This window comes from Serratia sp. BW106, assembly GCF_002607755.1.
In the GTDB taxonomy this organism is placed as follows: Bacteria; Pseudomonadota; Gammaproteobacteria; order Enterobacterales; family Enterobacteriaceae; genus Serratia; species Serratia proteamaculans.
The window spans coordinates 1-113,356 of sequence record NZ_MCGS01000027.1; the positions used below are offsets into that span (position 1 = coordinate 1).

At 55.0% G+C, this 113,356-nt stretch carries 113 protein-coding genes and 5 tRNA genes (1 of these 118 cut by a window edge); 75 read left to right on the plus strand and 43 right to left on the minus strand.

From position 1 onward, the window contains the following. Positions 1-55 precede the first annotated feature (55 nt). Positions 56-1,495, minus strand: a complete 1,440-nt coding sequence (locus tag BEI65_RS17685) for a DUF1996 domain-containing protein (protein WP_232519116.1) — start codon at positions 1,493-1,495, stop codon at positions 56-58. A gap of 380 nt (positions 1,496-1,875) precedes the next feature. On the opposite strand from BEI65_RS17685, the gene BEI65_RS17690 reads away from it, so the two are divergent. Continuing rightward, positions 1,876-2,220, plus strand: a complete 345-nt coding sequence (locus BEI65_RS17690) for a DUF4156 domain-containing protein (RefSeq protein ID WP_012004874.1) — start codon at positions 1,876-1,878, stop codon at positions 2,218-2,220. Between the two features lie 80 nt (positions 2,221-2,300). On the opposite strand, the gene epmB is transcribed toward BEI65_RS17690, so the two are convergent. After that, positions 2,301-3,329 (minus strand): EF-P beta-lysylation protein EpmB, encoded by a 1,029-nt coding sequence (gene epmB / locus BEI65_RS17695; RefSeq protein ID WP_099064456.1) that lies wholly within the window; start codon positions 3,327-3,329, stop codon positions 2,301-2,303. Positions 3,330-3,371: 42 nt separating this feature from the next. Between epmB and efp the strand changes: the two genes are divergently transcribed. The 4 genes from efp to sugE all read left to right on the plus strand — a co-directional run bounded on the left by efp (position 3,372) and on the right by sugE (position 4,928). Then, the gene (efp, locus tag BEI65_RS17700) at positions 3,372-3,938 is read left to right on the plus strand and encodes an elongation factor P (protein WP_004952647.1); all 567 of its coding nucleotides are present in this window, start codon (positions 3,372-3,374) and stop codon (positions 3,936-3,938) included. 69 nt (positions 3,939-4,007) lie between these two features. Continuing rightward, on the plus strand, positions 4,008-4,139 hold the full coding sequence (locus tag BEI65_RS17705) for an entericidin A/B family lipoprotein (protein WP_085119376.1): 132 nt from the start codon (positions 4,008-4,010) through the stop codon (positions 4,137-4,139). A 122-nt stretch (positions 4,140-4,261) separates the two neighbouring features. Continuing rightward, positions 4,262-4,393, plus strand: coding sequence for an entericidin A/B family lipoprotein (locus BEI65_RS17710; RefSeq protein WP_044553925.1), 132 nt, complete (start codon positions 4,262-4,264; stop codon positions 4,391-4,393). Positions 4,394-4,610: 217 nt separating this feature from the next. After that, complete coding sequence (sugE, locus tag BEI65_RS17715; protein WP_017891350.1) at positions 4,611-4,928, plus strand: quaternary ammonium compound efflux SMR transporter SugE; 318 nt, start codon at positions 4,611-4,613, stop codon at positions 4,926-4,928. On the opposite strand, the gene blc is transcribed toward sugE, so the two are convergent. The 5 genes from blc to frdA all read right to left on the minus strand — a co-directional run bounded on the left by blc (position 4,922) and on the right by frdA (position 8,846). Beyond that, on the minus strand, positions 4,922-5,455 hold the full coding sequence (gene blc / locus BEI65_RS17720; protein ID WP_099064457.1) for an outer membrane lipoprotein Blc: 534 nt from the start codon (positions 5,453-5,455) through the stop codon (positions 4,922-4,924). The genes sugE and blc overlap by 7 nt on opposite strands. An 87-nt stretch (positions 5,456-5,542) precedes the next feature. Then, the gene (gene frdD, locus BEI65_RS17725) at positions 5,543-5,902 is read right to left on the minus strand and encodes a fumarate reductase subunit FrdD (protein ID WP_085119381.1); all 360 of its coding nucleotides are present in this window, start codon (positions 5,900-5,902) and stop codon (positions 5,543-5,545) included. Positions 5,903-5,914: 12 nt separating this feature from the next. Then, positions 5,915-6,307 (minus strand): fumarate reductase subunit FrdC, encoded by a 393-nt coding sequence (gene frdC / locus BEI65_RS17730; RefSeq protein ID WP_085119382.1) that lies wholly within the window; start codon positions 6,305-6,307, stop codon positions 5,915-5,917. A 15-nt stretch (positions 6,308-6,322) separates the two neighbouring features. Next, positions 6,323-7,057 carry a succinate dehydrogenase/fumarate reductase iron-sulfur subunit gene (locus BEI65_RS17735; protein ID WP_099064458.1) on the minus strand — a complete coding sequence of 245 codons (735 nt, stop codon included), beginning with the start codon at positions 7,055-7,057 and terminating at the stop codon, positions 6,323-6,325. Beyond that, entirely contained in the window at positions 7,050-8,846 is a 1,797-nt protein-coding gene (gene frdA, locus BEI65_RS17740; RefSeq protein WP_099064459.1) for a fumarate reductase (quinol) flavoprotein subunit, read from the minus strand. The genes BEI65_RS17735 and frdA overlap by 8 nt, the downstream gene beginning before the upstream one ends. A 386-nt stretch (positions 8,847-9,232) precedes the next feature. Here frdA and epmA point away from each other — a divergent pair, with 386 nt between their 5' ends. Next, positions 9,233-10,210 (plus strand): elongation factor P--(R)-beta-lysine ligase, encoded by a 978-nt coding sequence (epmA, locus tag BEI65_RS17745; protein WP_099064460.1) that lies wholly within the window; start codon positions 9,233-9,235, stop codon positions 10,208-10,210. Between the two features lie 191 nt (positions 10,211-10,401). On the opposite strand, the gene mscM is transcribed toward epmA, so the two are convergent. The 3 genes from mscM to rsgA form a co-directional block, all read right to left on the minus strand. Next, positions 10,402-13,749, minus strand: a complete 3,348-nt coding sequence (gene mscM / locus BEI65_RS17750) for a miniconductance mechanosensitive channel MscM (protein WP_099064461.1) — start codon at positions 13,747-13,749, stop codon at positions 10,402-10,404. A 13-nt stretch (positions 13,750-13,762) separates the two neighbouring features. Next, positions 13,763-14,659, minus strand: a complete 897-nt coding sequence (asd, locus tag BEI65_RS17755; RefSeq protein ID WP_099064462.1) for an archaetidylserine decarboxylase — start codon at positions 14,657-14,659, stop codon at positions 13,763-13,765. Between the two features lie 75 nt (positions 14,660-14,734). After that, a complete protein-coding gene (rsgA, locus tag BEI65_RS17760) occupies positions 14,735-15,784 on the minus strand; it encodes a small ribosomal subunit biogenesis GTPase RsgA (protein WP_078459334.1) in 1,050 nt (349 codons plus the stop codon). A 183-nt stretch (positions 15,785-15,967) separates the two neighbouring features. Here rsgA and orn point away from each other — a divergent pair, with 183 nt between their 5' ends. The 4 genes from orn (at position 15,968) to BEI65_RS17780 (ending at position 17,064) form a co-directional block, all read left to right on the plus strand. Next, positions 15,968-16,513, plus strand: coding sequence for an oligoribonuclease (gene orn / locus BEI65_RS17765; protein ID WP_099064463.1), 546 nt, complete (start codon positions 15,968-15,970; stop codon positions 16,511-16,513). Positions 16,514-16,717: 204 nt separating this feature from the next. Continuing rightward, positions 16,718-16,793, plus strand: a tRNA-Gly gene (locus BEI65_RS17770). Between the two features lie 65 nt (positions 16,794-16,858). Beyond that, positions 16,859-16,934, plus strand: a tRNA-Gly gene (locus tag BEI65_RS17775). 54 nt (positions 16,935-16,988) lie between these two features. After that, a tRNA-Gly gene (locus BEI65_RS17780) sits at positions 16,989-17,064 on the plus strand. A gap of 298 nt (positions 17,065-17,362) precedes the next feature. Here BEI65_RS17780 and queG read toward each other — a convergent pair. Further along, a complete protein-coding gene (gene queG, locus BEI65_RS17785) occupies positions 17,363-18,502 on the minus strand; it encodes a tRNA epoxyqueuosine(34) reductase QueG (RefSeq protein WP_099064464.1) in 1,140 nt (379 codons plus the stop codon). Here queG and nnr point away from each other — a divergent pair. The 16 genes from nnr (at position 18,501) to BEI65_RS17865 (ending at position 37,181) form a co-directional block, all read left to right on the plus strand. Then, positions 18,501-20,012, plus strand: a complete 1,512-nt coding sequence (gene nnr / locus BEI65_RS17790) for a bifunctional ADP-dependent NAD(P)H-hydrate dehydratase/NAD(P)H-hydrate epimerase (protein WP_099064465.1) — start codon at positions 18,501-18,503, stop codon at positions 20,010-20,012. The two genes, queG and nnr, sit on opposite strands and share 2 nt — an antisense overlap. A gap of 14 nt (positions 20,013-20,026) precedes the next feature. Next, the gene (gene tsaE / locus BEI65_RS17795; protein ID WP_099064466.1) at positions 20,027-20,497 is read left to right on the plus strand and encodes a tRNA (adenosine(37)-N6)-threonylcarbamoyltransferase complex ATPase subunit type 1 TsaE; all 471 of its coding nucleotides are present in this window, start codon (positions 20,027-20,029) and stop codon (positions 20,495-20,497) included. 7 nt (positions 20,498-20,504) lie between these two features. Beyond that, complete coding sequence (gene amiB / locus BEI65_RS17800) at positions 20,505-22,304, plus strand: N-acetylmuramoyl-L-alanine amidase AmiB (RefSeq protein ID WP_099064467.1); 1,800 nt, start codon at positions 20,505-20,507, stop codon at positions 22,302-22,304. Between the two features lie 22 nt (positions 22,305-22,326). Next, the gene (mutL, locus tag BEI65_RS17805; protein WP_099064468.1) at positions 22,327-24,204 is read left to right on the plus strand and encodes a DNA mismatch repair endonuclease MutL; all 1,878 of its coding nucleotides are present in this window, start codon (positions 22,327-22,329) and stop codon (positions 24,202-24,204) included. After that, complete coding sequence (gene miaA / locus BEI65_RS17810; protein WP_099064469.1) at positions 24,197-25,138, plus strand: tRNA (adenosine(37)-N6)-dimethylallyltransferase MiaA; 942 nt, start codon at positions 24,197-24,199, stop codon at positions 25,136-25,138. Before mutL ends, miaA begins: the two co-directional genes overlap by 8 nt. A gap of 114 nt (positions 25,139-25,252) precedes the next feature. Next, on the plus strand, positions 25,253-25,561 hold the full coding sequence (gene hfq / locus BEI65_RS17815; protein ID WP_012004894.1) for an RNA chaperone Hfq: 309 nt from the start codon (positions 25,253-25,255) through the stop codon (positions 25,559-25,561). A gap of 95 nt (positions 25,562-25,656) precedes the next feature. Continuing rightward, entirely contained in the window at positions 25,657-26,937 is a 1,281-nt protein-coding gene (gene hflX, locus BEI65_RS17820) for a ribosome rescue GTPase HflX (protein ID WP_085119406.1), read from the plus strand. A gap of 68 nt (positions 26,938-27,005) precedes the next feature. Further along, positions 27,006-28,265 carry an FtsH protease activity modulator HflK gene (gene hflK / locus BEI65_RS17825; RefSeq protein WP_085119407.1) on the plus strand — a complete coding sequence of 420 codons (1,260 nt, stop codon included), beginning with the start codon at positions 27,006-27,008 and terminating at the stop codon, positions 28,263-28,265. A 3-nt stretch (positions 28,266-28,268) separates the two neighbouring features. Next, positions 28,269-29,276 (plus strand): protease modulator HflC, encoded by a 1,008-nt coding sequence (gene hflC, locus BEI65_RS17830; RefSeq protein ID WP_085119409.1) that lies wholly within the window; start codon positions 28,269-28,271, stop codon positions 29,274-29,276. A 63-nt stretch (positions 29,277-29,339) separates the two neighbouring features. Beyond that, positions 29,340-29,540, plus strand: coding sequence for a DUF2065 domain-containing protein (locus BEI65_RS17835; protein WP_017891360.1), 201 nt, complete (start codon positions 29,340-29,342; stop codon positions 29,538-29,540). A gap of 97 nt (positions 29,541-29,637) precedes the next feature. Beyond that, on the plus strand, positions 29,638-30,936 hold the full coding sequence (locus tag BEI65_RS17840; RefSeq protein WP_099064530.1) for an adenylosuccinate synthase: 1,299 nt from the start codon (positions 29,638-29,640) through the stop codon (positions 30,934-30,936). A gap of 233 nt (positions 30,937-31,169) precedes the next feature. Next, positions 31,170-31,595 carry a nitric oxide-sensing transcriptional repressor NsrR gene (gene nsrR, locus BEI65_RS17845; protein WP_085119411.1) on the plus strand — a complete coding sequence of 142 codons (426 nt, stop codon included), beginning with the start codon at positions 31,170-31,172 and terminating at the stop codon, positions 31,593-31,595. Positions 31,596-31,654: 59 nt separating this feature from the next. After that, positions 31,655-34,141 (plus strand): ribonuclease R, encoded by a 2,487-nt coding sequence (gene rnr, locus BEI65_RS17850; protein WP_017891362.1) that lies wholly within the window; start codon positions 31,655-31,657, stop codon positions 34,139-34,141. 59 nt (positions 34,142-34,200) lie between these two features. After that, the gene (gene rlmB, locus BEI65_RS17855) at positions 34,201-34,932 is read left to right on the plus strand and encodes a 23S rRNA (guanosine(2251)-2'-O)-methyltransferase RlmB (RefSeq protein WP_085119414.1); all 732 of its coding nucleotides are present in this window, start codon (positions 34,201-34,203) and stop codon (positions 34,930-34,932) included. Positions 34,933-35,061: 129 nt separating this feature from the next. After that, entirely contained in the window at positions 35,062-36,696 is a 1,635-nt protein-coding gene (locus BEI65_RS17860) for an isovaleryl-CoA dehydrogenase (RefSeq protein WP_099064470.1), read from the plus strand. Positions 36,697-36,782: 86 nt separating this feature from the next. Continuing rightward, positions 36,783-37,181: a DUF350 domain-containing protein gene (locus BEI65_RS17865; protein WP_099064471.1), complete on the plus strand. Its 399-nt coding sequence runs from the start codon at positions 36,783-36,785 to the stop codon at positions 37,179-37,181. On the opposite strand, the gene BEI65_RS17870 is transcribed toward BEI65_RS17865, so the two are convergent. After that, the gene (locus BEI65_RS17870; RefSeq protein WP_099064472.1) at positions 37,178-37,453 is read right to left on the minus strand and encodes a DUF1471 domain-containing protein; all 276 of its coding nucleotides are present in this window, start codon (positions 37,451-37,453) and stop codon (positions 37,178-37,180) included. The genes BEI65_RS17865 and BEI65_RS17870 overlap by 4 nt on opposite strands. 122 nt (positions 37,454-37,575) lie before the next feature. Then, positions 37,576-37,884 (minus strand): biofilm peroxide resistance protein BsmA, encoded by a 309-nt coding sequence (gene bsmA, locus BEI65_RS17875; protein WP_099064473.1) that lies wholly within the window; start codon positions 37,882-37,884, stop codon positions 37,576-37,578. A gap of 127 nt (positions 37,885-38,011) precedes the next feature. Between bsmA and yjfP the strand changes: the two genes are divergently transcribed. Beyond that, complete coding sequence (gene yjfP, locus BEI65_RS17880; protein WP_099064474.1) at positions 38,012-38,764, plus strand: esterase; 753 nt, start codon at positions 38,012-38,014, stop codon at positions 38,762-38,764. A gap of 94 nt (positions 38,765-38,858) precedes the next feature. Here yjfP and BEI65_RS17885 read toward each other — a convergent pair whose 3' ends face one another. Further along, positions 38,859-39,125: a DUF1471 domain-containing protein gene (locus BEI65_RS17885; protein WP_085119424.1), complete on the minus strand. Its 267-nt coding sequence runs from the start codon at positions 39,123-39,125 to the stop codon at positions 38,859-38,861. Positions 39,126-39,637: 512 nt separating this feature from the next. Between BEI65_RS17885 and rpsF the strand changes: the two genes are divergently transcribed. The 5 genes from rpsF (at position 39,638) to BEI65_RS17910 (ending at position 41,553) form a co-directional block, all read left to right on the plus strand. Continuing rightward, the gene (gene rpsF, locus BEI65_RS17890; RefSeq protein WP_006317459.1) at positions 39,638-40,036 is read left to right on the plus strand and encodes a 30S ribosomal protein S6; all 399 of its coding nucleotides are present in this window, start codon (positions 39,638-39,640) and stop codon (positions 40,034-40,036) included. Between the two features lie 6 nt (positions 40,037-40,042). Next, entirely contained in the window at positions 40,043-40,360 is a 318-nt protein-coding gene (priB, locus tag BEI65_RS17895; RefSeq protein ID WP_085119426.1) for a primosomal replication protein N, read from the plus strand. A 4-nt stretch (positions 40,361-40,364) separates the two neighbouring features. Next, a complete protein-coding gene (gene rpsR, locus BEI65_RS17900) occupies positions 40,365-40,592 on the plus strand; it encodes a 30S ribosomal protein S18 (protein WP_002210155.1) in 228 nt (75 codons plus the stop codon). Between the two features lie 39 nt (positions 40,593-40,631). Further along, a complete protein-coding gene (gene rplI, locus BEI65_RS17905) occupies positions 40,632-41,084 on the plus strand; it encodes a 50S ribosomal protein L9 (protein ID WP_012004910.1) in 453 nt (150 codons plus the stop codon). A 109-nt stretch (positions 41,085-41,193) separates the two neighbouring features. Then, complete coding sequence (locus tag BEI65_RS17910; protein ID WP_099064475.1) at positions 41,194-41,553, plus strand: DUF488 domain-containing protein; 360 nt, start codon at positions 41,194-41,196, stop codon at positions 41,551-41,553. Here BEI65_RS17910 and BEI65_RS17915 read toward each other — a convergent pair. Further along, complete coding sequence (locus tag BEI65_RS17915) at positions 41,550-42,224, minus strand: OapA family protein (protein ID WP_099064476.1); 675 nt, start codon at positions 42,222-42,224, stop codon at positions 41,550-41,552. The genes BEI65_RS17910 and BEI65_RS17915 overlap by 4 nt on opposite strands. A 287-nt stretch (positions 42,225-42,511) precedes the next feature. Between BEI65_RS17915 and fklB the strand changes: the two genes are divergently transcribed. Next, entirely contained in the window at positions 42,512-43,132 is a 621-nt protein-coding gene (gene fklB / locus BEI65_RS17920; RefSeq protein WP_037423251.1) for an FKBP-type peptidyl-prolyl cis-trans isomerase, read from the plus strand. 43 nt (positions 43,133-43,175) lie between these two features. Here the strand turns inward: fklB and ytfE are convergent, their stop codons facing one another. Further along, entirely contained in the window at positions 43,176-43,841 is a 666-nt protein-coding gene (gene ytfE / locus BEI65_RS17925) for an iron-sulfur cluster repair protein YtfE (protein ID WP_099064477.1), read from the minus strand. 123 nt (positions 43,842-43,964) lie between these two features. Beyond that, positions 43,965-45,917, minus strand: a complete 1,953-nt coding sequence (locus BEI65_RS17930; RefSeq protein ID WP_099064478.1) for a bifunctional 2',3'-cyclic-nucleotide 2'-phosphodiesterase/3'-nucleotidase — start codon at positions 45,915-45,917, stop codon at positions 43,965-43,967. A gap of 256 nt (positions 45,918-46,173) precedes the next feature. On the opposite strand from BEI65_RS17930, the gene cysQ reads away from it, so the two are divergent. Further along, the gene (gene cysQ / locus BEI65_RS17935) at positions 46,174-46,914 is read left to right on the plus strand and encodes a 3'(2'),5'-bisphosphate nucleotidase CysQ (RefSeq protein WP_198404478.1); all 741 of its coding nucleotides are present in this window, start codon (positions 46,174-46,176) and stop codon (positions 46,912-46,914) included. 1 nt (position 46,915) lies between these two features. On the opposite strand, the gene BEI65_RS17940 is transcribed toward cysQ, so the two are convergent. Beyond that, on the minus strand, positions 46,916-47,473 hold the full coding sequence (locus BEI65_RS17940; RefSeq protein WP_099064480.1) for a YtfJ family protein: 558 nt from the start codon (positions 47,471-47,473) through the stop codon (positions 46,916-46,918). A gap of 326 nt (positions 47,474-47,799) precedes the next feature. Here BEI65_RS17940 and BEI65_RS17945 point away from each other — a divergent pair, with 326 nt between their 5' ends. Then, complete coding sequence (locus BEI65_RS17945; RefSeq protein WP_012004917.1) at positions 47,800-48,006, plus strand: DUF1107 domain-containing protein; 207 nt, start codon at positions 47,800-47,802, stop codon at positions 48,004-48,006. Between the two features lie 98 nt (positions 48,007-48,104). Here the strand turns inward: BEI65_RS17945 and BEI65_RS17950 are convergent, their stop codons facing one another. Together BEI65_RS17950 and msrA are read right to left on the minus strand one after the other, a co-directional pair. Continuing rightward, positions 48,105-49,436: a hemolysin family protein gene (locus BEI65_RS17950; protein ID WP_099064481.1), complete on the minus strand. Its 1,332-nt coding sequence runs from the start codon at positions 49,434-49,436 to the stop codon at positions 48,105-48,107. A gap of 177 nt (positions 49,437-49,613) precedes the next feature. Next, positions 49,614-50,255: a peptide-methionine (S)-S-oxide reductase MsrA gene (gene msrA, locus BEI65_RS17955; RefSeq protein ID WP_369804768.1), complete on the minus strand. Its 642-nt coding sequence runs from the start codon at positions 50,253-50,255 to the stop codon at positions 49,614-49,616. Between the two features lie 287 nt (positions 50,256-50,542). Between msrA and BEI65_RS17960 the strand changes: the two genes are divergently transcribed. From BEI65_RS17960 to BEI65_RS17970, 3 genes are read left to right on the plus strand one after another with little or no spacing between them, the layout of a single operon-like run. Then, on the plus strand, positions 50,543-52,279 hold the full coding sequence (locus tag BEI65_RS17960; protein ID WP_099064482.1) for an autotransporter assembly complex family protein: 1,737 nt from the start codon (positions 50,543-50,545) through the stop codon (positions 52,277-52,279). Further along, complete coding sequence (locus tag BEI65_RS17965) at positions 52,276-56,094, plus strand: translocation/assembly module TamB domain-containing protein (RefSeq protein ID WP_099064483.1); 3,819 nt, start codon at positions 52,276-52,278, stop codon at positions 56,092-56,094. Before BEI65_RS17960 ends, BEI65_RS17965 begins: the two co-directional genes overlap by 4 nt. A gap of 2 nt (positions 56,095-56,096) precedes the next feature. Further along, a complete protein-coding gene (locus BEI65_RS17970; protein ID WP_006317485.1) occupies positions 56,097-56,444 on the plus strand; it encodes a gamma-glutamylcyclotransferase in 348 nt (115 codons plus the stop codon). A gap of 52 nt (positions 56,445-56,496) precedes the next feature. On the opposite strand, the gene ppa is transcribed toward BEI65_RS17970, so the two are convergent. Then, positions 56,497-57,027 (minus strand): inorganic diphosphatase, encoded by a 531-nt coding sequence (gene ppa / locus BEI65_RS17975; RefSeq protein ID WP_085119444.1) that lies wholly within the window; start codon positions 57,025-57,027, stop codon positions 56,497-56,499. A gap of 256 nt (positions 57,028-57,283) precedes the next feature. On the opposite strand from ppa, the gene BEI65_RS17980 reads away from it, so the two are divergent. Further along, positions 57,284-58,837, plus strand: a complete 1,554-nt coding sequence (locus BEI65_RS17980) for a methyl-accepting chemotaxis protein (protein WP_099064484.1) — start codon at positions 57,284-57,286, stop codon at positions 58,835-58,837. Between the two features lie 37 nt (positions 58,838-58,874). Here BEI65_RS17980 and fbp read toward each other — a convergent pair whose 3' ends face one another. Next, complete coding sequence (fbp, locus tag BEI65_RS17985; protein WP_099064485.1) at positions 58,875-59,879, minus strand: class 1 fructose-bisphosphatase; 1,005 nt, start codon at positions 59,877-59,879, stop codon at positions 58,875-58,877. A gap of 169 nt (positions 59,880-60,048) precedes the next feature. Here fbp and mpl point away from each other — a divergent pair, with 169 nt between their 5' ends. Then, the gene (gene mpl, locus BEI65_RS17990) at positions 60,049-61,428 is read left to right on the plus strand and encodes a UDP-N-acetylmuramate:L-alanyl-gamma-D-glutamyl-meso-diaminopimelate ligase (RefSeq protein WP_099064486.1); all 1,380 of its coding nucleotides are present in this window, start codon (positions 60,049-60,051) and stop codon (positions 61,426-61,428) included. 200 nt (positions 61,429-61,628) lie between these two features. Here the strand turns inward: mpl and yhcN (BEI65_RS17995) are convergent, their stop codons facing one another. From yhcN (BEI65_RS17995) to argR, 3 genes are all read right to left on the minus strand, one after another. After that, entirely contained in the window at positions 61,629-61,892 is a 264-nt protein-coding gene (gene yhcN / locus BEI65_RS17995; RefSeq protein WP_099064487.1) for a peroxide/acid stress response protein YhcN, read from the minus strand. A 124-nt stretch (positions 61,893-62,016) separates the two neighbouring features. Further along, entirely contained in the window at positions 62,017-62,280 is a 264-nt protein-coding gene (gene yhcN, locus BEI65_RS18000; protein WP_099064488.1) for a peroxide/acid stress response protein YhcN, read from the minus strand. Between the two features lie 405 nt (positions 62,281-62,685). Beyond that, positions 62,686-63,156, minus strand: coding sequence for a transcriptional regulator ArgR (argR, locus tag BEI65_RS18005; RefSeq protein WP_020824937.1), 471 nt, complete (start codon positions 63,154-63,156; stop codon positions 62,686-62,688). 466 nt (positions 63,157-63,622) lie between these two features. On the opposite strand from argR, the gene mdh reads away from it, so the two are divergent. Beyond that, a complete protein-coding gene (gene mdh, locus BEI65_RS18010; protein ID WP_099064489.1) occupies positions 63,623-64,561 on the plus strand; it encodes a malate dehydrogenase in 939 nt (312 codons plus the stop codon). A gap of 68 nt (positions 64,562-64,629) precedes the next feature. Here the strand turns inward: mdh and BEI65_RS18015 are convergent, their stop codons facing one another. Next, entirely contained in the window at positions 64,630-64,890 is a 261-nt protein-coding gene (locus BEI65_RS18015) for a helix-turn-helix transcriptional regulator (RefSeq protein ID WP_085119457.1), read from the minus strand. A 183-nt stretch (positions 64,891-65,073) separates the two neighbouring features. Between BEI65_RS18015 and BEI65_RS18020 the strand changes: the two genes are divergently transcribed. Further along, a complete protein-coding gene (locus tag BEI65_RS18020) occupies positions 65,074-65,424 on the plus strand; it encodes a DNA-binding protein (RefSeq protein WP_099064490.1) in 351 nt (116 codons plus the stop codon). Positions 65,425-65,473: 49 nt separating this feature from the next. Here the strand turns inward: BEI65_RS18020 and ispB are convergent, their stop codons facing one another. Further along, positions 65,474-66,445, minus strand: a complete 972-nt coding sequence (gene ispB, locus BEI65_RS18025; RefSeq protein ID WP_099064491.1) for an octaprenyl diphosphate synthase — start codon at positions 66,443-66,445, stop codon at positions 65,474-65,476. Between the two features lie 269 nt (positions 66,446-66,714). On the opposite strand from ispB, the gene rplU reads away from it, so the two are divergent. From rplU to cgtA, 4 genes are all read left to right on the plus strand, one after another. Then, entirely contained in the window at positions 66,715-67,026 is a 312-nt protein-coding gene (gene rplU, locus BEI65_RS18030) for a 50S ribosomal protein L21 (RefSeq protein ID WP_012004933.1), read from the plus strand. A gap of 17 nt (positions 67,027-67,043) precedes the next feature. Further along, the gene (gene rpmA, locus BEI65_RS18035; RefSeq protein ID WP_004933559.1) at positions 67,044-67,301 is read left to right on the plus strand and encodes a 50S ribosomal protein L27; all 258 of its coding nucleotides are present in this window, start codon (positions 67,044-67,046) and stop codon (positions 67,299-67,301) included. Positions 67,302-67,406: 105 nt separating this feature from the next. Continuing rightward, positions 67,407-68,378, plus strand: a complete 972-nt coding sequence (locus BEI65_RS18040) for a DMT family transporter (protein ID WP_099064492.1) — start codon at positions 67,407-67,409, stop codon at positions 68,376-68,378. Between the two features lie 16 nt (positions 68,379-68,394). After that, positions 68,395-69,567, plus strand: coding sequence for an Obg family GTPase CgtA (gene cgtA / locus BEI65_RS18045; RefSeq protein WP_099064493.1), 1,173 nt, complete (start codon positions 68,395-68,397; stop codon positions 69,565-69,567). A 41-nt stretch (positions 69,568-69,608) separates the two neighbouring features. Here the strand turns inward: cgtA and pmrB are convergent, their stop codons facing one another. The 3 genes from pmrB to dacB are packed head-to-tail and all read right to left on the minus strand — an operon-like array spanning position 69,609 to position 72,771. Beyond that, on the minus strand, positions 69,609-70,670 hold the full coding sequence (gene pmrB / locus BEI65_RS18050; RefSeq protein WP_099064494.1) for a two-component system sensor histidine kinase PmrB: 1,062 nt from the start codon (positions 70,668-70,670) through the stop codon (positions 69,609-69,611). Next, positions 70,667-71,329, minus strand: a complete 663-nt coding sequence (gene pmrA, locus BEI65_RS18055) for a two-component system response regulator PmrA (protein WP_099064532.1) — start codon at positions 71,327-71,329, stop codon at positions 70,667-70,669. Before pmrA ends, pmrB begins: the two co-directional genes overlap by 4 nt. Positions 71,330-71,337: 8 nt before the next feature. Beyond that, a complete protein-coding gene (dacB, locus tag BEI65_RS18060) occupies positions 71,338-72,771 on the minus strand; it encodes a serine-type D-Ala-D-Ala carboxypeptidase (protein WP_099064495.1) in 1,434 nt (477 codons plus the stop codon). A gap of 256 nt (positions 72,772-73,027) precedes the next feature. Between dacB and greA the strand changes: the two genes are divergently transcribed. Then, entirely contained in the window at positions 73,028-73,504 is a 477-nt protein-coding gene (gene greA, locus BEI65_RS18065; protein ID WP_085119470.1) for a transcription elongation factor GreA, read from the plus strand. A 114-nt stretch (positions 73,505-73,618) separates the two neighbouring features. Here the strand turns inward: greA and yhbY are convergent, their stop codons facing one another. Beyond that, a complete protein-coding gene (gene yhbY / locus BEI65_RS18070) occupies positions 73,619-73,912 on the minus strand; it encodes a ribosome assembly RNA-binding protein YhbY (RefSeq protein WP_004933536.1) in 294 nt (97 codons plus the stop codon). Positions 73,913-74,056: 144 nt separating this feature from the next. Between yhbY and rlmE the strand changes: the two genes are divergently transcribed. From rlmE to BEI65_RS18170, 20 genes are all read left to right on the plus strand, one after another. After that, the gene (gene rlmE, locus BEI65_RS18075; RefSeq protein ID WP_099064496.1) at positions 74,057-74,686 is read left to right on the plus strand and encodes a 23S rRNA (uridine(2552)-2'-O)-methyltransferase RlmE; all 630 of its coding nucleotides are present in this window, start codon (positions 74,057-74,059) and stop codon (positions 74,684-74,686) included. A gap of 56 nt (positions 74,687-74,742) precedes the next feature. Continuing rightward, positions 74,743-76,674 (plus strand): ATP-dependent zinc metalloprotease FtsH, encoded by a 1,932-nt coding sequence (gene ftsH, locus BEI65_RS18080; RefSeq protein WP_085119471.1) that lies wholly within the window; start codon positions 74,743-74,745, stop codon positions 76,672-76,674. A gap of 92 nt (positions 76,675-76,766) precedes the next feature. Then, the gene (folP, locus tag BEI65_RS18085) at positions 76,767-77,600 is read left to right on the plus strand and encodes a dihydropteroate synthase (RefSeq protein ID WP_099064497.1); all 834 of its coding nucleotides are present in this window, start codon (positions 76,767-76,769) and stop codon (positions 77,598-77,600) included. 7 nt (positions 77,601-77,607) lie between these two features. Further along, a complete protein-coding gene (glmM, locus tag BEI65_RS18090; RefSeq protein WP_085119475.1) occupies positions 77,608-78,945 on the plus strand; it encodes a phosphoglucosamine mutase in 1,338 nt (445 codons plus the stop codon). 251 nt (positions 78,946-79,196) lie between these two features. Continuing rightward, the gene (gene secG, locus BEI65_RS18095; protein ID WP_012004944.1) at positions 79,197-79,532 is read left to right on the plus strand and encodes a preprotein translocase subunit SecG; all 336 of its coding nucleotides are present in this window, start codon (positions 79,197-79,199) and stop codon (positions 79,530-79,532) included. 78 nt (positions 79,533-79,610) lie between these two features. Continuing rightward, a tRNA-Leu gene (locus tag BEI65_RS18100) sits at positions 79,611-79,697 on the plus strand. A 60-nt stretch (positions 79,698-79,757) separates the two neighbouring features. Further along, a tRNA-Met gene (locus tag BEI65_RS18105) sits at positions 79,758-79,834 on the plus strand. A gap of 217 nt (positions 79,835-80,051) precedes the next feature. Continuing rightward, positions 80,052-80,504, plus strand: coding sequence for a ribosome maturation factor RimP (gene rimP / locus BEI65_RS18110; RefSeq protein ID WP_071827073.1), 453 nt, complete (start codon positions 80,052-80,054; stop codon positions 80,502-80,504). A gap of 21 nt (positions 80,505-80,525) precedes the next feature. Next, positions 80,526-82,034 carry a transcription termination factor NusA gene (gene nusA / locus BEI65_RS18115; RefSeq protein WP_085119476.1) on the plus strand — a complete coding sequence of 503 codons (1,509 nt, stop codon included), beginning with the start codon at positions 80,526-80,528 and terminating at the stop codon, positions 82,032-82,034. Between the two features lie 24 nt (positions 82,035-82,058). Continuing rightward, positions 82,059-84,746, plus strand: coding sequence for a translation initiation factor IF-2 (infB, locus tag BEI65_RS18120; RefSeq protein ID WP_099064498.1), 2,688 nt, complete (start codon positions 82,059-82,061; stop codon positions 84,744-84,746). A 70-nt stretch (positions 84,747-84,816) separates the two neighbouring features. After that, positions 84,817-85,227, plus strand: coding sequence for a 30S ribosome-binding factor RbfA (gene rbfA, locus BEI65_RS18125; RefSeq protein WP_085119479.1), 411 nt, complete (start codon positions 84,817-84,819; stop codon positions 85,225-85,227). Then, a complete protein-coding gene (truB, locus tag BEI65_RS18130; RefSeq protein ID WP_099064499.1) occupies positions 85,227-86,171 on the plus strand; it encodes a tRNA pseudouridine(55) synthase TruB in 945 nt (314 codons plus the stop codon). The genes rbfA and truB overlap by 1 nt, the downstream gene beginning before the upstream one ends. 123 nt (positions 86,172-86,294) lie before the next feature. Beyond that, positions 86,295-86,564, plus strand: a complete 270-nt coding sequence (rpsO, locus tag BEI65_RS18135) for a 30S ribosomal protein S15 (RefSeq protein ID WP_012004950.1) — start codon at positions 86,295-86,297, stop codon at positions 86,562-86,564. A gap of 255 nt (positions 86,565-86,819) precedes the next feature. Next, positions 86,820-88,937, plus strand: coding sequence for a polyribonucleotide nucleotidyltransferase (gene pnp / locus BEI65_RS18140; RefSeq protein ID WP_085119483.1), 2,118 nt, complete (start codon positions 86,820-86,822; stop codon positions 88,935-88,937). A gap of 128 nt (positions 88,938-89,065) precedes the next feature. Then, positions 89,066-89,950, plus strand: a complete 885-nt coding sequence (gene nlpI / locus BEI65_RS18145) for a lipoprotein NlpI (protein WP_099064500.1) — start codon at positions 89,066-89,068, stop codon at positions 89,948-89,950. Between the two features lie 122 nt (positions 89,951-90,072). After that, on the plus strand, positions 90,073-90,147 hold the full coding sequence (gene yrbN, locus BEI65_RS27410) for a protein YrbN (RefSeq protein WP_223499600.1): 75 nt from the start codon (positions 90,073-90,075) through the stop codon (positions 90,145-90,147). Continuing rightward, a complete protein-coding gene (locus BEI65_RS18155) occupies positions 90,137-92,098 on the plus strand; it encodes a DEAD/DEAH family ATP-dependent RNA helicase (protein ID WP_099064501.1) in 1,962 nt (653 codons plus the stop codon). The genes yrbN and BEI65_RS18155 overlap by 11 nt, the downstream gene beginning before the upstream one ends. Before the next feature lie 146 nt (positions 92,099-92,244). Next, complete coding sequence (gene yedE, locus BEI65_RS18160; RefSeq protein ID WP_099064502.1) at positions 92,245-93,459, plus strand: selenium metabolism membrane protein YedE/FdhT; 1,215 nt, start codon at positions 92,245-92,247, stop codon at positions 93,457-93,459. Continuing rightward, positions 93,456-93,695: a sulfurtransferase-like selenium metabolism protein YedF gene (yedF, locus tag BEI65_RS18165; protein ID WP_004952879.1), complete on the plus strand. Its 240-nt coding sequence runs from the start codon at positions 93,456-93,458 to the stop codon at positions 93,693-93,695. Before yedE ends, yedF begins: the two co-directional genes overlap by 4 nt. A gap of 161 nt (positions 93,696-93,856) precedes the next feature. Continuing rightward, positions 93,857-95,296: an MFS transporter gene (locus BEI65_RS18170; RefSeq protein WP_099064533.1), complete on the plus strand. Its 1,440-nt coding sequence runs from the start codon at positions 93,857-93,859 to the stop codon at positions 95,294-95,296. 44 nt (positions 95,297-95,340) lie between these two features. Here BEI65_RS18170 and BEI65_RS18175 read toward each other — a convergent pair whose 3' ends face one another. Next, complete coding sequence (locus BEI65_RS18175) at positions 95,341-96,354, minus strand: luciferase-like monooxygenase (RefSeq protein ID WP_170925090.1); 1,014 nt, start codon at positions 96,352-96,354, stop codon at positions 95,341-95,343. A 225-nt stretch (positions 96,355-96,579) separates the two neighbouring features. Between BEI65_RS18175 and BEI65_RS18180 the strand changes: the two genes are divergently transcribed. The 4 genes from BEI65_RS18180 (at position 96,580) to BEI65_RS18195 (ending at position 101,045) form a co-directional block, all read left to right on the plus strand. Then, positions 96,580-97,551 carry an HlyD family secretion protein gene (locus BEI65_RS18180; RefSeq protein WP_099064503.1) on the plus strand — a complete coding sequence of 324 codons (972 nt, stop codon included), beginning with the start codon at positions 96,580-96,582 and terminating at the stop codon, positions 97,549-97,551. Beyond that, on the plus strand, positions 97,533-98,687 hold the full coding sequence (locus tag BEI65_RS18185) for an ABC transporter permease (protein ID WP_099064504.1): 1,155 nt from the start codon (positions 97,533-97,535) through the stop codon (positions 98,685-98,687). Before BEI65_RS18180 ends, BEI65_RS18185 begins: the two co-directional genes overlap by 19 nt. Next, complete coding sequence (locus tag BEI65_RS18190; protein WP_099064505.1) at positions 98,684-99,835, plus strand: ABC transporter permease; 1,152 nt, start codon at positions 98,684-98,686, stop codon at positions 99,833-99,835. The genes BEI65_RS18185 and BEI65_RS18190 overlap by 4 nt, the downstream gene beginning before the upstream one ends. 88 nt (positions 99,836-99,923) lie before the next feature. After that, the gene (locus BEI65_RS18195; RefSeq protein WP_099064506.1) at positions 99,924-101,045 is read left to right on the plus strand and encodes a cupin domain-containing protein; all 1,122 of its coding nucleotides are present in this window, start codon (positions 99,924-99,926) and stop codon (positions 101,043-101,045) included. Between the two features lie 90 nt (positions 101,046-101,135). On the opposite strand, the gene BEI65_RS18200 is transcribed toward BEI65_RS18195, so the two are convergent. Together BEI65_RS18200 and BEI65_RS18205 are read right to left on the minus strand one after the other, a co-directional pair. Next, positions 101,136-102,014: a U32 family peptidase gene (locus tag BEI65_RS18200; protein ID WP_099064507.1), complete on the minus strand. Its 879-nt coding sequence runs from the start codon at positions 102,012-102,014 to the stop codon at positions 101,136-101,138. A gap of 11 nt (positions 102,015-102,025) precedes the next feature. After that, on the minus strand, positions 102,026-103,021 hold the full coding sequence (locus BEI65_RS18205) for a peptidase U32 family protein (RefSeq protein ID WP_099064508.1): 996 nt from the start codon (positions 103,019-103,021) through the stop codon (positions 102,026-102,028). A 255-nt stretch (positions 103,022-103,276) separates the two neighbouring features. Between BEI65_RS18205 and BEI65_RS18210 the strand changes: the two genes are divergently transcribed. Then, a complete protein-coding gene (locus BEI65_RS18210) occupies positions 103,277-103,798 on the plus strand; it encodes an SCP2 domain-containing protein (protein ID WP_085119498.1) in 522 nt (173 codons plus the stop codon). Continuing rightward, positions 103,792-104,295 (plus strand): GNAT family N-acetyltransferase, encoded by a 504-nt coding sequence (locus tag BEI65_RS18215; protein WP_099064509.1) that lies wholly within the window; start codon positions 103,792-103,794, stop codon positions 104,293-104,295. Before BEI65_RS18210 ends, BEI65_RS18215 begins: the two co-directional genes overlap by 7 nt. On the opposite strand, the gene BEI65_RS18220 is transcribed toward BEI65_RS18215, so the two are convergent. The 4 genes from BEI65_RS18220 to speFL all read right to left on the minus strand — a co-directional run bounded on the left by BEI65_RS18220 (position 104,282) and on the right by speFL (position 108,608). After that, the gene (locus BEI65_RS18220; protein ID WP_157765460.1) at positions 104,282-104,590 is read right to left on the minus strand and encodes a GIY-YIG nuclease family protein; all 309 of its coding nucleotides are present in this window, start codon (positions 104,588-104,590) and stop codon (positions 104,282-104,284) included. The genes BEI65_RS18215 and BEI65_RS18220 overlap by 14 nt on opposite strands. An 84-nt stretch (positions 104,591-104,674) precedes the next feature. Next, entirely contained in the window at positions 104,675-106,000 is a 1,326-nt protein-coding gene (gene potE / locus BEI65_RS18225; protein WP_099064511.1) for a putrescine-ornithine antiporter, read from the minus strand. Between the two features lie 63 nt (positions 106,001-106,063). Next, positions 106,064-108,226, minus strand: coding sequence for an ornithine decarboxylase SpeF (gene speF / locus BEI65_RS18230; RefSeq protein WP_099064512.1), 2,163 nt, complete (start codon positions 108,224-108,226; stop codon positions 106,064-106,066). Positions 108,227-108,503: 277 nt separating this feature from the next. Further along, a complete protein-coding gene (gene speFL, locus BEI65_RS26865) occupies positions 108,504-108,608 on the minus strand; it encodes a leader peptide SpeFL (protein WP_112347931.1) in 105 nt (34 codons plus the stop codon). A 434-nt stretch (positions 108,609-109,042) separates the two neighbouring features. Between speFL and BEI65_RS18235 the strand changes: the two genes are divergently transcribed. Next, the gene (locus BEI65_RS18235; RefSeq protein WP_099064534.1) at positions 109,043-109,477 is read left to right on the plus strand and encodes a YhbP family protein; all 435 of its coding nucleotides are present in this window, start codon (positions 109,043-109,045) and stop codon (positions 109,475-109,477) included. A gap of 46 nt (positions 109,478-109,523) precedes the next feature. Beyond that, positions 109,524-110,162: an NAD(P)H-binding protein gene (locus BEI65_RS18240; protein ID WP_099064513.1), complete on the plus strand. Its 639-nt coding sequence runs from the start codon at positions 109,524-109,526 to the stop codon at positions 110,160-110,162. On the opposite strand, the gene phnP is transcribed toward BEI65_RS18240, so the two are convergent. The 5 genes in view from phnP to phnL are tightly spaced (at most 14 nt apart) and all read right to left on the minus strand, a layout consistent with a single transcriptional unit that may run on beyond the window. Further along, a complete protein-coding gene (gene phnP, locus BEI65_RS18245; RefSeq protein ID WP_099064514.1) occupies positions 110,113-110,895 on the minus strand; it encodes a phosphonate metabolism protein PhnP in 783 nt (260 codons plus the stop codon). The genes BEI65_RS18240 and phnP overlap by 50 nt on opposite strands. 14 nt (positions 110,896-110,909) lie before the next feature. Next, positions 110,910-111,512: a DapH/DapD/GlmU-related protein gene (locus BEI65_RS18250; RefSeq protein WP_099064515.1), complete on the minus strand. Its 603-nt coding sequence runs from the start codon at positions 111,510-111,512 to the stop codon at positions 110,910-110,912. Beyond that, the gene (gene phnN, locus BEI65_RS18255; protein WP_099064516.1) at positions 111,509-112,078 is read right to left on the minus strand and encodes a ribose 1,5-bisphosphokinase; all 570 of its coding nucleotides are present in this window, start codon (positions 112,076-112,078) and stop codon (positions 111,509-111,511) included. Before phnN ends, BEI65_RS18250 begins: the two co-directional genes overlap by 4 nt. Continuing rightward, positions 112,078-113,214, minus strand: coding sequence for an alpha-D-ribose 1-methylphosphonate 5-triphosphate diphosphatase (phnM, locus tag BEI65_RS18260; RefSeq protein ID WP_099064517.1), 1,137 nt, complete (start codon positions 113,212-113,214; stop codon positions 112,078-112,080). Before phnM ends, phnN begins: the two co-directional genes overlap by 1 nt. Further along, positions 113,214-113,356: the 3' portion of a phosphonate C-P lyase system protein PhnL gene (gene phnL / locus BEI65_RS18265; RefSeq protein ID WP_099064518.1), read on the minus strand. Its footprint extends 562 nt past the window's final position; 143 of the gene's 705 nt are visible here — the last part of the coding sequence; its start codon lies off the right edge, out of view; the stop codon is at positions 113,214-113,216. The genes phnM and phnL overlap by 1 nt, the downstream gene beginning before the upstream one ends.

Here is a 113,356-nt window from a genome sequence, read left to right on the forward strand (position 1 = left end):
CTTAAGTGAACGGCATTGCGGTCAATTGGCCGGGGTTTTTTTATGCTCTGTGGGATCAGTCTTCCGCAGGTGCAGTGGCTTTTTGCTGACTATTGAAGAACAGAAATGCCGGATACTCGCTCTCGTGGGTACTCAAGGCCGCCTCTTTACCGTAATTGGTTGTGACGCAGAAGGATATTTCTCGAGCACCTCTGGCCCATGCGGCTTTGATTACGTTGCTAATATCCTCCGAGTTGCGATAGTCGCCATTTGCGCCCACCCAGGAACGTGAAACTTGTCTCCCACCGCAGGCTGGGGCATTACGCTGGGTCAAAGTCTCTTCATCCCACTCGGTGCTGGTCTCATAGAAACGCAGCATGTGGCTTGAGTTATCGTTGATATTGCTGCTGTGGAAACGCAGGAAAATACCATTGTAGGGCACTCCGTCCAGCTCTTTTTCTTCGGGCAGCTTGAATTTGAAATAGGCGGTTTTACGTTTTTCCGGTGAGTCATCAGTGCCATATTGGGTCAGCATGCGGGGTTCACTGCCGTAGTTGGCATTGGCAAACTCGCCACCGAGCGTATAGCTGTCGGCGATCGCCGGCTCGTAGAGACTTGGCAGGTTTTTATCGCACAGGACGTCGCTATTAAGACAGTGATGGGTGGCATATTTTAGGGTGTTCTCACGCCAGCCATTAAAGAAATCAGCATGAGCGGTGTACAGACTGCCCCATTTGGGCTCAACCCGTCCCCCGGTGATGGTAGGGTTCATCGATAACCGCAGGGCTGAGAGTTTGGTTCCGTTAGGGAGTACGTAAGCAATATTCATCTGCAGCAACGGAATCTTAACCGGGTAGTTGGATGGGCAAACGCCGTCTACATCATATACCGCATTGCGTGGCCCATGATGCGGAGGGGCCAGGTGTTTGCCGTCCCAGCAGTTGGGGAAGGAAAATGCCAGGTTAAATTGCGTGCGACCATCGCCATAGGTTGGACAGGTTTCCAAAGGATCCCGGGTGTAATGGCCGCCCTCATCCGTTTTACAAAAATAAAGGACGCCTTCTTTGGCACTGCTGCTTTCGTGTTGCCCGACCATTAACTGCAAGCCTTTGGGAAAAGCGACCACCGGATAGCGGGTATCGGCATTACGGTAGTAGGTTTTCATATGATCAGGCTCAATGATCTCCCCGTTGGTGGTATCCAACATTTGTGGTGCCCAGTAGGCGGATCCATCGGCCATTGAAGTGCAGGTGTTATCAGGCTTGGCCATCAGCGAATCTACTGTGCTATAGGCATTGGCCTCTTTGTTACCAAAAAAATCGTGCACCATGGATTCCCCCGGGCGGCCAAATGCCATCATCGGATCGTCTGGTAAGGTATGGGACAACAGGCATTCAATATTGAATTGTCCCATGCCCTTTTCTGCTGTACCGCCTTCGGCATGAGCCGCACCGCTGAGCGCCAGCATTACGCCGCTGGAAAGGAGAAGTAACCCTTTGTTTTTTTGCCCGTTCATATTAAGAATATCCCTCGATGATTGAGTCCATAAAACAGAATAAAAAGGAGAATGGAGCTTTGGCGTCAAGGTGGCACAAAATTGAGATCGGGTAGTCTCAAATTCGATGAATATAAGGTTTTTTAAGTTGTTGGGTTCTTATTAACCCTGAAAATCAACTCATCGGGATGGGATAAACGTGGATTGATGGGTATTTGCGTGCTTAGTCGCACTGTATTTGATGATATTTTTGCAGACCAGGCTGATTTAGCTGGTAAACTGATCTTTCATCAGCTGTCGCTCAAGACGTTGGCCTGGCACCAGTGGCAACGGATGCTTAAGAGATGGCATCGCTTTCTGATAAGCTTTTGCGAAATTCTCAATATCATATGGGGAACAAGATGCGGATTAAAGCCTTACTGGGTCTTTCGGCAGCTGTGCTGCTGGCAGGTTGCAGCAGCACCAATGAACTGTCCGCCGCAGGTCAGCAGGTTAAATTTACCGACACCAAACCGGCAGCAGAGTGCCAGCTGGTTGGCGAAGTGACGGGCACCCAGAGCAACTGGTTGTCCGGTAACGGGGGTGAAGGCAGCTCCATGCGTGGCGCGGCAAACGATCTGCGCAACAAGGCCGCAGCGATGGGCGGCAATGTGATTTATGGCGCAACCAGCCCAAGTCAGAACCTGCTTTCAAGCTTTGCCCCGCTGGACAGCAAAATGGCCGGCCAGGTTTATAAGTGCCCGTAACGGCCTAATGAGCAACTCGTAACATAAAAAAGAGGCATGCCCCGGCATGCCTCTTTTTGTATCTGCAATATATCCGTCAGTCAGTTTTGCATCAGGTGCAGATCGAGAGGGGTTTTGCTTGGCTTTCCGCCGACTTCGCGGGTCAAACGCGGCACCAAATAGCCGGAAACCTTGCTCAACAGTGCCTGCATGATAGCGCGCGCCTCGTCGTCGCTGACCATAAAGTGCGCTGCACCCTGCACCTTATCCAGCACGTGGATGTAATAAGGCAGAATACCAGCGTCAAACAGTGCGTTGCTCAGGGCCGCCAGCGTATCGGCATCGTCATTGATACCGCGCAGCAGCACGCTTTGATTCAGCAGCGTGACGCCAGCCAGACGCAGTTGTGCCATGCTGGCTTGCAGCTCGCGGTCAATTTCATTGGCATGGTTGATGTGGGTGACCATCAGTACCTGAAGACGCGACGCCGACAGCCGCCGACACAGCTCTGGAGTAATACGCGCGGGGATAACCACGGGCAAACGCGTGTGGATACGCAGGCGTTTTAGATGCGTAATGGCTTCAAGTTCACCGATCAACCAGTCCAGTTCGTGGTCCTTTGCCATCAGTGGATCACCACCGGAGAAAATAATCTCATCCAGTTCCGGGTGTTGACGGATATAATCCAACGCCTGACGCCAGTTGGCCTTATTGCCCTGGTTGTCCTGATACGGAAAATGGCGGCGGAAGCAGTAGCGGCAGTTGACCGCACAGCCGCCTTTAACCAGCAGCAAAGCACGATTACGGTATTTATGCAGCAGTCCTGGCACCACGCTACGCTGTTCATCCAGCGGATCGGTGGTGAAGCCGGGGGCGTTGATGAATTCCTCGCTGACGGTCAGTACCTGACGCAACAGCGGGTCATTGGCATCACCCGGACGCATGCGTGCAGCGAAGGCGCGAGGGACGCGCAACGCAAAGAGCTGGCGTGCTTCGCGGCCCTGTGGCAGTTCCGGATGCGTATTCAGTGACAAAAGCTGCAGTAATTCATCGGGATCGGTAATAACATCGGCGAGTTGATGCAACCAATCTTCTCTATATGCCGTATTTTGGGTTATAATGTGTGCCATTTTTTTGGCTAAGCTACCAGTTTAAATATTCAGAGGGCCATCATGGCGACTTATTCTAGCAACGATTTCCGTCCGGGTCTTAAAATCATGTTCGAGGGCGAACCTTACGCTATCGAATCCAGTGAGTTCGTTAAGCCGGGCAAGGGCCAGGCGTTTGCACGCGTTAAAATGCGTCGTCTGCTGACCGGCAGCCGCGTTGAAAAAACCTTTAAATCTACCGACTCTTGCGAAGGCGCAGACGTGGTAGATACCAACATGAACTACCTGTACAACGACGGTGAGTTCTATCACTTCATGCACCCAGAAACTTTCGAGCAGCACGGGGTTGAAGAAAAAACCGTATCTGACGCGGCAAAATGGCTGCAAGATAACGCGGAATGTATCGTTACCCTGTGGGATGGTCGTCCTATCGCAGTTCAGCCACCGAACTTCATCGAAGCTGAAATCACTGATACCGACCCAGGCCTGAAAGGCGATACTGCCGGTACCGGCGGCAAGCCTGCAACCCTGAGCACCGGCGCAGTAGTTAAAGTGCCATTGTTCGTACAGATTGGCGAAGTTGTCCGTGTTGACACCCGCTCTGGCGAATACGTTTCACGCGTAAAATAAGTTTCAAAACAAAGGAGCCCAGCGTGGCTCCTTTGTTTACCCCTCCCGCATATTGTTGGCAGAATCCACATAATGAAGAAAACTCTGTTGGCCATTATCTCCCTGTTGTTACTGATGTCCCTTAGCGGGTGTAATACTTTCCGTGGCTTCGGTGAAGACGTTCAGCACCTCGGCGGCGCTATCTCGCGAACAGCCAGTTAATAAGTATCAAATGCACTAATGTAATAGTGCGAAATAAGACCGTTTTAAACAGCAACTCCCGCTGATATTTACTAAGCTTAGAAAGCCGTACTTTTTCCTCACTGACAAATAAGGGCTTTCATATGCTGAAGAAAAGTATTATCGCGATTTTCTCTTTGATGATCTTAACCTCATTGACCGCATGCAATACCACTCAGGGCGTAGGCGAAGATATTCAGGCTGGCGGTAAGGCCATCCAGCGTAGCGCGCAATAACTTACCTTGCTGATTTCTGCGGTATTCCGCGAACCGCCACGAACAGGCATCGTCGTGGGATACCGTTTCCCCTGCTGAACTTCCTCCTGCAAGCACCTTTGTGCTGTTATCCTCTCCAGCGGAAGGTATAATCTCTGCGCATATCACAACGCTAAACGGGACGACCTGTTTACGCATCTGCATTCGGGGACGACCCCATCGTAATGGAGCCTGTTACATGGCTTGGATTATTCTGCTTATTGCCGGTTTACTTGAAGTGGTTTGGGCTATCGGCCTGAAATACACCCATGGTTTTACCCGCCTGACCCCCAGCCTTATCACTATTGCCGCCATGGTGGTCAGTATGCTGTTGTTGGCGCATGCGATGAAAACGTTGCCTGCCGGCACGGCCTACGCGGTATGGACCGGTATTGGTGCAGTAGGGGCAGCGATTATGGGGATGGTGTTACTGGGCGAATCAACCAATATTGCGCGCATTCTCAGCCTGTGCCTGATCGTTGTTGGCATACTCGGGCTGAAGTTCAGCAGTCACTGATTCTGCGACTGTTTTACCCAAATCAGCTTATCGATAGCAAAGCCGTTGTTCTTCGCGGTTTGTAATAACCTGTCGCGTGTGGCAGCGTCCAGCTCTGGCGTGCGCGACAGGATCCACAAGTAATCCCGGTTCGGGCCGCAGACCAGCGCGTAGCGGTAATCCGTATCCAACTCAATCACGTTATACCCGCCATAGAAAGGCCCAAAGAACGACACTTTTAGCGCAGCCACCTGCGGTGAGCCAATGAAATAGGCTTTGCCGGTGCTTTCTTGCCACTGTTGTTTTTGCGTATTAAAGCCACGGTTAATCACTTTCAGGCCGCCATCTTCGCGTGGGGTGTAATTGGCGGTGACCTGTTCAAGGCCACGTTCGAAGCGGTGGTCAAGGCGAGCGATTTCGTACCAGGTTCCAAGATAGCGCTGGCTGTCGAAATTATTCACTACTTTGACGTCCTTCGGCGGGGAAACGCTGCAAGCGACAGAGAGCAGGGCGGAAAGCATCACACAAAGTTTTGACCAGAAATGCATGGGTGACTCCTGTTTACCTTATTGAGTTAAACAGTGTAGCCCAAAGGCAGGGCTGGCGACCTACGAAAGTGGGCCGCCAGAAGGGGTTTACAGGGTCACTACGCCGATAACGGTCACGACGCTGAGGATTGCAGCCAGGCCGTAGAATACCCATTTGCCGGCCGGCACATGGATTTTCAGATCATGCATCGCATGGTGGATACGGTGAAGACCGCACCATAGCGGCAGGATAATCATCAGCAGCAGGAACAGGCGGCCGATCAGGCTTTGGCAGAATGCCAGTACGCGGTCGTAGCCCAGCGCATCGCCGGGAAACAACCCCAGCGGCAGCAGAATGCCGACCAACAGTACGATAGCGGGGGCAATGATCGCTCCCCACATGCCGCCGGCGCCGAATAATCCCCAGAAAACCGGTTCGTCTGAGCGTTTAGGTGCTTGATTTATCATGTTTCCTCCGGATTACACCAAGGCCACGGCCAGGATGACCACGCTGGCGATCAGGGTCACCGCCCACAGCGTTTTCACTATGGGCCCCGGGCCCATTTTCTCGCTGTTGACCACTATATTGGCGGCTTTCGGCGCCAAATCGAACCAGGTCTTGGTATGCAGCAGCGCGGCCAGCAGGGCGACGACGTTAATCAGCAGTACCAGCGGGTTTTGCAGAAAACCGACGAAACCCGCCCAGCTGTCCACGCCGCCTTTCAGCGCAAAGACACCGTAGATCAGCACGATACTGAACCAGACTGCCGGTACCGAGGTACTTTCTCGCAGCATATAGAAACGGTAGAAGCCGAGCTTTTGCCACCAGGTCGGCGTCATGGTGCGCACATAGGGCTTACGTTGTGTTGTCATTACTGTTTATCTCCCTTATTGCGGCTTCAGCATGGCGATCATGAAGTCTTTGGCACTCTCTACCTTGCCCTGCTGAATAGCAGCGGCCGGGTCGACGTGCTTCGGACAAACTTCAGAGCAGTAGCCGACAAAGGTACAACTCCAGACGCCGTTTTCACCATTGAGCTGCGCCATACGCTGTTTCTGGCCGTGATCGCGGTCATCCAGGTTGTAGCGGTGCGCCAGAGTGATGGCCGCCGGGCCGATAAACTCTGGATTCAGACCGAACTGCGGGCAAGCGGCATAGCACAGGCCGCAGTTGATGCAACCGGAGAACTGGTGATACTTGGCCATCTGCGCCGGCGTCTGCACGTTAGGGCCATCTTCCGGTTTGCGGTTATTGCCGATGATGTAAGGCTTAATCGCTTCCAGACTTTCGATAAAGTGGGTCATATCGACCACCAGATCGCGTTCAATCGGGAAGTTGCCCAGCGCTTCTACCTTCATGCCGCCGGTATATTCGCGCAGGAAGGTTTTACAGGCCAGCTTCGGCACCCGGTTGACCATCATGCCGCACGAGCCGCAGATTGCCATACGGCATGACCAGCGGTAGGAAAGGTCGGGGGCCAGGTTATCCTTGATGTAGCCCAAGGCGTCGAGCAACGAGGTTTGCTCATCATAAGGCACCGCGAAGGTCTCGAAATGCGGCTCAGAGTCGCGTTCCGGGTTATAGCGCATGACCTCGATTTTCAGCGTGTTCATCTCAGCCATTTGCCTGCTCCTTATCCTTTTTATCCTGCGCTTCGGCTTCAGCGCCGTACACACGTTTGGCCGGTGGCAGTTTGGTGATCTTCACGTCGCTGTATTCCAGGCGGGGTGCGCCGTTCGGGTTATGGAACGCCAGCGTATGCTTGAGGAAGTTCACGTCGTCACGTTCGGTACAGCCTTCGTCCAGACGCTGGTGAGCACCGCGGGACTCTCTGCGGTTTAAGGCGGAGTGTGCCATGCATTCGGCCACGTCCAGCCCGTAACCCAGCTCGATTGTGTACAGCAGATCGGTATTGAATACGCTGGAGCTGTCGGTAATTTTGACGCGCTTAAAGCGTTCTTTCAGCTCAGCCAGTTTATCGACGGTTTTCTGCATCAGTTCCGGTGTACGGTAAATACCGCAGCCTTCTTCCATCGACATGCCCATCTCGTCGCGGATTTTGGCCCAGTTTTCGTTGCCTTCCTGCTTCATCAGGTTGCTCAGCCGGGTTTCGACGTCGCGCCCTTGAGCATCCAGGGCACTGCCGTTGGCCGGGCCGGTTTCCAGCGCGCGGCGAGCGGCTTGCTCACCGGCCACCCGGCCGAACACCACCAGTTCCGCCAGTGAATTGGAACCCAGGCGGTTGGCGCCGTGCAGGCCGACGGAGGAACATTCGCCGACGGCAAACAGCCCCTTGATACGGGTTTCGCAGTTTTGATCGGTTTCAATGCCGCCCATGGTGTAGTGCGCGGTTGGGCGCACCGGGATCGGCTCTTTCACCGGATCGACACCGACGTAGGCCTTGGCCAGTTCACAGATGAACGGCAGGCGTTCCAGCAGTTTCTTCTCACCCAGGTGACGCAGGTCGAGATAGACCACATCACCACGTGGGGTAGGGACGGTGCGACCGGCACGCCATTCGTGCCAGAAGGCCTGCGAGACTTTGTCACGCGGACCCAGCTCCATGTATTTGTTCTTTGGCTCACCCAGCGGAGTTTCCGGACCCATGCCGTAGTCCTGCAGGTAACGATAGCCGTCTTTGTTTACCAGAATACCGCCTTCACCACGGCAGCCTTCGGTCATCAGGATACCGGAACCCGGCAGGCCGGTAGGGTGATATTGGACGAACTCCATATCACGCAGGGGGATGCCGTGGTGGAACGCCATGCCCATACCATCACCGGTGACGATGCCGCCGTTGGTGTTATAGCGATACACGCGGCCGGCACCGCCGGTCGCCATGATCACGGCATTGGCGCGGATCTGTACGCGAGTACCTTCCATCATGTTCATCGCTACCAGGCCGCGGGCCTGGCCATCATCTACCAGAATATCCAGTACAAAGTGCTCGTCGAAACGCTGGATTTGCGGGTATTTGAGGGAGGTTTGGAACAGGGTGTGCAGCATGTGGAAGCCGGTTTTGTCGGCGGCGAACCAGGTGCGTTCAATCTTCATGCCGCCGAAGCGACGTACGTTGACCGAACCGTCTTCTTTACGGCTCCATGGGCAGCCCCATTGTTCAAGTTGGGTCATTTCGCGCGGGCAGTTGTGAACGAAATGGTCGACCACATCCTGCTCACACAGCCAATCGCCCCCGGCAACGGTGTCGTTGAAGTGGTAGTCGAAGCTATCGTGATCCTGAGTGACGGCGGCGGAGCCTCCTTCAGCGGCCACCGTATGGCTGCGCATCGGGTAGACTTTTGAGATAAGCGCGATTTTCAGTTGGGGGTTGGCTTCCGCTGCGGCTATTGCTGCACGTAAACCAGCACCCCCGGCCCCAATAATGGCAAGATCGGCGTTAAAGGTTTGCACTGCATTCCTCCAATATTCTTGTTAAGAACGGCAAATTAAATATCTATGCTTAATATTTATAAAAATTCTTCGGGTGCTAACTAACTGAGTTCATTATCGTTGCATTAACACTAAGGATAGATATCTCCCACCAATAATGTGGAATTAACTATACCTAAAGTTAAGTAGAAGAAATTTGATGTGATCGATTGTTTTGCCTTTTAACCGCTGGCCGGAAGGATAATTTACTGCCAGCAGGATTTAACGTTTATTCACCTTTTTTTAACCTTATTACTAACGCTTTATCAGTTAATGGCCCGGTTAAAAGCGTCCTGCCTGTTAAGAATTTGTTTGCATGCCGGGATACGAGTAGACTGCATCCCCTGTTTGATTTCGGAGTAATTACCATGAGCGAAACGGCAAGCTGGCAGCCAAGTGCACCCATCGCCAATTTGTTGAAGCGCGCAGCGATCCTGACTGAGATCCGGCGTTTCTTCGCCGATCGTGGCGTGTTGGAAGTTGAGACGCCAACCATGAGCCAGGCGACGGTCACCGATATCCACCTGTTCCCGTTCCAGACGCGTTTTGTCGGGCCCGGCGCGGCGGATGGCCTGACGCTGTACATGATGACCAGCCCGGAATACCACATGAAGCGGCTGTTGGCGGCGGGTAGCGGTCCGATCTATCAGATGGGACGTAGTTTCCGTAATGAGGAAGCCGGCCGTCACCACAACCCTGAATTCACCATGCTGGAGTGGTACCGTCCGCATTACGACATGTACCGGCTGATGAACGAGGTGGACGATCTGCTGCAGCAGGTGCTGGATTGCGACAGCGCGGAAACTCTGTCATATCAGCAAGCTTTCTTGCGTCATCTGGATATCGATCCGCTGTCAGCGGAGAAGGCGCAGCTACGTGAAGCGGCGGCCAAGCTTGATCTGAGCAACATTGCCGATACCGAAGAAGATCGCGATACGCTGTTGCAGTTGTTGTTCACCGTCGGCGTGGAGCCGCACATTGGCCGTGACAAGCCGGCGTTCGTCTATCACTTCCCGGCCAGCCAGGCATCGCTGGCGGAGATCAGCACCGAAGATCACCGGGTAGCGGAGCGTTTCGAGGTCTATTTCAAAGGTATTGAGCTGGCGAATGGCTTCCGTGAACTGACGGACAGCCGCGAGCAAGGTCAGCGCTTTGCACAGGACAACCGCAAGCGTGCGGAACGTGGCCTGCCACAGCACCCGATTGATAACAACCTGCTGGACGCTTTGCAGCACGGCATGCCTGAATGCTCCGGTGTGGCGCTGGGGGTTGACCGCCTGGTGATGCTGGCGTTGGGGGCCGAGAGCCTGAGTGAAGTGATTGCCTTCCCGGTTGGGCGCGCGTAACCGCGATACCCGTCGTCTTTCAAGCTGCAGCGTTGTTACCTGCACTAGCTCACCCCAGTTACTTACTCAAGTAAGCGCCTGGGGATGAGCGAGCTGGGCGCCTAGCTGCAACTTGAAAGCCATAGGGTATATTGTGGTGGTAAAAGGGTTCGGTGTTGCATTGCACGCCGAACCCTTTTTGCATTCTGCGCTTACAGACTGCCCGATTCGCGTTTGGTGTTTGGCGCTGGCGTTGACGGCGGAGTACGGCCATTACTGGTCAAGCGCGATAGCGTCTCGCTGCGTACCTGGAACGGTGGGTATGGCAGTGTAATGCCATGCTCGCGGTAACCGGCCAGAATCAACTGATGGATCTCGTGGCGTAGCGGCATGCGGTGACCCATCTCGGCGGCGTAAATACGCAGCTCAAAGATTTGGATACCCTGCTGCAGATCGACCAGATATACCTCTGGTGCCGGGGTATCCAACACCAGCGAACAGCGCTCGGCGGCGTTGGTCAGGATCTTGGTCACCTCTTCGCTGTTGGCTTCTCCCGGCGCCGGCACCGTCAGTACTACACGGGTCAGGTTGTCCGACAGCGACCAGTTAATGAACTGCTCGGTGATAAACGCCTTGTTCGGCACAATGATCTCTTTGCGATCCCAATCCGAAATGGTGGTGGCGCGAGTATTGATCTTGGTAACGCTGCCGGTCAGGTTGCGGATCGTTACGGTATCGCCGATGCGGATCGGTTTTTCGAACAAAATGATCAGGCCGGAGATAAAGTTGGAGAAGATCTCCTGCATACCGAAGCCCAACCCCACGCTGAGCGCGGTCACGACCCACTGCAGTTTCGACCATTCAATGCCGATCCACGAGAAGCTGAGCAGGGCGCCGAACAACAACAGCAGGTACTTGGTGATGGTGGTAATGGCATAGCCGGTGCCCGGCGTCAGATCCAGGTGTTGCAGTACCGCCAGCTCCAGCAGTGCCGGCAGGTTGCGTACCAACTGCATGGTGACAATCAGCACCAGAATGGCGATCAATACCGCACCAAGGGTAATCGGATGCGCGGTATCTACCCCATTGACCGTCGAGCTGACGTTCCACAGGGTGATATTTTCCAGGAAGCTAAAGGCGGAATGGATCTCTGACCACAGCACGATCACCGACACCAACGCGATCATCGTCAGGATCGAACGGACCAGCCGCAACGACTGGGCGCTGATGGTGTCCAGATCGATCTCCGAATCATCCAGGTCCATCGAGCCTTCGGTACTGTTAGGCGTGTGTGAGCTTTCTTCCTCGCCGCGAGCACGCTGAGCCAGGATATCGGCGCGGCGCTGCTTGGCACGGTCAAAGGCGATACGCCGCCGCTGGATCAGCATCCAGCGGCGAATAATATGGTAAATCACCAGCAGGAAGAACCAGATGGCGACCGAGGTTTCCAGACGCGCCAGCAGCGCCTGTGAAGTGGTCAGGTAGCCGACGGCCGAGGCCAGCGCTGCCAAAACCGGTGCCGACAGCAGCAGTCCCCACAGCGCGGTGTTGACCATGTTCTCGCCGGAGCCTTTCTTGTCCAGATACAGCGGGATCCCGGCACGTTTCAGGCTGTTGGTCACGAGAGCCAATGCCAGACACAGCAAGATAAAACACAGCCGACCGAGGGTGTTGGCAAATTCGCGTTCTTTCAGGCTATCGAAGGTGATCAGCGCCATGATCAGCGGCACGATCAGCCAGATCGACATTTTGTAGTAACGCATGGCGCGCGAAACCTGTTTCGCCGGCCAGCGGAAATGCACGATAAACAGCCCTTGTGGATGGGCGAAGGCGGCGCAGATCATACAGACCCACAAGATCGGCAACGTGGCGGTGACACCCTTGCCGATGGCTTCGGCTACCGGGTAGTTCCAGGCACTTTGCAGGCCAAAGCCGAGCGCAGCCCACAGTACCGGCAGCGGCAGCGCCACCAGAATCGACCAGAACACGGTGCGTACCGTCAGGAAGAACTCATCCTGGGTGACTTTGCCCACCCGGCTGCTGGCGCGTGTCAGGAAGGCGTGGTAGTGCTTGCGGGAACTGATGCTGAAAATCACCAGCAGCAGGGCGCCGAAAATGGGGATCAGCGTTTCTTTGCTGGTGACCATCATCATAAAGGCGCCGCCGAGCTGCGACAGCGTATCCAGTGACAGTAACAGGGTGAGATCGTGCGCCACGTTAATCGGGTAGGACAGGTTGATCGGATTAATGTCCGGTACCCAGAACAGATAGCGGTGGGTGGCGTCCCGGATTTCGTTCAGCGCTTCAATCAGCTGGGTGTTGGCGACTTTCAGCTTGGTCAGTTCGAGAATTTGGGTATCACAACCCGAGAGCAGTGAATTCAGCAGTTCGCGCTGGGTACGCAACTGGGCGTCAACGATACGCCGTTCCGCGCTGGTCAGCTCACTGCCGTCGTCGCGCTTAAACTCACGCTGTGAGAGCTTCTCCAGCTGGCTTTCAAACTGCAGCCGTTGCACACGGAGTTGGGCCATATCACCGTCCAACTGCTGCGGCTTGGGCATTTCCGGCAGTGTCGCCACCTGGGCACGCAGGGTTTCACCCAGCGCCGATGAGGAGCCGAGCCACTGGGCTTGTTCGATAATGGTGCTTAATGCCTGGCGCACCTGCAGCGTTTGCGCGGCAGCCTGACGTTGTTGGGATGAGATCAGATCCATGCGCTGGGCCTGATTGTTCAACGCGGCGGAAAGCTCACGGTTGATCTGTAGCTGCTGGCTGATACTTTGCGGCAGGTCACCGTTCTGTTCGGCCAACTGCTCGGTTTTTTCCAGTGCCAGTTCGGCCTCACGCTGCCGCTGGGCATTGAGGTTATTACGCAGTGCCTGCAGCTGGATGTCGATTTTCTCGTGGCGTTTTTTGTAGACCTCGGCGCGCATCCGCGCCAGTTCCTGGCGATTATTGGCCGACAGTTGTGCCAGTTCGAGTTCATCGACTTTGGCCTTGCGCGCAGCGGCTTCGGTTTGTAATAACGCCAGCGCGGCCTGAGCATGCGGGGTGGTCGGGTTGGCGGGCTGAGCCTGCAGGCGGCGCTGTACTTCCGTCAGCGCCCGGCGAGCATCGGTCTGCTGCTGGGGCAATTGGCCAAGAGAATCGCTGATTTCCCGCGTTCGCTCCTGTTCCTGCTGTAACAGACGAGCCTGTTCCAGCAGCAGGCTGCTGGTTTGCAAGATCTGCTGCTCGAGATCGCTGGCCGGCAGGTTATCGCCGTTCGGCAGGATCTTACTGTCTTCCACCACCAATTGACGGCGCAGTTCCTGCGTCATCTTCGGGAAATCGTCGATCACCCGCTGATACTGCTCAACGCGGGTCAACGATTCTTTGCGTTCCGATAACCAGTTAAGGGCGCTCTGCAGCGCCTCAGTGGTTTCCGCCTGATTAGGCGCGTTCTTGGTGCTCTCTACCTGCTTCAGCTCCTGTTTAAGCTGATTTTCGGTAGGCACCGTGGCGGCCAGCACCGATTGAGACAATAAACAACCGAGCAATAGCGTGATAATCAGGCGCACAGTATCAATTCCCTTAGATCTGCGGTGTTTGTGCGGCGGCAGGTACAGCCGGGATTTCTGCGAAGGCCTCGCCCATGCGGGTTACGGTGCCGTTGTTCAACTGCGGGGCAAACTGCACGCTGCCTGGGGTAAACAGGTTGATGACCGTTGAGCCCAGCTTGAAGCGGCCCATTTCTGCCCCTTTCTCCAGTGCGATAGCGCCTTCAGTGCCTTCTGCCGGATAGGTCCAGCGTTTGATGATCCCTTCGCGCGGTGGCGTAACGGTGCCGGCCCAGACGGTTTCGATGCTGCCAACGATGGTGGCACCCACCAGGATTTGCACCATGGGGCCGATGGCGGTATCGAATACGCAGATCACACGCTCATTGCGGGCAAACAGATTTGGCACGTTGGCGGCAGTCAGCGGGTTGACGGAAAACAGGTCGCCCGGGACGTAAATCATTTCGCGCAGCACGCCGTCGCACGGCATATGCACGCGGTGATAATCACGCGGTGCCAGGTAAGTGGTGGCGAACAGGCCATTGCGGAACGGCTCGGCCAGCATGTAGTTGCCGGCCAGCAGTGCTTCCAGGCTGTAGTAATGGCCTTTTGCCTGGAAAATCTGGTCGTCGTTGATTGGGCCGAGTTGGCTAATCGCACCGTCGGCAGGCAGCGCCAGCCAGTTGGCATCGCTGATGATAGGACGCACGCCATCACGCAGCGGGCGCACAAAGAATTCGTTGAAGCTGGCGTAAGAACTCAGCTCTGGGTGTTGCGACTCTTGCATATTCACACGGTAGTAACGGGCGAATGCCTTCAGTACCAACTGGGTCAGCCAACCGGCTTTTTTATCCGCGCCCCAGCCAGCCAGACGGGTCAGCGCCAGCTTGGGTAACCAATACTGCAATTTAATTTTGATGCTATCCAGCACATTAACCTCGTGAATCGGGGTAAAGGGCGCGCATTGTAACCGTGGCTCCGCCACAGTCAACGCCGCCCGGTATTATCAGCCTGCGGCGTCGGTAAAGTTCTTGCGAACCTTCACGGATGCCATGCTTTCCAGAATGCGATGGTAGTTTTCAAAACGCTCTTTCGCGATATCGCCTTTCTCCATCGCTCCGCGGATGGCGCAGCCTGGGTCGGTGTCGTGGCGGCAGTCGCGGAATTTGCAACCGCCCAAATAGTCACGGAATTCGACATAGGCTTGAGTCACTTGTTCCGGCTCCAGATGCCACAGACCAAATTCACGCACACCCGGTGAATCGATCACATCGCCGCCGTGCTGGAAATGGTACAGCCGCGCGGCGGTGGTGGTATGTTGCCCGAGGCCTGAGACATCGGAAACCTGATTTACCAGAATTTGCTTATCGCTCGGTGGCAGCAGAGCATTCAACAGGCTGGATTTACCCACCCCGGACTGGCCGGCAAAGATACTGATGCGATCAACCAGCGCTTGTTCAAACGCCTCCATGCCTTCACGCGTCTGGCTGGAGACTTCCAGCACCCGATAGCCGATATGGCGATAGATATCCATCATGCCGTCGACGTGCTTGCGTGCTTCGGCATCCAGCAGATCGATTTTGTTCAGCACGATCAGCGGTTCGACCTCCAGCGTTTCACAAGCCACCAGGTAGCGGTCGATCATATTCAGTGACAGCTCTGGCAGGATCGCGGAAACGATGACGATCTGATCGATATTGGCGGCGATGGGTTTCACGCCGTCGTAAATGTCGGGACGATTCAGGACGGAAGTGCGTTCATGCACGGCCTCGACGATGCCTTTGACCCCTGCATGGGTGCCGACGCCTGGGCGCCACACTACGCGATCGCCGGTCACCAGCGAACGCAATGTCCGGCGGATATTGCAGCGGTGCTGGGTGCCATCCGCGGCTTCAACGTCGGCGTGCATGCCGAAACGGCTGATGACGATGCCGTCTTGCGGCTCGCCCAGCTGGGAATCATCCAATTCCGGTTTCTTATCAGTGCGTTTCAGGCGACGTTGATGGTTCGCCTGCACGCGGCGTTCTTGACCTTTGGACAGTTTGTTCTTGCTCACTGCGCCTCACTTGAATCCGCTTTATCGCTCATGGCGACCAAAACGACTATGATACACGCTATTTTATATTAAATAACCGTTGTTAGCCGCTACGCGCAGCGGACCTCCGTCGGCAAGTAGCCAGCGCTGGTCGCCGCCTTGTCTGCAGTTTGTTTATCTTTTGGCTTTTACGCAGGAAATATCATGACAGGAAACGAAAATAACCTGATTTGGATCGATCTGGAGATGACCGGATTGGATCCTGAACGCGATCGTATCATCGAGATCGCTACATTGGTCACTGACGCCAATCTGAACATTCTTGCGGAAGGGCCGGTGATCGCCGTGCATCAATCCGATGAGCAGCTTGGCCTGATGGATGACTGGAACGTGCGCACTCATACCGGCAGTGGGTTGGTGGAGCGGGTGAAGGCCAGCCAATTCGATGATCATGCTGCCGAGCTGGCCACCATTGCCTTCCTGCAGCAGTGGGTGCCGGCAGGTAAATCACCGATCTGCGGTAACAGTGTGGGCCAGGACCGCCGTTTCCTGTCCCGTTATATGCCTGAGCTGGAAGCCTACTTCCATTACCGCTATCTGGACGTCAGTACTTTGAAAGAGCTGGCGCGTCGTTGGAAGCCGGAAATTCTCAGCGGTTTTAAAAAGCAGGGCACTCATCAGGCAATGGATGATATCCGTGAGTCGGTGGGCGAATTGGCCTATTACCGTGAGCATTTCATTAAGTTGTAATGGATGCACGGCCCCTTTACCGGGGTCGTCTTGTCAAAAGCGGCCGATCCCGCCGCTTAATTAGCCAGTTTGGCGCTTTAATCGGCAATCAAACAAAAAACGTGTTTTTTTGCTTTCAGGGGCTTGCGGCAGAAAGGATTTCTCGTATAATGCGCACCCCGTACCGATGAAGAATTTCGTTTAGTTCCGACATCGTTACGCCGGGCGGGAATAGCTCAGTTGGTAGAGCACGACCTTGCCAAGGTCGGGGTCGCGAGTTCGAGTCTCGTTTCCCGCTCCAAATTCAACAATGCTGCTTTATGTGGCGTGATGAATAAAAAAAGTATCAAGTAGTACCCATGCGACGCGGGAATAGCTCAGTTGGTAGAGCACGACCTTGCCAAGGTCGGGGTCGCGAGTTCGAGTCTCGTTTCCCGCTCCAAAAAATTCAAAGGCCATGTTGTTGTTTGATGGCCGGATGCACAAGCATCTCAATGCGGGAATAGCTCAGTTGGTAGAGCACGACCTTGCCAAGGTCGGGGTCGCGAGTTCGAGTCTCGTTTCCCGCTCCAATTTTATCTTCGGTTTAACTTAGTCCAACGCCTTTATCGGCGCGGCTTCTTGTCCCGTTATACATACCCTGTCGAAATGTTGTGAACAGACTTATCCACAGGTAGCGTACATAATACCCTCAGCTCAAAAAATCAACGCCACAGAAATGAAATATTTATTGCATTGATTCGTAAGCATTTTTATTTATCGAAAAACGTTATACCGATCACTTGCTCTTTTTGTTGCAGTTGAAAGACAAAGCATTTTTATTTTTATGCACAAATCCACAGAGTGACTGTTGGGCCCGGAAGCAAGGGTTTAGGCATCCCTCGGTAATCCTTTTTCCACAGCCCGAATCAATCGTTTTTTCTGCGTTGTCTGTACTTCTATACCCTGTGCCTCGCGCCGTCCCAACTGCTGCTCCAGCGCCCAATGAATATGTTCGTCCAGCATGGCGTCCTGTTCCAACCGGGAGCGCAGCGCAATGACTATCGCATCCTGATAAGGGGCATTGCCTAATGCCACGGCAATATTACGCAACCAGCGCAAATGGCCGATTCGCCGGATAGCGGACCCTTCGGTAATGCGCAGGAATTTCTCTTCCGTCCAATCGAACAGTTCAATCAGTTGCGGCGCATGCAACGCAGCTCGTGGGCTGAAGTCATCTTCGTCTGTGAGCTGTGAGAAACGGTTCCACGGGCAGATCAGTTGGCAATCATCGCAGCCGTAAATACGGTTGCCTAACAGTGGGCGGAACTCTTCCGGGATCGCGCCCTCCAGTTCGATGGTGAGGTAGGAGATGCAGCGTCGGGCGTCCACGGTGTAGGGCGCGACGATGGCACCGGTCGGGCAGGTGGTGATACAGGCGACACAGCGGCCACATTGTTCCTGTTGCGGCTTGTCTACCGGCAGGGGCAGATCGATCAGCAGTTCGCCGAGAAAGAACCAGGAACCGGCTTCGCGATTGAGAATAAGTGAGTGTTTACCAACCCAGCCAATCCCGGCCTTGGAGGCCAAGGCGCGTTCCATCACCGGTGCGGAGTCAACAAAAGGGCGAAAATTTAGCTCACCGCAATAGGCCTGGATCTGGTCGCCGAGCTTTTTCAGCCGTTGGCGCAGCAGTTTGTGATAGTCCCGCCCCAGCGCATAGCGGCTGACATAGCCCAATTCAGGGTTTTGTAATGTGCTGGCAAAGGCCGCTTTGGCCGGCAGGTAGTTCATGCGCACGCTGATGACTCGCAGCGTGCCGGGCAGCAGTTCATGAGGCCGGGCGCGCAGCATGCCGTGGCGCGCCATCCATTCCATTTCGCCGTGGTATTGTTTGTCCAGCCAGGCCTGTAGTTTAGGCTCTTCCGCGCTGAGATCGGTGTCGCAGATGCCTACCTGCTGGAATCCTAGCGATTGGCCCCATTGCTTGATATGTTGGGCTAGCTGATTGAGATCGAGGGGGTGAGTCATGACGGGCCACAGTGAAAAACAATACTCTGACAGTTTATCACACTCTGTCTGGTCTGCGGACTGGATCCGGCGTGCGGAAGCCAGCGCCGCCGCCTCGCAAGGTATTTCACTATACCAACTGATGCAACGTGCCGGAGAGGCCGCTTATACCCTGGCGCTTGACCAATACCCGGCCGGCCACCACTGGCTGGTGCTGTGCGGTCATGGCAACAATGGCGGTGACGGTTACGTGGTCGCCAGGCTGGCAGCGGCGGCTGGTGTCAAGGTCAGTCTGATCGCCTGCGAAGGCACGCGCCCACTGCCGCCTGAGGCTGCCGAAGCACGGCAGGCCTGGCTGGCTGCTGGCGGCGAAATTCTTCCGGCTGAGAGCCGTTGGCCGGAGAGCATCGACCTGATTATCGACGGCCTGCTTGGCACCGGGTTGAGCAGCGCACCACGAGCGCCATACCATGCCCTGATTGAAACCGCTAATCGCCACCCCGCACCGGTTATCGCACTCGACATTCCCTCTGGCCTGTTGGCTGAAAGCGGCGCTGCGCCTGGGGCGGTGATCCGCGCCAGGCACACTATGACGTTTATCGCCCTCAAACCGGGCTTATTGACCGGTCAGGCCCGTGACTGGGTCGGGCAACTTCACCAGAGTAGGCTAGGATTATCTGGCTGGTTGGCGAAGCAACCGACACAGATTCAGCGGCTTACTGCCGAATCCTTGCCCCAGTGGCTGAAACCGCGTCGTCCCTGCTCACATAAAGGTGAACAAGGGCGGCTGCTGGTGGTCGGTGGCGATCACGGCTTTGGCGGCGCGATACGCATGGCGGCAGAAGCGGCCTTACGCAGCGGTGCCGGATTAGTGCGAGTACTTACTCACATTGAGCATGTCGGACCCTTGCTGACCGCCAGACCTGAGCTGATGGTACAGCCTTTGAGTGACGAGACGCTGCAGCAGGCACTCGGGTGGGCAGATGTGCTGGTCGTGGGCCCAGGATTGGGCCAGGGAGAATGGGGTAGGAATGCGCTGAAAATATTGCAAGCCAGTGATAAACCGGCGTTATGGGACGCGGATGCGCTTAACTTACTGGCATTAAATCCCGAGAAGCGTCAGAATCGTGTAATTACCCCGCATCCTGGGGAGGCGGCACGCCTGCTGGGATGCCACACCGCCGAGATTGAGAGTGATCGCTTACTTGCAGTGCGTAACCTGGTGGCGCAATACGGCGGCGTAGCCGTGCTGAAAGGCGCCGGCACGCTGATCGCCGATCGGCAAGGTCAAATGGCGATCGCCGACGTCGGCAATGCCGGTATGGCCTCAGGCGGGATGGGCGATGTCCTGTCGGGCATCATCGGTGGTTTGCTGGGACAAAAGCTCTCGCTGTATGATGCAGCCTGTGCCGGATGTGTGGTGCATGGTGCAGCTGCCGATCGCGTGGCGGCAAGACAAGGAATCAGGGGGATGCTGGCGAGTGATTTACTGCCTGAAATTCCTTATTACGTTAATCCTGAGTTGGCATAAATAGAAACTATCGAATGAAAGAACTCGTTTTACCTCTGCCGGATGAGGCAGCGACAGTCGCATTGGGTGCCGTCTTGGCTAAGGCCTGCGATCGTGCCAGCGTCATTTATCTTTACGGTGACCTGGGGGCCGGTAAAACCACCTTCAGCCGTGGTTTTCTGCAGGCATTGGGGCATCCGGGCAACGTTAAAAGCCCAACTTACACGCTGGTGGAGCCGTATGCGCTGCAACCGCTGGCGGTGTACCATTTTGATCTGTATCGCTTAGCCGATCCGGAAGAACTCGAATTTATGGGTATTCGCGATTATTTTGCGCAGGATGCCATTTGCCTGGTGGAATGGCCACAGCAGGGCACGGGCGTATTGCCGGAGCCGGATCTGGAACTGCATCTCAGCTATCAGGATCAGGGGCGAGAGGCAAAAATTCAGGCGGTTTCCGCCTACGGCAGCCAGCTTTTAGACCGTATTCACGGGCCACAGGAATGACGCCGCAATGACGTATGCGTTGAGAAAACTACTCGTAATCGCCCTGATCGCCGTATTGGGGCCCTTGGGTGCGGCCAGTGCGCTGGCGGCATCGTCGCTGTCTGATATTAAAGTCACCAATGCCCAGCGCGAAGCTACGGTTTCGGTGAGCTTCAATGGCCCGCCGGATTATGCCTTCTTCCCTTTGCACGGACCTGACCGGGTGGTCCTGGACGTTAACCAGAAGGGCAAAGTTGGCGGTCTGCCGCTGAATTTTAGCGGACAAAACCTGGTGAAAAGCATTCGCTCCAGTACGCCGAAAGATGCCCAGAGCGTGCGGTTGGTGTTTGATCTGACCCAGCGCGCGAAGACCCGGGTGGCGACACGCCAGAGCGGCAGTATCTATACCGTGGTGTTTACCATTGCCGCGGAAGGCCGTGCGAATACAAATGTCGTGCGTAAAGCCCCGGTGCCGGTGCCTGCTCCGGTGGCCGTGAGCCAGCCAGTGCGTAAAGCGCCGGTGGTGAGTGAACCTGAGCCTGAGCCAGTCCCGGTGCGTAAAGCGCCGAGCGGTTCGAACCCCTTCACCAATAAGCCAACCGTGGTTGCAGGTACCGCATCGGAAGTTACGCCGCGCAGCAGCCGTGTTTCCGCAGGTTCCGGCGATCGGGTGGTGGTGGCGATTGATGCCGGTCACGGCGGTCAGGATCCGGGTGCCATCGGGCCGAACGGCCTGAAAGAGAAAAATGTCACTATTGCCATCGCTCGTCGCCTGCAGGCGTTGCTGGATGCCGATCCTCAGTTCAAACCGGTCTTAACGCGTAATGGCGACTACTTCATCTCGGTGATGGGACGTTCCGACGTGGCGCGTAAGCAGGGCGCAAACGTGCTGATCTCCATTCACGCCGATGCTGCACCAAACCGCAGTGCCAACGGGGCCTCGGTTTGGGTGTTGTCCAACCGCCGTGCCAACAGTGAGATGGCGGGCTGGCTGGAACAGCATGAGAAACAGTCTGAATTACTGGGTGGGGCGGGTGATCTGCTGGCCAACAGCCAGGCGGACCCTTACCTGAGCCAGGCGGTGCTGGATCTGCAGTTCGGTCACTCGCAACGCGTGGGTTACGATGTCGCGGTTAAAGTCTTGCAGCAGTTGCAGAGCGTCGGTTCATTGCATAAACGTCGTCCGGAACATGCCAGCCTTGGCGTGTTGCGTTCGCCGGACATTCCATCATTGCTGGTGGAAACAGGATTTATCAGTAATAGCACGGAGGAGCGGCTGCTCGGCAGTAGCGCGTATCAGGAAAAAATTGCCAAGGCGATCCATAACGGCCTGCGCAGTTATTTCCTGGCGCATCCGCTACAAGCCGACCCAAAGGTGGAAAACCGACCGCTGGACGTCGCAGCGGCGGTTAACTCCTCAACACCAGACGTCAGTCAGCCTGCACCGATCGTCAGTACGGCCGGCAGCAGCCGCATTAGCGGTAAAACACAGATTCACGTAGTGAAACGGGCGGAAACGCTCTCCGGTATCGCCGACAGCTATGGCACCACCATGGCGGCGTTGCGTGAGCTGAACAAGCTGAAGAAGGATGGCGTGTGGGTCGGCCAGCGCCTCAAAGTACCGGCGGGTAAAACTGCCGCTGCCAGCACGGTCGCCAAGGCCAAGCCCAGCGTGAAGAAGCCGTCGAAGCATAAAGTGACCCGCGGTGATACTTTGACATCTATTGCCAGTCGTTATGGTGTCAGCGTTAGCGACCTGAAACGCGTGAATAAACTGAAGTCGGACGTCGCGCCGCTGGATCGGACGCTGACCATTCCGCAGGCCTAGTGCCCACATTACAGGAGTCAGCATGCCCATCCAGGTGTTACCGCCCCAGCTTGCCAACCAGATTGCCGCCGGTGAAGTGGTCGAGCGCCCCGCGTCTGTGGTCAAGGAACTGGTGGAAAACAGTCTGGATGCCGGGGCGACGCGCATTGATATTGATATCGAACGCGGTGGCGCCAAGCTGATTCGCATCCGTGATAACGGCTGCGGTATTGGCAAGGATGATTTGGCTCTGGCGCTGGCCCGTCACGCCACCAGTAAAATCAGCACCCTCGACGATTTGGAAGCCATTGTCAGCCTCGGCTTTCGCGGTGAAGCTTTAGCCAGCATCAGCTCGGTTTCCCGTTTGACTCTCACTTCTCGCACCGCAGAACAAAACGAAGCCTGGCAGGCTTATGCCGAAGGCCGTGACCAGGCAGTAACGGTCAAGCCGGCGGCGCACCCGACAGGCAGCACGCTGGAAGTTTTGGATCTGTTCTACAACACCCCGGCGCGGCGCAAATTTATGCGCACCGAGAAAACCGAATTCGGCCATATCGATGAAGTGGTGCGACGCATTGCGCTGGCACGCTTCGATGTGGCAATTAACCTCAGCCACAATGGCAAACTGATGCGCCAGTATCGTGCGGCGAAAGATGAAAGCCAGTACGAGCGTCGCCTGGGCAGCATTTGTGGACCGGCTTTTTTACAGCATGCATTGAACATATCCTGGCAGCACGGTGATCTGACCATTCGCGGTTGGGTGGCCGATCCTGCTGGCGCGCGCCAACTGGGCGAAATGCAATATTGTTACGTCAACAGCCGCATGATGCGCGATCGTTTGATCAATCACGCCATCCGCCAGGCCTATCAGGATCAACTGAAAGACGACCAGCAGCCGGCTTATGTGCTGTATCTCGAGGTTGATCCGCATCAGGTGGACGTGAATGTCCATCCGGCCAAGCACGAAGTGCGTTTCCATCAGGCGCGGCTGGTGCACGACTTTATCTATCAGGCGGTAACCACCGTATTGCAGCAGGTTGGCAATGCACCACTGCCGCTGGCCGAGGAAACAGATCAGCCATCTGCACCAGTCTGGCAGCCGGAAAACCGCGTCGCCGCCGGTGGCAACCATTTCTCGCAGCCGGCACCGCGCCGCGAAACCGCATCGACCGAACCTGCCGTCGCGCGTGAGCGTGCGCCACAACCGGCTTATCATTCGGGCAGTGGTTATCAGAAACGTGAAGGTGAGCTGTACAGCAAACTGTTGCAGGCCACTCCGGCGGCTGAGCCTCTACGGCAAGAAACACCGAAACAGCCGCTGTTCCCTCCGGTAAAAACCGAGCAGGAAACGCCGCTGGCCGGCAGTCAGCACAGTTTCGGCCGGGTGCTGATGATCCACCCTCCCTGCTATGCGCTGATTGAAAACCGTCAGCAATTGATGTTGCTTAATCTGCCAGTGGCCGAACGCTGGCTGCGCCAGGCGCAACTCAATCCTTCGCCAGAAGGTTTGCGGCCTCAGCCGCTGCTGATCCCGATCAAGCTGACGTTGAACAAGCAAGAGGCGGTTGCCTGTGTGCACCATCAGCCGTTGCTGGTAAAAATGGGGCTGGATCTGCAGGCAGATCATGGGCGTGTGACGCTGCGCGCAGTACCTTTACCATTACGCCAACAAAATTTACAAAAACTGATACCCGAACTGTTAGGCTACTTGGCCGAGCATCAGGAGATGTCGCCCGCGGTATTGGCTACCTGGTTCGCCCGCCATTTAGGGAGCGAACATGAGCAATGGAACACCTCGCAAGCGATACAATTGTTGACCGACGTTGAACGACTTTGCCCGCAGCTGGTCAAATCACCACCGAGCGGACTTTTACAACCTGTTGATTTACAGGCTGCACTGGCAGCACTTAGGCATGATTGAAACTGAAATGACACCACGTCCCCCGGCTATTTTTATCATGGGGCCGACCGCCTCGGGCAAAACCGCATTGGCGATCGCGCTGCGTGAACGCCTGCCTGTGGAATTGATCAGCGTGGATTCCGCGCTGATTTACCGCGGTATGGATATCGGCACGGCCAAACCGAGCGCTGAAGAATTGGCGCAGGCGCCGCATCGGCTGATTGATATACGCGATCCTGCCGAAGCCTACTCCGCTGCGGATTTTCGTGCCGACGCACTGAAAGAAATGGCTGCCATTACCGCTGCCGGGCGTATCCCGCTGCTGGTGGGGGGCACCATGCTTTATTTCAAGGCGTTGCTGGAAGGATTATCGCCGTTGCCGCCCGCCGATCCGGCGGTGCGCGAACGCATCGAACAGCAGGCGGCAGAGCAGGGTTGGGACGTTTTACACCGTCAGTTACAAGAGATTGACCCGGTTGCGGCATTGAGAATTCATCCGAATGATCCGCAGAGACTGTCCAGAGCACTGGAAGTTTTTTTTATTTCGGGTAAAACTTTAACGGAACTGACTAAAATTTCGGGTGAATCGTTGCCGTATCATGTTCACCAATTTGCGATAGCACCGACCAGCCGTGAGTTGATTCATCAACGTATCGAGCTGCGGTACTATCAAATGTTGGCGGCAGGTTTTGAAACGGAAGCGCGTGCACTTTTTGCACGGGGTGATTTGCATACGGATTTGCCTTCCATTCGCTGTGTCGGTTATCGCCAGATGTGGTCATATTTGTCTGGCGAGATTAGTTACGATGAGATGGTTTATCGTGGTATTTGCGCAACGCGTCAGTTGGCCAAGCGCCAAATGACCTGGTTACGAGGCTGGGACTCGGTACATTGGCTGGACAGCGAGAAGCCGGGAGAGGCTTTGGACTCGGTAATACAGGTTGTTAGTGCATAGGTTGAGTGATTGTGTACAATTGATGAGTATTCAGCGCGCAAATTTTTTAGGTCGTTTATTTTAGAGCCGACAGGTTCTTAGTTAAAAACAACAAGCAAATAAGGAAAAGATAGAATGGCTAAGGGGCAATCTTTGCAAGATCCGTTCCTGAACGCATTGCGTCGTGAACGTGTTCCGGTTTCTATTTATTTGGTGAATGGTATTAAGCTGCAAGGCCAGATTGAGTCTTTTGACCAGTTTGTCATCCTGTTGAAAAACACGGTGAGCCAGATGGTTTATAAGCACGCTATCTCTACCGTTGTCCCGTCACGCCCGGTTTCGCACCATAGCAATACTCCGAGCGGCGGCACCAGTAATTATCACCATGGTAACAACCCGTCTGCGCCGCAACAGCCGCAGCAGGAAAGCGATGACGCTGAATAAAGCGCGTTGCGAGTCAACCATGACGGGGAGCATAAGCAGCCGTGGGCTGTTTATGTCCCCCAAACTCACGGGTTCCCGTTTGAGAGGTTGCAAGCTTGTTTGACCGTTATGAAGCCGGTGAGCAGGCCGTCCTGGTTCATATCTATTTCTCGCAAGACAAAGATACAGAAGATCTCAGTGAGTTCGAATCCCTGGTGTCCTCTGCGGGTGTCGAAGCTTTGCAAGTGGTGACTGGTAGCCGCAAAGCCCCACATCCCAAGTACTTTGTCGGTGAAGGAAAGGCCGAAGAAATTGCAGATGCGGTAAAAGCCAGTGGCGCATCTGTTGTCCTGTTTGATCACTCCCTTTCTGCGGCGCAAGAGAGAAACCTTGAACGCCTGTGCGAATGCCGGGTGATCGATCGCACCGGGTTGATTCTAGACATCTTTGCCCAGCGTGCCCGTACCCATGAAGGTAAGCTGCAGGTAGAGCTGGCGCAGTTGCGTCACATCGCCACGCGTTTGGTTCGTGGCTGGACGCACCTTGAGCGTCAAAAAGGGGGGATTGGCCTGCGCGGGCCAGGGGAAACCCAGTTAGAGACCGACCGTCGTCTGTTACGCGATCGTATTAGCTTGATCCTACGCCGCCTGGAGCGGGTAGCTAAGCAGCGTGAACAGGGCCGACGTGCGCGTACCCGTGCTGAAGTGCCAACCGTATCGCTGGTGGGATACACCAACGCCGGTAAATCCACCCTGTTTAATCGAATAACGTCTGCGGATGTCTATGCTGCAGACCAGCTATTTGCCACCCTGGATCCAACCTTGCGGCGCATTGATGTGGCCGATGTGGGCGATACCGTGTTGGCGGATACCGTAGGCTTTATCCGGCACCTGCCGCACGATCTGGTGGCCGCCTTCAAGGCAACGCTGCAAGAAACGCGTCAGGCCTCTTTGCTGTTACATGTAATCGACGCCGCGGATACCCGTGTCGATGAAAACATTGAAGCGGTAAATACCGTGCTGGCAGAGATTGACTCGGATGAGATCCCTACACTGTTAGTGATGAACAAAATAGATATGCTGGATGATTTTGTTCCGCGTATCGACCGCAACGATGAAAACTTACCGATCCGGGTGTGGCTGTCCGCCGCCAGCGGTGAAGGTATCCCGTTGCTGTATCAGGCGTTGACGGAGCGCTTATCGGGGGAAATCGCGCATTATGAGCTGCGCTTACCGCCAGAGGCAGGCCGTCTTCGTAGCCGTTTTTACCAGCTTCAGGCAATTGAGAAAGAGTGGAACGAAGAAGACGGCAGCATTGGCGTGGTGGTGCGTATGCCCATCGTCGAATGGCGTCGCCTCTGCAAACAGGAACAGGATCTGATTAACTTTATAGTATGATCATATCCTGTTACATTTGAGCTTCGCGTAAGCCTGAAGTACCCAATCACAGAATATGGAGCTAAAACATGGCGTGGAATCAGCCCGGTAATAACGGACAGGACCGCGACCCGTGGGGGAGCAGCAATAACAATGGCGGCAACTCTGGCGGTAATAACAAAGGCGGTCGCGATCAAGGGCCACCTGATTTGGACGATATCTTCCGCAAGCTGAGCAAGAAATTGAGTGGCTTGGGCGGGGGCAAAGGCTCCAACGGCAATAACAGCGGCGGCACGGGCACCTCGGGTCCTGGCCTCAGCGGTCGTATTATCGGTATCGCCGCGGTTGCGGTGGTGGTGATTTGGGCCGCTAGCGGCTTCTACACCATCAAAGAAGCCGAGCGCGGTGTCGTGACTCGTTTTGGCAAGTTCAGTCACCTGGTACAGCCGGGTTTGAACTGGAAACCGACCTTCATCGATGAAGTTCGTCCGGTCAACGTGGAATCGGTGCGTGAACTGGCCGCTTCTGGCGTGATGCTGACCTCCGATGAGAACGTGGTGCGCGTAGAAATGAACGTGCAGTACCGTGTGACCAATCCGGAAGCGTATCTGTTCAGCGTGACCAATGCCGACGACAGCCTGAGCCAGGCTACTGACAGCGCCCTGCGTGGCGTTATCGGCAAGTACACCATGGACAAGATCCTGACCGAAGGCCGTACTATCGTGCGTAGCGATACCCAACGCGTACTGGAAGAAACTATTCGTCCGTACAACATGGGCATCACGCTGCTGGACGTTAACTTCCAGGCCGCTCGTCCGCCGGAAGAGGTAAAAGCCGCATTTGATGATGCGATTGCCGCACGTGAAAACGAGCAGCAGTACATCCGTGAGGCAGAAGCTTACGCCAACGAAGTTCAGCCACGTGCGAACGGTCAGGCGCAGCGTCTGCTAGAAGATGCCAAGGCGTATAAAGACCGTACCATCCTGGAAGCTCAGGGTGAGGTTGCTGGCTTTGCCAAGCTGTTGCCGGAATACAAGTCTGCACCGCAAATTACCCGCGAGCGTCTGTATATCGAAACCATGGAAAAAGTCCTGAGCCACACCCGTAAGGTGTTGGTGAATGACAAAGGCAACAATCTGATGGTGTTGCCACTGGATCAAATGCTGCGTGGCCAAGCCGGCGCGGCAGCTGACGGCAGTAAAGACACCAGCCTGATTCGTCTCAACCCGGGTACATCTGCCAACAGCGGCGCCAGCTCCAGCAGCCAGCGCACCAGCAACGGCTCGGTCATGGACCAGCGCCGGGCTAATGCACAGCGTGACGACACCACTCGCGTAGGGAGAGAATAATCAATGCGTAAGTCTTTTGTAGTAATCGTCCTCGCGGTGCTGGTGGCGTTGTACGCCTCTCTGTTCGTGGTTCAGGAAGGTCAGCGTGGCATCGTGCTGCGTTTTGGCAAGGTACTGCGTGACAGCGACAATAAGCCGCTGGTATATGCGCCGGGTCTGCACTTCAAGATCCCGTTCATTGAGTCAGTGAAAACGCTGGACGCACGTATCCAGACTATGGACAACCAGGCTGACCGCTTTGTTACCAGCGAGAAGAAAGACCTGATCGTCGATTCTTACCTGAAATGGCGTATCAGCGATTTCAGCCGTTACTACCTGGCAACCGGCGGCGGTGATGTTTCACAGGCCGAAGTGCTGCTGAAACGTAAATTCAGTGACCGTCTGCGTTCCGAGATTGGTCGTCTGGATGTGAAAGACATCGTAACCGACTCGCGCGGCAAGCTGATGTCCGATGTACGTGACGCGCTGAACACCGGTACCGTGGGTGATGACCAGGAAGTGGCGACCACCGAAGCCGATGACGCTATCGCCTCTGCGGCGGCGCGTGTTGAAAAGGAAACCACCGGCAAACTGCCGAAGGTTAACCCGAACAGCATGGCGGCATTGGGTATCGAAGTGATCGACGTGCGTATCAAGCAGATCAACCTGCCGGCCGAAGTGTCTGATGCAATCTACCAGCGTATGCGCGCCGAGCGTGAAGCGGTAGCCCGTCGTCACCGTTCACAGGGTCAGGAAGAGGCTGAGAAGCTGCGCGCGACTGCAGACTATGAAGTGACTCGTACCCTGGCAGAAGCCGAACGTACGGCGCGTATCACTCGTGGTGACGGTAATGCCGAAGCGGCCAAACTGTTTGCTAACGCATTCAGCCAGGATCCGGACTTCTACGCCTTCATCCGTAGCCTGCGTGCTTATGAAACCAGCTTCAGCAGCAGTAACCAGGACGTGATGGTACTGAGCCCGGACAGCGATTTCTTCCGCTACATGAAGTCGCCTGATTCCGTGCGCAAGTAACCACGACAGGTTAATGATCGAGGGCCCGTTTAAACGCGGGCCCTTTCTTTTTGGGAGTCACTGATGAATTCAACGATCTGGCTGGCACTTGGGCTGGTTTTGGTGCTGGAAGGCTTGGGCCCGATGTTGTTCCCGCAGGCCTGGCGTAAAATGATACTGGCGATGACCCAGTTTCCTGACGCGACACTGCGTCGATTTGGCGGTGGAATAGTGGTTGCGGGCTGCGTGATCTACTACATGTTGCGTACACACGCAGGGGTTTAAAGTTTAGCCTAAAAAATATGCAACCCTATGCTAAAAGTGCTGAAACTCACGAATTACGGTGGTAGAATCCATTTTTAAGCAACCGGTGATTTTTAAAATGGGTAAGAACGTCGTCGTACTGGGCACTCAATGGGGTGACGAAGGTAAGGGCAAGGTCGTAGACCTGCTGACCGAACGGGCTCAATATGTAGTGCGCTACCAAGGGGGCCATAACGCTGGCCACACTCTGGTTATTAACGGTGAAAAAACCGTCCTTCATTTGATTCCTTCAGGCATTCTGCGTGCAAACGTGACCAGCATCATCGGCAACGGTGTGGTTCTGGCTCCCGACGCATTGATGAAAGAAATGGGTGAACTCGAAGCGCGCGGCATCCCGGTACGCGAACGTCTGTTACTGTCCGAAGCCTGCCCGCTGATCCTGCCTTATCACGTTGCGCTGGATAACGCGCGCGAGAAAGCACGTGGCGCGAAAGCCATCGGCACCACCGGTCGCGGTATTGGCCCGGCTTACGAAGATAAAGTTGCTCGCCGCGGTCTGCGCGTTAGCGACCTGTTCAACAAAGAAACCTTCGCCGTTAAGCTGAAGGAAATCGTTGATTATCATAACTTCCAGTTGGTCAACTACTACAAAGTTGAAGCCGTTGATTACCAGGCGACTTTGGATTACGTGCTGTCTATCGCCGATATCCTGACCGCCATGGTTGTTGATGTGTCCGAACTGCTGGACGGCGCGCGCAAGCGTGGCGATCTGATCATGTTCGAAGGCGCGCAAGGCACCCTGCTGGATATCGACCACGGTACCTATCCGTACGTGACCTCCTCCAACACCACTGCTGGCGGCGTTGCTACCGGTTCAGGTATTGGTCCGCGTTACGTGGATTACGTGCTGGGCATCGTTAAAGCCTACTCCACCCGCGTGGGTGCAGGTCCGTTCCCAACTGAGCTGTTCGACGAAACCGGTGAGTTCCTGTGCAAGCAGGGTAACGAGTTCGGCGCCACTACGGGTCGTCGTCGTCGTACCGGCTGGCTGGACGCGGTAGCGGTTCGCCGCTCAGTACAGATCAACTCCTTGTCCGGCTTCTGCCTGACCAAGCTGGACGTGCTGGATGGCTTGAAAGAAGTGAAGATCTGCGTGGGTTACCGCATGCCTGACGGCCGCGAAATGACCACCACTCCGCTGGCGGCTGAAGGTTGGGAAGGTATCGAGCCAATCTACGAAAGCATGCCGGGCTGGAGCGACACCACCTTTGGCGTGAAAGAACACAGCAAACTGCCACAGGCGGCGCTGAACTACATCAAGCGCATTGAAGAGCTGACTGGCGTACCGGTAGACATTATCTCTACTGGCCCAGACCGTAGCGAAACCATGATCCTGCGCGACCCGTTCGACGCATAATCTGGCCTTGCTGCAGTAAAACAAACCGGGCAATGTCCCGGTTTGTTTTTATCATTTTTCTCCCCGGTTGCGGTTTCACTTCGAAAAATCCTTTCTTTAACCTGTCCAGAGCCCGAGATACGCTAAATAATTAGCGGCGAACTCTCTGGCTGGTTTATTATCCAATAAGTAATCTTTTGAATAATGCCGAAAATCGGCGTATCAGACGGGTAAAATGATACCCAGAGGTAGATGTGCAGTTAACAAGTTTTACTGATTACGGCCTGCGGGCGTTGATCTACATGGCCTCGCTGCCACCGGACAAAATGACCAGCATCTCGGAAGTTACCGAGGTCTACGGCGTGTCCAGAAACCATATGGTAAAGATCATCAATCAGTTAAGCCGGGTTGGGTTTGTGACCGCGGTGCGCGGTAAGAACGGCGGCATCCGTTTGGGCAAACCGGCCGAAACCATTCGCCTCGGCGATGTCGTCAGGGCGCTGGAGCCGCTCTCACTGGTTAACTGCAGCAGTAACTTTTGCCACATAACCCCTGCTTGCCGCCTGAAACTGGTGCTGCAACAGGGCGTACAGAATTTCCTTGAAGAGCTGGACAGCCATACGCTGGCCGATATGGTCGAAGACAATCCATCGCTCTACAAGCTATTGCTTGTCGAATAAAGCGTCGCTGAGAAGACAAGGCTCAGCGGCACCCTGCTGATGACAACGGAGGAACCGCAATGTCACAAGATCCATTCCTGGAACGAGAAGCAGAAAAATATGAATCCCCAATCCCAAGCCGTGAATTCATTCTGGCCCATCTGGCGAAAAGAGAAACGCCGGCTAGCCGCGAAGAGCTGGCCAAAGAGCTGAATTTAACCGGTGAAGAACCTTTAGAAGCGTTGCGCCGCCGTCTGCGTGCGATGGAGCGTGACGGTCAGTTAATCTTTACCCGCCGCCAGTGCTATGCACTGCCGGAACGCCTTGATCTGCTGCGCGGCACCGTTATCGGCCACCGTGATGGCTTTGGTTTCCTGCGTATTGAAGGCAGCAAAGACGACCTGTATCTGTCAGCTGAGCAGATGAAAATGGCGATCCACGGTGATGTGGTGCTGGCACAGGCAATGGCTGCAGACCGTAAGGGCCGCCGTGAAGCGCGTATCGTCCGCGTATTGGTGCCAAAAACCAGCCAAATCGTCGGCCGCTTCTTTATGGACGCCGGTACCGGCTTTGTGGTGCCGGACGACAGCCGCCTGAGCTTTGACATCCTGATCCCTGCCGAGGCCGCCAGCGGTGCGCGCATGGGCTTTATGGTGGTGGTTGAGCTGACCCAGCGTCCGACCCGCCGTACCAAAGCGGTGGGCAAGATCGTTGAGATCCTCGGCGATAAAATGGGCACCAGCATGGCGGTGGATATCGCTTTGCGCACCCATGAGATCCCGCATGTCTGGCCACCACAGGTAGAAAAACAGGTTGCCGACCTCAGCGAACAGGTACCGGAAGCCGCCAAGAAAGGCCGTGTCGATCTGCGTCAGTTACCGCTGGTGACTATTGATGGCGAAGACGCGCGCGATTTCGATGATGCGGTTTACTGCGAGAAGAAACGCGGCGGTGGCTGGCGCCTGTGGGTAGCTATTGCCGACGTCAGTTACTACGTACGCCCGCGCACGGCGCTGGATGACGAAGCGCGTAACCGTGCGACTTCGGTGTACTTCCCGTCGGAGGTTATCCCGATGCTGCCGGAAGTGCTGTCCAACGGCCTGTGCTCGCTGAACCCGCAGGTTGACCGCCTGTGTATGGTGTGTGAGATGACCATCTCCGCCCAGGGGCGTCTGTCGACGGCCAAATTCTATGAAGCGGTAATGAGTTCTCATGCCCGTTTAACCTACAACAAAGTCTGGCACATCTTGCAGGGCGATCAGGAGCTGCGTGAGCATTATCACCCGCTGGTCAAGCACCTGGAGGAACTGCACACCATGTACAAGGTGCTGGATCAGGCGCGTGCCGAACGTGGCGGTATTGCTTTCGAAACCGAAGAAGCCAAGTTTATCTTCAACGCCGAACGCCGTATTGAGCGCGTAGAGCCAACGGTGCGTAACGACGCCCACAAGCTGATCGAAGAGTGCATGATCATGGCGAACGTCGCCGCGGCGCGCTTCGTTGAGAAGAATAACGAGCCGGCGCTGTTCCGTGTGCACGATCGTCCGAGCGACGATCACATTACCGCATTGCGCAGCGTGTTGGGCGAACTGGGTCTGACGTTGGGCGGCGGCAACAAGCCGCAGCCGAAGGACTACGCCACTTTGATGGATGAAGTGTCCGAACGTCCTGACCATGAAATGCTGCAAACCATGCTGCTGCGTTCCATGAAGCAGGCCGTCTACGATCCGGAAAACCGGGGCCACTTTGGTCTGGCGCTGGCTTCTTATGGCCACTTCACCTCACCGATCCGCCGTTACCCGGATCTGGCGATGCACCGCGCGATCAAATATCAGCTGGCTAAAGAGCACGGTGAGCCGAAAGAGCGCTGGACGCCGACCGGTGGCTGGCACAGCGAGTTTGAAGAAATGCTGCAGCTGGGCGAACACTGTTCGATGGCCGAACGCCGTGCTGATGAAGCTACGCGTAACGTGGCCGACTGGCTGAAATGCGACTTTATGCAGGATCACGTTGGCGAAGTGTTCAGCGGTATTATTGCCAGCGTGACCGGCTTTGGTTTCTTCGTCCGCCTGAACGATCTGTTTATCGACGGTCTGGTGCACGTATCATCGCTGGATAATGACTATTATCGCTACGATAATATCGGTCAGCGTCTGATTGGCGAATCCTCCGGTGTGGTTTATCGCCTGGGTGATACGGTGGAGATCCGCGTTGAAGCGGTGCATATGGACGAGCGTAAAATCGACTTCGCTCTGGTCTCCAGCACTCGCAAACCGCGTGGTGAAGGCAAAACCGAACGCGATCGTGCCAAGAATGGTGGCCAACGCACTCTGCGTGGCGGGGCCGGTGCAGGCCGTACTTCTGCGCCACGCAAACGTCGTGGTGGCAAAGCGCCAGCCAATTTTGAACCTGACAGCGCCTTCCGTAAAGACGAAGCCAAACCCGCTGACAAGGTGAAGAAAGACAAAAAGGCGAAAGCCAAGAAAGTGTCCGACAAAACCCGGAAAATAGCGTCGGCGACCAAGGCCAAACGCGCCGGCAAGAAGAAAGGTGCTGAGCAGGCTTAATCTGCCACACGTCATTATCACCGGCTGGCATACGCCAGCCGCACAGTTAAAAGAGCATCATGAGCGAAATTATTTACGGTATTCATGCCGTCAAGGCCCTGTTAGACAACGATCCGCAACGCTTCCTGGAAGTGTTTATCCTCAAAGGGCGTGACGATCGCCGCTTGCAGCCGCTGATTGCCGAGCTGGAAGCGACCGGCATTGTGATCCAGGTGGCAAACCGCCAGTGGCTGGATGAGAAAGTCGAGGGCGCGGTGCATCAGGGCATTATCGCCCGGGTGCGCGAAGGGCGTCAGTATCAGGAAAATGACTTGCCGAAGTTGCTTGAAAGCGTGGATACGCCGTTCCTGCTGGTGCTGGATGGCGTGACTGACCCGCACAACCTCGGGGCCTGTCTTCGCAGCGCCGATGCGGCTGGTGTACACGCGGTCATTGTTCCGCGCGATCGTTCTGCCCAGCTGAATGCCACGGCCAAGAAAGTGGCCTGCGGCGCGGCGGAAAACGTTCCGTTGATTCGCGTGACCAACCTGGCGCGAACCCTGCGTTTGCTGCAGGAAATGAACGTCTGGGTCGTCGGCACTGCCGGCGAAGCCGACCACACCTTGTTCCAGAGCAAAATGACCGGCCCAATGGCGCTGGTGATGGGCGCGGAAGGCGAAGGCATGCGTCGCCTGACTCGCGAGCACTGCGATGAGTTGATCAGCATCCCGATGGCAGGCACGGTATCTTCACTGAACGTTTCAGTCGCCACTGGCATCTGTCTGTTTGAAGCGGTGCGTCAGCGCAGCTGATTTACCGGTAAGGGCGCAGAATTTTGCGCCCTTATTACTTTCTCAATTCCCACCCTGTGATCTTACCTGCGGCAGAAATCCCCCTGACGACCATAATTACTCCTGACGCTTTTATCAGGGAGCAAGCCCATGGTCTGGAATACACACACCGTTTTTAATCAGCCGAAGCCACTGGGGAACAGTAATTTGTTCCTGTCCGATACGCCGCTGCATGAAGCGGTACAGCGCGAACAAGCCGGTTGGGATGTCGAGGTGCTGGCCTCGCTGGGCCAACAGTTGGGCACCCAGGAGTCACTGGAGCTGGGGCGACTGGCCAATGCCAATCCGCCGGAGCTGCTGCGCTATGATGCCACTGGCCAGCGGTTGGACGATGTCCGTTTCCATCCCGCCTGGCATATCCTGATGCAGGGGCTGATTGCCAACCGGGTGCATAACCTGCCGTGGCAGGAGGATGCCCGCATTGGTTCGTTCGTGGCACGCGCCGCGCGCTTTGTACTGCATGCCCAGGTCGAAGCCGGCACCCTGTGTCCGGTGACCATGACTTTTGGCGCCATTCCACTGCTGCAGCGCTCATTACCTGCAGAATTCCAACCCTGGCTGACGCCGCTGCTTTCCGACCGTTACGATGCGCATTTGCTGCCCGGTGGGCAAAAGCGCGGTTTGTTGATTGGCATGGGGATGACAGAAAAGCAGGGCGGTTCCGACGTATTGAGCAATACCACCACCGCCAACCCGCTGGCAGTACGGGGCACGGGGGAAGCTTACCGGCTGGTGGGACACAAATGGTTCTTCTCGGTGCCGCAGAGCGATGCGCACCTGGTGCTGGCGCAGGCCGAGGGCGGTCTGTCCTGCTTCTTTCTGCCGCGTATTTTGCCGGACGGCACGCGCAATGCCATTCGGCTGGAACGGCTGAAGGATAAGCTGGGTAATCGCTCCAACGCCAGCGGTGAGGTGGAGTTCCAGGATGCCATCGCCTGGCTGGTGGGTGAGGAAGGGGACGGTGTGCGGCATATCCTGAAAATGGGCGGTCTGACGCGTTTTGACTGTGCGTTGGGCAGCCAGGGTTTGATGCGCCGCGCGTTGTCGGTGGCGCTGTACCACGCTCTGCAGCGGCAGGCGTTTGGCAAGCCCCTGATCGAGCAGCCTATGATGCGCCAGGTATTGGCACGGATGGCGTTGCGGCTGGAGGGGCAGACGGCGGCCTTGATGCGCCTGGCGCGTGCCTATGACAGCATTGGCGTCGGAGCCCCTTTGGAACAGGCGCTGTGTCGGGTAATGACCCCGGCGGCGAAGTTTGAAGTCTGCCGGCAAGGCATCCCTTTTGTTGGCGAAGCGATGGAGGCGCTGGGCGGTATTGGCTACTGCGAAGAGAGTGAACTGCCGCGGCTGTACCGTGAAATGCCGGTGAACAGTATCTGGGAAGGCTCCGGCAATATTATGTGTCTGGACGTGATGCGGGCCTGGGGAAAGCTGCCGGTGGTGCAGGAGGCGCTGGAGCTTGAGTTTGGCGAGGTCAGGGGACAGAACCGTCACTTTGATCACCAATGGCGACGGCTGCTCCAGTTGATGCGCAAACCCCAGGAAGAGCAGGGCCGCGCGGTTACCGGCGCGTTATTCAATCTGTTCGCCGCAGCGCAGCTTCTGCGTTACAGTTCACCGCCGTTGGCGGAAGCCTGGTGTCAAATGATGCTTGATGCCCGCGGTGAACGAGCATTACCAGACCGACTGTGCGAGACGCTGTTCGCCCGAGCGATGGGTGGCTAGGGAAAACAGTGGCGCTACAGCGGGAAAAGCTTTTTAATTCAGCACTTGGCCCGTAAGGGATACTGACCTCTGACCAGGAAAATGACATGGATATTCTCAGCGCGTTGGCGGCATTCGCCTCTTATTTCTTCAGTGGCTTTGCCATGGTTCTGGTGTTTTTGTTTGTCTATACCCGCATTACGCCGCATGACGAATGGGCGTTGATCAAGGCCGACAATCAGTCAGCCGCCTTTGGTTTTGTCGGTGCCTGCCTGGGTTATGTGATCCCGCTGGCCAGTGCGGCGATCAACTCGGTCAGCCTGCTGGACTACCTGTTATGGGGCGTGGTGGCATTAGTGGTACAGCTGCTGCTGTTTGCGGCGGTGAAAATCTACATGCCGCGTATCAGCGACAAGATTGAAGCCAATCACGTAGCTGCCGGGATTTTCCTGGGGGGCGTATCGATCAGTGGCGGCGTGTTGAATGCGGCCTGTATGACCTACTAAAGATAGAGTATTGCCGAGGCGCGCCAGCCTGGCTGATGCGCCTGTTCTTCCAGCCGCAGGATCCGGTAATAGCTCGCGCCATGCTCATCAGCCTTGCGGGCAATCAATTGTTCGACATCCTGAGGCGAGCCGGACAGGTTATTCAGGGTGATTTCCGCAATTTCGCTAAGCGGCGTAACGCGGTCTGCGGGCGCCAATTCAGCGGATTGGGCGCTGGCGCTGAGTAACCCCATTGAAAGCAGGAGGGCGGTGAGTGCGGCGGAGCGTGTCATGGCGTTCCCCTTGGTCGGATCCTGGATCCACGCCCGCAGGCTGCGGCGCGCTGACCGCCAGTGTGCAACAGCCAACTTCAGTCTGTGCAAAGCCAATGTAAATCTTTTTAAAACTCCAGCGTTTACCGGTACAGGATCGCTTGCGAATACCATTGGCCGGGAACCACGGTTTCACTGTTCATCATGATCATGTAATAGCGTGCACCGCTGGCGTTGGCTTTCTTCTGAATTTCCGCCTCTACATCCATTGGACTACCGCGGACCAGCGCGCTGGTGGTGCCCATTTTCACCAGACTGCCGGTTTGCGCCCGGGTGATCTCTTGCGCTTGCCCGGTGGGTGCCGGTGGGGCTTTTGGCGTAGTGGTCATTATGCCGCAGGCGCTAAGCAGCGTGACCAGCGTCAGGGGCAGTAACAGGCGGGACGGTTTCATAGGCACCTCGGTATAGCGGATAGCATGATTTCAGTGTAACCCATTATAAATTGGAACAGATTAAGCTAATGCTTTTTAGCGCAAGTTTGCCATTATGAAGGCCAACAGCAACGCAGAGGGAAAACGGATGATTGAAATCTATGACGAGCGAGTGGGAGACATTGCGGTGATCCACGCGGTGCCCGCGGGACAGTATCATCAACCGCTGCCGACGGTATTTTTCTACCATGGTTATACCTCTTCGAAAGAAGTCTATGCCTACTTTGCCTATGCCTTGGCCAAGGTCGGGTTTCGCGTGGTACTGCCGGATGCCGATCTGCACGGCGAGCGTTTTGATGGTGATGAACCGAAGCGGCTGGCCAGATTTTGGGAGATCCTCCGCCGCAATATCGACGAGTTACCGGCACTGAAGGCGCATTTTGAGCAGCGCGATCTGGTTGCCGGAGGGCGTATTGGCGTGGCTGGGGCATCAATGGGCGGGATGACGACGCTGGGCAGTTTTGCCCGTTATCCGTGGGTGAAGGCTGCTGCCAGTCTGATGGGGGCCGGTTATTACACCTCCCTGGCGCAAACGCTGTTCCCGCCGCTGGATGAGCAGGGGGAGCCTTTGTCGCCCAGCGGCTTTGACGCGCGCATTGCCGTGCTGGCGGAATACGGTCTGGAGCACCAGTTGGAAAAAATTGCCGACCGCCCACTGTTGCTGTGGCACGGTGAGGCGGACGATCTGGTACCGGCGGCGGAAAGCCTGCGGTTGGCGACTGAACTGCGCCAGAGCGGCTGGGACCGGAAATTGACGTTGCTCACTGAGCCGGGGGTCAAGCATCGCATTACGCCGCAGGCGCTCAGTGCTACCGCTGATTTCTTCGTGAGAACGCTGTAAAAAAAGCCCCCTGCATGCAGGGGGCTGATGGTGACTTGCGTATTTTAATTGACTGTTTTGGGCACGACTTGCTTCCCTGGTACTGCATTTTCACTTAGCGATACAGCTCGGCGCTGACGTGGATGGTGCTGTTGTTTTCAGGCTCATGCAGGGCAATGATCCGATAGGCAGTGGCGCCGCGCTGATCGGCTATCTTGCTCACCTGGCTGGTGGCGTCATCCGGGGAGACCACATTCTGGTTCAGCGTGACGAATCCTACGCTCTGGCGTTGGTCAGCCTGATGGGAAGTGATCTCGGTCGCGGCCATGACGTTGGCGGAAAACAGCAAAGCAATGGCGGTAGCGATGGTAATACGTTTCATAATTGCCTCTCTTAACTGTTTGCTTCAACGGCCTGACAGCCGATGCCAGTGCAGCAAAAAGTTATTTGCATGTATTGAATAACCTCAAATCTTTTTCGTCGCGCTGTCTGCGGCGGATAACTACCATTTTAGACCTTCCCGTCGGATTAAAAAGGCCGTCATTTTGATGACCTCCGTCAAAAAAAATGAATGAAATTCACGCGGCAGTGATGATTTCATTGAGGGATTTTTTGAACTGATGGATTTGTGTACATAGGTTTTGCTAACAGCAAATCGTGCTATTTTCGCATCCGCTTCGCATCCGCTTCGCATCCGCTTCGCATCCGCTTCGCATCCGCTTCGCATCCGCTTCGCATTACCGATAATAAGCCCCCTTCGACCCTTGAGTTTTTCAGCCTGCGCAAGTATGATTACGCGTCATTTTTTCAGCCGCACACACATACACGTTCCTTGCTTCCATGGGCCGCGGTTGACCCTGACAGGAGGCTGAATAATCCGTAAGGAGCAATTCGATGCGTCATTACGAAATCGTTTTTATGGTCCACCCTGACCAAAGCGAACAGGTTCCGGGCATGATCGAGCGTTACAGTGCTACCATCACTAACGCTGCTGGTCAGATTCACCGTCTGGAAGACTGGGGCCGCCGTCAACTGGCTTACCCGATCAACAAACTGCACAAAGCTCACTACGTTCTGCTGAACGTTGAAGCTCCGCAGGAAGCGATCGATGAGCTGGAAACAAACTTCCGCTTCAACGACGCCGTTATCCGCAGCATGGTTATGCGCGTTAAGCACGCGGTAACTGAAGCATCTCCGATGGTTAAAGCGAAAGACGAACGTCGTGGCGATCGCCGCGAAGACTTCGCTAACGAAACCGCAGATGATGCAGATGCTGGGGATTCTGAAGAGTAATTTACCGTGACGGCTAATCGGCTGACGTTGTCTGGCACTGTGTGCAAGACGCCGACGCGTAAAGTGAGCCCGTCAGGTATTCCACATTGCCAGTTCGTGCTTGAGCACCGTTCAGTGCAGGTGGAAGCCGGTTTTACCCGGCAAGCCTGGTGTCGTATGCCGGTGATTATCAGCGGCAAAGCCCATCAGGCCATTACTCAAAGTATAACGGTCGGTACGCCTCTCACCGTTTCAGGTTTCATTAGCAGCCATCAAGGGCGCAATGGACTGAACAAGACGGTGTTGCATGCCGAGCAGATTGAATTGATAGATTCTGGAGACTAGCCTAATGGCACGTTATTTCCGTCGTCGCAAGTTCTGCCGTTTCACAGCGGAAGGCGTTGTTGAGATCGATTACAAAGATATCGCAACGCTGAAAAACTACATTACCGAAAGCGGTAAAATTGTCCCGAGCCGTATTACCGGTACTCGTGCAAAATACCAGCGTCAGCTGGCTCGCTGCATCAAGCGTGCTCGCTACCTGTCCCTGCTGCCATACACTGATCGTCATCAGTAATCGGCCGCCGTCTATTAACGACTTTAAGAGGATAAGGTAATGCAAGTTATTCTGCTTGATAAAGTAGCAAACCTGGGCAGCCTGGGTGATCAAGTTAACGTTAAAGCGGGCTACGCCCGTAACTTCCTGGTACCACAGGGCAAAGCTGTTCCTGCTACCAAGAAAAACGTAGAGTTCTTCGAAGTACGCCGTGCAGAACTGGAAGCCAAACTGGCTGAAATTCTGACTGCTGCTGAAGCTCGCGCAACCAAGATCAACGAACTGGGTTCAGTCACCATCGCGTCTAAATCAGGCGACGAAGGTAAACTGTTCGGCTCTATCGGCACCCGCGACATCGCTGACGCAGTTACTGCGGCTGGCGTTGAAGTTGCCAAGAGCGAAGTTCGTCTGCCGAATGGCGTTCTGCGTACCACTGGTGAACACGAAGTTCAGTTCCAGGTACACAGCGACGTATTCGCACAGCTGAATGTAGTTGTGGTAGCAGAAGCTTAATCGCTGCTGCTCACCAAGTTAAAACGCCAGCCTCGTGCTGGCGTTTTGCTTTTCTGCGTCCGGCAAAACGCGTTACCCTGTTATCACCCTGGGTGAGGAGCAGCGGCAAATGGCAGAGATTAACCTACAGCGTGTGTATGACTTTACCGGCCCGGCGCCGGAGAACTGCTATCTGATTGATCGACTGTGGCCGCGAGGCATCAGCAAGGAACGGCTACAGGGCGTACAGTGGCTAAAGCAGGTCGCGCCGGATAATGCACTGCGGCAGTGGTTTCATCAGCATATAGAGCAGTGGGAAGAGTTTGAAAGCCGCTACCGACGGCAACTGGCGGAAAATGAAGCCTGGCAGCCGCTGGTGGCGTTATTACGGCAAGGGCAACCCGTGACCTTGCTTTATGGCAGTAAAGACACACAGCACAACCAGGGCGTCGTGCTGCGCGACTTTCTGTTGGCGCAGTTAGCGAATTAACGCTCGCGGCGATAGCTGCCGTCAGCCTGGCGGCGGAATAGCACCTGGCTGTTATCTGCTGTAGTGACCGACAGGGCGGTGATCACACCGTTGGTATCCCGTTCGATACGCACTTCCTGGCCGGCCTTCATATTGCTGAGTGGCTTGTCGTTGCCTTCCACCTGCGCCATGGCGAACACTTCGTTCACTGGCAGGCTATTGTCGCGGAACAGCTGTGCCAGCGTCTGGCCCGGCTGGATCTGGTAGCGTTGCCAGTTACCCGCCGGTTCCGCCTCAGGGGCGTGCTGTTGCTGAGCGTCATTTTGCAAATCGGCCCGCAATGGGACGCTGTTATCCTGCTGAGTGACCGGGAAGGGCTGCCCGCTGTTTTGCGAAGAATATGGCCACAGCAGCGCCAGCAGCAGGATGATGCCGAAAATCAGGGTCCAGCGGCGGTGAAAATAGGGTAATGGCTCCATCCAACCAAAACCGTCCGGCAGGTGCCAGATCTTCAGCAGTAACGCTTTGATATTCTGTCCCTTACCCTTTTCCGGTGGTTGTTCTGAATCCGGATCTTCTACCGCCTCTGGCGCGGAGCCTGATTTCAGGCGCTGGCTGAAGTTCAGCCAGGTGCGCAGCAATGGCTGGTAGACACGGGTGGTTTTCCTTCTCCTGGGCGAGATTCTGCCCATGGTGACCTCTCTTCAACGGCGTAAAATATCAGAGTACAAAAGGCTGTACCGACGGCCCGATGCCCTGCTTCCAGTATAGCCCGCTAACTGATTGAAGTGAAAGGCAGCAGCAAACTCATGTCTGTTGCGGCAGGCGACTCGCCTGGGATCGCGTAAGCGGGCGTTAACAGAAGGTTATTGTTTCTTTTTCTACGACAAAAGTCATCATTCTCCACACAAGATTTTACCCGGCTTTGCGGCGCTGTTATGCTGCGCCTTCGACTTTTTACAGACTAAAGGAAAACCCCATGACAACCCCTTCTTTTGACAGCGTTGAAGCGCAAGCGAGTTACGGGATTGGTTTACAGGTCGGCCAGCAGTTGCAAGAGTCCGGTCTGGAAGGTTTACAACCGGAAGCTTTGCTGGCAGGTTTGCGTGACGCGCTGGAAGGGAATGCTCCGGCGGTTCCGGTAGACGTGGTTCACCGTGCCCTGCGTGAAATCCACGAACGTGCGGATGCCGTGCGTCGTGATCGTCAGCAGGCAATGGCCGTTGAAGGTCAGAAGTTCCTGGAAGATAACGCCAAGCGTGACGAAGTGACGCTGACCGAATCCGGTCTGCAGTTCTCCGTGCTGGAGCAGGGCAATGGCCCAATCCCGTCCCGTCAGGATCGCGTGCGTGTGCATTACACCGGTCGTCTGATTAACGGCGACGTGTTCGACAGCTCTGTAGAGCGTGGCCAACCGGCTGAGTTCCCGGTTAGCGGCGTGATCCCAGGCTGGATCGAAGCACTGACCCTGATGCCGGTTGGTTCCAAATGGCAGTTGTATATCCCACACGACCTGGCCTACGGCGAGCGTGGTGCAGGCGCATCCATCCCGCCATTCAGCGCGTTGGTGTTTGACGTAGAACTGCTGGAAATCCTGTAATCCTATAACAGGTTTCTCTGGGCGCCTTGGTGGCGCCCTTGTTTTATGCGCCGTTTAGCGAGCGGGGGAACAGCAGGTTGTTCTCCAGATTGATGTGTTCCATCAGGTCATCAATGAACTCGTCAATACCGCCATACAACGCCTGCCAGGTATTGCAGGCTCCTTCCGGTGGCGTCACGTTATTGGTGAGGAATTTCACCACTTCTAACTGCTCGCCCGCTTCGTCATGTTCATGTTCCATTACCGAGATCGGCCCAGCCGCCTGGCGTCCCATACCCTGTCTGATCATCGGGAACAGGATCTGTTCTTCTTTCATCATATGATTTTCCAGATCCAGCCGGATCAGGTTCAGCTGTTTAGCCAGACCGCGTGGACAGGTGGGCTTGTCTGCGTGAACCCGTTCGACTTTTTCCGCCATCAGTACCAACTCGGCCAGTTGTTCGCGGTGCCGCTGATGGAAGCGTGGCAGGATATAGTCAATCACGTCGCCGAGGGGGGCCGTGCGCCAATCATGGCTTGGTTCCGGTTCGGCGGCGAGGGTAGCCAGCTGGTTTTCCAATTGCTCGATATTCAGCCCTTTACGCTCGGCGGCGCGTTGCAGCGTTTGTTTACCGCCACAGCAGAAATCCAAATCGTTCAGGCGGAACAGGCGTGATGCCCGGGGAATGGCGATGGCGAGAGCGCCAAGGGATTGGTTACGGTAATCCATGGGAGTGCCTCTTTAAATGAAAGAATTTATAACATGCATTATAAATGCAATTTAAAGGGCGCACCAGAGAGTAAAAGGGGTAGATGGCCAAGGGAAGGTGGCTTCCCCCGGCCTACTGCTTATTTATTTACGGCTCAAATCAATCTGATAAACCGCAAAACCTACGCTGTCTGTCCCTTCGGCTTTCATCGGGTATTGGGCGTGCGCTTTGATAAACGCAGTGGCTTTGTCACTCGGTGAGGTTTCGAAGCGGATATCCAGTGGCTGCGAACTGCTGAACGTCGCCAGGCGCCAGTTGTTATCCACCTGTGGCCGTACCGCGCCGTGCCGTTGGGTTTCAGCGCTGATATAAGCCGCCAGTACCGAACGGTTCTCATCCGGTGAGGCGAAGGCGATGTGCTGATCGCCGGTCCCCGCAAACTTGCCGCCGTAGGCGCGGTAGTTATTGGTGGCAACCAGGAAGGTGGCTTTCGGATCGATCGGCTTGCCTTTGAACGTCAGATCCTTAATGCGCTCGGCCTTGTCGTTGATCAACTGACATTCGCCGTCGTAACGCGCCGGCTGGCTGACGTCGACCTGATAATTAACCCCGTCAATCACATCGAAGTTATAGGTGCGGAAACCGTCCCAGTTGATCAGGCCCTGGGGCTTGCTGCTGTTAACGTCGATCTGGTTGAACTGCCCGGCGGAACACTCCAGCCATTCTTTCACCTCTTTGCCACTGGCCTTCACCACCACCAGCGTATTGGGGTAAAGGTAGAGATCGGACGCGTTACGGAAGGTGAGCTGACCTTTTTCCACTTCAACAAAGCTGGCCGGATCGTTCTTGCGCCCGCCCACCTTGAACGGTGCCGCGGCTGACAGAACCGGCAGGTCGGCCAAATCCGGATCGCCCTGAATATAGTGCTCGACGTAGGCTTTCTGCGCGTTATTCACGATTTGCACCGTCGGGTCATCTTGTACCAGCGCCAGATAGCTGTACATGTTGTCGTCAGCCTTACCTACGGGCTTGCTGACGAAGTCCCGCGTGCCTTTATGATCTTCCGCCAACACTTTCACCAGTTTGGCGTCTTCCGCTGCCAGCGATTTTTTGTTCTCTTTGTCGTAAATCGGCCGTGCTTGCGCCTTGGCTGCCGTGACTTTCCAGGTGCCGCTGTCGTTATTCAATTGCAGATCGACCACGCCGAGGTGATCGCCCCACTGGCCCGGCATCACCGCCGGTATGCCATTCAGCGTACCCTGTGCGATGTCAGACCCTTTGATATTGGCGAAATCCTTGCTTGGGAATACCGCGTGAGCATGGCCGAACATGATGGCATCGATGCCTGGCACCTGGCTGAGGTAGTACACCGAGTTTTCCGCCATGGCCTTATAGGGCTCTCTGGACAGGCCGGAGTGTGGGATTGCAACGACCAGATCGGCACCCTGTTTGCGCATTTCCGGCACGTAGCGTTTAGCCGTTTCGGTGATGTCATTGACGGTGACCTTGCCCTGCAGATTGGCTTTATCCCACACCAGGATTTGCGGCGGTACAAAGCCGATATAACCGATGCGTAAACTATGTTCTTTGCCGTCACGGTCTTTTACCGGCGTATCGACGATAATGTAAGGAGTGAACAGCGGTTTCTGCGTTTTAGCGTCGATCACGTTGGCGTTGATGTACGGGAATTTGGCACCGGCGATGGCGTTTTTTAGGTAGTCGAGCCCGTAGTTGAACTCATGGTTACCGATATTGCCGACCATATAGTTCAGGGTATTCATTGCCTTATACACCGGGTGTACATCACCGGGTTTCAGGCCCTTGGCCGCCATATAATCGCCGAGCGGGCTGCCCTGAATAATGTCGCCGTTGTCCACCAGTACCGTATTGGCGGCTTGCTGGCGGGCCTGTTCAATCAGGCTGGCGGTGCGAACCAGGCCGAATTTATCGGTCGGTTTATCCTTGTAGTAATCAAAGTCCATCATGTTGCTGTGCAGGTCAGTGGTTTCCAGCACGCGCAGATCGACCGTTGCCGCCTGTGCCGAGGCGCAAACCAGCACAGCGAGGGCAGACAACGTCAGCGGACGCTTCATCATTGTTGGCTTTCTCCATTCCATTTTTCGAGTTTTATCGCAGAGGGACATGTAATTAACATTGGTCGTCTCATCAAACTGTGAAGTGTGGCAGAAAATTAGCCGAGGGAGCGCAGGAAATGTCACAGTTGTGACGGCAAAGACTTGAACGATTACCGCAGGTTAAATCGTTGTGATGGATATTCCATGCAAAAAAAACTAGGCTGCTAGCAATGAGAAAGGGGAAATGACCCACGGAACTGCCTATCTGAGGTGAATGATGTTAGAGCAAATTTGCCAACTGTCCCGCGAGGCGGGCGCGGCAATCATGGCGGTGTATGACGGTGAACAACCGCTTGATGTCGCACAGAAAAAAGATGACTCCCCGGTGACTGCGGCCGATCTGGCAGCGCACCACATAATCAAACGTGGCCTGGCGGCACTAACGCCGGAAATCCCCTTGCTGTCGGAGGAAGATCCACCGGCCTGGGAAGAACGGCAGAATTGGACGCGCTACTGGCTGGTCGATCCGCTGGACGGCACCAAGGAATTCCTTAATCGTAACGGCGAATTCACGGTAAATATCGCGCTGATAGAAGGCGGTGAGGCGGTGATGGGCGTGGTGTATGCCCCGGCGATCGACGTGCTGTATCTGGCCGAGCGCGGTAAAGCCTGGAAAGAAGAAAAGGGCCAGCGTCAGGTGATTGGCGTCAGTAATGCCAATCCGCCGCTGGTGGTGGTGAGCCGTTCGCACAGTGACGAAGAACTGAAGGATTACCTGAAACAGTTGGGGGAGCATCAGACCATTTCTGTCGGCTCCTCACTGAAGTTCTGTCTGGTGGCAGAGGGCAAAGCGCAGCTCTATCCGCGTTTTGGGCCCACCAATATCTGGGATACCGCTGCCGGTCACGCAGTCGCGGTGGCCGCCGGGGCGCAGATCCACGACTGGCAGGGCAGACCGCTGCTCTATACACCGCGTGAATCTTTCCTCAACCCCGGCTTCCGGGTCTCGCTGTTCTAAATCAGTTCGCCAGGAGCTGGTGCAGTTGGGTCATTACCTGCTGCACCTCTTCCGGCGTCAGCGCGCCGTCTTTGGCGAACTGGATCCTGCCTTGCTTATCCAGCACTACAATGGCTGAACCCTTCGGCTGCAGATCCCAGGCTTTACGCACGTTACCGTTGCTGTCGACCACAAACTGCGACCAGGGGAACTCTTTCTTGCTGTCTTCAATGCTGCTGCGGACAAACATCGCGGTGCCGAGCAGGGCATCGTCGGTGTTCACGATTGTCGTCGTTTGGTAACGATCGTGCGGTAGCTTGGCTTTCTTAATCGCTTCTATCAGTGGGTCGTTCATGTCTTTGGCGGAACTGCGCCCGGCAATATGCTGGATGACTCGCACTTTTCCACTGAGCTGCGCGCTATTCCAGTTTTGATAGCTAAACTTATCATTAGCGTAGTTCAACTCCCCCTTGTCGCTGACGCCAATTGGCGCGACGCGTTGCTGGAGCTGGAAGTTGTGCGCAGAGGCCAAAAGGGGTGCAAACAGCAGGGATACAATGAGCATGTGACTTTTTTTCATGCCTTCTCCTTGAAGGGGAAACGGTGCCGACAGCACCCGACAGCCTAAAGCATAGGTGGTGATCGGAGGTCTGTCCTGTTAGCCGGATCTCAGTTCTTCCTTCTGGGGAGTAATACCTGGATTTTGAAGGGATATACTGAAAAAATTATATATAATCATATACAATTCTGTCAAAAAGTGTAAATCCAGTGAAGATCACCAGGCGGAAATGAACGATATGGTCTTTACTAGGTCTACTACATGGCAATCAAGTTGCGTTCTTACTTTAGAGGCTGCCACCTTGGCGGCTCGCTGAGCGCATGGACCAAACGGAGGAGAGTAATAGAATGAGAATCTTCCAGCGTTATAATCCGTTGAAAGTGGCGAAGTACGTAAAGACCCTGTTTCGTGGCCGGCTGTATATCAAAGATGTAGGCGCGTTCGAATTCGACGAAGGGAAAATCCTGTTACCGAAAATTCGTGACCGGCGCCACTTCAGCGTGATGTCAGAGGTCAATCGTCAGGTATTGTTATTGCAGACTGAGATGGGTTGATAGACTACCCGTCGGCTTTCAAGCTGCAGCGTTGTTACCTGCAAAAGCTAAAATAATTGCGGCCCCGATGGGGCCGCTGACGTTTTTATCGCTTGGGATCAGGCTGCGGGATTTTCTTCCGGTGCCTTCGGCAGTACCGATGCCGGCTTGTCGCTCAACCGGGTCACCAACAGCTGGTCAATCTTGTAGCTGTCGATGTCGACCACTTCAAACTTGTAGCCGGCATATTTCACGAAGTCGGTACGTTTCGGGATCTTGCGCAGCATGTACATCATAAAGCCGCCGATGGTTTCGTAGTTGCCCGCCTGCGGGAACTCATCAATGTGCAGAACACGCATCACATCGTCGATCGGCGTACCGCCCTCAATCAGCCATGAGCTCTCATCACGCGCCACGATCTGCTCTTCCTGGCCTTGGCCCACCAGATCGCCCATCAGTGTGGTCATCACGTCATTCAGTGTGATGATACCCACGACCAACGCATATTCATTGAGAATAACCGCAAAGTCTTCACCGGCGGTTTTAAAGCTTTCCAGCGCTTCGGACAGCGTCAGGGTATCCGGCACGATCAGCGCCGAACGGATCTGCACGCCGCTGCTCAGTACCAGGCTCTGATTGCCCAGCACGCGGTTCAGCAGGTCTTTGGAGTCCACATAGCCGACTACCTGATCGATATTGCCGTCACACACCAGGAACTTGGAGTGCGGATGGGTCGAGACCTTTTGGATAATGCTTTCTTCGGTCTCACGCAGATCGAAGTAAACCACGCTTTCACGCGAGGTCATCGACGAAGGCACGGTACGTGATTCCAGTTCGAACACGTTTTCGATCAGCTCATGTTCCTGCTTGCGCAGCACGCCCGCCAGAGCCCCGGCTTCCACCACCGCATAGATGTCGTCAGAGGTGATGTCGTCCTTACGTACCATCGGCAGTTTGAACAGGCGGAAGATCAGGTTTGCCATGCCGTTGAAGAACCACACCAGCGGCCGGAAAATCATGATTGAGAAACGCATCGGGTTGATGATCCGGACGGCAAACGTCTCTGGTGCAATCATACCGATGCGCTTCGGGGTCAAATCTGCGAACAGGATAAACAGGCTGGTCACCAGCACGAACGAACAGATGAAGCTGGCCTGCTCTGCCAGTTCAGGCGACAGGAAACGGTCGAAAATCGGTTGGAAAGTGGGGGAAAAGGCTGCATCGCCAACGATACCGCCGAGAATTGCCACGGCGTTCAGGCCAATCTGCACCACGGTAAAATACAACCCCGGGGTTTCCTGCAGTTTGAGGACTTTGGCGGCATTGACGTTACCTTCGTCAGCCATCAGTTTCAGTTTAATCTTGCGTGACGCGGCCAGAGAAATTTCCGACAGTGAGAAAAACGCACTCACTGCGATCAGAAAAAGAATCAGTAAAATACTGTTTAACATAATCTATCCATACGTACCGACGGGATGACGGCGCTCTTGAGGAAGGGTAGTACATTGTAAAAAAAGTAGCGATAACAACCAGAAAGAAGGTTGTCGGGCCGCAGAGGCGGCCCGCACAGTATAGCAGCAGCCCTACAGGGGCCGCCAGCGGTTAAAAAATTACCGTCAATCGGTGTTTTAGCCCTGTGGTGGCAAACAAACACCGATACCGCCCAGGCCACAGTACCCTTCCGGATTTTTGAACAGATACTGCTGGTGGTCATCTTCGGCATAGTAGAAAGGCAGTGCCGGAGCCACTTCGGTGGTGATGGCGCGTTTATCACCGGCCTCGTTCATCGCCTGCTGGAAACGCTGCAGGCTGTTTTCCGCTTCGGCCTGCTGTTCTGGTGACAGCGTATAAATCGCTGAGCGGTACTGGGTGCCGACGTCACCGCCCTGACGCATACCCTGCGCCGGGTCGTGGTTCTCCCAGAACACTTGCAGCAACTGTTTATAGCTGATGATTTTCGGGTCGAATACCACGCGTACCACTTCGGTATGGCCGGTCTGGCCGCTGCACACTTCGCGGTAGGTTGGGTTTGGCGTATAGCCACCGCTGTAGCCTGCTGCGGTGCTGTAGATACCCTGCTGCTGCCAGAACAGACGTTCGACACCCCAGAAACAGCCCATGGCGAAGATCGCCACCGCCATGCCGTCCGGCACCTGAGTCATTGAATGATCGGTGACCACGTTGAGTGCGGCAACCGGCATGGGAGTGGTGCGGCCAGGCAGCGAGTTTGCCTTGTCGACGGTTTGTGTTTTATCAAAAAATGGCACCACGGTTGACTCCTGTTGTCACAGTAGGAATTGGCCCAAGAGGCGGCTGTTAAGTTGTATCTAACCGCAACTTTGCCCACAATAAGCTGCATATTGAGATCAGGTATCAGCTTAACGCAGTATTTTGTACGCCAAAAGATAAGAATGCGTCAGTTTACTGTGACACTAAAATCGTAACATGCAGCGTCTGGAATCATGCTGAAAAGGGCTGCCGTCTTGATAGCGCGGAGTAGGCCCTGGCCCCAGAGCGAGTGTTATTACAGGAAAGTAAAATAAATTAAGGAGAACGCGTGCCACGATACCGTGCCCTGTGCTTTTTGTGTGCGCTGCTCGCCACGCCTGCGGCGTATTCGGCGAATGTGCGGCTGCAGGTTGAAGGACTCAGCGGGGAACTGGAAAAAAACGTCCGGGTGCGTCTGTCTTCCATCACGCCGGAAGAGGTCAGCACGGATGGCCGTTTTCGTGCTCGTGTGGATGAAGCCGTCCGTCAGGGCCTGCGAGCGCTCGGCTATTATGAGCCGACCATCGACTTTACGCTGGATGACCGTCCAGGGCTGGCTCGTCCGGTGCTGCACGCCAAGGTTAACCCGGGTGAGCCGGTGCGGATTGCCGGTGCCAATATCGCGCTGGAAGGCGGTGCGAAAACTGATGACGACTATCTGACGCTGGTCAAAAAAGGCAAGCCAACGATAGGCGAGATCCTCAATCACGGTAAATACGACAGTTTTAAAGGTTCGCTGACCGGCCTGGCATTGCGTAAAGGCTATTTCGATGCCGATATGACCAAGAGCCAGCTCGGCGTGGCGGAAGATCTGCATAAGGCCTATTGGGACATCGATTTCAACAGTGGGCAGCGTTACCGCTTCGGCCAGGTGAAGTTCACCGGCTCGCAAATTCGTGAAGACTATCTGCAAAATCTGGTGCCCTTTCATCAGGGGGATTATTACAGTTCGGAAGATCTGGCCGAGCTGAATCGCCGTTTGTCCGCCACTAACTGGTTTAACTCGGTGGTGGTGTCCCCTGATTTCCAAGATGCCAAAGAGAACAAGATTTTGCCGTTAGATGCGCTGGTGTCACCGCGCACTCGCAACACCATCGAAACCGGGGTGGGCTATTCCACCGACGTGGGTCCCCGGATCAAAGGCACCTGGAAAAAGCCGTGGCTCAATGACCGCGGCCACAGTCTGGAAACCAGCGCCAGCATTTCGGCCCCGGAACAGCAGCTTGATTTGACCTATAAAATCCCGTTATTGAAGAACCCGCTGGAGCAGTACTACCTGTTGCAGGGCGGCTTCAAGAACGTCGATCTCAACGATACCAAGTCCGTCACCTCAAAAGCGGTGGTTTCCCGTAACTGGGATCTCTCCAGCGGCTGGCAACGGGCGTTGAACCTGACCTGGCGTCTTGACCACTTTACTCAGGGTAACGTCACCAACACCACCATGCTGCTGTACCCGGGCGTCAGCGTTAACCGTACCCGCTCGCGCGGCGGTTTGATGCCAACCTGGGGTGACAGCCAGCGTTATTCTATCGATGTGTCCGACAGCACCTGGGGCTCCGACGTGGACTTTGCGCTGATGCAGGCGCAGAACGTCTGGATCCGTACGCTGGCCGACAAGCACCGTTTTGTCGCGCGTGGGCAGGTGGGCTGGATCGAAACCAACGACTTTGAAAGGGTACCGCCGGATCTGCGATTCTTCGCCGGTGGTGACCGCAGTATCCGTGGCTATAAGTACAAGGGCATTTCACCCCGTGATGATGACGGCAAGCTGACCGGCGCCTCCAAAATGCTGACCGGCTCGCTGGAGTATCAATACAACGTGACCGGCAAATGGTGGGGCGCGGTGTTTGTCGATTCCGGCGAGGCGGTGAACGATATCAAGCAGAGCGACTTTAAGACCGGTGCTGGCTTCGGCGTGCGCTGGCAGTCACCGGTTGGTCCGGTGAAGCTGGATATCGCGGCTCCGGTTGGGGATAAAGACACCCACGGGGTGCAGTTCTATATTGGCTTGGGGCCTGAATTATGAGCCTGATAAAAAAGATTTGTCTCGGATTTCTGATTGTCCTGCTGTTGCTGATCGGCGGCGTTGCATACCTGCTCGGGACCACCAGTGGTCTGCATTTGGTTATCAACAGTGCGGCGCGCTGGGTGCCGGGGCTGGATATTGCCAGCGTCACTGGCGGCTGGCGTGACCTGACGCTGAAAGGTGTGAAATACCAGATGCCGGGCGTGACGGTGAATGCCGGTCAGTTCCATCTGTCGCTCGATCTGGCCTGTTTTAAAAACAGTTCGCTGTGTGTCAATGCTCTGACCGCACAGGACGTGGACGTGGTGGTGAAAACCAAAGAAATGACGCCGTCCGCGCCGGTGACAGAGACCAGCGAGCCGACCACCAACCTGAGTACGCCATACCCGATTACCCTGCGAATGCTGGCGTTGAACAACGTTAAGGTCAGCGTAGACGATACGGCAATTTCCCTTGGTGAATTCCGCACGGGGGCACAGTGGCAGGAACGTGCGCTGACCCTGCTGCCAACCAAAATCAGCGGCTTGCTGATTGCCTTGCCGAAAACCCCGCAGAACCCGTTACCGGAGGCGGTACAACCGGTGGTCGAGGTGGCGAAAAAGGTAGAGGAAAAAGCCAATCAGGGCGCGAAGCCGGCACCACAGCCGGAAGAGAAGCCGCTGGGTGAAACGTTGAAAGCCCTGTTTGCCAAGCCACTGCTGCCGGATTTGCCTGACATTCGCCTGCCGCTGGATATCACCGTCAAGGAGATCAGCGGTGAACAACTGCGGTTGACCGGTGACACCGACGTGCTGATCACCAGTCTGTCGTTGCAGGCCAGTACTCTGGATCAACATATCAAGCTGGATAATTTCGATGTCAAATCGCCACAGGGTACGCTATCGGCACAGGGGCAGGCCACGCTGACGGGCACCTGGCCGGTGGACATGGTGGCAAATAGCACGCTGAACATTGATCCGCTGAAGGGCGAAAAGGTCAAACTGAACATCGGCGGTGGGTTGCGTGAAGAACTTAAGGTAGCGCTCAACCTGTCCGGTCCGGTCGGCGCGCAGCTTGATCTGCAAACCCAACTGGCCGAAGTCGGTTTACCGCTGGCGCTGACGCTGCAAAGTAAACAGCTAAAATGGCCGCTGAGCGGTGAATCGCAGTACCAGATCAACGATTTCCGCCTGCGCTTTAACGGCAAGGCAACCGACTATGCGTTGTCGACCCGCGCCAACATCAAAGGCCAGGACTTGCCACCGGCGGTATTGACGCTGGACGGCAAAGGCAACGTTGAACAGTTCAAACTGGATCGCCTGCGCTTGGCAGCCTTGCAGGGCAATACCGATCTGACCGCGCTGGTGGACTGGAGCAAGGCCATCAGTTGGAATTCACAACTGACGCTGAGCGGTATCAATACCGCCAAACAGTGGCCGGAATGGCCGGCGAAGCTGGACGGCAAAATCACCACCCGCGGCAGTCTGCACGGCGGTAGCTGGCAATTACAGGTGCCGGTACTGCAGCTCGACGGTAATGTGAAGCAAAACAAGGTCACCGCGCGCGGTACGCTCAGCGGTAACGCTGCCGGCCAATGGAAAATTCCGGGTATCGATCTGACCCTGGGACGTAACCAACTGAACGTGAAAGGTCAACTGGACGAGAAGAGTTGGAACCTGGATGCGAACATCGATGCACCGCGTCTGGACGGGGCACTGCCAGGATTGGGGGGCACGGCGAAAGGCTTGCTGAAACTGCGCGGTAACCTGCAGGCGCCTCAGTTGCTGGCCGACCTGACCGCTTCCGGTCTGCAGTGGCAGGCGCTGCATATCAATCGGGTGAAAATTGACGGTGACGTACGTTCCAGCGACCAGATCCAGGGGCAGCTGGCGGTACGCGTCGAACAACTGAAACAGGATGCGTTGGACATCAGTCTGTTGACGCTGGATGCCAAAGGCAGTGAGAAGCAGCATCAGCTGCAACTGAAAATTGACGGTAAACCCGTCTCCGGTCAGCTGGCGCTGCAGGGCAGTTTTGATCGCCAACAGCAACGCTGGCGTGGCAACCTGAACAATACTCGCTTCGACACCCCGGTGGGGGAATGGCGGTTAACCCGCGCCATCGCGCTTGATTACCTGAATACCGCACAGAAAATCAGCATTGGGCCACACTGCTGGCAGAACCCGAATGCTGAACTGTGCGTACCGAAAACTATCGAGGCCGGCCAGAGCGGCCAGGCCAGCGTGGTGCTGAACCGCTTTGATCTGGCGATGATTAAACCTTTCCTCGGTCCGGAAACGGCGCTGAGTGGCGTGTTCACCGGACGGGCGGACGTGAGCTGGAAACCGGGTGGTGCGCTGCCGGAGGCAAAAGTCTCGCTGGTGGGCAACGGGGTGAAGGTGGTACAGCAGGTGCAGGGTAATGCGCTGCCGATTGCCTTTGACAAGCTGAATCTTAATGCCGGCCTCGCCAATGGTCGGGCGCAAGCCGACTGGTTGATCAAGCTGACGAATAATGGTCAGTTTGACGGTAACGTACAGGTTGTCGATCCACAGGTGCGTCGCAATATCAGCGGTAACGTCAACATCACCAATATTTCTCTGGCGATGATTAATCCGGCGCTGATGCAGGGGGAGAAAGCCGCGGGCATGCTGAATGCCAACCTGCGTCTGGGCGGTAACGCGCAGAAACCTTTGGTATATGGTCGTATGGCATTGGACAAGGTCGATATCGACGGTCACTGGATGCCGTTTGACATGACCGAAGGTCGTCTGGCGATGAACTTTGACGGTATGACCTCGACGCTGGAAGGTCTGGTCAGCACCACCCACGGTCAGCTTAATCTGTCCGGCGACGCTGACTGGCGTGACATCAACGCCTGGCGTGCGCGTATCGCTGCCAAGGGCGATAAATTGCGGGTGACGGTGCCGCCGATGATCCGTATCGATGTTTCACCGGATCTGATATTCGAAGCGACGCCGCAGTTGTTCTCACTCAATGGCTCTGTCGATATTCCGTGGGCACGTATTACAGTACAAGAGCTGCCGGAAAGTGCGGTGGGCGTCTCTTCCGATGAAGTGATGCTGGATGACCAACTTAAACCGATACAGCCAAAAACGGCGGGGATCCCGATCAACAGCAACCTGATGATCCACGTTGGCAACGATGTGCGATTGGATGCCTTTGGTCTGAAGGCCCGGTTGAAGGGCGATCTGAAAGTGGTGCAGGATAAGAATGGCCTGGGCTTGAACGGCCAGATTGACATCCCTTCCGGTCGCTTCCATGCTTATGGTCAGGATTTGATCGTTCGCAAGGGCCAGTTGATGTTCTCTGGGCCGCCGGATCAGCCGTTGCTGAATCTTGAGGCGATCCGTAATCCGGATTCTACCGAAGACGACGTCACCGCTGGAGTGCGGGTCACCGGGTTGGCGGATGCACCGAAGCTGGAAGTGTTCTCGGATCCGGCCAAATCCCAGCAGGAAGCGCTGTCTTATCTGCTGCGTGGGCAGGGATTGGGCAGTTCCGGCGCAGATGGCAACGCAATGACCTCAATGTTAATTGGGATGGGGGTTGCACAAAGTGGTCAACTTGTGGGTAAAATCGGCGAGGCGTTTGGCGTAAGTAATTTGGCCCTGGATACTCAGGGGGTTGGCGACAGTTCCCAAGTTGTCGTGAGTGGTTATGTTCTCCCAGGCTTACAAGTAAAATATGGGGTGGGCATTTTCGACTCGCTGGCCACGCTGACGTTGCGTTACCGCCTGATGCCTAAATTGTATCTTGAAGCGGTGTCTGGTCTCGACCAGGCATTAGATTTGCTCTATCAGTTTGAGTTTTAGCGATGCGAATAATTGTCTACGGCAGTTTACGACGCAAACAGGGAAACAGCCATTGGATGACCAACGCCCAATGGCTCGGCGAGCATGAGCTCGAAGGCTATCAGATTTATAATCTGGGCCATTACCCGGCGGCGATCCCTGGAGAGGGCACGGTACATTGTGAGGTGTACCGCATCAACTCATCGATTTTGGCTGAGCTGGACGAACTGAAAAGCAACACCAAGGACTATAAGCGCGAGCTGATTCAGACGCCTTATGGGAGTGCGTGGATCTACCTGTATAAACACAGCGTGGACGGTTACCCGCGGATTAATAGCGGTGACTGGCTGAAGCGTCTCGACGAAAAGTAAAAAAAAACACCGCTCACTGAGCGGTGTTTTTTTATCGGACGGCGGCTAAGAATTACTTCTTGGCAGCACGTTCGAAAGAAGCAATGATTTCAGCTTTAGCCGCGGCAGCGTCTGCCCAGCCTTCCACTTTCACCCATTTGCCTTTCTCCAGATCTTTGTAGTGCTCGAAGAAATGAGAGATCTGTGCTTTCAGCAGTTCCGGCAGGTCGTTCACATCTTTGATGTGATCGTACTCTTTGCTCAGTTTGCTGTGCGGAACGGCAACCAGTTTCGCATCTTCACCGGCTTCGTCGGACATCTTCAAAACGCCAACCGGACGGCAGCGGATCACTGAGCCAGGCTGCAACGGGTATGGCGTTGGTACCAATACGTCAACCGGATCACCGTCCAGAGACAGGGTGTGGTTGATGTAGCCGTAGTTGCACGGATAGAACATCGCGGTGGACATGAAACGGTCAACGAACAGCGCGCCGGTGTCCTTGTCGATTTCATATTTGATCGGATCGGCATTGGCCGGGATTTCGATAACTACGTAGATGTCTTCTGGCAGGTCTTTGCCAGCAGGGACGTTAAGCAAGCTCATGTCGGTTTCCTTTAATCAAACCAGAAATGGAGTGGCGGCTATTATAGCGGACTCTTTTGCGATTTCCTGCCATTTTCATCACCCTCACCCCGGCAGACGGCCATCCACTGAATTTCCAGATTAATCCTCCAACGGCGTTAAGTTTTTCCCGCGGTTGCCGATAACTTCATCAAATAATAATGAGTCGGCGAAGTCTGGCTCTGCGTTTTACCTCCTCTACGTTAGAACTCACTATTTCTGAAGCCGGGAACAACTCATGTTAAAAAAGATTACGGTCAAGGCCGGGCTGATTGCCCTGCTGAGCCTGATGACGCTGCTGTTGATTATGGTCAGCACGATCGGCGTCAACGCCATTAACGAAGGCTCGCGTTCGTTAAATACCCTGAACCAGATCCTGGGGGAAGAACTGGGATCGCTGGCCAGCAGTTCCAACCTGACGCTGCGGGCCAGAACGGCCGCCTCACTGGCGGTGCGCCAGCGCGAAATTGGCCAGATCGAAGTGTCTGATGCCACGGTGGGCCGTATTTATGATTACCTTGCGCAGTCAAAGCAGGAAATGGCGCGCTTTGTCAGCGTCGGCACCGTTACCGAACGTGGGCGCGAATTGTCCACTCGTTTGCAAAACAGCTATCGCGCTTATCTGGAGCAGGGCGTCAGGCCAATGGCCGATGCCATCAAGGCCGGCAAAGTTGATGATTATTACGACATCCAGGAAACCAAAATCTCCGCCCTGAGCATCGCTTTCGAAAAAGACCTCAGCGATTTCCGTAGCTTTGCCATGAAGATTGGCCAGCAACGGGTGCATGAGGCGGAGAGCAACGCCAGCACCAAGATTACCCTGATCCTGATCGCCGGCCTGCTCAGTGTATTGCTGGCGGTACTGGCCTGGTTTGCGTTGCGGGTGATTATCCTGCGGCCACTGGATGAATCTATCGCTCAGCTGGAACATATCGCTGGCGGCGACCTGACGCACCACATCACCGGCGAAGGGGAAACCGAAATGGGCCGTCTGGTGCGTGCGATGCAGCGGATGCAACAGGCATTGGTCAGTTCAGTCAGTAAGGTGCGTGATGCCAGTAGCCAAATTGACACCGGTTCACGCGAACTGGCTGCCGGTAACCAGCACCTGGCGCAGCGTACCGAAGAGTCGGCTGCTTCGCTGGAGGAAACCGCCGCCAGCATGGAGCAACTGACCTCAACGGTGAAAATGAATGCCGAGAACTGCGAACAGGCCAATCAACTGGCGCTGAGCGTCTCTGATATCGCCAATCAGGGCAGTGAGGTGGTCAGCCAGGTAATGGACAAGATGCAGGCGATAACCGACAGTTCACGGCGCATCGCCGATATCATCAGCGTGATGGACGGCATCTCTTTTCAGACCAATATTTTGGCGCTGAATGCGGCGGTAGAGGCGGCACGTGCGGGTGAACAAGGGCGAGGTTTCGCCGTGGTAGCCGGTGAGGTTCGCAACCTGGCCCAACGTAGCGCGCAGTCGGCGAAAGAGATTAAAGGATTGATCGAAGCATCGCAAAATCGGGTGCAGGAAGGTGAACAGATGGCCGAGTCAGCGGCGAAAACCATGAATGGGATCACCGGCGAAGTGGGACGTGTAACGGCGTTGATGCGGGAGATTTCTGCGGCTACGCGTGAGCAAAGCAGCGGTATTGAGCAGGTCAACCTGGCGGTGGCACAGATGGATCAGGTGGCTCAGCAAAATGCGGCGTTGGTCGAAGAGTCGGCGGCAGCGACACGCTCGCTGGAGGAGCAGGCTCAATTGCTGGCGCAGAGTATGGCGGCGTTCAAACTATAATGCAGGGGGGCGAAATGCGCCCCCCGCATAGAACCGGTTATTCGTCCGGGTTCTCGGCGATAAAGCGCTCGGCGTCTTCCACCATGGATTTGGTGCCGACGAAGAACGGTGCACGCTGGTGCAGTTTCACCGGGGTAATGTCCAGAATACGGTTTTTACCGTCACTGGCTTTACCGCCGGCCTGTTCCGCCAGGAACGCCATCGGGTTGCATTCATACAGCAGGCGCAGCTTGCCTTGCGGGTGGCTGGCGGTGCTTGGATAAATATAGATGCCGCCTTTCAGCAGGTTGCGGTGGAAGTCGGCAACCAGTGAACCGATGTAGCGTGAGGTGTAAGGGCGTTGCGTCGCTTCGTCCTGCTCCTGACAATATTTAATGTATTTCTTCACACCGCGCGGGAACTTGATGTAGTTACCTTCGTTGATGGAATACATATTGCCGCTAGCCGGGAAGCGGACTTTCTCATGGGAGAGGCAGAACACGCCCAGAGAAGGATCGTAAGTAAAGGCATGCACGCCATAACCGGTGGTGTACACCAGCATGGTGGATGAACCATAAACCACGTAGCCGGCGGCGACCTGAGCGCTACCTGGTTGCAGGAAGTCTTCTTCGGTCACTGGAATGCCGACCGGGGTAATGCGACGATAGATAGAGAAAATCGTACCGACCGAGACGTTGACATCGATGTTGGACGAGCCGTCCAACGGATCCATCAGCACCACGTACTTGGCATTTTCAGCCCGCTCGCCGTCGAATATCACGATTTCATCTTCTTCTTCAGAAGCGATACCCGCAACTTCACCGCGTGCTTTCAATGCTGCTTTCAGCTTTTCGTTGGCGTACAGGTCCAGTTTCATCTGAACTTCACCCTGTACGTTGGAAACGCCGCTGGTGCCGAGAATATCAACCAGGCCCGCTTTGTTGATATCGCGGTGGATGATTTTGGCGCCCAGTTTAATTGCAGAAAGTAATGCTGTCAGCTCGCCGGTGGCGTGAGAGAAGTCGTGCTGTTTCTCGACGATAAATTCGCCTAACGTTTTCATGACACAATCCCTGAATCTACGGATGGGTAGCGGTTTGTTAACAAACCGCCAACGTATTCGCGAGCAGTGTAGCCCAAAGATGAACGCTATTCATAGGCAAATCCATTTCTTCTGGACGATTCTGAGCGTTAGAATGGGGGCAACATTCGACGTACTCTATGAGAAAACTATGCGCATTCACATTCTTGGGATCTGTGGCACCTTTATGGGCGGGCTGGCGGTGCTGGCACGTTCGCTAGGGCATGAGGTGACCGGCTCTGACGCTAATGTCTATCCGCCGATGAGCACGCTGTTGGAGAGGGAAGGGATCGATCTGATCCAGGGTTACGATCCGGCTCAGTTGGATCCTGCACCAGATCTGGTGATCATCGGTAACGCCATGACACGCGGCAATCCGTGCGTTGAAGCGGTACTGGAGCAGGGTATCCCTTACGTTTCCGGCCCGCAGTGGCTGCACGATTATGTGCTGCGCGATCGTTGGGTGTTGGCCGTTGCCGGGACACACGGCAAAACCACCACCGCGGGCATGGCGACCTGGATCCTGGAAGCCTGCGGCTACCAGCCGGGCTTTGTTATTGGTGGGGTTCCGGGCAACTTTGACGTTTCTGCTCGCCTGGGCGACAGCCCGTTCTTTGTGATCGAAGCCGACGAGTATGATTGCGCGTTCTTCGACAAGCGTTCCAAGTTTGTGCATTACAGCCCGCGTACGCTGATCCTGAACAACCTTGAATTTGATCACGCCGATATCTTCGACGATCTGAAAGCGATCCAAAAACAATTCCACCATCTGGTGCGCTTGGTGCCGGGCAAGGGCAAGATCATTTTGCCTGATAATGACAGCCACCTGAAACAGGTGATGGCGATGGGCTGCTGGAGTGAGCAGGAACTGGTTGGCGAAGAGGGAGCATGGCGTGCGCAGAAACTGACGCCGGATGCCAGCCATTATGCGGTATTCCTCAATGGCGAACAGGTAGGTGAAGTGAAGTGGTCGCTGGTGGGTGAACACAACATGCATAACGGTTTGATGGCCATTGCCGCCACCCGTCATGTTGGCGTGCTGCCTGCCGATGCCTGCCGTGCACTCGACGACTTTATCAATGCTCGTCGTCGCCTGGAGTTACGTGGTGAAGCCAATGGCATCACGGTATATGACGATTTTGCCCATCACCCAACGGCGATCCTGGCGACCCTGGCCGCGTTGCGTGGCAAAGTCGGCGGCACCGCCCGCATTCTGGCTGTGCTCGAGCCGCGTTCCAACACCATGAAAATGGGGATTAGCAAGAACGATCTGGCGCCATCCCTTGGCCGCGCTGATGAAGTGTTCCTGTTCCAGCCGCACCATATCCCCTGGCAGGTTGCGGAAGTGGCGGAAGCCTGCGTTCAGCCGGCCCACTGGAGTGCCGACCTCGACACGCTGGTGGATATGATCGTGAAAACGGCCCAGCCGGGTGACTATATTTTGGTGATGAGTAACGGCGGCTTTGGTGGGATCCACGATCGGCTGTTGGAGGCTTTGGCCAACAAACCGGAACCGAAAGCAACCTATTGATTGCTTGGGAATTTGAAGTGTTTTGTGCAGAGGGCCGGTAACGGCCCTTTTTTACGCCCATAAAAAAGCCCTCGCGAGCGAGGGCAACGGGGTCCGTCGGATAGGACGACGAAGTTTCTTCAGAGAATCAGTGCTTACGACAGAACTCGGCAGTGGCAGTGACGAGGGTAATCAGTTCGGTAAGCATGTCCCCTGAATTGTTATTTGTAGATTTCTGCTGTCGCGTGCCAGTTGCCGTTTTCGTAGGCTTCGATCACGCGGTAGGCTTTAGCGCCTTGCTTGTCGGCCTTGTCGGACAGGGCCTGGCGAATATCGGAAGGTGCGCCGGTAATGCCGCTGGCGGTAATGGTACCGACAGACTGAAGATTGTTGGCCTGGTCATTAGTGATTAACGTAGCGGCAGAAGCACCGAACGAAACGACTGACAGCAGGCTGAGTGCGGCGAGGGTAGTTTTCATGTTCATGATATTGGGTCCTGTTGTGATAACCGCCTGGAAGGGCTTTTGCAGCGTTTTTATTCTTGAAGGCTGTTATCGGTAATGCTGGGTTCCAGAGTTTTATTGCCCGTTTCCGGGTAACACCTTGTACTTATTTGTAAATTTCTGCGGTGGCGTGGAAGTTGCCTTCGTTGCGCGCTTCGATTACACGGTAAGCGGTTGCCCCTTTGGCATCGGCTTTTTCAGACAGTGCCTGGCGGATGTCTGAAGGTGCACCGGCAACGCCGCTGACGGTAATAGTGCCTGCGGCCTGCATTTTTGCGGCCTGATTTGCATCAACAGATTGTGCTGCAAATGCGCCGAAAGAAAGCATGGATAGAACGCTCATGGTTGCGATGGTAGCTTTAATTTTCATGATTTAGCCTTTTCGTATTCTTTTATCAGTTCCAATGAACTGTGATTTACGTCACGGAAATGAGCATACATCTAGTAACCCTAAAAATTAATAGTTAGCTAACAGTTTCTTGTGAAACTTTATTATGGTGTTGCTTATTTTTAATAACCAGATGGAATAAAAACCGCTCATAAAACGATCTTTCAATGTTAAAATTATGTAATTTCAATGAGATAAGTGCTTTTGACCAAAAGTGCGGAAGATAGCAGTAGCTATCACTGGTTACGGTGAAATGTCATTGAAATGTGTTGTGGTGTGGAGGAAACCTGGTTTTAAACGTGGTAGATGATGGGGGAAAGGTAAGGGTAGGGTTAAAGAAGTGCTAACAAAACGCGACCGTTGGCCGCATTTTGTTAGCGCTATGCATCATAACTCTTGTTCGAACAGCGTCAGGATGGCTTCGTACAGCTGACGAGCGGTAAAGCTGCTGGCCGGGGTAACGAAAATAGTGTCGTCACCGGCGATAGTGCCGAGGATGCCTTCAGATTTACCCAGCGAGTCCAGCAGGCGGGCTATTAACTGTGCGGCGCCGGGACTGGTGTGGATCACTACCACAGCATCGTTATGATCGACGTCCAACACCAGGTTTTTCAGCGGGCTGGTGGTGGTGGGTACGCCGAGTTCGGCCGGAAGACAATACACCATTTCCATTTTGGCATTGCGCGTACGCACCGCACCGAACTTGGTCAGCATGCGCGATACTTTGGATTGGTTGATGTTTTCGAAGCCTTCTTCTTGCAGCGCCAAAACAATCTCGCCTTGAGAACTGAATTTTTCTTCTTTCAATAACGCTTTAAACGCCTTGATCAGATCTTCCTGCTTTGCGGGATTACGCATTTTGCACCGTGGAATGTTGACAATTGAAGTGATTATTATGCATATAAATGAATTTTTATGCAATAAAAGGACGCCCGGAAAAAACAAAAAGGCCCGGACAATGAGGAAAGGGCAGCATTTTAACAAAATCCGTATCCCATGAATATGCCCTTTCCGTGACCGAAAAAGCCGTCTGCGGTAGTAAAGAAAATGTTATTAAAATGATGTTGTTCTGATGTTGTGTAAGGGTGTAATGTAACCGCCGGTTAACTTGCTCGTGAATAACCTCGCAGTATTTTTGATTAGTGTGCGCTATGCCCTTAATACGTAAGCGATTTAATCTAAGATGAGCGCGACATCGGCCGTTTTATTGCGCCAGTTCTCAAACAGACTGTTAAGAGATTGTTTTTAAAGGTGTAATAATTTAAGGTCCGTACCCAACATATTCACGGCGCTTTATATATTTAAGATAATAAAGGAGTATAGGATGAAAGTTGCAGTTCTCGGTGCTGCTGGCGGTATCGGCCAGGCCCTCGCCCTTCTACTCAAAACCCAGCTTCCTTCAGGTTCTGAACTCTCTCTCTACGACATTGCCCCCGTTACCCCAGGCGTTGCCGTCGATTTAAGCCACATCCCAACCGCAGTTAAAATCAAAGGCTTCAGTGGCGAAGACGCGACTCCAGCCCTGCACGGCGCGGACGTGGTACTGATTTCTGCCGGCGTTGCACGCAAACCAGGCATGGATCGTTCAGATCTGTTCAACGTGAACGCGGGCATCGTGCGTAATCTGATCCAGCAAGTGGCAACAACCTGCCCGAAAGCCTGCATCGGTATTATCACCAACCCGGTTAACACCACCGTGGCTATCGCAGCAGAAGTGCTGAAGAAAGCCGGTGTTTATGACAAAAATAAACTGTTCGGCGTGACTTCGCTGGATATCATCCGTTCCAACACCTTCGTGGCTGAGCTGAAAGGCAAACAGCCGGAAGAGCTGAACGTACCGGTAATCGGCGGACACTCTGGCGTGACCATCCTGCCATTGTTGTCACAGATCCCTGGCGTGAGCTTTACCGAGCAGGAAGTGGCTGATCTGACCAAGCGTATCCAGAATGCGGGTACTGAAGTGGTTGAAGCTAAAGCCGGTGGCGGGTCTGCAACCCTGTCAATGGGTCAGGCGGCGGCGCGTTTCGGCCTGTCTCTGGTTCGTGCGCTGCAAGGTGAAAAAGGCGTGGTGGAATGTGCTTACGTGGAAGGGGATGGCAAATATGCTCGTTTCTTCGCACAACCGCTGGTGCTGGGTAAGAATGGTGTTGAAGAACGCAAAGATATCGGGACTCTGAGCGCGTTCGAACAGAAAGCGCTGGAAGACATGCTGGATGTTCTGCACAAAGATATCGAACTGGGCGAAAAGTTTATCAATAACTGATCATTCAGTGGTGCATGAGTATACATAGGCCGCCGGACAGCGTACCGGCGGTTTTTTTATGCCCGCAGCTATGACCGGATGCGGGCTTTTCGATCCAGCAGGTTATGGGTGTGTGGATCGAAATAACGGCTTGGCCAAATCTCTGCAGGATGGATGTTAAGTGATTCGGCAATTAACCATTCCCCTTTTGGCCAGGGACGCGATAGCGCATTCGCCAGCGTTGATGAGCTTAGCCCTGCCTTGCGCGATACCGCCGCCAGTGTGGTTCCCTTCTTACGTAAAGCCGCAATGATATCCGCCGGATGCCAGTCCTTGTTCCTTGAGTTCATGTTTGCATTCCTTTTTTGATTAGCGAAAGTTCTGTTAGTGGTATAACTAACAGGTCAAAATTAATCGTTTGAACAACATGAAACGCTTATACGGAAACTAGGATACCACTAAATTTCTTAAAAAATATCCCATAAATTTCCCAAAAAAAGATATTTGCCGACTTTTGCCCAGAGAACATGGCTATGAAAAAAGAGTGGTTTGCCGCCAAGGAGCTGACAGGCGTAGCAGGATTACCCTCCTCACCACAGGGAATAAATTTGATGGCGCGTCGTGAAGGCTGGATCAGCCGCCGGCGTAAAGGCGTGCAGGGGAAAGCGCTGGAATACCATATTGACAGCTTGCCTGTCGGGATACGTAATTTATTGGTATTAAAAGAAGAACCTGCGAGCTATGAGATTGACCGCAAGGAGCCGCTGGCCGTGTGGATTGAATATTTCTATCACCTGACGGAGAGCGAACGTGAGAAAGTTTTGGCGTTCCTGATGCGAGAAGGGATCGGTAGCTTACTGGCGCGTATTTCAGCGGAGAAATGAGCAGACCCGCAGTGCGGGTCTGTGGAAACAGCAAGACGTTTATTGTTTCTTAAAAATCACGTTGAACCGCAAGATGCGCTAATCCTTCCAGTGCGGAACGATGAGCGGATTCCGGCAGAACCTGCAACGCGGCAATGGCCTTGTCGGCCTCTTCCTCAGCACGCTGGCGGGTATATTCCAGCGAGCCGCATTGCTGCATGGCCTCCAACACGGGCTCCAGCAAATGACGGCCGTTACCTTGTTCAATAGCCCCACGGATCATGGTTTTCTGTGCGCCTTCGCTGTTATGCATGGCGTGCAGTAACGGCAGTGTCGGCTTCCCTTCATTGAGATCGTCACCGGTATTTTTACCCAGCGTGCTGCCGTCGGCACTGTAATCGAGCAGGTCATCGATCAACTGGAAAGCGGTGCCAAGGTAGCGACCGTAATCCTGCAGCGCTTTTTCTTCTGCTTCACTTGCATCTGAAAGGATGGCTGAGGACTGTGCCGCCGCTTCAAACAGACGTGCGGTTTTGCTGTAGATCACCCGCATGTAGCTTTCTTCGGTAATGTCCGGATCGTTGACGTTCATTAACTGCAGCACTTCGCCTTCGGCTATCACGTTGACGGCCTCGGACATCAGCGCCAACACGCGCAGCGATTCCAGGCTGGTCATCATCTGGAAAGCACGCGTATAAATGAAGTCGCCGACCAGCACGCTGGCGGCATTGCCGAAGGCGGCATTGGCGGTGGCCTTGCCGCGGCGCATATCTGATTCATCCACCACGTCATCATGCAGCAGGGTAGCGGTGTGAATGAATTCGATCAGCGCAGCCACGGTAATATGTTTATCACCCTGATAATGCAACGCCCGCGCCGCCAGAACGGCGATCATCGGGCGGATGCGTTTACCGCCACCACTGATAATGTAATAGCCAAGCTGATTGATGAGCGTGACATCGGAATTCAGCTGTTCGAGAATTGTTGCGTTCACGGCCGCCATATCTTGCGCGGTTAACTCGGTAATTTGCTCTAGGTTCATTGTATTTTTTTCAGCTGTGTTTCTCTTCACCGCGTTGAGATCGCTGCTCACATCGGTACATGGCGGTAACTGTCCCTCTGATTGTACTTGAAAAACGGCTCAGATAAACGCCATGAAAGAAACTGTGCTTTTTTTCTTCTTTTTTCTGCTTCTGGTCTTATTCTGCTCTTGTCATATGCTGGATTATTGCGTAGAATTCGCGCCCTATTGTGAATATTTATAGCGCGCTCTGTACTAAACAGTTGGGCACGCGGAAAGCGGAGTTTTATATGTACGCGGTTTTCCAAAGTGGTGGTAAACAACACCGAGTAAGCGAAGGTCAAACCATTCGCTTGGAAAAGCTGGACATCGCAACTGGTGAAGCAGTTGAGTTTGACCAGATTCTGATGATCGCTAATGGCGAAGATATCAAAATCGGCGTTCCTTACGTCGATGGCGGTAAGATCAAAGCTGAAGTCGTTGCTCACGGTCGTGGCGAGAAAATTAAGATCGTTAAGTTTCGTCGTCGTAAGCACCATCGTAAGCAGCAGGGCCACCGTCAGTGGTTCACTGACGTTAAAATCACCGGCATCAGCGCTTAAGTTAGGGGAGCAGATTAATGGCACACAAAAAGGCTGGCGGCTCGACTCGTAACGGTCGCGATTCAGAAGCTAAACGTCTGGGCGTAAAACGCTTTGGCGGCGAAGCAGTACTGGCAGGCAGCATCATCGTTCGTCAGCGCGGCACTAAATTCCACGCTGGTACCAACGTGGGTTGCGGCAAAGACCACACTCTGTTTGCTTTGAAAGACGGTAAAGTCAAATTCGAAGTTAAAGGCCCGAGCAATCGTAAATTTATCAGCATCGAAGCTGAATAATTTTCCGAGCCTTACTAAATAGATGTAAGCCCCGCAATTCGTTGCGGGGCTTTTTACATTTATGGGCTGCTTGTGTATCGGCCCGTCAGCGCTGGCAAAGGTAAGATGGAAACGAAACAGCAGGTCGGAATTGGCATTTCTCTGGCGGTGACTACGGCAGTTTGCTGGGGTGCATTGCCGATTGCGATGAAAGAAGTGCTGGTAGTGATGGAGCCGTTTACCATCGTTTGGTATCGATTTACCATTGCTGCACTTGGATTGGGGCTTATTTTGGCCGTGCGTGGCAAGTTGCCGCCGGTGACCCTGTTCCGTCAACCGCGCTGGTTGTTGATTCTGGCCATCGCCACCGCAGGCTTGCTGGGGAATTTTATTTTCTTCAGCTCTTCACTGCAGTATCTCAGCCCGACAGCATCGCAAGTGATCGGCCAACTATCGCCGGTCGGCATGATGTTTGCCAGCGTGCTGATTTTAAAAGAGCGCATGCGCATTACCCAGGTGATTGGCGCGCTGATGCTGATCTGCGGGTTGCTGTTGTTCTTCAACGTCAGCCTGATTGAAATTTTCACCCGCCTGACGGATTACACCCTTGGGGTGTTGTTGGGTGTGTGTGCGGCAACGGTCTGGGTTACTTATGGCGTTGCGCAGAAAGTGTTGCTGCGTCGATTGGCCTCGCCGCAAATCCTGGTAATGTTGTACACTTTATGTGCAGTGGCGTTATTTCCTCTGGCCAGGCCGGAGGTGATTTTCCAGCTCAGCGGTTGGCAATTAGCCTGTCTGCTGTTCTGTGGTGCCAACACGCTGATTGGTTATGGTGCGCTGGCTGAGGCCATGGCGCGCTGGCAGGCGGCACAGGTGAGCGCGTTAGTGACGCTGACACCGCTGTTTACCCTGCTTTTTTCAGATTTATTGGCGCTGGCCTGGCCACACGTATTCGCCGCCCCGACATTAAATGTCGTCGGCTATGTCGGTGCTTTCGTGGTGGTAGCGGGCGCCATGTTTTCCGCAATTGGTCACCGTTGGTGGCCGCGACGGGCAGAACCCCGCCTGGTTGCTCCTTTGAAGCAGCCTGGTGAATGATTTACGGAGACGGTAAATGAAGTTTGTAGATGAAGCAGCGATTTTGGTCGTTGCAGGTGACGGTGGTAATGGTTGCGTCAGCTTCCGTCGCGAAAAGTATATCCCGAACGGCGGGCCTGATGGTGGTGACGGCGGCGATGGCGGCGACGTCTATCTGTTGGCGGACGAAAACCTCAACACGCTGATCGACTACCGCTTTGAGAAATCTTTCCGCGCCGAACGTGGCCAGAACGGTCAGAGCCGTGACTGTACCGGCAAGCGTGGCAAAGATATTACCATCAAGGTACCGGTAGGTACCCGCGTGCAGGATCAGGGCACCGGCGAGATCCTCGGTGACATGACCCGTCATGAGCAGCGTCTGATGGTGGCGAAGGGCGGTTGGCACGGTTTGGGCAACACCCGTTTTAAATCATCGGTCAACCGTGCTCCGCGTCAGAAAACGTTGGGTACCGCCGGTGAAGCTCGTGACATCCTGCTGGAGCTGTTACTGCTGGCCGATGTGGGTATGTTAGGCCTGCCGAACGCCGGCAAGTCGACCTTTATCCGCGCCGTGTCTGCTGCCAAGCCGAAAGTGGCTGACTATCCGTTTACCACTCTGGTACCAAGCCTGGGTGTGGTGCGTATGGACCACGAGCAAAGCTTCGTGGTTGCCGATATCCCAGGGCTGATCGAAGGTGCCGCTGACGGCGCTGGTCTGGGTATTCGCTTCCTGAAGCATCTGGAGCGTTGCCGCGTGCTGTTGCACCTGGTGGATATCGCCCCAATCGATGAGTCTGACCCGGTAGAAAATGCCAAAATCATCATCAATGAGTTGAATCAGTATAGCGAGAATCTGTCGCAGAAGCCTCGCTGGCTGGTTTTCAACAAGATTGATGTGATAGGCGAAGAAGAAGCTGCCGAACGTGCCAAGGCGATTGCAGAGGGCATGGGTTGGGAAGGTAAATACTACATGATCTCCGCCGTCAATCGCGAAGGTGTCAATGCGCTGTGCTGGGATGTGATGAAGTTTATCAATACCCAACCGAAAGCCATGGCCATCGCAGAAAGCGCGCCGGAGAAAGTCGAGTTCATGTGGGATGATTACCATCGTGAACAGATCGCTGAAGTGGAAGCTGAAGCGGATGACGACTGGGATGACGACTGGGATGAAGAAGACGACGAAGGCGTCGAAATCGTTTACCAGAAGTAATCTTGCGAAGAGAGGGGCTCAGTTAATACTGGGCCCTTTTTTTATTTCAGTACGTTTTCCGGCAACCAGCATTGAGCATTGAGCCCGTGGGTATCCTGACGGTTTTCCAACGTTAAGCGGCCCTGATGCAGCTGTACAATACGGGTCACGATGTTCAGCCCCAGCCCACTGCCGCCATAGCGCTGATCCATACGGCGGAAGGCCTGGGTGAGTTCGCCGACCATTTTCTCTTTAACGCCCGGTCCTTCATCGATCACCTGTAGCCGATGCCCGCGATCCTGCCGAGTCAGTTGCACCTGGATCCTGCTGTCCTCGGGGCTATAACGATGGGCATTCTCCACCAGGTTACGCAGCAGCAGACGTAACAGCACCGGGTCGCCATGTACCGGCGCGGTGGCCGGAAGCTGCCATTGCAGACTTTGTCCGCGTTGCGCAGCCAACTCCTCGAGTTCTTCCCGTAGCGGTTGAATAACGTCGCTCACCCAATCGAAGCGTTGATAATGGCCACTGGCAAAATCTTGCCCGGCGCGCGCAAGCATCAGCAATTGCTCGACGGTGTGCATCAGTTGGTCAATGCGGGTAATCAGCGGTCCGCTTTGCGGGATCCCCTGCTTTTCCATTAACTCCAGATGCAGACGGATCCCCGCCAGAGGTGTACGCAGCTCATGGGCGGCATCGGCGGTAAACAACCGTTCCTGTTGGATGGTGTTATCCAGCCGCGAGAACAATTGGTTGAGTGTGGTGGTAACCGCCATCATTTCCAGACTGTCACTGTTGAGCGGCAGTGGCGTCAGGTTATCGGCGGAGCGCTTTTCCAGCCGTTGCTGCAGTTGATTAAGCGGTCGGATAATCCAGCTGATAGCCCAAAATGAGGCCAGCAGGGTGACGATCATCATGATCAGTGAAGGGGCGAGCAACGAGGCTATCGCTTCGGCGATTTCCGTATCGACACGCTCGGTACGAACCTTGGCCGACAGGGTTTCATCCACCAGGAAGCTGATTTGCTCCTGGCTTTCATGCCACAGCCAAAAGGCACTGATAAGCTGGGTGACCAAAAGGATCAGCGCCAGCATCAACAACAGACGACGGCGCATGCTGATCATGATGAGGATTCCAGGCGATAGCCGATACCGCGAACGGTACGGATGCGATCCTTACCCAATTTGCGGCGCAGGTTATGGATATGCACTTCCAGCGTGTTAGAGCCCAAATCATCCTGCCAGGTATAAAGATCCTGCTGCAGCAGTTCACGGTTGACCGTTTGTCCGGCGCGCATCATCAGACGCGACAGGATGGCGAACTCTTTTGGAGTGACTTCCACCGGCTGTTGTTGAACATAAACCTGCTGACTGGAGAGATTGAGCTGGAGATCGTCCAACTGCATGAGATTGTCACTGTGGCCCTGGTAGCGGCGGATCAGCGCTCGCACGCGCGCCTGCAGCTCAACCAAAGCAAAGGGCTTCACCAGGTAATCGTCGGCGCCGGCATCCAGCCCGTCGACACGATCTTCCAGTGCGTCACGTGCTGTCAGAATTAGTACCGGCAATTCAACTTGCTGGCGGCGCCACTGCCGAAGCAGGCTGGCGCCGTCCATGTCGGGCAGGCCCAGATCGAGGATAATCATACTGTACTGACTGGTGAGGAGCAGAGCACTGGCCTCCGCCGCCGTGGCGGCGCAGTCGCAGGCATAGCCTTCCCCGGCTAATGCCAGTGCCAGGCCTTGTTGCAGCAGCTCATCGTCTTCAACAATCAGCAGTTTCATCATAACCCTCAGTTATTCTGATAAATATCCCGGTACAGGCGGCTTTCGAAACGCACCAAGGGAGCACGGCGCTGTTTCTGATCTTCCGGCGGCACGGCATAGCCTGACAGATACTGTACGAAGGCAAAACGCTGTCCGCTGGCGGTGGTGATAAACCCGGCCAGGTTATACACGCCTTGCAGCGCACCGGTTTTGGCAGAAACCTTGCCGTCGACACCGGCTTCATGCAGACCGCCACGGTAACGCAGGGTTCCGTCGTAGCCGGATAACGGCAGCATCGAAATAAAGTTTAGCTCGCTGTCATGCTGCGCAATGTACTGCAATGCCTGCATCATGGTTGCCGGGGCCAGCAGGTTATGGCGTGACAGGCCTGAGCCGTCTACCACGATGCTGTTACCCAAATCGACGCCGGCTTTCTGACGAAGGACCTGACGCACCGCGTCGGCACCGGCACGCCAGGTGCCCGGAACGCCAAAACGCTCATGGCCGATAGTGCGGAATACGGTATCGGCGATCATGTTGTCCGATTTCTTCAGCATGATCTTCAACAACTCGTGCAGCGGCGCTGATTGAGCTTGGGCGATCACCGTTCCTTTCAGGCCTGGCTGGGTCTGACGCTTCAGGTGGCCGTCGATCTGAATGCCGGCCTGTTTCAGCTCATCTTTTAAAATAGCACCGGCATAGCTGGCGCCATCCTGGATAGCAAAAGCCAGCGGCAGTGGGTCGCTGCGTTGGGTCAGACAGCCGGTCAGCGTAAAGCGGTTCAACTCGCCCGGCACCACATCCAGTTCGCAATATTGGGCGTCCGCAGAACCTTTCGCCAGCGTACGTACCTGGCTGAACATATTCACCGGGTAATAGGAGGCCACGCGAATAAAGGCCATGTCGCCCGGATTTGGCGCGCTGTAAAGCGACACCGAGAAGCAGTTGCGGTCGACTATCGCCGCCGCCGGTGGTGCGCTGAAGCACTGCGTCAGGTCGTTCCACGGCCAACCGGGGGCTTTGTCATGGCTGGCGAATACCGAAGTATCGACCAGCACATCGCCGGTGATCTGGCGTACGCCCTGTTTTTTCAGGATCGCCACCATGTTGCGCAGACTTTGGCGCTTAAAGGTCGGATCGCCGCTGAAGCGGGCAATCAGGTTACCGCGCAGCACGCCGTCACTGATATCACCCTGGCTTTCCAGCGTGGTCGTGAAGCGATAGTCGGGGCCGAGCTGCAATAATGCAGCCAGCGCGGTCAGCACTTTCTGGGTACTGGCCGGCAACGCCATTTGCTGAGAGTGATAATCGATGGTCGGTGTGTCTGCACCGATCTTCTGAACTACCAGGGCAAGGTTGGCCCCATCAGGCAAATATTGTGTGTAATCTTCAACCGGGGCCGCATTCGCATTTAGAACAAATGCGCAAGCCAATGCACTGACAATTCGTGAAAAACGCATAATCTCGGGATAACAGCTGGATAACGTGCCGTCATACTACGGTGCATTCAGGGAAAAAGTAAACGATGACCCTCAAGGAACTCTACGCTAAAATGCGTATCAAAATGCAAAATCGATCCTGACTTGGGCAACAGTTCCGAGTCAGGCTTCTTTTGTTTGTCGCCTGGAGGCGGGGGGCATGTACCCACCGTTTTTTCATTCGAACACGTCAGGATGACGGTTATTTGAACAGGAAAGATTTAGAGGTATTTACATTATGAAACAGATTCCGATGACCTTGTTTGGCGCTGAAAAACTGCGTGAAGAACTCGATTTTTTGAAAGGGGTGCGCCGTCCGAAAATCATTGCGGACATCGCTGACGCCCGTGAGCACGGCGATTTGAAAGAAAACGCAGAGTACCATGCCGCTCGTGAGCAGCAGGGCTTTTGCGAAGGGCGTATCCAGGAAATTGAAGCCAAGCTGTCGAACGCGCAGGTGATCGATATCACCAAGATGCCAAATAATGGCCGCGTGATTTTTGGCTCCACCGTATCGGTGATGAACCTGGATAGCGAAGAAGAAGTGACCTACCGCATCGTTGGTGACGACGAGGCCGATTTCAAGAAAAATCTGATTTCGGTGAATTCACCGATGGCGCGCGGTTTGATCGGTAAAGAAGTTGATGACGTGGTCGTGATAAAAACCCCGGGTGGCGATGTCGATTATGAGATCTTGAAGGTTGATTATCTCTGATCTCTCTGCATTCGTTCAGAAAATCGCCAGGGTTTTGTAAAGAAAGGAAAAAGGCCGCACGCGGCCTTTTATCTGAATCAGGTGCATGGCACCTTTTCGTTAACCCAATGCTTATTAACGCGGTAGACTGATCTTGCGCTCTTTAGACGGGCGGTAAAGAATAAGCGTACTGCCGATGACTTGCACGTTGCAGGCACCCGTTTCACGCACGATAGCGTCGGCGATCAGGGTTTTGGTCTCGCGATCTTCAGCAGCGATTTTTACCTTGATCAGCTCATGATGCTCCAGAGCCTGTTCAATTTCAGCCAGCACCCCTTCGGTGAGACCGTTATTACCCAGCATGACAACCGGTTTTAACGGATGCGCCAGGCCTTTCAGGTGCTGTTTTTGTTTATTATTCAGATTCATTGTCTTTTTTGCTTAAGTTGGGATTGAAAACGGTACATTCTACCGCCATCTCATGTATATCACCAAATCGGTCTTCACCGGTGTGAGTCTACATGAGCAGCGAACCTGACATTAAGACTCTTTTTATGATAGTTGGAAAACGAGATGGCTAATAAAAAGCGTTCTGCTAGCTCCAGTCGCTGGTTACAAGAACACTTTAGCGATAAATATGTTCAACAGGCGCAGAAAAAAGGGCTGCGTTCGCGCGCCTGGTTTAAACTTGATGAAATACAGCAGAGTGACAAACTGTTTAAACCCGGTATGACCGTAGTGGACTTGGGTGCGGCACCGGGGGGCTGGTCGCAATATGTCGTGACCCAGATCGGTGGTTCCGGCCGTATCATCGCCTGTGATATTTTACCAATGGATCCTATCGTTGGCGTCGATTTCCTTCAGGGCGATTTTCGTGATGAACTGGTGATCAAGGCTCTGTTGGAACGTGTAGGTGAAAGCAAGGTTCAGGTGGTTATGTCTGACATGGCCCCGAATATGAGTGGCACTCCGGCCGTCGATATTCCAAGATCGATGTATCTGGTGGAATTAGCACTGGGAATGTGTCGTGATGTCCTCGCACCAGGCGGAAGTTTCCTGGTGAAGGTGTTCCAGGGAGATGGTTTTGACGAGTACCTACGGGAAATTCGCTCCCTGTTTACGAAGGTTAAGATTCGTAAGCCAGACGCTTCCCGCGCACGTTCGCGCGAAGTGTACATTGTAGCGACAGGGCGCAAGCTGTAGTACCCTAACGCTGTTTGTTAACACAGTTGTAATATGAGGTTAATCCCTTGAGTGACATGGCGAAAAACCTAATTCTCTGGTTAGTCATCGCGGTAGTGTTGATGTCTGTATTCCAGAGCTTTGGGCCCAGCGAGTCGAATGGCCGTAGGGTGGATTACTCTACCTTCATGTCCGAGCTGACCCAGGACCAGGTTCGCGAAGCGCGAATCAACGGACGTGAAATTAACGTTACCAAGAAAGACAGTAACAAATACACGACCTACATCCCTGTCAACGATCCTAAATTGCTGGATACGTTGTTAACCAAGAATGTGAAAGTTGTTGGTGAACCACCTGAAGAGCCGAGTTTGCTGGCTTCTATCTTTATTTCGTGGTTCCCAATGCTGTTGCTGATCGGGGTTTGGATCTTCTTTATGCGGCAAATGCAGGGCGGCGGCGGCAAGGGCGCGATGTCCTTTGGCAAGAGCAAGGCCCGCATGCTGACGGAAGACCAGATCAAAACCACTTTTGCTGACGTTGCTGGTTGTGACGAAGCAAAAGACGAAGTGAGCGAACTGGTGGAATACCTGCGCGAGCCGAGCCGTTTCCAGAAACTGGGCGGCAAGATCCCTAAAGGCGTGCTGATGGTTGGCCCTCCAGGGACCGGTAAAACGCTGTTGGCGAAAGCGATCGCCGGCGAGGCAAAAGTGCCGTTCTTCACCATTTCCGGTTCCGACTTCGTGGAAATGTTTGTGGGTGTCGGTGCGTCTCGTGTGCGTGACATGTTCGAACAGGCCAAAAAAGCGGCTCCGTGCATCATCTTTATCGATGAAATCGACGCCGTAGGTCGCCAGCGTGGCGCCGGTCTGGGTGGCGGTCATGATGAACGTGAGCAAACGCTGAACCAGATGCTGGTTGAGATGGACGGCTTTGAAGGCAACGAAGGCATTATCGTCATCGCTGCGACCAACCGTCCAGACGTGCTTGACCCGGCATTGCTGCGCCCAGGCCGTTTCGACCGTCAGGTTGTGGTTGGTCTGCCAGACGTACGTGGCCGTGAGCAGATCCTGAAAGTGCATTCTCGTCGCGTGCCTTTGGCGCCAGATGTTGATGCTTCAGTATTGGCACGTGGTACTCCGGGCTTCTCCGGTGCTGACCTGGCTAACCTGGTCAACGAAGCAGCGCTGTTTGCCGCTCGTGGCAACAAACGCGTCGTGTCGATGGTTGAGTTCGAAAAAGCCAAAGACAAGATCATGATGGGTGCGGAACGTCGCTCCATGGTGATGACCGAAGCGCAGAAAGAGTCGACCGCGTATCACGAAGCAGGCCACGCCATTATCGGCCGTCTGGTTCCTGAGCACGACCCGGTACACAAGGTAACGATTATTCCTCGTGGCCGTGCATTGGGTGTCACCTTCTTCCTGCCGGAAGGCGATGCAATCAGCGCCAGCCGTCAGAAACTGGAGAGCCAAATCTCTACTCTGTACGGTGGTCGTCTGGCTGAAGAGATCATTTACGGGCCAGAGAAAGTCTCTACCGGTGCGTCGAACGACATTAAAGTGGCGACCTCGATTGCCCGCAACATGGTGACCCAGTGGGGCTTCTCCGAGAAGCTGGGGCCACTGCTGTATGCGGAAGAAGAGGGCGAAGTGTTCCTGGGCCGTTCCGTGGCCAAGGCGAAACACATGTCGGACGAAACCGCGCGTATCATCGACCAGGAAGTTAAATCCCTGATCGAACGCAACTACATCCGTGCGCGTGCGTTGTTGATGGAAAACATGGACATCCTGCATTCAATGAAGGATGCGCTGATGAAATATGAAACCATCGATGCGCCACAGATCGACGATCTGATGAACCGCAAAGACGTGCGTCCGCCAGCGGGTTGGGACGATGCGAGCAAAGGCAGCAACTCCGACAATGGTGGCACACCAAAAGCCCCAACGCCGGTAGATGAGCCGCGTACGCCAAACCCAGGCAATACCATGTCTGAACAGCTAGACAAGTAACTTTGGCTGTGTAATAACATCGAACCCCGGCATGCCGGGGTTTTTTATTGTCCGGCGGGCAGTGAACCAGGCAACAGTAAGGTGGATTAGTAATGCAGTTAACCGTGCGAGACACGACTTTCGATCTTTCCCATCCACGGGTGATGGGGATCCTCAACGTAACCCCGGATTCTTTTTCTGACGGCGGCCAACACAACTCGCTAAATCAGGCGTTGTTGCATGCCCATGCACTGATTTCGGCCGGTGCGACCATGATTGATGTGGGTGGCGAGTCGACCAGACCGGGAGCAGCAGAGGTCAGTGAAGAAGAAGAGATCGCACGCGTAGTGCCCGTGGTGGAAGCGATAGCCCGTCGTTTTGAAGTCTTTATCTCGGTGGATACCTCAAAAGCCGGGGTGATCCGTGAATCGGCCCTGGCGGGGGCGCATTTGATTAACGACGTTCGCTCGTTGCAGGAGCCGGGTGCGCTGGCCGCAGCCGCAGAAACTGGGCTACCGGTATGCCTGATGCATATGCAGGGTGAACCGCGAACCATGCAGCAGGCGCCGCACTATGACGACCTTATTGGTGACGTAAACGCCTTTTTCCAACGGCATATTGAACGCTGTAACGCCGCCGGGATTACAAATCAGAAATTGCTGCTCGACCCAGGATTCGGTTTCGGTAAGAATTTAGCGCACAATTATCAGCTTCTGGCCAGATTGTCCGAGTTTCATCACTTCGGCCTGCCGTTGTTGGTGGGAATGTCGCGTAAGTCGATGATTGGGCAACTACTTAACGTGCCCCCTGAGCAGCGGGTCATCGGCAGCGTGGCCTGTGCGGTGATCGCCGCCATGCAGGGCGCGCAGATTGTCAGAGTGCATGACGTTAAAGAAACCGTCGAGGCGATGCGTGTCGTCGAGGCAACACTTTCAGCTAAGGGATGATAGAGACATGAGCGAGCGCAAATATTTTGGTACCGACGGCATTCGTGGCAAGGTCGGTGATAGTCCTATTACCCCTGAGTTTGTTCTGAAGCTTGGCTGGGCGGCGGGTAAGGTACTGGCACGTCACGGATCTCGTAAAATTATTATCGGTAAAGATACCCGAATCTCCGGCTATATGCTGGAGTCGGCGCTGGAAGCCGGGCTTGCCGCAGCGGGGCTGTCTGCCTCGTTCACCGGCCCGATGCCGACGCCGGCGGTAGCGTATCTGACGCGTACCTTCCGTGCTGAAGCCGGTATTGTGATCTCCGCATCGCATAACCCGTTTTATGACAACGGCATTAAGTTCTTCTCGATTGATGGGGCCAAGTTGCCGGACCATGTTGAAGAAGCTATTGAAGCCGAAATGGAAAAACCGCTGACCTGCGTGGAATCCTCAGAATTGGGCAAGGCCAGCCGGATCATCGACGCTGCCGGCCGCTACATCGAATTCTGTAAAGGTACCTTCCCGAGCGAACTGAGCCTGAAAGGCCTGAAAATCGTGGTGGACTGCGCCAATGGCGCAACCTATCACATTGCGCCAAGCGTGCTGCGCGAGTTGGGTGCCACGGTGATTGCCATCGGCGTTGAGCCGGATGGCATGAATATCAATGAAAAATGCGGAGCGACCGACGTTCGTCAACTGCAGGAGCGTGTGCTGCAGGAAAAAGCCCATGTCGGCCTGGCATTTGACGGTGACGGCGACCGCGTGATGATGGTTGATCACCTTGGCAACAAGGTCGACGGCGACCAAATCCTGTATATCATTGCCCGTGAAGGACTGCGTCAGGGCCAGTTACGCGGCGGTGCGGTCGGTACGCTGATGAGCAACATGGGGCTGGAGCTGGCACTCAAGCAGTTGGGCATTCCCTTTGCACGCGCGAAAGTCGGTGACCGCTACGTACTGGAGAAGCTGCAGGAACTGGGGTGGCGTATCGGTGCGGAAAACTCCGGCCACGTGATCCTGCTGGACAAAACCACCACGGGTGACGGCATCGTCGCCGGCCTGCAGGTGCTGACCGCGATTGTTCGTAACAGTATGAGTCTGCACGATCTGTGCAGCGGCATGAAATTGCTGCCGCAAATTCTGGTCAACGTGCGCTTTGTCGGCGAGCACAACCCGCTGGAATCCGAAGAAGTGCGTAAAATTACCGAGCAGGTTGAAGTGGAACTGGCCGGTCGCGGTCGCGTTCTGCTGCGCAAATCTGGTACCGAACCCCTTATCCGCGTGATGGTGGAAGGTGAAGACGAGCAGCAGGTGACTGCGCTGGCGCATCGTATCGCTGATGCCGTGAAATCTGCGGGTTAATTGAACGCTGATGAGTCCGGGGGCGGTGGTTGCCCCCGAAAATCACAGACTGCGAATTTTATTGGTGTTTTTTTCCGCAAACGCGCCGGTGGCTGCAAATTGCCCTTGCGTGGTTTAGCGCCTTTGGTTAGTATTCACACCCGCTTCAGTGGGCAGTTTGATATAACGCCTGCGACTTCTTTTTAGAAAAGAAGCCTATGGGGTGTGAAGCATTTGGCACGCGGTGAAGCCGCAAGGATACGGGTACAACTATGTACGAAGCTCTTCTGGTAATTTTCCTGCTGATCTCAATCGGGCTGGTAGCTCTGATTATGCTGCAGCAAGGTAAAGGCGCTGATATGGGAGCCTCATTCGGAGCAGGTGCGTCTGGCACGCTGTTCGGTTCGAGTGGTTCCGGCAACTTCATGACCCGCATGACGGCTGTGCTGGCGACGTTGTTCTTCGTCATCAGTCTGATCCTGGGCAACCTTAGCACCAACCAGACCAAGAAAGGCAGCGAGTGGGAAAATCTGGGTCAGCCAGTGAAATCTGAGCAGACTACCGCGCCGGCAGCACCAACCAAGCCGAGCAGCGATATCCCGCAGTAAGCGCCAGGCAGTAACAGAGTTTGAAAACGGTTGTTGTTACCTCGATATAAATAACAGCCGTTAGCAGTAAGAATCAGTACCGAGGTGGTGGAATTGGTAGACACGCTACCTTGAGGTGGTAGTGCCCTAACGGGCTTGTGGGTTCGAGTCCCATCCTCGGTACCAAATCCCAGAGATAACTTGCTATTTTGCGATTATCGGCGTAATATTTGCCACGTTTTCGGACGCGGGGTGGAGCAGCCTGGTAGCTCGTCGGGCTCATAACCCGAAGGTCGTCGGTTCAAATCCGGCCCCCGCAACCACTTTCCTTTAAGTGTTTATTTTCAAATACACTTTTCGATTGAATTCCGCTTTTCTCGATCAACATTTGAAAATGACACTTGTTAGAAAGTTGCACCGAAGCCGCTTAGCGGCAAACAGGGTCCAGTTGCATAAAGCCCCGAATTTTCGGGGTTTTTTGTTATTTGGCAACAGAATCACTGGGCTATTAGGCCCTTTTTTTATGTCTTGGGGGTGGGCTTGTCCACATTAGAGCAAAAATTAACAGAGATGCTTTCGGCACCGGTAGAAGCGTTGGGCTTTGAACTTGTAGGCATCGAATTTATTCGTGCGCGCCAATCGACGCTCCGTATCTATATTGATAGTGAAAACGGCATCAATGTTGACGATTGTGCTGATGTCAGCCACCAGGTCAGCGCTGTATTGGACGTCGAAGAGCCAATCACAGTCGCTTACAACTTGGAAGTCTCCTCTCCTGGCCTTGATCGCCCGATGTTCACCGCCGAGCACTATACTCGTTTCCTCGGTGACGAAGTCAGCTTGGTCCTGCGCATGGCCGTACAGAACCGTCGCAAATGGCAGGGCATTATCAAGTCTGTCGATGGCGAGATGATCACGGTTACTGTGGAAGGGAAAGATGAAGTGTTCGCGCTGAGCAACATCCAGAAAGCGAACCTGGTACCCCACTTTTAAAGTTTGGATGAGGCAACTAGGATGAATAAAGAGATTCTGGCTGTTGTTGAAGCTGTTTCCAATGAAAAATCCCTTCCGCGTGAGAAGATTTTCGAAGCGCTGGAAACCGCATTAGCCACCGCCACCAAGAAAAAATACGAGCAGGAAATCGAAGTTCGCGTCAGCATTGACCGCAAAACGGGTGATTTCGATACCTTCCGCCGTTGGGTTGCTGTAGATGAAGTGACTCAGCCAACGCGTGAAATCACGCTGGAAGCTGCACAGTATGAAGAGCCAGGCATGGAACTGGGCGGTTACATCGAAGATCAGATTGAATCTGTCACCTTCGACCGTATCACCACTCAAACCGCGAAACAGGTTATCGTACAGAAAGTACGTGAAGCCGAGCGCGCGATGGTGGTTGACGCATTCCGTCAGCACGAAGGTGAAATCGTCACCGGCGTGGTGAAGAAAGTTAACCGTGACAGCATTGCGCTGGACCTGGGTAGCAACGCCGAAGCGGTCATTGGCCGTGAAGACATGCTGCCACGCGAAAACTTCCGTCCTGGCGACCGCATCCGCGGTATCCTGTACGCCGTTCGTCCTGAAGCCCGTGGTGCGCAGCTGTTTGTCAGCCGCTCCAGCGCCGAGATGCTGAAAGAACTGTTCCGCATCGAAGTACCGGAAATCGGCGAAGAAGTGATTGAAATTAAAGCGGCAGCCCGCGATCCCGGCTCCCGTGCAAAAATTGCAGTGAAAACCAACGACAAGCGCATCGACCCAGTCGGCGCTTGTGTCGGTATGCGCGGTGCGCGCGTTCAGGCTGTTTCGAGCGAGCTCGGCGGCGAACGTATCGACATCATCCTGTGGGATGATAACCCTGCGCAGTTCGTCATCAACGCCATGGCGCCGGCAGATGTTGCCTCGATCGTGGTTGATGAAGATAATTGCACCATGGATATCGCCGTTGAAGCCAGCAATCTGGCACAGGCGATCGGCCGTAATGGCCAAAACGTGCGTTTGGCATCCCAGCTGTTAAAACAACATCGTGACGATGACCGTTGGGAACTGAACGTGATGACGGCGGACGATCTGCAGGCCAAGCACCAGGCCGAAGCTCATGCCGCCATTGATACCTTCACCAAACATCTTGATATTGACGAAGATTTCGCCACCGTACTGGTTGAAGAAGGCTTCTCTACTCTGGAAGAGTTGGCTTACGTGCCAATCAAAGAGCTGCTGGAAATCGACGGTCTGGATGAAGATATGGTTGAAGCGTTGCGCGATCGCGCCAAAGCTGCATTGACCACGCTGGCCCTGGCACAAGAAGAAAGCCTGGGCGACCAAAAACCTGCTGACGATTTGCTCAACCTGTCGGGTCTTGAGCGCAGCATGGCCTTTAAACTGGCCGCGCGTGGGGTTTGTACGCTGGAAGATCTTGCCGAGCAGGGTGTTGACGATCTGGCTGATATTGAAGGGCTTAGCGATGAGCAAGCCGGCGAGCTGATTATGGCCGCACGTAATATCTGTTGGTTTGGCGACAACGCGTAATAAACTGTAGCAGGAAGGAACAGCATGACGACAGATGTAACCGTAAAATCGCTGGCAGCAGAGATCCAAACTCCAGTTGATCGCCTGGTACAGCAGTTTGCTGATGCAGGGATTAACAAGTCGGAGAGCGACTCTGTAACCCAACATGAGAAAGAAGCCTTACTGGCGCACTTGAACCGTGAACACGGTAGCGCGCCGGGTAAGCTTACATTGCAGCGCAAAACGCGCAGCACCTTGAATATTCCGAGCACCGGCGGTAAAAGTAAATCGGTGCAAATTGAGGTCCGCAAGAAACGCACTTATGTAAATCGCGATACGCCAGAAGCCCAACAGGCTGAAGCGGCAGAGCAGGCACAGCGTGAAGCGGAAGAGCAGGCACAGCGCGCAGCAGAAGAGCTGGCGAAACGCGAAGCAGAAGCAAAGCGCGCAGCCGAACAGCAAGCCAAACGTGAGGCCGCGGAGATCGCTAAGCGTAATTCAGCGGAAAAAGAAAAAGTGACGAATCAACATACCGACGAAATGACCAAGCCAGCACAGGCAGAAAAAGCACGCCGTGAAGCCGAAGCCGCAGAACTGAAACGTAAAGCGGAAGAGGAAGTTGGGCGCAAGGTTGAAGAAGACGCCAAACGCGTAGCGGAAGAAGCGCGCCGCATGGCCGAAGAGAAAGGCGAAGAATGGGCTGCTGCTGAGAAAGCCAGCGCAGCGGTTGAAACTGCCGATTATCATGTAACCACTTCCCAGCACGCCCGTGCTGCCGAAGACGAAAACGACGCTAAAGTTGAAGGCGAACGCCGCGCCCGCACTCGTGGCGGTAAAGCGACCAAGCAGAAGAAAGGCAACAAACTTTCCGAGTCTAAAGCAGACCGTGAAGAAGCGCGTGCCGTGACCCGTGGTGGTAAAGGCAAGCGTAAGCCAAGCACTCTGCAGCAAGGCTTCAACAAGCCGGCTCAGGTGGTTAACCGTGACGTTGTGATCGGCGAAACCATCACCGTAGCCGAACTGGCTAACAAGATGGCGGTTAAAGGCTCCCAGGTCATCAAAGCGATGATGAAGATGGGCGCAATGGCCACCATCAACCAGGTTATCGATCAGGAAACCGCGCAGCTGGTTGCTGAAGATATGGGCCACAAAGTTATCCTGCGTCGTGAGAACGAGCTGGAAGAAGCGCTGATGAGCGACCGTGATACCGGTGCTGCGGCTGAGCCACGTGCGCCAGTTGTGACCATCATGGGCCACGTTGACCACGGTAAAACTTCTCTGCTGGACTACATCCGCTCCACCAAGGTGGCAGCAGGCGAGGCCGGTGGTATTACCCAGCATATCGGTGCTTACCACGTAGAAACCGAAAATGGCATGATCACCTTCCTGGACACCCCAGGCCACGCAGCCTTTACTTCAATGCGTGCTCGTGGTGCTCAGGCGACAGACATCGTTGTTCTGGTTGTTGCTGCCGACGACGGCGTTATGCCACAAACCATCGAAGCTATCCAGCATGCGCAAGCGGCGAAGGTACCTTTGGTCGTTGCAGTAAACAAAATTGACAAGCCAGAAGCCGATCCGGACCGCGTTAAGCAGGAACTGTCCCAGTACGGTGTTATGCCGGAAGAGTGGGGCGGCGAAGCACAGTTCGTTCACGTATCTGCGAAAGCCGGTACCGGTATCGACGAACTGCTGGAAGCTATCCTGTTGCGTTCTGAAGTTCTCGAACTGAAAGCGGTACGCAGCGGCATGGCCAGCGGCGTAGTTATCGAATCCTTCCTGGATAAAGGTCGTGGCCCGGTTGCTACCGTGCTGGTACAGGAAGGTACGCTGAATAAAGGCGATATCGTTCTGTGTGGCTTCGAATACGGCCGTGTGCGTGCGATGCGTGACGAACTGGGTCACGAAGTGACCTCTGCAGGTCCTTCTATTCCGGTTGAGATCCTGGGCTTGTCCAGCGTTCCTGCTGCCGGTGATGAAGTGACTGTCGTGCGTGACGAGAAGAAAGCGCGTGAAGTTGCGCTGTACCGTCAAGGCAAGTTCCGCGAAGTTAAACTGGCGCGTCAGCAGAAATCCAAACTGGAAAACATGTTTGCGAACATGACCGACGGTGAAGTTTCTGAGCTGAACATCGTACTGAAATCCGACGTACAGGGTTCTTGTGAAGCGATTTGCGAATCACTGCTGAAACTCTCTACTGACGAAGTGAAAGTGAAGATTGTTGGCTCTGGCGTAGGTGGTATCACCGAAACCGACGCCACGCTGGCAGCGGCTTCCAACGCCATCATCCTGGGCTTCAACGTTCGTGCCGACGCTTCTGCGCGCCGCGTGATTGAAGCAGAAAGCCTGGATCTGCGTTACTACTCCGTGATCTATAACCTGATCGACGAAGTGAAGCAGGCGATGAGCGGTATGTTGGCGCCTGAATACAAGCAGCAGATTATCGGCCTGGCCGCCGTGCGTGACGTGTTCAAATCGCCTAAATTTGGTGCCATTGCAGGTTGTATGGTTACCGAAGGTAATATCAAACGTCACAACCCAATCCGCGTTCTGCGCGACAACGTGGTTATCTATGAAGGCGAGCTGGAATCCCTGCGCCGCTTCAAAGATGACGTTAACGAAGTCCGTAACGGCATGGAATGTGGTATCGGTGTTAAGAACTACAACGACGTGCGCGTCGGCGACATGATCGAAGTATTCGAAATCATCGAGATCCAACGCACCATCGCTTAACGCTAGCACATCTGCTTAAGTCTGTTCTGGGGGGCCTTGTGCCCCCCGATTTGTCTGGAGAATCCACAAAATGGCAAAAGAATTCAGCCGCGGTCAGCGCGTGGCACAAGAGATGCAAAAAGAGATTGCTATCATTTTGCAACGTGAAGTCAAAGACCCGCGTGTCGGCATGGCTACCGTTTCTGGTGTAGAAGTTTCCCGTGATTTGGCCTACGCCAAAGTTTACGTCACCTTCCTGAACGTGTTGACCGAAAACGCCGATCCGGATCTGGTGCCTAAAGGCATTAAAGCTCTGGAAGACGCTTCAGGTTACATCCGCACGCTGCTGGGTAAAGCCATGCGTCTGCGCGTAGTGCCTGAGCTGACCTTCGCTTACGACAACTCTCTGGTTGAAGGCATGCGCATGTCCAACCTGGTGACCAACGTAGTGAAGAATGACGCCGAACGCCGTTCCGCATCAGGCGATGACGAGGAGGCTTAATGAGTCGCCCTCGTCGCCGCGGCCGTGATATCCACGGTGTCCTGTTGCTGGACAAACCGCAGGGGCTGTCGTCCAACGACGCCCTGCAAAAAGTAAAACGCCTCTATAACGCCAATCGCGCGGGCCACACCGGCGCGCTCGACCCGCTGGCGACCGGCATGCTGCCGATTTGCCTCGGTGAGGCGACCAAGTTTTCACAGTTCCTGCTTGATTCCGACAAACGCTATCGTGTGATTGCCCGTCTTGGCCAGCGTACCGATACCTCGGATGCTGACGGTCAGATAGTGCAGGAGCGGCCGGTGAATTTCACCCAGGCGCAGCTCGATGTGGCGCTGGACAGTTTCCGTGGCGATATCAAGCAAGTGCCTTCGATGTATTCGGCGCTGAAGTACCAGGGCAAGAAACTCTATGAGTATGCTCGCCAGGGTATCGAAGTACCGCGTGAAGCGCGCAGCATTACCGTTTACGAACTGCAGTTTATTCGCTGGGAAGGGGATGAGCTGGAGCTGGAAATTCACTGTTCGAAAGGGACTTACATCCGCACCATCACCGATGACCTCGGTGAGTTGCTGGGTTGCGGTGCGCACGTGATCTACCTGCGTCGCCTGCAGGTGGCGACCTACCCAACTGAGCGCATGGTCACGCTGGAGCAGTTGAATGAATTGCTGGAGCAGGCCCACCGGCAGGATGTCGCCCCGGCCGAGCTGCTCGATCCGCTGTTGATGCCGATGGACAGCCCGGTAGAGAACTACCCGGAAGTGAATTTGCTGCCCGTTGTCGCGGGTTACGTGAAGCAGGGGCAACCGGTTCAGGTTGCCGGCGCACCGGCCTCGGGCATGGTGCGTATCACCGAAGGTGAAGAGCGTAAATTTATCGGCGTGGGTGATATTGCCGATGACGGTCGTGTGGCGCCGCGCCGCCTGGTAGTCGAATATTTCGACTAAGGGCAGAAAACGCACTGTCTTGCGATCGCACTGCGCTAAGAGTAGAATGGCGCAGCTTATGCATTGGGTTGCTGAATTAGAGATCGGCGCCTGTATTTATTATCTATAATCTGGAGTATGACAATGTCTCTAAGTGTTGAAGCTAAAGCTAAAATCGTAGCTGATTTCGGTCGTGGTACTAACGACAGCGGTTCTTCCGAAGTTCAGGTTGCCCTGTTGACTGCGCAGATCAACCATCTGCAAGGCCACTTCTCAGAGCACAAAAAAGATCACCACAGCCGTCGTGGTCTGCTGCGTATGGTTTCTCAGCGTCGTAAGCTGCTGGACTACCTGAAGCGTAAAGATGTAGCACGTTACACCAGCCTGATCGAGCGTCTGGGTCTGCGTCGCTAATCAAGCGAGTTTCAGTGGAAAGGGGCCTATTTTGGCCCCTTTCTTCTAGGAAGCATAAGCAAATCAGGTTAATGTATTACTGATGTTTCCAAACAGGATCTTCCGTTACAGAGGTTCGCGCGGCTAATGAGAGGCTTTGTCTCAGGCTTGAGATAAGGATTGTCATTAGTCGCGAGGATGTAGTGAGAAGGCAAACCGAGTCACTGGCGTGTCGAGTCGTCAATACGATTGCGCGCCTAATCTAAGGATATAATTTTGCTGACACCGATCATTCGCAAATTCCAGTATGGCCAGCATACCCTCACTATTGAGACCGGTATGATGGCTCGTCAGGCCACTGCCGCCGTTATGGTGAGCATGGATGACACCGCCGTATTCGTTACCGTAGTTGGCCAGAAAAAAGCCAAACCAGGCCAGAGCTTCTTCCCACTGACGGTTAACTATCAGGAGCGTACTTACGCTGCTGGTCGTATCCCGGGTAGCTTCTTCCGTCGTGAAGGCCGTCCGAGCGAAGGTGAAACTCTGACCTCCCGTCTGATTGACCGTCCGATCCGTCCACTGTTCCCGGACAGCTTCCTGAACGAAGTTCAGGTTATCGCGACCGTAGTTTCTCTTAACCCGCAGGTTAACCCGGACATCGTTGCGATGATCGGCGCCTCTGCAGCCCTGAGCCTGTCCGGTATTCCGTTCAATGGCCCAATCGGTTCTGCCCGCGTGGGTTACATCAACAATCAATACGTGTTGAACCCAACCAGCGACGAGCTGAAAGAAAGCAGCCTGGATCTGGTGGTTGCCGGTACCGCTGGCGCAGTACTGATGGTTGAATCCGAAGCTGACGTTCTGAGCGAAGATCAGATGCTGGGCGCGGTGGTCTTTGGCCACGAGCAACAGCAAATCGTTATCGAGAACATTAACTCCCTGGTTGCCGAAGCTGGCAAAGCCAAGTGGGACTGGCAGGCACCTGCAGTCAACGAAGCGCTGCACGCGCGCGTTGCAGAACTGGCAGAAGGCCGCCTGGGCGATGCTTATCACATCACCGAAAAACAAGAGCGTTATGCTCAGGTAAATGCGATCAAGAGCAGCGTTGTTGAAACCTTGCTGGCACAGGACGAAACTCTGGACGCGTCTGAAATTCAGGACATCCTGGGTAGCGTTGAGAAAAACGTCGTTCGTAGCCGCGTGCTGCGTGGCGAGCCGCGTATCGACGGCCGTGAAAAAGACATGATCCGTGGTCTGGACGTGCGCACCGGCGTGCTGCCGCGTACCCACGGTTCCGCACTGTTCACCCGTGGTGAAACTCAGGCACTGGTTACCGCAACATTGGGCACCGCCCGTGACGCGCAGAACCTGGATGAGCTGATGGGCGAAAAAACCGACAGCTTCCTGTTCCACTACAACTTCCCTCCGTACTCCGTTGGTGAGACCGGGATGGTAGGTTCGCCAAAACGTCGTGAAATTGGTCACGGTCGCCTGGCGAAACGCGGCGTATTGGCTATGATGCCTAAACCAGAAGATTTCCCGTACACGGTGCGTGTGGTTTCTGAAATCACCGAATCCAACGGTTCTTCTTCCATGGCTTCCGTCTGTGGTGCTTCTCTGGCGCTGATGGATGCAGGTGTGCCAATCAAGGCTGCCGTTGCCGGTATCGCAATGGGCCTGGTGAAAGAACAAGATAACTTTGTTGTTCTGTCTGACATTCTGGGTGACGAAGATCACCTGGGCGACATGGACTTCAAAGTGGCCGGTAGCCGTGACGGTATTACCGCGCTGCAGATGGACATTAAAATTGAAGGCATCACCCGCGAAATCATGCAGGTTGCACTGAACCAGGCCAAGGGCGCGCGTCTGCACATCCTGGGCGTGATGGAACAGGCTATCAGCACCCCGCGTGGCGATATCTCTCAGTTTGCACCACGTATTCACACTATCCGAATCAACCCGGACAAGATCAAAGACGTGATTGGTAAAGGCGGTTCTGTCATCCGTGCGTTGACTGAAGAGACCGGTACTACCATCGAAATCGAAGATGATGGTACAGTTAAAATCGCTGCTACCGACGGTGAGAAAGCGAAATTCGCTATCCGCCGCATCGAAGAGATCACTGCCGAGATCGAAGTGGGCCGTATTTACCAGGGTAAAGTTACCCGTATCGTTGATTTCGGCGCATTCGTGGCGATCGGCGGCGGTAAAGAAGGTCTGGTACACATCTCTCAAATCGCTGACAAGCGCGTTGAGAAAGTGACCGACTATCTGCAGATGGGTCAGGAAGTACCGGTTAAGGTACTGGAAGTTGACCGTCAGGGCCGTGTGCGTCTGAGCATCAAAGAAGCGACAGCACCAGAAGCAGGTTCACCTGCGCCTGAAGCAGAATAACTGTATAGATAGATTTACAGCTCCCCGCCATGGGGTTGGGAGCTGTTCGTATCGCGCGGGTAGGATGCCTGCGTATTAGCAAACGGATGAGAGGATGTTCATCCAATGTTTGTCTTCGGGAGTGGGAAATGAAGCCTTTCTTGCGCTGGTGTTACGTTGCGACAGCACTCATGCTGGCAGGATGCAGCAACCATGATTGGCGTAAAGACGAAGTTTTGGCGATCCCGTTGCAGCCAACTCTGCAGCAGGAAGTGATCCTGGCGCGCATGGAACAAATACTTGCCAGCCGGGCACTGACGGACGATGAGCGTGCGCAGCTTTTATATGAGCGCGGTGTACTGTATGATAGCCTCGGGCTACGTGCACTGGCGCGCAATGATTTCTCGCAAGCGCTGGCGATACGTCCTGATATGCCAGAAGTTTTCAACTACCTGGGCATTTACTTAACGCAGGCAGGCAATTTTGATGCTGCCTATGAAGCGTTTGATTCTGTACTAGAGCTTGATCCAACTTACAATTACGCGCGTTTAAACCGGGGCATCGCTCTTTATTATGGCGGCCGCTTCCCGTTGGCGCAGGATGATCTGCAGGCGTTTTATCAAGACGACCCAAACGATCCCTTCCGTTCGTTGTGGCTGTATCTTGTGGAAAGAGAAATCGATCCCAAGAAGGCTGACGTAGCGCTCAAGCAGCGTTATGACAAAGCGAACCGAGGGCAATGGGGATGGAATATTGTCGAATTCTACCTGGGCAACATCAGTGAAAAAACGCTGATGGAAAGGCTCAAGGCAGATGCAACGGATAACACTTCGCTCGCTGAGCATCTCAGTGAAACTGACTTCTATTTGGGTAAACACTACCTGAGTCTGGGGGACAAGGACACCGCTTCGGCGCTGTTCAAACTGACGGTTGCTAACAACGTTCACAACTTCGTTGAGCACCGCTATGCATTGTTGGAATTGGCGCTGTTGGGCCAAGAACAAGACGACCTATCGGAATCGGACCAGCAATAGCTGACGAACAACTATCAGCCTGATATACATTGGTTTTTTGCCAAAGTTATCGCCTTAACGGGCGAGGGCTTTTTTGTTCGTTTTATAATCTAATTTGAGCCGGTTCACACTTTTCAATGAAAATGACTGAAAATTTTCTCGACGAGTTATGTAGACTGGCTGCCATTATTAATGAGGCACGTGTACATGACTACTGAGCTTGAAACCTCTTTTGCTGACCTGGGGCTGTCTGCTCCGATCATTTCTGCCCTGACCGATCTGGGCTACGAAAAACCGTCACCGATCCAGGCTGAGTGTATTCCTCACCTGTTGAACGGCCGCGATGTGCTGGGCATGGCACAGACCGGTAGCGGTAAAACTGCAGCATTCTCGCTGCCACTGTTGCACAACCTGAAAGCTGAGTTGAAATCACCTCAGATTCTGGTGCTGGCACCGACCCGCGAACTGGCGGTTCAGGTTGCTGAAGCAATGACCGATTTCGCAAAACACATGAATGGCGTTAACGTTGTGGCCCTGTACGGCGGCCAGCGTTATGACGTTCAGCTGCGCGCTCTGCGTCAGGGCCCGCAAGTTGTAGTTGGTACCCCAGGTCGTCTGCTGGACCACCTGAAGCGTGGCACTCTGAACCTCTCTAACCTGAGCGGTCTGGTGCTGGATGAAGCCGACGAAATGCTGCGCATGGGCTTTATCGAAGACGTTGAAACCATCATGGCGGAGATCCCGGCTGAACATCAGACCGCGCTGTTCTCTGCAACCATGCCGGAAGCTATCCGTCGCATTACCCGTCGCTTTATGAAAGATCCGCAGGAAGTGCGCATTCAATCCAGCGTCACTACCCGTCCGGACATCAGCCAGAGCTACTGGACTGTGCAGGGCATGCGTAAAAACGAAGCATTGGTACGTTTCCTGGAAGCTGAAGACTTTGATGCGGCGATTATCTTCGTGCGTACCAAAAACGCGACCCTGGAAGTGGCCGAAGCGCTGGAGCGCAGTGGTTACAGCAGCGCCGCACTGAACGGTGACATGAACCAGGCCCTGCGTGAGCAGACACTGGAGCGTCTGAAAGATGGTCGTCTGGATATCCTGATCGCGACCGACGTTGCTGCCCGTGGCCTGGACGTTGAACGTATCAGCCTGGTTGTGAACTACGACATCCCTATGGATTCCGAGTCTTACGTTCACCGTATCGGCCGTACTGGCCGTGCTGGTCGTGCCGGCCGTGCGCTGCTGTTCGTTGAAAACCGCGAACGCCGCCTGCTGCGCAACATCGAACGCACCATGAAGCTGACCATTCCAGAAGTTGAACTGCCGAATGTAGAACTGCTGGGTGAGCGTCGTCTGGCCAAGTTTGCCGCTAAAGTACAGCAACAGCTGGAAAGCAGCGATCTGGACATGTACCGCGGCCTGCTGGCTAAACTGCAGCCGGGTGAAGAAGAGCTGGAAATGGAAACTCTGGCCGCAGCACTGCTGAAAATGGCACAGGGCGAACGTCCTCTGATCCTGCCAGCTGATCCTGTGTTCAAACCGCGTCAGCGTCGTGAATTCAACGACCGTGACGACCGCGGTAGCGACCGTCGTCGTGACGCGCGTCCAGACAGCCGTGACGGTGGCGCTGAGCGTCCACGTCGTGAACGTCGTGACGTTGGCGAAATGCAGCTGTACCGCATTGAAGTGGGCCGTGATGACGGCGTTGAAGTTCGTCATATCGTTGGCGCGATCGCTAACGAAGGCGACATCAGCAGCCGTTACATTGGTAACATCAAGCTGTTTGCCGGCCACTCCACTATCGAGCTGCCAAAAGGTATGCCGGGCGAGATCCTGTCTCATTTCACCCGTACCCGTATCCTGAACAAGCCGATGAACATGCAACTGCTGGGCGATGCACAGCCGCATGAACGTCGTGAGCGTCCTGCACCTGCCGGTAACGGTGAGCGTCGTGGCGGGGCTCGTCCTTCCACCGGCGAACGTCGTGAAGGGGCAAACCCAGGCCGTCGTTCTTTCGGTGATCGTCGTGAAGGCGGTGCTGCTGCACCTGCCGGCAACGGTGGCGAGCGTCGTGGCGGTAACTTCAACCGTGACGGCCAGCGTGCCCCACGTCGTGATGACGCCGCTCCGGCTGCACCACGTCGTCGCTTCGGTGATGCATAACGCCTGATTTAGCCGTTCACGGTTAATCGGACTAAAAACCAGCCTTCGGGCTGGTTTTTTTATGCCTGAAATTCGCCGTTAATGGGCAGAAAATGGCGTATCATTTATAAGGTTTTTTTTTATGGATACTACGCACGGGAGATGCCATGAGTTGGCAGCAGTTTAAGTCTCAATACCTGGTGCGCTTTTGGGCACCTTTACCTGCGGTGATTGCCGCCGGGATCCTTTCTACCTACTACTTCGGTTTGACCGGGGCCTTCTGGGCGGTGACCGGCGAGTTTACCCGCTGGGGCGGCCACGTTTTGCAGTGGTTCGGTCTGCACCCCGAGCAATGGGGTTACTTCAAGGTCATCGGCCTTGAAGGGACGCCACTACAGCGCATCGACGGCAGAATGATCATCGGCATGTTCGCCGGCTGTATCGCCGCTGCGCTATGGGCCAACAACATCAAGCTGCGCCAGCCGCAGAACCGCATCCGCATTGTGCAGGCGCTGCTGGGGGGGATTATCGCCGGTTTTGGGGCACGCCTGGCGATGGGCTGCAACCTAGCGGCCTTCTTTACCGGCATTCCGCAGTTCTCGCTGCACGCCTGGTTCTTTGCGCTGGCGACCGCCGCCGGTTCTTACTTTGGTGCCAAATTTACCCTGCTGCCGATGTTCCGCATTCCGATCAAATTGCAGAAAGTGAAGGCCGCCGCGCCGCTGACCCAAAAGCCGGAACAGGCGCGACGTCGTTTCCGTCTGGGCATGGTGGTTTTCTGTCTGGCGATCGCCTGGTCGCTGTGGACGCTGTTTGATGCCCCGAAGCTGGGGATTGCCATGTTGTTTGGCATTGGTTTTGGCCTGCTGATTGAACGGGCGCAAATTTGCTTCACCTCGGCGTTCCGCGATCTGTGGATCAGCGGCCGTACTCACATGGCGAAAGCGATCATTCTCGGTATGGCTGCCAGTGCGATTGGTATTTTCAGCTACGTGCAACTGGGTGTGGCACCAAAAATCATGTGGGCTGGCCCTAATGCGGTACTGGGCGGATTGTTGTTTGGTTTCGGCATCGTCCTCGCGGGCGGCTGCGAAACTGGCTGGATGTACCGCGCGGTAGAAGGTCAGGTGCATTACTGGTGGGTAGGGTTGGGGAATATCATTGGCGCTACGCTGTTGGCCTATTACTGGGATGATTTGGCCCCAACGCTGGCCACCGACTACGATAAGGTCAACCTGCTGGAGACCTTCGGCCCAATTGGCGGCTTGTTGGTGACCTACCTGCTGCTGGCAGTGGCGTTTGGCGCCATGCTGTGGTGGGAGAAACGTTTTTTCCGCGCCAAACCCGACGCGCAGGTGGTTAATTTAAGGAATGTGTCATGAAACAAGCGGCGATAGTGCCGGATTACCGGTTGGATATGCTGGGCGAGCCTTGCCCTTATCCGGCCGTGGCGACGCTGGAGGCGATGCCGCAGTTGAAGCCGGGGGAAATCCTCGAGGTGATCAGCGACTGCCCGCAGTCGATCAACAACATTCCCCTTGATGCACGCAACCACGGCTATAAGGTGCTGGATATCCAGCAGGACGGACCGACCATCCGCTATCTGATCCAGCGCTAACCCAGGGGCGGCACCGACCGCCCCGTTTTTCCCCCTTCATTGCACAATCCCTCTCGCCACAAAGACCGGTAGTGTTTATACCAGCATAACCAAACACTGGCTGCCGTTGAAATTGAAGCGGATACTGGCCACTTGATGGGATTAACTCAATGGATGAGAAAATGAAAACACCACCACCTGCCATCCGGCTAGGCCGCGCGGGATTGATTATTTTACTGGCGGGGCAATTATTGCCGACGATCGACTTTTCCATCGTTAACGTCGGGCTGGATTCGATAGCACAATCGCTGGGCGCCAGCCCGACGCAGCTGGAACTGATTGTCGCGGTATACGGCGTGGCGTTTGCCGTGTGTCTGGCGATGGCCGGACGCCTGGGGGATAATCTGGGGCGGCGCAATCTGTTCCTGTGGGGCGTGCTGATATTTGGCGTCGCCTCATTGATGTGTGGGTTAGCTAACGCTGTCTGGTTTTTGCTGCTCGCACGGGTGTTGCAGGGGATAGGGGCTGCTTTGATCGTGCCGCAAATCCTGGCCACCATTCATGTGGGGCTGCGGGGCCGTGAACACACCCGGGCGCTGGGGCTGTACGGCGCTATCGGCGGGTTGGCGTTTATCGTGGGCCAGGTGTTGGGCGGGCTGTTGATCACCTTTAACATCGGTGGACTTGGTTGGCGCAGCGTGTTTCTGATTAATATCCCGGTGTGTTTGCTGGTACTGGCCTGCGCCTATCGTTGGGTACCGAATACCCGTGGGGAGAAACAAGTCAGTCTCGATCTGCCCGGCACCCTGTTACTGGGGTTAACTATTGCCTGCCTGCTGTTTCCGTTGGCGTTGGGACCGATGTGGCACTGGCCGTGGCAGTGTTTGGTGCTGTTGGTGGCCAGCGTTCCCTTGCTCTGGTTACTGTGGCAGGTTGAACGGCGTCAGGAGCCGCGGCAGAACTCCCCATTGTTACCGCCTGCCTTACTGCGTTTGCCAAGCGTGCGCTTCGGGCTGGTGCTCGCCATCCTGTTCTTCTCCTGTTGGAGCGGCTTTATGTTTGTGATGGCACTGACGCTGCAGGCCGGTGCCGGGCTGAGTTCGTTCCAGTCAGGAAATGCCTTTATCGCGCTGGGGGCGGCATTTTTTATCTCATCGCTGCTGAGCAGCAAAGTGGTGGAGCGCTTCGGTGAGATGCGAACGCTGATCTCTGGCTGTCTGATGCAGATAGCAGGCCTGTTGGCACTGATGCTGACGCTAAAGCTGGTCTGGCCGCAGCCGGGAGTCTGGAACCTGATCCCGGCGACGGTGCTGATAGGTTTTGGCCAGGCCTTTATCGTCAGCAGCTTCTTCCGTATTGGGTTGTCTGACGTGCCGACTGAGCATGCGGGCTCCGGTAGCGCGATGTTGACTACGGTTCAGCAGACCGCGTTAGGGCTGGGGCCGATCCTGCTGGGTACGCTGTTAGTACAGATGTTGCATCTGGAACCCGGCAACTACCTCAAAGCGGTACTGGTGGCGATGTTGGCTGAGTTTTGCCTGATGCTGGTGTTGCTGGGCCGGACACTGCAGTACCAACGGGCAGAACGTCAGCAGAAGCGGGAAGCGGTAAAACAGAGCTGACGGGGAGAGTCAGCGTGGGGGAGTGCTTTCCCCCACGGGCTTAATTAACCTTTCACCAAATCGCCCTTCACGGCGGCGACAATCTCAAACGAATGCAGCCGGGCCTGATGGTCAAAGATCTGGCCGTTGACCATGATTTCATCCGCCCCGGTTTCATTCAGTAGCGTCTGCAACCCGCTACGTACGGTCGCTTCATTGCCGATAACCGACATGCGCAGCGCCTGATCGACCCCGTATTGTTCCCCGGCGGTCCACAAGGCGTGGATATTGTCGACTGGCGCCGGCAAGGGGCCCGGCGAGCCGCGGCGCAGATTGATAAACTGCTGCTGCATCGAGGTAAACAGGAAGCGCGCTTCAGCGTCACTGTCGGCGGCCACCACGTTGACACATACCATGGCGTGCGGTTGCTGGCACTGCTCGGAAGGCTTGAAGTTATCGCGATACAGATTAAATGCCTGGAACAGCATCTCTGGCGCAAAATGGGAAGCGAAGGCAAACGGCAGGCCGAGCTGTGCCGCCAGCTGTGCGCTGTACAGGCTGGAGCCCAACAGCCAGATCGGCACGTGCAGCCCCTGGCCGGGTACCGCCTGCACCGGCTGACCCGGTTGGACATCACAGAAGTAATGCTGCAGTTCCTGCACGTCGCGTGGGAAATTATCCACTTCACCGGACAGATGACGACGCAGCGCCATCATGGTGCGTTGGTCGGTTCCGGGAGCGCGGCCCAGACCCAGATCGATACGCCCGGGATAAAGCGATTCCAGCGTGCCGAACTGCTCGGCGATCACCAAGGGCGCATGGTTGGGCAGCATCACGCCACCGGATCCGAGGCGGATGCTCTGGGTACCGGCGGCCAGATAGCCCAGCAGCACCGAGGTGGCCGCGCTGCCGATGCCGGTCATATTGTGGTGTTCTGCCAGCCAATAACGCTGGAAGCCCCATTTTTCGGCATGTTGTGCTAGATCTAAAGAGGCGTGAAATGCATCGCGCGGTTTGGCCCCTTGCGGAATAGGGGATAAATCCAATACTGAGACAGGTACCGCCGTTTTTTCAGTCATGACATCGTCCATCAAAGAGTTGATCGCTTAAAGGGCGATTGCAGAAGTCTGCAAACTACAAAGCCAAATGTGCTTTAAGTGTTAAAAGCATAATCCAATTTATGGTTATAAAAGAGGATATATGTGCTTGTGATATCCTTATGAGTAAAATGGTTTTTTTGGGAGCCGATTGAAATATGGACGTGATGATTCCACCCGCCGCTTATCGCTCAGGGAGCTGAGAGAATGAAAAAAAAGACGTTGTTTACCTTACTGTTGATGGTGGTGGCGGTCGCCATGGCGATCTTGTTCCGCGCGCATAATCAGGATTTGTTATTGCAAGGGGAAGTGGACGCACCGGAGGTGATCGTGGCCTCCAAAGCCAAGGGGCGAGTGATTGAACGGCTGGTGGAGCGGGGTGACGACGTAAAAGCCGCACAGGTCATGATCCAGCTTGATAGCCCGGAGTTGATGGCGCAACTGCGTTCTGCACAGGCGTCACGCGATGAAGCCAAGGCGCAGCTCGACCAATCTCTGCACGGTACGCGTGAAGAAAGCATCCGTAATCTGCGTGCCAACCTGGCGCAGGCCGAGGCGCAATACCGTAATGCGCAGAATGACTACAACCGTAACCTGAGCGTATCCGGCAAAGGTTATATTTCGAAGTCCGAGTTGGATAGCTCGCGCCGTGCACGTGATACCGCATTCCAACAGGTGCAGGCGGCCAAGGCCAATCTGGACGAAGGCACTAACGGCGACCGTATCGAACTGCGCCAGCAATATGCTGCAGCGCTGCGGGCGGCGGAAGAAAACCTGCTGCAAGTGAAAGCCCAGACGGATGATCTGCGGGTTGTAGCCCCGGTGGCCGGTGAAGTGGGGCCGATCCCGGCGGAGGTGGGAGAACTGCTGAATGCCGGCAGCCCGTTGCTGACGCTGATCCGCGTTCCGGATGCCTACTTCGTGTTTAACCTGCGTGAAGACATTTTGGCTCATGTTCGCAAGGGCGATAAGATCCAGATGCGGGTACCGGCGCTGAAGAACAAAATGATCGAGGCAGAGGTACGTTACATTGCGCCGCTGGGCGACTACGCCACTAAACGCGCCACCCGCGCTACCGGTGACTTCGATCTGAAAACCTTTGAAGTGCGCCTGTATCCGTCACAGCCGGTAGACGGCCTGCGTCCAGGGATGAGCAGCTTATGGCTATGGAAAGAGTAAGGGCCGGTTGGCGCTGCTTCAGCCACGCGTTTGACAACGAGTGCCGCGTTGCCTTCCGCAGCCCGGTGGTGCACTGGCTGAGCTGGATTTTTCCGCTGATCCTGTTTGGCCTGATCAGCAGCAACTTTTCCGAAGGCACCTTGCTCGATCTGCCGGTGTCGGTGGTGGATAACGATCACAGTTCGCTGTCCAAGTCGCTGACTCGCAGACTGGATGCCGGCTCTCATGCCCATGTCGAACTCTATGACGGCGGGTTGGCCGAATCGCTGCACCGTCTGCGTAGCGCACAGGATTACGCGCTGCTGTATGTGCCGCCGGATTTCGAAGCCAATGCGCTGGCGGGCAAACAGCCGAGCGTGGTGATGTACTACAACGCGTTGTTCTATGGGGCCGGGTTGTATTCCACCCAGGATTTCAGCGGTCTGATGACCGAGATTAACGCCAACTACCGCAGCATTATCGCCGCCGAGATGGGGAAAACCTTGCCGCCGCTGGCGGACGTGACGCTGTCGTACGGCAGTTTATTCAATGCCAGCGGCAGCTACATCTATTACCAGCAGTTTGCCGCCACCATTCACTTGTTACAGCTGTTTGTGGTGACCTGCATGATCTACGTGCTGGCACGCAGTAAATCGCTGCTGACGGCCCGGCCGTTCAGCCTGGCGCTGCTGGGTAAACTGGCACCCTACACCCTGTGCTTCACCAGTCTGTTGATGGTTGAGATTGCCGCACTGGTGGGCATTTTTGATGCCCGCGTCAGTGGCAACCCTCTGTTCATGCTGATGATCGCTTTCTTCTACGTGATGGCGGCGCAGAGCATTGGCCTGCTGTTATATACCTTTACCAGCACCACCATCACCGCCTATAGCCTGATCGCCATCCTGGTGAGTATTGCGCTGACCTTCTCGGGGATGGCGGTACCGGAACTGTCGATGCCGTTACCGGCACGCATCATCTCCAATATTGAGCCCTTGACCCATGCGCTGTATGCGATGTTTGACGTGTTCCTGCGGCAGGTACCGGCCAGTGCCATCTTCAGCGTTTGCGCGTTGTTGTTTGTCTATCCGCTGGTGGCCGCGCTGCTGGTGCGTAACCGACTGCTGCCGCGGTTGCAGAAAGAAGGGAACGCAGGATGAAAATCTACTGGAAAACCTTCGTCCGGGTGCTGTTGGGCATGCTGGAGCGGCCGATGTGGCTGATGCTGATCCTGTCGCTGTGCGTCATGAGCATGGTCTATGCCAACCGAACGGTGTGGGATCTGCCGGTCGGCGTTATCGATCAGGACCACAGCACGGCCAGCCGTGAATTGATCCGCCAACTGGACGCCACCTCGAAGATTGCCATCGTGACTTACGACAGCCTCGAGCAGGCAAAAAGTGACCTCGGCTGGCGTAAGCTGTTCGCGGTGATCATCATGCCGGTGGATCTGGAGAAAAAGATCCTGAGCGGCCAAAATATCGTGGTGCCGGTTTACGGCGATGCCACCAACCGGCTGGCCAATGGGCAGATCCAGCAAGACGTGGTGGCGGCCTATCAACAGCTCCTTTCCCAGTACAACAATGGCTTATTGTTGCGCAGTGGTTTCAGCGAACGCCAGGCACAGGTGATCCTGACGCCCATACAGGGGCAGACGCTGGATGTGTTCAACCCCGGCATCAGCTTTGCGGCGATTATCTTCCCCGGCCTGCTGGTGATGCTGTTGCAGCACTCGTTATTGATTGCCTGCGTACGTGTCAGCATTGCCATGAAGAGCATGCCCGGTGGCAAGCCACCGCTGGCGGCCCATTTGGGCGGGCTGACGGCACTGTTGCCGATCTGGTTATTCCTGTCGATCGTGCTGTTCGTCCTGTGGCCGTGGGTGCTGGGTTACCGCCAGACCGCGGGCATTCCAGAAATTTTGCTGCTGACCTTCCCGTTCCTGTTGGCGGTACTGGGGTTGGGTAAGTTGGTGACCGAGTGCCTGCGCAGCGTTGAAATGATCTACCTGACGCTGGCATTTATCACCACGCCGATATTCTATCTCTCCGGTACCATCTGGCCGTTACAGGCGATGCCGGGCTGGGTGCGGGCGATTTCCTATTGTATTCCCTCGACCTGGGCCACCAAGGCGGTTGCTGGGGTAAACCAGATGGGACTGTCGCTGAACGAGGTCTGGGGCGATGTGATGATGTTGCTGGTGCTGGGGATTATTTACACCCTGCTGGGGGTCGGCGTGGGTTTTGTGCACAACAGCGTAGCGCTGCGTAGCCTGCTCCGCAGACGGCAATCCAGCAAGGAGGGCTGAAGCCACCCTTTCCTTGACCCTTAACAAGGTAGACCGGCGCAGGCTCTCGCATAATCACGCCCGTGGATCCTCTTACTGGTGTGATTATATGGCTTACCAACTGAACCTGAACTGGCCCGAATTTTTAGAGAAATACTGGCAGAAAAAACCTGTTGTTTTGAAAAATGCCTTCCCGAACTTTGTCGACCCAATCACGCCAGACGAACTGGCGGGATTGGCGATGGAGTCGGAAGTGGACAGCCGTCTGGTCAGCCAGACCAATGGCGAATGGCAGGCCAGCAACGGTCCGTTTGAACATTTCGATGGCCTGGGCGAAACAGGCTGGTCCTTGCTGGCGCAGGCCGTGAACCACTGGCATGCCCCCTCAGCCGAACTGGTGCGCCCGTTTCGCGTTTTGCCAGACTGGCGTCTGGATGACCTGATGATCTCCTTCTCGGTGCCGGGCGGCGGCGTGGGGCCACACATCGATAACTACGATGTGTTCATCATTCAGGGAATGGGCCGTCGTCGCTGGCGCGTTGGCGATGCCTTGCCGATGCGTCAATTCTGCCCACATCCGGCGTTGCTGCATGTTGATCCGTTCGAACCGATCATTGATGAGGATTTGGAACCGGGCGACATTCTGTACATCCCGCCAGGCTTCCCCCATGACGGCTTCACCCACGAAACCGCGTTTAACTATTCAGTGGGCTTCCGTGGGCCAAACGGCCGCGACCTGATCAGCAGCTTTGCTGACTACGCACTGGAAAACGATCTGGGGGGCGCGCATTACAGCGATCCTGATTTAACCCTGCGTGAGCATCCGGGCCGGGTAGAAGAACACGAACTTAAGCGCTTGCGCTCAATGATGGTCGAAATGATCAACCAGCCGGAAGACTTTAAGCAGTGGTTTGGCCGCTTTGCCACCACGCCGCGTCATGAGCTGGATATCGCTATGGCGGAGCCGCCGTATGAAGCGCACGAGGTGCTGAATGCACTGATGGACGGTGAAACTCTGACCCGTTTGAGTGGCTTGCGTGTGCTGCACATCGGTGACAGCTTCTTCGTCAACAGTGAACCTCTGGACACCGTCGATGCTCGGGCGGCCGATGCGCTGTGTCGTTATACCGAGCTGGGTCAGCCAGAACTGGGCGATGCGTTGCAAAACCCGGCGTTTGTGGCTGAGCTGACAGAGCTGATAAATCAGGGCTACTGGTTCTTCAAAGAGTAGTTGCCGCTGTGCCGGGTGACGCTATGCTTACCCGGCCTACAAAACCAAACTCCCATCCTGTAGGCCCGATATTCTGTCGCGTGCCTGCGATTACGACACCAATTCCAGCCCGGCGACCCGCCGCCAGTAACCGTTGCAGTCGGCCTGATCGGTGAGGGTTAATGGCTGTGTGCCTTGCTCATTGGCACGGAAGCGCTCGACCAGCGCCAGCGTCTCTGCCCCCTGCGGCGACAGGCGCACGATGTCCACCAGCCCTTGCATACTGGTCAACTCGTTGCCCAGGTTGTAGCAGTAGCCACTCATGGTCTGAATGCCGTTGAGCACAAACACCTGCTGTTGTTCCTGTGAACGCATCACTCGCCCCTGTGGATACTTAATGCAGCAGGTTTCGCATTCATCCTTGGCGCGGTCTTCCGATCGTGCGGTAAAGCAGCGCGCCGAATAGGCCAGCGGCAGATGACCGTAGCTCAGTACTTCCACCTCAAACTGCTGGCGGAAACCCAGTTCATCGCACTGTTCCAGCAGCTTGACCAGCCAGTCGCGGGACAGCTCGACCGGCATACACCAGCGCGTCATGCCCTGGCGGTGCAGCAGGCGCAGGGTGTAGGCGTTGTAGCAGTTCAGCGCGTGGCCGGCGACAAACGGCAGGCTGCGTTCCGCCGCCATGTTCACGGTACCCAGATCGTTGGCTTCAATCAGGAATTCCCCGTTTTCCACATAGCGCTTCAGTTCGTTCAGTTCGGACGGTGCCTGCAGCAGAGCCAGAGTGGAGAGAGCCACCTGTTTACCGCTGCGGGCAATCTCCTGCGCCAGTGCCAGCCAGTCGCCGACCTTCATCTCGCGTCGCTTGGTGCAGACGCTCTCGCCGAGATAAATAATCTCTGCGCTGCTATTCACCGCCTGCCGGTAAAAATCTTCGACCTCGGTTTTCGGCCAGTAATACTGCACCGGGCCTAATGCGTATTTCATGCTTCCTCCTGCTACTGCCATTTACGGTGATAGGCACCGAGCGTGGTTTGAGTGCCTTCAGACACTGCACCCAGGGCTTCCATCCAGCCTGCGTCGGCCTGATAAGCGGCGGGGTCGGCCTGGCAGCGATCAATAGCCTGACGCCAGACGCGGGCCACCTGGCTAACGTAGGCCGGGCTGCGTTGGCGGCCTTCGATTTTCACCGAAGCGATATTGGCGGCCAGCAACTCCGGCAACAGTTCCAGCGTATTGAGGCTTGTGGGCTCTTCCAGCGCGTGATAGCGCACGTCGTCCACCAGATAGCGGCCCTTGCACAGCGTAGGGTAACCGGCATTTTCATCATCCCGGTAACGGTCGATCAGCACGCCATTCAGACGTGACTCCATGCCCTGCGCCGTTTGCTGCCAGCGTACGTAGCGTGCCGGAGAACAGGCCCCGACGGTATTGGGAGACTCACCGGTCAGGTAAGAAGAGAGGTAGCAACGGCCTTCGGCCATGATGCACAGGCTGCCGAAGGCGAAGACTTCCAGCGGCACCGGGCTGGTACGCGCCAGCTGTTTGACCTGATGCATCGACAACACGCGCGGCAGTACCACCCGGCTGACATCAAAATGGCGCTGGTAGAAACGGATCGCCTCTTCGTTGGTGGCGGAAGCCTGCACCGACACGTGGCGTTCCAACTGCGGATAACGTTCGGCGGCGTATTCCAGCATCGCCAGGTCAGCCAGGATCAGCACGTCGGCACCCAGTTGTGCCGCCATATCCACCGCGCGCTGCCAGCGGGCATAGCCGTCCGGGTGGGCGAAGGTATTGATGGCGATGTGCAGTTTACGCTTGTGGCGATGCACGTACTCGACCGCCTCCTGCAGCTTTTTCTCGGTAAAGTTGAGGCCGGCAAAGTGGCGGGCGTTGGTATCATCTTTCAGGCCGATATACACGGCATCGGCGCCGTTATCCACCGCAGCCTTCAGGGCCGGCAGGTTACCGGCGGGACAAAGCAGCTCCATAGATTTATCCTGACTCAGCCGTACACCCATGGCGGGCATAGACTGTCACAATGGTTGCCGGTGAGGGTCATCAACCGGCAAACGCTAATCGGGAGGCAATTTTAGTGAAAGCGCGGTGAACAGGTTTTGATTTGAGGCAGCTTCTGGCGTATTGATAAAGCTGGCGGCGAAATGCACTATTTGTTGATATAGAGCGCTTCAGCCGTACGCCACTGTGGCAAAATAGTGCATCTGTGTTGAAAGGAGTGAACGACAGTGTTGGAACAATTACGAGCGCGCATTGTGCGCCAAGGGCCGTCGCTGCTGCGCGTACCGCTAAAATTCACGCCGTTTGCTTTGCAGCGCCAGCTTCTGGAACAGGTGTTGGGCTGGCAGTTCCGTCAGGCGCTGGCAGATGGCGATCTGGAATTTCTCGAATCGCGCTGGTTGAAGATCGAAGTTCGCGATCTGGCGCTACACTGGTTTATGACGGTAGAAAACGACAAACTGGTTGTCAGCCAACACGCCGAAGCTGATGTCAGCTTCAGCGGCGACGCCAACGATCTGATACTGATCGCAGCGCGTAAGCAAGATCCCGATACGCTGTTCTTTCAGCGTCGGCTGCAGATTGAAGGGGATACCGAATTGGGCCTGTATGTAAAAAATCTGATGGATGCCATCGAGCTGGAAGCCATGCCTGCGCCGTTGCGCATTGGCCTGCTGCAACTGGCCGAGTTTGTGGAAGCAGGGCTGCAGGAGGGCACGGTGCAAACTTCCCGTGTGCCACTGACATGTTAATCCGCGTAGAAATTCCGGTAGATGCGGCAGGTATCGATGCTCTGCTGCGTCGCGCCTTTGGGCGAGATGACGAAGCTGACCTGGTACAGCAACTGCGTGAAGACGGCCTGCTGACGCTGGGCATCGTTGCTACCGACGACGAAGGTGGCGTGGTGGGCTATGCCGCGTTCAGCCCGGTGGACGTAGCCGGTGAGGATCGTCAATGGGTCGGTCTGGCACCGCTGGCGGTGGACGAAAGTCTGCGTCGACAGGGGCTGGGCGAAAAGCTGATTTACGAAGGGCTGGATGCGCTGAACGAGTTCAGCTATGCCGCGGTGGTGGTGCTGGGCGAACCGGCTTACTACGGTCGCTTTGGCTTTAAGCCGGCTGCTGCCTATGGGCTGCAATGCCGCTGGCCAGACACCGAGGCCGCGTTCCAGGTTTATCCCCTGGCGGAAGATGCCTTGCTTGACGTTAGCGGGGCGGTGGAATACTCCGAGCCGTTTAACCGGCTTTAACCTCAACGTCCGGCAGTAAATAATCCAACGAAAGAGGCGGGTGACTCACCAGCCTCTCTTTTTGCATTTTGCTCAGTTGCTTGACCCGATATTCCAGTCTCAGTGCCCTTGAACGATCCCCTGCCAGGCAGTGAAACGCCAGCACCAGTTCCCCTTTACCTCGCAGTGCCTTCGCACCCTTACCGGCCTGATGTTGCGCCAGCCGCCGAGCCACGTCGGTGGTGATGCCGGTATACAGCATGCCGCTGGGCATGCGCAGCATATAGAGGTGCCAGGTTGGGAGTATTTCGGTCATGAATATGCAGCAACTTTGATAGCCAGGGACGGAATATGATGGCATGTTCTCCAGCGCAATCCCATCCCCGGCGGTCAAGTTGTGTTACTGCTGTGAGCCTTTTTTCCCCACCATTTCGAAACGCGGTGAAACCATGCCGTACAGCGTCCAACCGAGGAAGGTGGCGATGGCGCCCCACATCATCGCTTCTTCACCGGAGCTGTAGAGGGCATAGAAACTGTACAGTGCGCCAATGCCGGCAATGATGTTGGCAATTCGCGCTTTTTTCTCCGGTACTTTCGCCACTTTCTGAATGATGATCAGCGCCGCCATCGACAGAATATAAGGGATGATATTGGTCACCACCGCCAGATTCACCAGCACGTTGAACTGTTTATTCAGCGACGGGCTGATGGTCATCAGCGACAGCACGCTCTGGATCACTACTATGGTCAGCATGCCTTTGACCGGTGCATCGGCCTTGCTGAGTTTGGAGAAAATTTTCGGGAAGAAGCCGCTGTCGGCAGAGGATTTGAATACCTGGGCGATAGTGAACTGCCAACCCAGCAGTGAGCCGACGCAGGACATGATCATCAAGGCCATGATGATCTTGCCGACCGTTGGGTTGAACATATGGGAAAACGCCAGACCAAATGGCGCGGTCGAATTGGCCAGCTCCATGTTCGGCACGATGCCGGCGATCACATTGGTCGAAACGATATAAATGACCGCGGCGCTGAGGGTGCCGCCCAGTACGGCGATTGGCACGTTACGTTCCGGGTTTTCCACCACGTCGGTGTTGGCGCAGGCGGATTCAAGCCCCAGGAACGCCCATAACGTCATGGAGATAGAGGCGCCAACGGCTTCAAAAGTCGGTACCGAGTGCGGGTTCCACGCGGCAATATAAGCGCTGCCGCTAAACCAGTGCCAGCCGACGATCGAGATCCCCACGACCGGGATAATCACGCCCCAGACGGTGACGCCGCTGATTTTCCCGGTGAGGCGCGCCCCGCCGAAGTTGGCGACGGTAGCCAGCCATAGCACGCCGATGGTGGCGATACAGATCCCCAGCGGCGACAGGTTGGCGCCAAACAGCTCGGTGCCATAGCCGACGGCGGAAATGGCGATGGCGATGTTGGCGATCAGCAGCGACACACCGTAGGTGTAGTTGGCCATGAAATTGCCGGATTTACCGAAGGCGTATTCGGCATATCCACCCATACCACCGGATTTGCGGCTGAACATACCGCATTTGGCGAAGGCGTAGGCCAGCGCCATTGAGCCCACGGCGGTGACCAGCCAGGAAACGATAGAAATAGTGCCGACTTCCGCCAGCTTGGTGGGCAGCATAATTATGCCAGAGCCCATCATGTTGACCGCCGTCAGGATCGTTAGCTGCACGACCCCCATTTTATTATTGGTCTTACTCATGATCATTCTCTCTTTTATAATACGATCCGGGCGGTGAATAGAATTCACCGCCTTGTAAGGTGATTAATTTTTCATTACGTAGCCGTAAGCGCGGTTCCAGCCATCTTCATCCTGCTGGATATACACGCCCTGTAATTCCGGTGCGAAGCCTGGCAATAAATTGATGCCTTCTTCCAATGCCAGGAAATAACGTTGAGCGGCACCGCCCCAAACTTCACCTGGGACCACACATAAAACACCTGGGGGATAAGGTAAAGCGCCTTCGGCGGCAATTCGGCCCTCGGCTTTGGCCAGTGAGACCAATTCAACATTACCGCGGACGAATTCGGTATTAGCGTCTTGCGGGTTCATCGCCACTCGTGGGAAATAGCTTTTCCGGAACATTTCTTTCTGCAGTTCTTTAACGTCGTAACTTACGTAGAGGTCGTGCATTTCCTGGCAAAGCTGGCGCAGGGTATAATCTTTATAGCGCTGCTGATTGTTTTTATAAACCGCAGGCAGAACTTCGCTAATTAACGAATCTTGCTCGACATGTTTTTCAAAGCGGGCAATCAGCGCCACCAGATGCTGCATTTTGGCGATGTCTTCGGCCGGGGTCAGCAGGAACAGAATGGAATTGAGATCGCATTTCTCCGGTACTATGCCGTTTTCGCGCAGATAGTTGGCCAGAATGGTCGCCGGAATACCGAAATCGCTGTAGTTACCGCTAGCCGTATCGATGCCCGGCGTGGTGAGCAGCAATTTGCACGGGTCGACAAAATATTGCGATTCCTCATAGCCTTCAAAGGCGTGCCATTTTTCACCGGGAATGAAGTTAAAGAAGCGCAAATCGTTAGACATTGTCTCGGTGTCATAAGACTGCCAGGCTTTGCCATCAATTTGGTCCGGCACAAAAGGTTTGATTAAGCTGCAGGTATCCAGCAGCATTTTGCGCGCTTCAATACCTACGCGAACACATTCTTTCCACAGGCGTCGGCCGCTTTTACCCTCGTGCATCTTGGCGTTGACGTCCAGTGCGGCAAACAGTGGGTAGAACGGGCTGGTGGATGCATGCAACATAAAGGCATTGTTAAAGCGTTTATGGTTGCAATAACGGTCTTGTCCCTTGATGTGCTTGTCTTTCTTGTGAATTTGTGAGGTTTGTGAGAACCCGGCCTGCTGCTTGTGCACGGACTGGGTAACGATGATCCCCGGGTCGTTTTCATTCAGCTCGAGCAGTAAAGGCGAGCAGTCTTTCATCATTGGAATGAACTGTTCGTAACCCACCCAGGCCGAGTCGAACAGAATGTAATCGCACAGATGACCAATTTTATCGACCACCTGACGGGCGTTATAAATGGTACCGTCATAAGTACCTAACTGAATGATGGCCAAACGGAAAGGCCTGGCTTCATTGGCGCGTTCCGGCGCTACTTCGCGGATCTGTTGGCGTAAGTAGCGTTCTTCAAAGCAGTGCGCGTCAATGCCGCCGATAAAGCCAAACGGGTTGCGAGCGGTCTCCAGATACACCGGTGTCGCCCCAGCCTGGATCAGCGCGCCATGGTGATTGGACTTATGGTTATTACGGTCGAACAGCACCAAATCACCGCGCGTCAGCAGGGCGTTGGTCGCGACCTTGTTTGAGGCGGAGGTGCCGTTGAGAACGAAATAGGTTTTATCGGCGTTAAAGACTTTGGCGGCATGTTGCTGTGCCGCGCAAGGCGCGCCTTCATGGATCAATAAATCACCCAGTTTGACGTCCGCGTTACACATATCCGAACGGAAAAGGGTTTCGCCGAAGAAGTCAAAGAACTGGCGTCCTGCCGGATGCTTACGGAAGAACTCACCGCCCTGATGCCCAGGGCAAGCAAAGGTGGCGTTACCCATTTCGACGTACTGGGTCAGCGTGTTAAAGAAAGGTGGCAGCAGTTCACTTTCATATTTTACCGCTGCGGCCTCCAGTTGCTTGCCGTAGAACTGGGTGTTCTTACCACAGAGTTCAAATACGCCATGCAGGGCCGGCAGGATGTCATTATCCAATTCTTCTTCACAACACACCGCAACGAACAGGGGAATATTCAGGCCAATTTCTTCGAGGTGCGCCACCATGCCTTGCGTGACGTCTTCCACCGACAGCACAATGGCAGCAATATCATTAAAATCACTCTGATGTACATCGACAACTTCGCGTGCTGTTTCAAAGCAGCTTAATGTTTTGGTATTAGCGGCAATTTTTAATTTATTCATTTTTATCATTCTTCAGGCAAAGGCATCCCATCGACAAGTTAATAATCTTGTCGTTAATACCTTCACTCAATAAAGGCATGAGGAGAACGAGGTAATGCTTAAAGGCATAACCTGAGTTCATTCTATTTTTGATTTTATTTCGTGCGTACCCTAAACAGTCATTTAGCTACACTATTTACCGGATAAATTAAATTGATGCCGATCCTGATTCTTCAGGATAAATAATTTAGGCGTAATGGTGACAGGCTGTTCAGAGTAACAACGAGAGAGGTGGGGGTTATCTGCAGTTAAAGAAGGCGAAGCTAAAGCAGCTACGATGGGCCATCATCATAATATGAGTGGTCCGTCTGATGTGTGCCATTTTACGGTTATTGTTTTCCATTTCTAATCCACCTTATGGAGTGAAAAGATGGCGCTATTTTAACGTGCTTCAGACTAAAATATGTGATGAGCGTCACGTAAATAGCCTGTTTGATAAATAACTATTCACTTGTTATGCAGTGGTTTGAATAAAAAATGATTTTGAGCATTTTTGGAGATGTAAATATTTTGATAAAAAATGAAGTGGTCAGAGCGGTAATTTTTACCGCGCCGTAGAATGAGCAAAAAAAAATGGATTTAAACCGGGTCTATGATGCCAAAATAAATCTACTTTGTTTTATATATGTTAGAAGGGTAATTATTCAAATTTTGAATATAAATGCAGTGAATGTGTTTATGTATTCCATTTTGTGTGGTGATGGAATTATCGTTATTTGTGACCGACTTCAACAACACAGGGTAAGATAAAGCCAGATAAAGAAGGGAGAATTGACCTTGAACACGACTGAAGAGCAGCAACAGATTGCACATTTCCTCAGCAAACAGCATGTGCTGACGCTGTGCGCCGGCAATGGCCTGGACATGTGGTGCGCCAACTGTTTTTACGTGTTTGATGCCGAGCGCATGCTGCTGTGGCTGATGACCGAAACCCATACCCGTCACGGTGAGTTGATGCTGCAAAATAGCCGGGTGGTCGGCACCATTGCGCCGAAGCCGAAGACCATTGCGTTGATCCGTGGCGTGCAGTATCGCGCCGAAGCGGTGATGCTGAGCGGTGATGAAGAACAGCATGCACGTGCGCGCTACTGCAAGCGTTTCCCGATTGCCAAAGTGATGAAAGCGCCAGTTTGGCAACTGAGTCTGCAAGAAGTGAAGATGACCGACAATACCCTCGGCTTCGGTAAAAAGCTGCATTGGACGCGGGCCTGACACAACACACTATACTTTTCAGAGCGATCAATTTGGCGGAGGGGATATGGCACGGGTATTCATTGTAGGGGCTACAGGGTTGGTGGGTGGCGAACTGTTGCGCCTGCTGCAGGCCGATCCGCAGGTCACGGCGATTGTGGCGCCTACGCGTAAGCCACTGCCGGTGCACCCAAAACTGGATAATCCTGTGGGTGATGATTTGTTCGCGCTGCTGACTGAGCAGGAGCAGCCGGTCGATATTGTGTTCTGCTGTCTGGGTACCACACGGCGCGAGGCCGGCAGTGATGCCAATTTTCACTACGTCGATTACACGCTGGTAATCGAAAGTGCGCTGACCGGTCGGCGGTTAGGCGCGCAGCACTGTCTGGTGGTCAGTGCACTGGGAGCCAGTCCGCGCTCGACCTTCCTTTACAACCGCACCAAGGGTGAAATGGAACAGGCGCTGCGTGAGCAGAACTGGCCGCGCCTGACGCTGGTGCGGCCATCCATGCTGTTGGGCGAGCGCTCGTCGCCGCGTTGGTTGGAGCGCCTGAGTGCACCCTTATTCAAATTGTTGCCCGGCAAATGGCGCGGAGTTGCCGCTAAAGACGTGGCGCAGACCCTGCTGGAGCAGGCGTTCAGCCCCGGCAGCGGCGTTAAGGTGCTGGAATCTGATCGGCTGCATTGTTACCGCAGTGCACGCTGAGATTATCGAACGCCAGCTCCAGGCCCGGCGGCAGCTCGTTGTCCATCAGCCATAAATCGAGATGGTGGCTGATGTGCGTCAGCAGGGTGCGGCCGGGTTGTAAGCGTTGCTGGGTTTCCAGCGCGCGGGTCAGATCGTTGTGATTGCGCGGTGCCTGCGGCTGGGGTGGCAGGCTGCAGTCGAGCACCATTAAATCGATGGGTACCCCACGCAGATAGGCTTCGGTCTCTGGTGGCAGACCAAGGGTATCGGTCAAATAGGCCAGCGATTTCCCTGCAGCCTGGATCAGGTAGCCCAGAGTGAGTTTCGAATGCTGCAGCGGCAGCGGAGTGATCTGCAGGCCGCCCAGTTCCAGCGTTTCGAAAGGTTTGAACGGTGGCTGAAACGCCAGAATACCCGGGTGTTTGAACAGATCGTCACAGCCCTGTTCATCGGCCGGGCCATACACCGGAATAAAATTTCCGCAGCCCCAGCGCAAAGGAAATAGCCCCTGTACGTGATCCATGTGGTAATGTGTCAGTAAAAAACGTTTAATTTCCCCCGCCGAAAAGCGCCGTTCCAGCGACGGCAATCCCGCATCCAGCAAGGTCGTTTCACCCTGAAATTTAAGCATTGCACTGCAAGCTCTGCGCCGAAATGCAGGCTCGCGCCGTGCCCGCTGACACACCAGACAATCACAGCCGAACACCGGGATCTGCTGAGCACCGCCGGTACCGAGAAAGGTCAGTTGCATGTCGCTACCCCCGATTATAAATACTTCTCCGCGAAGGCATGGATATCACGGAAATCCGCCAGCCGTTGTTGCAGCGTCTGATGATCCCAGTGCCACCACTGGCTACGTTCAATACGTTCAATCAGTGCGTCGTCAAAACGCATACCGATCTTCTTGGCCGCCACCCCGGCGACAATTTCATAAGGGGCCACATCCTTGGTCACCACTGCCGCGCTGCCAATCACTGCGCCGTTGCCAATGCTGACACCGGGCATCACGATGGCGTTATGACCGATCCACACGTCGTGGCCAATGGTCACGTGGTGCTCACGCCGCCAGTCGAAAAACGCCTCGTCATCGTCCCCCAGATCGTACTCCGACGCGCGATAGGTGAAATGGTGCTGGGCGATACGCTGGTAGGTGGGGTGGTTGCCGGGATTGATGCGTGCGTAAGAGGCAATCGACACGAATTTCCCGAGGGTGGCGTAAAAAATCTGGTTATGGCCGGCGGTGTAGGAGTAGTCGCCCATTTCCACTTCCTCGAGGATCGCATCGTCGGCCAGATGGACATACTGGCCGAGCCGGCTGCGGTTAAGCGTCACGTTGTCGCCGATTTTCGGCTGCGCCGGATCGTTCATGGCATGGCATCCTGTGGTTGTTTGGTGGAAGCGGGCAGCAGCGCCAACAGCGCTGCCAGGGTGTCATCAAGGTTGCCGTCGTTATCCAACCGGCTGCAAAGGGCGGGCAGTTTTTGCTGATACTCCGCCGCCCGCGCCAGCCGTTGTTCGATTTGATCGGCAGTTTCACGCCCGCGATTTTGCAGGCGCTGGCGCAGAACATCGCTGCTGACCTGCAGGCACACCGGCAGCAGCTGTGCACCATAGCGCTGCTGTGCCTGCGACAGGTGGGCTCGCGAGCCGTTGACGACCACGTCGATCCCCTGCAACAGCCAGAGATCCACCTCGATGCCAAAGGCGTAATGGTGCTGGTGCGCCTGCCAGTCGAGGGCAAATAACCCTTTGGCACGGCGGCGCAGGAACTCCGCTTCGCTGAGCGCAATATGGTTCTCGCAGCCGGCGTCTGCCGGCCGGGTGATATAACGGTGCGCCACCAGTGGCGCGCTGTCGGTATCGGCGCGCAGTGCGGCCAACAGGCTGTCTTTGCCCGAGCCGGAAGGGCCCATTAAATAGATAAGCTGCGCCATCAGAACACCTGCTTGCCCTGGCGCCACACGTTCTGCACGTAGATGTGCTCGCCGTGTGGTCGCGCCAACACCAGATCCGCCCGCAAACCTTCGGCGATAGTGCCGCGATCCTGCAGATCCAGCGCTCTGGCCGGGTTACGGGTGATCATCTGCACCGCCTGCGGCAAGCTGTAGCCGTTGCGTTCATCGGCCGCAATGCGAAACGCCGCATCCAGCAGGCTGGCCGGATAATAGTCGGAGGACAGGATATCCAACACGCCCAACGCCGCCAGGTGATGGGCCGCTACGTTGCCGGAATGCGAACCGCCGCGCACGATGTTCGGCGCGCCCATCAGTACCTGTAACCCCTGTTGGTGCGAAGCGAGCGCGGCATCTTCGGTGGTGGGGAATTCGGCAATCACGCTGCCCAGCGCACAGGACTCGCTGACGTGGTCGGCAGTGGCATCGTCGTGACTGGCGAGCGAAATTTTACGCGCCCGGCAATGGGCGGCGATCGCCTCACGGTTAGGCGTGGCCCAGCGGGCCGAAAGCCCGACCTGCTGCTCCTCATATTCACTCATCTGCTGGTCATTAAGATGGTATTTGCCCTGATAATACTCACGGTATTTTTCACGCGAGGCGAACTGGCGCTGGCCCGGCGAATGGTCCATCAGCGACACCAGCGACACGCCGGGCTTGTCCATCAACTGCTCGAACAGCGGCAGAGTGTTCTCGTTTGGCAGTTCGCAGCGCAGGTGCAGCCGGTGCTCGGCGCGGTTGACCCCGGCGCGCTGGCTATAGATCACCGCGTCGATCATTTTTTGCAGGTTTTCCAGCCGGTGGCCGCCGTCCCGAACGTCACCAATCGCCACCGCGTCCAGCACGGTGGTGATGCCGTTGGCTACCATCAGTGCATCATGGCTGCTCATGGCCGAATGTGCCGGCCAGTCGACGTTCGGCCGCGGGGTGAAAAACTTGTCCAGATTGTCGGTATGCAGCTCAATCAGCCCCGGCAACAGCCAGCCACCTTCACCGTTCAATGCCTGTGGCAACTGGCTTGGCGTATCGGCAAAGCTGCGGATCATACCGTCGTTGATCTCCAGCGATCCTTCGACGATCTGATCCTCCAGCACCAGTTTCACGTTATTGATGATCATCAGAGGATCTCCAGCGCCTGTGGCGCCTGCATGTCATGTAACCGGTCGGCGACCTGCTGACGGACGCCTTCATCATGGAAAATACCGACGATCGCTGCGCCACGTTGTTTGGCCTGCTCGATCAGCGCGACCACTGCCGCGC

Coding starts and splice junctions, on each gene's coding strand:
- BEI65_RS17685 (WP_232519116.1), bottom strand. CDS start 1,495: ATGAACGGGCAAAAAAACAAAGGGTTACTTCTCCTTTCCAGCGGCGTA.
- BEI65_RS17690 (WP_012004874.1), top strand. CDS start 1,876: ATGCGGATTAAAGCCTTACTGGGTCTTTCGGCAGCTGTGCTGCTGGCA.
- epmB (WP_099064456.1), bottom strand. CDS start 3,329: ATGGCACACATTATAACCCAAAATACGGCATATAGAGAAGATTGGTTG.
- efp (WP_004952647.1), top strand. CDS start 3,372: ATGGCGACTTATTCTAGCAACGATTTCCGTCCGGGTCTTAAAATCATG.
- BEI65_RS17710 (WP_044553925.1), top strand. CDS start 4,262: ATGCTGAAGAAAAGTATTATCGCGATTTTCTCTTTGATGATCTTAACC.
- sugE (WP_017891350.1), top strand. CDS start 4,611: ATGGCTTGGATTATTCTGCTTATTGCCGGTTTACTTGAAGTGGTTTGG.
- blc (WP_099064457.1), bottom strand. CDS start 5,455: ATGCATTTCTGGTCAAAACTTTGTGTGATGCTTTCCGCCCTGCTCTCT.
- frdD (WP_085119381.1), bottom strand. CDS start 5,902: ATGATAAATCAAGCACCTAAACGCTCAGACGAACCGGTTTTCTGGGGA.
- frdC (WP_085119382.1), bottom strand. CDS start 6,307: ATGACAACACAACGTAAGCCCTATGTGCGCACCATGACGCCGACCTGG.
- BEI65_RS17735 (WP_099064458.1), bottom strand. CDS start 7,057: ATGGCTGAGATGAACACGCTGAAAATCGAGGTCATGCGCTATAACCCG.
- epmA (WP_099064460.1), top strand. CDS start 9,233: ATGAGCGAAACGGCAAGCTGGCAGCCAAGTGCACCCATCGCCAATTTG.
- orn (WP_099064463.1), top strand. CDS start 15,968: ATGACAGGAAACGAAAATAACCTGATTTGGATCGATCTGGAGATGACC.
- nnr (WP_099064465.1), top strand. CDS start 18,501: ATGACGGGCCACAGTGAAAAACAATACTCTGACAGTTTATCACACTCT.
- queG (WP_099064464.1), bottom strand. CDS start 18,502: ATGACTCACCCCCTCGATCTCAATCAGCTAGCCCAACATATCAAGCAA.
- tsaE (WP_099064466.1), top strand. CDS start 20,027: ATGAAAGAACTCGTTTTACCTCTGCCGGATGAGGCAGCGACAGTCGCA.
- amiB (WP_099064467.1), top strand. CDS start 20,505: ATGACGTATGCGTTGAGAAAACTACTCGTAATCGCCCTGATCGCCGTA.
- mutL (WP_099064468.1), top strand. CDS start 22,327: ATGCCCATCCAGGTGTTACCGCCCCAGCTTGCCAACCAGATTGCCGCC.
- miaA (WP_099064469.1), top strand. CDS start 24,197: ATGATTGAAACTGAAATGACACCACGTCCCCCGGCTATTTTTATCATG.
- hfq (WP_012004894.1), top strand. CDS start 25,253: ATGGCTAAGGGGCAATCTTTGCAAGATCCGTTCCTGAACGCATTGCGT.
- hflK (WP_085119407.1), top strand. CDS start 27,006: ATGGCGTGGAATCAGCCCGGTAATAACGGACAGGACCGCGACCCGTGG.
- hflC (WP_085119409.1), top strand. CDS start 28,269: ATGCGTAAGTCTTTTGTAGTAATCGTCCTCGCGGTGCTGGTGGCGTTG.
- BEI65_RS17835 (WP_017891360.1), top strand. CDS start 29,340: ATGAATTCAACGATCTGGCTGGCACTTGGGCTGGTTTTGGTGCTGGAA.
- BEI65_RS17840 (WP_099064530.1), top strand. CDS start 29,638: ATGGGTAAGAACGTCGTCGTACTGGGCACTCAATGGGGTGACGAAGGT.
- rnr (WP_017891362.1), top strand. CDS start 31,655: ATGTCACAAGATCCATTCCTGGAACGAGAAGCAGAAAAATATGAATCC.
- rlmB (WP_085119414.1), top strand. CDS start 34,201: ATGAGCGAAATTATTTACGGTATTCATGCCGTCAAGGCCCTGTTAGAC.
- BEI65_RS17860 (WP_099064470.1), top strand. CDS start 35,062: ATGGTCTGGAATACACACACCGTTTTTAATCAGCCGAAGCCACTGGGG.
- BEI65_RS17865 (WP_099064471.1), top strand. CDS start 36,783: ATGGATATTCTCAGCGCGTTGGCGGCATTCGCCTCTTATTTCTTCAGT.
- BEI65_RS17870 (WP_099064472.1), bottom strand. CDS start 37,453: ATGACACGCTCCGCCGCACTCACCGCCCTCCTGCTTTCAATGGGGTTA.
- bsmA (WP_099064473.1), bottom strand. CDS start 37,884: ATGAAACCGTCCCGCCTGTTACTGCCCCTGACGCTGGTCACGCTGCTT.
- yjfP (WP_099064474.1), top strand. CDS start 38,012: ATGATTGAAATCTATGACGAGCGAGTGGGAGACATTGCGGTGATCCAC.
- BEI65_RS17885 (WP_085119424.1), bottom strand. CDS start 39,125: ATGAAACGTATTACCATCGCTACCGCCATTGCTTTGCTGTTTTCCGCC.
- rpsF (WP_006317459.1), top strand. CDS start 39,638: ATGCGTCATTACGAAATCGTTTTTATGGTCCACCCTGACCAAAGCGAA.
- rpsR (WP_002210155.1), top strand. CDS start 40,365: ATGGCACGTTATTTCCGTCGTCGCAAGTTCTGCCGTTTCACAGCGGAA.
- rplI (WP_012004910.1), top strand. CDS start 40,632: ATGCAAGTTATTCTGCTTGATAAAGTAGCAAACCTGGGCAGCCTGGGT.
- BEI65_RS17910 (WP_099064475.1), top strand. CDS start 41,194: ATGGCAGAGATTAACCTACAGCGTGTGTATGACTTTACCGGCCCGGCG.
- BEI65_RS17915 (WP_099064476.1), bottom strand. CDS start 42,224: ATGGGCAGAATCTCGCCCAGGAGAAGGAAAACCACCCGTGTCTACCAG.
- fklB (WP_037423251.1), top strand. CDS start 42,512: ATGACAACCCCTTCTTTTGACAGCGTTGAAGCGCAAGCGAGTTACGGG.
- ytfE (WP_099064477.1), bottom strand. CDS start 43,841: ATGGATTACCGTAACCAATCCCTTGGCGCTCTCGCCATCGCCATTCCC.
- BEI65_RS17930 (WP_099064478.1), bottom strand. CDS start 45,917: ATGATGAAGCGTCCGCTGACGTTGTCTGCCCTCGCTGTGCTGGTTTGC.
- cysQ (WP_198404478.1), top strand. CDS start 46,174: ATGTTAGAGCAAATTTGCCAACTGTCCCGCGAGGCGGGCGCGGCAATC.
- BEI65_RS17940 (WP_099064480.1), bottom strand. CDS start 47,473: ATGAAAAAAAGTCACATGCTCATTGTATCCCTGCTGTTTGCACCCCTT.
- BEI65_RS17945 (WP_012004917.1), top strand. CDS start 47,800: ATGAGAATCTTCCAGCGTTATAATCCGTTGAAAGTGGCGAAGTACGTA.
- BEI65_RS17950 (WP_099064481.1), bottom strand. CDS start 49,436: ATGTTAAACAGTATTTTACTGATTCTTTTTCTGATCGCAGTGAGTGCG.
- BEI65_RS17965 (WP_099064483.1), top strand. CDS start 52,276: ATGAGCCTGATAAAAAAGATTTGTCTCGGATTTCTGATTGTCCTGCTG.
- BEI65_RS17970 (WP_006317485.1), top strand. CDS start 56,097: ATGCGAATAATTGTCTACGGCAGTTTACGACGCAAACAGGGAAACAGC.
- ppa (WP_085119444.1), bottom strand. CDS start 57,027: ATGAGCTTGCTTAACGTCCCTGCTGGCAAAGACCTGCCAGAAGACATC.
- BEI65_RS17980 (WP_099064484.1), top strand. CDS start 57,284: ATGTTAAAAAAGATTACGGTCAAGGCCGGGCTGATTGCCCTGCTGAGC.
- fbp (WP_099064485.1), bottom strand. CDS start 59,879: ATGAAAACGTTAGGCGAATTTATCGTCGAGAAACAGCACGACTTCTCT.
- mpl (WP_099064486.1), top strand. CDS start 60,049: ATGCGCATTCACATTCTTGGGATCTGTGGCACCTTTATGGGCGGGCTG.
- yhcN (WP_099064487.1), bottom strand. CDS start 61,892: ATGAACATGAAAACTACCCTCGCCGCACTCAGCCTGCTGTCAGTCGTT.
- yhcN (WP_099064488.1), bottom strand. CDS start 62,280: ATGAAAATTAAAGCTACCATCGCAACCATGAGCGTTCTATCCATGCTT.
- argR (WP_020824937.1), bottom strand. CDS start 63,156: ATGCGTAATCCCGCAAAGCAGGAAGATCTGATCAAGGCGTTTAAAGCG.
- mdh (WP_099064489.1), top strand. CDS start 63,623: ATGAAAGTTGCAGTTCTCGGTGCTGCTGGCGGTATCGGCCAGGCCCTC.
- BEI65_RS18015 (WP_085119457.1), bottom strand. CDS start 64,890: ATGAACTCAAGGAACAAGGACTGGCATCCGGCGGATATCATTGCGGCT.
- BEI65_RS18020 (WP_099064490.1), top strand. CDS start 65,074: ATGAAAAAAGAGTGGTTTGCCGCCAAGGAGCTGACAGGCGTAGCAGGA.
- ispB (WP_099064491.1), bottom strand. CDS start 66,445: ATGAACCTAGAGCAAATTACCGAGTTAACCGCGCAAGATATGGCGGCC.
- rplU (WP_012004933.1), top strand. CDS start 66,715: ATGTACGCGGTTTTCCAAAGTGGTGGTAAACAACACCGAGTAAGCGAA.
- rpmA (WP_004933559.1), top strand. CDS start 67,044: ATGGCACACAAAAAGGCTGGCGGCTCGACTCGTAACGGTCGCGATTCA.
- BEI65_RS18040 (WP_099064492.1), top strand. CDS start 67,407: ATGGAAACGAAACAGCAGGTCGGAATTGGCATTTCTCTGGCGGTGACT.
- cgtA (WP_099064493.1), top strand. CDS start 68,395: ATGAAGTTTGTAGATGAAGCAGCGATTTTGGTCGTTGCAGGTGACGGT.
- pmrB (WP_099064494.1), bottom strand. CDS start 70,670: ATGATCAGCATGCGCCGTCGTCTGTTGTTGATGCTGGCGCTGATCCTT.
- pmrA (WP_099064532.1), bottom strand. CDS start 71,329: ATGAAACTGCTGATTGTTGAAGACGATGAGCTGCTGCAACAAGGCCTG.
- dacB (WP_099064495.1), bottom strand. CDS start 72,771: ATGCGTTTTTCACGAATTGTCAGTGCATTGGCTTGCGCATTTGTTCTA.
- greA (WP_085119470.1), top strand. CDS start 73,028: ATGAAACAGATTCCGATGACCTTGTTTGGCGCTGAAAAACTGCGTGAA.
- yhbY (WP_004933536.1), bottom strand. CDS start 73,912: ATGAATCTGAATAATAAACAAAAACAGCACCTGAAAGGCCTGGCGCAT.
- rlmE (WP_099064496.1), top strand. CDS start 74,057: ATGGCTAATAAAAAGCGTTCTGCTAGCTCCAGTCGCTGGTTACAAGAA.
- ftsH (WP_085119471.1), top strand. CDS start 74,743: ATGGCGAAAAACCTAATTCTCTGGTTAGTCATCGCGGTAGTGTTGATG.
- folP (WP_099064497.1), top strand. CDS start 76,767: ATGCAGTTAACCGTGCGAGACACGACTTTCGATCTTTCCCATCCACGG.
- glmM (WP_085119475.1), top strand. CDS start 77,608: ATGAGCGAGCGCAAATATTTTGGTACCGACGGCATTCGTGGCAAGGTC.
- secG (WP_012004944.1), top strand. CDS start 79,197: ATGTACGAAGCTCTTCTGGTAATTTTCCTGCTGATCTCAATCGGGCTG.
- nusA (WP_085119476.1), top strand. CDS start 80,526: ATGAATAAAGAGATTCTGGCTGTTGTTGAAGCTGTTTCCAATGAAAAA.
- infB (WP_099064498.1), top strand. CDS start 82,059: ATGACGACAGATGTAACCGTAAAATCGCTGGCAGCAGAGATCCAAACT.
- rbfA (WP_085119479.1), top strand. CDS start 84,817: ATGGCAAAAGAATTCAGCCGCGGTCAGCGCGTGGCACAAGAGATGCAA.
- truB (WP_099064499.1), top strand. CDS start 85,227: ATGAGTCGCCCTCGTCGCCGCGGCCGTGATATCCACGGTGTCCTGTTG.
- rpsO (WP_012004950.1), top strand. CDS start 86,295: ATGTCTCTAAGTGTTGAAGCTAAAGCTAAAATCGTAGCTGATTTCGGT.
- nlpI (WP_099064500.1), top strand. CDS start 89,066: ATGAAGCCTTTCTTGCGCTGGTGTTACGTTGCGACAGCACTCATGCTG.
- BEI65_RS18155 (WP_099064501.1), top strand. CDS start 90,137: ATGACTACTGAGCTTGAAACCTCTTTTGCTGACCTGGGGCTGTCTGCT.
- yedE (WP_099064502.1), top strand. CDS start 92,245: ATGAGTTGGCAGCAGTTTAAGTCTCAATACCTGGTGCGCTTTTGGGCA.
- yedF (WP_004952879.1), top strand. CDS start 93,456: ATGAAACAAGCGGCGATAGTGCCGGATTACCGGTTGGATATGCTGGGC.
- BEI65_RS18170 (WP_099064533.1), top strand. CDS start 93,857: ATGAAAACACCACCACCTGCCATCCGGCTAGGCCGCGCGGGATTGATT.
- BEI65_RS18175 (WP_170925090.1), bottom strand. CDS start 96,354: ATGACTGAAAAAACGGCGGTACCTGTCTCAGTATTGGATTTATCCCCT.
- BEI65_RS18180 (WP_099064503.1), top strand. CDS start 96,580: ATGAAAAAAAAGACGTTGTTTACCTTACTGTTGATGGTGGTGGCGGTC.
- BEI65_RS18185 (WP_099064504.1), top strand. CDS start 97,533: ATGGCTATGGAAAGAGTAAGGGCCGGTTGGCGCTGCTTCAGCCACGCG.
- BEI65_RS18190 (WP_099064505.1), top strand. CDS start 98,684: ATGAAAATCTACTGGAAAACCTTCGTCCGGGTGCTGTTGGGCATGCTG.
- BEI65_RS18195 (WP_099064506.1), top strand. CDS start 99,924: ATGGCTTACCAACTGAACCTGAACTGGCCCGAATTTTTAGAGAAATAC.
- BEI65_RS18200 (WP_099064507.1), bottom strand. CDS start 102,014: ATGAAATACGCATTAGGCCCGGTGCAGTATTACTGGCCGAAAACCGAG.
- BEI65_RS18205 (WP_099064508.1), bottom strand. CDS start 103,021: ATGGAGCTGCTTTGTCCCGCCGGTAACCTGCCGGCCCTGAAGGCTGCG.
- BEI65_RS18215 (WP_099064509.1), top strand. CDS start 103,792: ATGTTAATCCGCGTAGAAATTCCGGTAGATGCGGCAGGTATCGATGCT.
- BEI65_RS18220 (WP_157765460.1), bottom strand. CDS start 104,590: ATGACCGAAATACTCCCAACCTGGCACCTCTATATGCTGCGCATGCCC.
- potE (WP_099064511.1), bottom strand. CDS start 106,000: ATGAGTAAGACCAATAATAAAATGGGGGTCGTGCAGCTAACGATCCTG.
- speF (WP_099064512.1), bottom strand. CDS start 108,226: ATGAATAAATTAAAAATTGCCGCTAATACCAAAACATTAAGCTGCTTT.
- speFL (WP_112347931.1), bottom strand. CDS start 108,608: ATGGAAAACAATAACCGTAAAATGGCACACATCAGACGGACCACTCAT.
- BEI65_RS18240 (WP_099064513.1), top strand. CDS start 109,524: ATGGCACGGGTATTCATTGTAGGGGCTACAGGGTTGGTGGGTGGCGAA.
- phnP (WP_099064514.1), bottom strand. CDS start 110,895: ATGCAACTGACCTTTCTCGGTACCGGCGGTGCTCAGCAGATCCCGGTG.
- BEI65_RS18250 (WP_099064515.1), bottom strand. CDS start 111,512: ATGAACGATCCGGCGCAGCCGAAAATCGGCGACAACGTGACGCTTAAC.
- phnN (WP_099064516.1), bottom strand. CDS start 112,078: ATGGCGCAGCTTATCTATTTAATGGGCCCTTCCGGCTCGGGCAAAGAC.
- phnM (WP_099064517.1), bottom strand. CDS start 113,214: ATGATCATCAATAACGTGAAACTGGTGCTGGAGGATCAGATCGTCGAA.